The 115,343-nt window shown below is 28.8% G+C and carries 94 protein-coding genes and 2 pseudogenes (2 of these 96 running past the window's edge); 61 read left to right on the top strand and 35 right to left on the bottom strand.

The features are described from left to right. The 6 genes from ACZ5SO_RS11740 to ACZ5SO_RS11715 form a co-directional block, all read left to right on the top strand. On the top strand, window positions 1-200 hold the end of the coding sequence (locus ACZ5SO_RS11740; protein WP_464624837.1) for an ABC transporter permease. It extends 1,177 nt beyond the left edge of the window; 200 of the gene's 1,377 nt are visible here — the last part of the coding sequence; its start codon lies off the left edge, out of view; the stop codon is at window positions 198-200. A 9-nt stretch (window positions 201-209) separates the two neighbouring features. Further along, window positions 210-1,517, top strand: a complete 1,308-nt coding sequence (locus tag ACZ5SO_RS11735) for an ABC transporter permease (protein ID WP_464624836.1) — start codon at window positions 210-212, stop codon at window positions 1,515-1,517. A 3-nt stretch (window positions 1,518-1,520) separates the two neighbouring features. Beyond that, window positions 1,521-2,789: a TolC family protein gene (locus ACZ5SO_RS11730; RefSeq protein WP_464624835.1), complete on the top strand. Its 1,269-nt coding sequence runs from the start codon at window positions 1,521-1,523 to the stop codon at window positions 2,787-2,789. A 97-nt stretch (window positions 2,790-2,886) separates the two neighbouring features. Beyond that, entirely contained in the window at window positions 2,887-3,582 is a 696-nt protein-coding gene (locus ACZ5SO_RS11725) for a YaaA family protein (protein WP_464624834.1), read from the top strand. An 87-nt stretch (window positions 3,583-3,669) separates the two neighbouring features. Further along, complete coding sequence (gene metH, locus ACZ5SO_RS11720; protein WP_464624833.1) at window positions 3,670-7,239, top strand: methionine synthase; 3,570 nt, start codon at window positions 3,670-3,672, stop codon at window positions 7,237-7,239. Window positions 7,240-7,250: 11 nt separating this feature from the next. Further along, the gene (locus ACZ5SO_RS11715) at window positions 7,251-8,204 is read left to right on the top strand and encodes a methylenetetrahydrofolate reductase (protein ID WP_464624832.1); all 954 of its coding nucleotides are present in this window, start codon (window positions 7,251-7,253) and stop codon (window positions 8,202-8,204) included. Between the two features lie 19 nt (window positions 8,205-8,223). Here the strand turns inward: ACZ5SO_RS11715 and ACZ5SO_RS11710 are convergent, their stop codons facing one another. After that, window positions 8,224-8,799: a cyclic nucleotide-binding domain-containing protein gene (locus tag ACZ5SO_RS11710; RefSeq protein ID WP_464624830.1), complete on the bottom strand. Its 576-nt coding sequence runs from the start codon at window positions 8,797-8,799 to the stop codon at window positions 8,224-8,226. Between the two features lie 112 nt (window positions 8,800-8,911). Here ACZ5SO_RS11710 and ACZ5SO_RS11705 point away from each other — a divergent pair, with 112 nt between their 5' ends. The 3 genes from ACZ5SO_RS11705 (at window position 8,912) to ACZ5SO_RS11695 (ending at window position 11,555) form a co-directional block, all read left to right on the top strand. Beyond that, on the top strand, window positions 8,912-9,331 hold the full coding sequence (locus ACZ5SO_RS11705; RefSeq protein WP_464624829.1) for a DMT family transporter: 420 nt from the start codon (window positions 8,912-8,914) through the stop codon (window positions 9,329-9,331). A 9-nt stretch (window positions 9,332-9,340) separates the two neighbouring features. Further along, window positions 9,341-9,763 (top strand): DMT family transporter, encoded by a 423-nt coding sequence (locus ACZ5SO_RS11700; protein ID WP_464624828.1) that lies wholly within the window; start codon window positions 9,341-9,343, stop codon window positions 9,761-9,763. Window positions 9,764-9,842: 79 nt separating this feature from the next. Continuing rightward, entirely contained in the window at window positions 9,843-11,555 is a 1,713-nt protein-coding gene (locus tag ACZ5SO_RS11695; RefSeq protein WP_464624827.1) for an ABC transporter ATP-binding protein, read from the top strand. Between the two features lie 55 nt (window positions 11,556-11,610). On the opposite strand, the gene ACZ5SO_RS11690 is transcribed toward ACZ5SO_RS11695, so the two are convergent. Then, window positions 11,611-12,732 carry a GGDEF domain-containing protein gene (locus ACZ5SO_RS11690; RefSeq protein WP_464624825.1) on the bottom strand — a complete coding sequence of 374 codons (1,122 nt, stop codon included), beginning with the start codon at window positions 12,730-12,732 and terminating at the stop codon, window positions 11,611-11,613. 156 nt (window positions 12,733-12,888) lie between these two features. Here ACZ5SO_RS11690 and ACZ5SO_RS11685 point away from each other — a divergent pair, with 156 nt between their 5' ends. The 6 genes from ACZ5SO_RS11685 to ACZ5SO_RS11660 all read left to right on the top strand — a co-directional run bounded on the left by ACZ5SO_RS11685 (window position 12,889) and on the right by ACZ5SO_RS11660 (window position 17,681). Next, a complete protein-coding gene (locus tag ACZ5SO_RS11685) occupies window positions 12,889-13,248 on the top strand; it encodes a hypothetical protein (RefSeq protein WP_464624824.1) in 360 nt (119 codons plus the stop codon). A 115-nt stretch (window positions 13,249-13,363) separates the two neighbouring features. Continuing rightward, a complete protein-coding gene (locus tag ACZ5SO_RS11680) occupies window positions 13,364-14,047 on the top strand; it encodes a response regulator transcription factor (RefSeq protein WP_464624823.1) in 684 nt (227 codons plus the stop codon). Then, the gene (locus tag ACZ5SO_RS11675; RefSeq protein WP_464624821.1) at window positions 14,037-15,254 is read left to right on the top strand and encodes a sensor histidine kinase; all 1,218 of its coding nucleotides are present in this window, start codon (window positions 14,037-14,039) and stop codon (window positions 15,252-15,254) included. Before ACZ5SO_RS11680 ends, ACZ5SO_RS11675 begins: the two co-directional genes overlap by 11 nt. A 91-nt stretch (window positions 15,255-15,345) precedes the next feature. Beyond that, complete coding sequence (gene add / locus ACZ5SO_RS11670; protein WP_464624819.1) at window positions 15,346-16,287, top strand: adenosine deaminase; 942 nt, start codon at window positions 15,346-15,348, stop codon at window positions 16,285-16,287. A gap of 70 nt (window positions 16,288-16,357) precedes the next feature. Next, a complete protein-coding gene (locus tag ACZ5SO_RS11665) occupies window positions 16,358-16,663 on the top strand; it encodes an ArsR/SmtB family transcription factor (protein WP_464624817.1) in 306 nt (101 codons plus the stop codon). A gap of 46 nt (window positions 16,664-16,709) precedes the next feature. Then, window positions 16,710-17,681: a permease gene (locus tag ACZ5SO_RS11660; protein ID WP_464624815.1), complete on the top strand. Its 972-nt coding sequence runs from the start codon at window positions 16,710-16,712 to the stop codon at window positions 17,679-17,681. 86 nt (window positions 17,682-17,767) lie between these two features. Here ACZ5SO_RS11660 and ACZ5SO_RS11655 read toward each other — a convergent pair whose 3' ends face one another. Further along, the gene (locus tag ACZ5SO_RS11655; RefSeq protein WP_464624813.1) at window positions 17,768-20,191 is read right to left on the bottom strand and encodes a glycoside hydrolase family 94 protein; all 2,424 of its coding nucleotides are present in this window, start codon (window positions 20,189-20,191) and stop codon (window positions 17,768-17,770) included. Window positions 20,192-20,469: 278 nt separating this feature from the next. Here ACZ5SO_RS11655 and ACZ5SO_RS11650 point away from each other — a divergent pair, with 278 nt between their 5' ends. The 3 genes from ACZ5SO_RS11650 (at window position 20,470) to ACZ5SO_RS11640 (ending at window position 23,878) form a co-directional block, all read left to right on the top strand. Further along, the gene (locus ACZ5SO_RS11650) at window positions 20,470-21,477 is read left to right on the top strand and encodes a LacI family DNA-binding transcriptional regulator (protein ID WP_464624810.1); all 1,008 of its coding nucleotides are present in this window, start codon (window positions 20,470-20,472) and stop codon (window positions 21,475-21,477) included. A 34-nt stretch (window positions 21,478-21,511) separates the two neighbouring features. Beyond that, on the top strand, window positions 21,512-22,846 hold the full coding sequence (locus tag ACZ5SO_RS11645) for an ABC transporter substrate-binding protein (protein ID WP_464624808.1): 1,335 nt from the start codon (window positions 21,512-21,514) through the stop codon (window positions 22,844-22,846). 69 nt (window positions 22,847-22,915) lie between these two features. Beyond that, the gene (locus ACZ5SO_RS11640; RefSeq protein WP_464624807.1) at window positions 22,916-23,878 is read left to right on the top strand and encodes a carbohydrate ABC transporter permease; all 963 of its coding nucleotides are present in this window, start codon (window positions 22,916-22,918) and stop codon (window positions 23,876-23,878) included. Window positions 23,879-23,898: 20 nt separating this feature from the next. Here ACZ5SO_RS11640 and ACZ5SO_RS11635 read toward each other — a convergent pair whose 3' ends face one another. Further along, window positions 23,899-25,053 carry an IS110 family RNA-guided transposase gene (locus ACZ5SO_RS11635; RefSeq protein ID WP_464624806.1) on the bottom strand — a complete coding sequence of 385 codons (1,155 nt, stop codon included), beginning with the start codon at window positions 25,051-25,053 and terminating at the stop codon, window positions 23,899-23,901. Window positions 25,054-25,314: 261 nt separating this feature from the next. Here ACZ5SO_RS11635 and ACZ5SO_RS11630 point away from each other — a divergent pair, with 261 nt between their 5' ends. Together ACZ5SO_RS11630 and ACZ5SO_RS11625 are read left to right on the top strand one after the other, a co-directional pair. Then, the gene (locus tag ACZ5SO_RS11630; RefSeq protein WP_464624804.1) at window positions 25,315-26,193 is read left to right on the top strand and encodes a carbohydrate ABC transporter permease; all 879 of its coding nucleotides are present in this window, start codon (window positions 25,315-25,317) and stop codon (window positions 26,191-26,193) included. A 3-nt stretch (window positions 26,194-26,196) separates the two neighbouring features. Continuing rightward, window positions 26,197-28,386, top strand: coding sequence for a glycoside hydrolase family 9 protein (locus tag ACZ5SO_RS11625; protein ID WP_464624803.1), 2,190 nt, complete (start codon window positions 26,197-26,199; stop codon window positions 28,384-28,386). A gap of 72 nt (window positions 28,387-28,458) precedes the next feature. Here the strand turns inward: ACZ5SO_RS11625 and ACZ5SO_RS11620 are convergent, their stop codons facing one another. Then, the gene (locus ACZ5SO_RS11620; protein WP_464624801.1) at window positions 28,459-29,790 is read right to left on the bottom strand and encodes a GH1 family beta-glucosidase; all 1,332 of its coding nucleotides are present in this window, start codon (window positions 29,788-29,790) and stop codon (window positions 28,459-28,461) included. Between the two features lie 267 nt (window positions 29,791-30,057). Here ACZ5SO_RS11620 and ACZ5SO_RS11615 point away from each other — a divergent pair, with 267 nt between their 5' ends. From ACZ5SO_RS11615 to ACZ5SO_RS11595, 5 genes are all read left to right on the top strand, one after another. After that, the gene (locus ACZ5SO_RS11615; protein WP_464624800.1) at window positions 30,058-30,798 is read left to right on the top strand and encodes a DUF5058 family protein; all 741 of its coding nucleotides are present in this window, start codon (window positions 30,058-30,060) and stop codon (window positions 30,796-30,798) included. A gap of 473 nt (window positions 30,799-31,271) precedes the next feature. Further along, window positions 31,272-32,564, top strand: a complete 1,293-nt coding sequence (locus ACZ5SO_RS11610) for a TolC family protein (RefSeq protein ID WP_464624799.1) — start codon at window positions 31,272-31,274, stop codon at window positions 32,562-32,564. 21 nt (window positions 32,565-32,585) lie between these two features. Continuing rightward, the gene (locus ACZ5SO_RS11605; RefSeq protein ID WP_464624797.1) at window positions 32,586-33,527 is read left to right on the top strand and encodes an efflux RND transporter periplasmic adaptor subunit; all 942 of its coding nucleotides are present in this window, start codon (window positions 32,586-32,588) and stop codon (window positions 33,525-33,527) included. A 9-nt stretch (window positions 33,528-33,536) separates the two neighbouring features. Further along, entirely contained in the window at window positions 33,537-36,608 is a 3,072-nt protein-coding gene (locus ACZ5SO_RS11600; protein ID WP_464624795.1) for an efflux RND transporter permease subunit, read from the top strand. After that, complete coding sequence (locus tag ACZ5SO_RS11595) at window positions 36,605-36,895, top strand: PG0541 family transporter-associated protein (protein WP_464624794.1); 291 nt, start codon at window positions 36,605-36,607, stop codon at window positions 36,893-36,895. The genes ACZ5SO_RS11600 and ACZ5SO_RS11595 overlap by 4 nt, the downstream gene beginning before the upstream one ends. A 581-nt stretch (window positions 36,896-37,476) precedes the next feature. Here the strand turns inward: ACZ5SO_RS11595 and ACZ5SO_RS11590 are convergent. Together ACZ5SO_RS11590 and ACZ5SO_RS11585 are read right to left on the bottom strand one after the other, a co-directional pair. Beyond that, window positions 37,477-38,148, bottom strand: coding sequence for a response regulator transcription factor (locus ACZ5SO_RS11590; RefSeq protein WP_464624792.1), 672 nt, complete (start codon window positions 38,146-38,148; stop codon window positions 37,477-37,479). A 2-nt stretch (window positions 38,149-38,150) separates the two neighbouring features. Beyond that, complete coding sequence (locus ACZ5SO_RS11585; protein WP_464624790.1) at window positions 38,151-39,407, bottom strand: sensor histidine kinase; 1,257 nt, start codon at window positions 39,405-39,407, stop codon at window positions 38,151-38,153. A 500-nt stretch (window positions 39,408-39,907) separates the two neighbouring features. Here ACZ5SO_RS11585 and ACZ5SO_RS11580 point away from each other — a divergent pair, with 500 nt between their 5' ends. The 7 genes from ACZ5SO_RS11580 (at window position 39,908) to ACZ5SO_RS11550 (ending at window position 47,117) form a co-directional block, all read left to right on the top strand. Continuing rightward, window positions 39,908-40,591: a hypothetical protein gene (locus ACZ5SO_RS11580; RefSeq protein WP_464624788.1), complete on the top strand. Its 684-nt coding sequence runs from the start codon at window positions 39,908-39,910 to the stop codon at window positions 40,589-40,591. Further along, window positions 40,591-41,913 (top strand): M20/M25/M40 family metallo-hydrolase, encoded by a 1,323-nt coding sequence (locus ACZ5SO_RS11575; RefSeq protein WP_464624786.1) that lies wholly within the window; start codon window positions 40,591-40,593, stop codon window positions 41,911-41,913. Before ACZ5SO_RS11580 ends, ACZ5SO_RS11575 begins: the two co-directional genes overlap by 1 nt. 215 nt (window positions 41,914-42,128) lie before the next feature. Continuing rightward, the gene (locus ACZ5SO_RS11570) at window positions 42,129-43,337 is read left to right on the top strand and encodes an ABC transporter substrate-binding protein (protein ID WP_464624785.1); all 1,209 of its coding nucleotides are present in this window, start codon (window positions 42,129-42,131) and stop codon (window positions 43,335-43,337) included. Continuing rightward, a complete protein-coding gene (locus tag ACZ5SO_RS11565) occupies window positions 43,334-44,026 on the top strand; it encodes a GTP-binding protein (RefSeq protein ID WP_464624783.1) in 693 nt (230 codons plus the stop codon). Before ACZ5SO_RS11570 ends, ACZ5SO_RS11565 begins: the two co-directional genes overlap by 4 nt. Next, window positions 44,023-45,039 (top strand): ATP-binding cassette domain-containing protein, encoded by a 1,017-nt coding sequence (locus ACZ5SO_RS11560; RefSeq protein ID WP_464624782.1) that lies wholly within the window; start codon window positions 44,023-44,025, stop codon window positions 45,037-45,039. Before ACZ5SO_RS11565 ends, ACZ5SO_RS11560 begins: the two co-directional genes overlap by 4 nt. A 9-nt stretch (window positions 45,040-45,048) precedes the next feature. Then, window positions 45,049-45,288 (top strand): hypothetical protein, encoded by a 240-nt coding sequence (locus ACZ5SO_RS11555; RefSeq protein WP_464624781.1) that lies wholly within the window; start codon window positions 45,049-45,051, stop codon window positions 45,286-45,288. Between the two features lie 383 nt (window positions 45,289-45,671). Then, a complete protein-coding gene (locus ACZ5SO_RS11550) occupies window positions 45,672-47,117 on the top strand; it encodes a sodium:solute symporter family protein (protein ID WP_464624780.1) in 1,446 nt (481 codons plus the stop codon). Here the strand turns inward: ACZ5SO_RS11550 and ACZ5SO_RS11545 are convergent. The 9 genes and pseudogenes from ACZ5SO_RS11545 to ACZ5SO_RS11505 all read right to left on the bottom strand — a co-directional run bounded on the left by ACZ5SO_RS11545 (window position 47,107) and on the right by ACZ5SO_RS11505 (window position 56,973). Continuing rightward, the gene (locus ACZ5SO_RS11545; protein ID WP_464624779.1) at window positions 47,107-48,462 is read right to left on the bottom strand and encodes an MATE family efflux transporter; all 1,356 of its coding nucleotides are present in this window, start codon (window positions 48,460-48,462) and stop codon (window positions 47,107-47,109) included. The genes ACZ5SO_RS11550 and ACZ5SO_RS11545 overlap by 11 nt on opposite strands. A gap of 117 nt (window positions 48,463-48,579) precedes the next feature. Further along, the gene (locus tag ACZ5SO_RS11540) at window positions 48,580-49,917 is read right to left on the bottom strand and encodes a GntP family permease (RefSeq protein ID WP_464624778.1); all 1,338 of its coding nucleotides are present in this window, start codon (window positions 49,915-49,917) and stop codon (window positions 48,580-48,582) included. Window positions 49,918-49,944: 27 nt separating this feature from the next. Further along, window positions 49,945-51,048 (bottom strand): sugar diacid recognition domain-containing protein, encoded by a 1,104-nt coding sequence (locus ACZ5SO_RS11535; RefSeq protein ID WP_464624777.1) that lies wholly within the window; start codon window positions 51,046-51,048, stop codon window positions 49,945-49,947. Continuing rightward, the gene (locus tag ACZ5SO_RS11530) at window positions 51,045-51,869 is read right to left on the bottom strand and encodes an MBL fold metallo-hydrolase (RefSeq protein WP_464624775.1); all 825 of its coding nucleotides are present in this window, start codon (window positions 51,867-51,869) and stop codon (window positions 51,045-51,047) included. Before ACZ5SO_RS11530 ends, ACZ5SO_RS11535 begins: the two co-directional genes overlap by 4 nt. Before the next feature lie 240 nt (window positions 51,870-52,109). Further along, window positions 52,110-53,624, bottom strand: a pseudogene (locus ACZ5SO_RS11525) (tripartite tricarboxylate transporter permease). 13 nt (window positions 53,625-53,637) lie between these two features. Further along, a complete protein-coding gene (locus ACZ5SO_RS11520) occupies window positions 53,638-54,408 on the bottom strand; it encodes a hypothetical protein (RefSeq protein WP_464624773.1) in 771 nt (256 codons plus the stop codon). Window positions 54,409-54,472: 64 nt separating this feature from the next. Further along, window positions 54,473-55,324: pseudogene (locus ACZ5SO_RS11515) on the bottom strand (tripartite tricarboxylate transporter substrate-binding protein). A 340-nt stretch (window positions 55,325-55,664) separates the two neighbouring features. Then, entirely contained in the window at window positions 55,665-56,315 is a 651-nt protein-coding gene (locus tag ACZ5SO_RS11510; protein ID WP_464624772.1) for a GntR family transcriptional regulator, read from the bottom strand. A 1-nt stretch (window position 56,316) separates the two neighbouring features. Continuing rightward, complete coding sequence (locus ACZ5SO_RS11505) at window positions 56,317-56,973, bottom strand: GntR family transcriptional regulator (protein ID WP_464624771.1); 657 nt, start codon at window positions 56,971-56,973, stop codon at window positions 56,317-56,319. Window positions 56,974-57,123: 150 nt separating this feature from the next. Between ACZ5SO_RS11505 and ACZ5SO_RS11500 the strand changes: the two genes are divergently transcribed. Continuing rightward, window positions 57,124-57,963 carry a sugar phosphate isomerase/epimerase family protein gene (locus tag ACZ5SO_RS11500; protein WP_464624770.1) on the top strand — a complete coding sequence of 280 codons (840 nt, stop codon included), beginning with the start codon at window positions 57,124-57,126 and terminating at the stop codon, window positions 57,961-57,963. Between the two features lie 12 nt (window positions 57,964-57,975). Continuing rightward, on the top strand, window positions 57,976-58,932 hold the full coding sequence (locus ACZ5SO_RS11495) for a sugar phosphate isomerase/epimerase family protein (RefSeq protein WP_464624769.1): 957 nt from the start codon (window positions 57,976-57,978) through the stop codon (window positions 58,930-58,932). A 129-nt stretch (window positions 58,933-59,061) separates the two neighbouring features. On the opposite strand, the gene ACZ5SO_RS11490 is transcribed toward ACZ5SO_RS11495, so the two are convergent. After that, complete coding sequence (locus ACZ5SO_RS11490; RefSeq protein WP_464624768.1) at window positions 59,062-60,018, bottom strand: D-2-hydroxyacid dehydrogenase; 957 nt, start codon at window positions 60,016-60,018, stop codon at window positions 59,062-59,064. Window positions 60,019-60,190: 172 nt separating this feature from the next. Between ACZ5SO_RS11490 and ACZ5SO_RS11485 the strand changes: the two genes are divergently transcribed. Together ACZ5SO_RS11485 and ACZ5SO_RS11480 are read left to right on the top strand one after the other, a co-directional pair. Continuing rightward, entirely contained in the window at window positions 60,191-61,033 is an 843-nt protein-coding gene (locus tag ACZ5SO_RS11485) for a transketolase (RefSeq protein WP_464624766.1), read from the top strand. Next, window positions 61,024-61,959 (top strand): transketolase family protein, encoded by a 936-nt coding sequence (locus ACZ5SO_RS11480; RefSeq protein ID WP_464624764.1) that lies wholly within the window; start codon window positions 61,024-61,026, stop codon window positions 61,957-61,959. Before ACZ5SO_RS11485 ends, ACZ5SO_RS11480 begins: the two co-directional genes overlap by 10 nt. Before the next feature lie 57 nt (window positions 61,960-62,016). Here the strand turns inward: ACZ5SO_RS11480 and ACZ5SO_RS11475 are convergent, their stop codons facing one another. Together ACZ5SO_RS11475 and ACZ5SO_RS11470 are read right to left on the bottom strand one after the other, a co-directional pair. Then, window positions 62,017-63,762, bottom strand: coding sequence for an adenine deaminase C-terminal domain-containing protein (locus ACZ5SO_RS11475; protein ID WP_464624762.1), 1,746 nt, complete (start codon window positions 63,760-63,762; stop codon window positions 62,017-62,019). Continuing rightward, on the bottom strand, window positions 63,752-64,789 hold the full coding sequence (locus tag ACZ5SO_RS11470) for a LacI family DNA-binding transcriptional regulator (RefSeq protein WP_464624761.1): 1,038 nt from the start codon (window positions 64,787-64,789) through the stop codon (window positions 63,752-63,754). The genes ACZ5SO_RS11475 and ACZ5SO_RS11470 overlap by 11 nt, the downstream gene beginning before the upstream one ends. A gap of 157 nt (window positions 64,790-64,946) precedes the next feature. Between ACZ5SO_RS11470 and ACZ5SO_RS11465 the strand changes: the two genes are divergently transcribed. From ACZ5SO_RS11465 to ACZ5SO_RS11440, 6 genes are read left to right on the top strand one after another with little or no spacing between them, the layout of a single operon-like run. Next, complete coding sequence (locus tag ACZ5SO_RS11465) at window positions 64,947-66,008, top strand: extracellular solute-binding protein (RefSeq protein ID WP_464624760.1); 1,062 nt, start codon at window positions 64,947-64,949, stop codon at window positions 66,006-66,008. Window positions 66,009-66,063: 55 nt separating this feature from the next. Next, window positions 66,064-66,894, top strand: coding sequence for an ABC transporter permease (locus ACZ5SO_RS11460; protein ID WP_464624758.1), 831 nt, complete (start codon window positions 66,064-66,066; stop codon window positions 66,892-66,894). Continuing rightward, complete coding sequence (locus tag ACZ5SO_RS11455) at window positions 66,894-67,673, top strand: ABC transporter permease (RefSeq protein ID WP_464624756.1); 780 nt, start codon at window positions 66,894-66,896, stop codon at window positions 67,671-67,673. The genes ACZ5SO_RS11460 and ACZ5SO_RS11455 overlap by 1 nt, the downstream gene beginning before the upstream one ends. 10 nt (window positions 67,674-67,683) lie before the next feature. Further along, a complete protein-coding gene (locus tag ACZ5SO_RS11450; protein WP_464624755.1) occupies window positions 67,684-68,754 on the top strand; it encodes an ABC transporter ATP-binding protein in 1,071 nt (356 codons plus the stop codon). An 8-nt stretch (window positions 68,755-68,762) separates the two neighbouring features. Beyond that, complete coding sequence (locus ACZ5SO_RS11445; RefSeq protein ID WP_464624754.1) at window positions 68,763-69,515, top strand: nucleoside phosphorylase; 753 nt, start codon at window positions 68,763-68,765, stop codon at window positions 69,513-69,515. Then, window positions 69,505-70,605 (top strand): M20/M25/M40 family metallo-hydrolase, encoded by a 1,101-nt coding sequence (locus ACZ5SO_RS11440; RefSeq protein WP_464624752.1) that lies wholly within the window; start codon window positions 69,505-69,507, stop codon window positions 70,603-70,605. The genes ACZ5SO_RS11445 and ACZ5SO_RS11440 overlap by 11 nt, the downstream gene beginning before the upstream one ends. Here the strand turns inward: ACZ5SO_RS11440 and ACZ5SO_RS11435 are convergent. Beyond that, window positions 70,602-71,048 (bottom strand): hypothetical protein, encoded by a 447-nt coding sequence (locus ACZ5SO_RS11435; RefSeq protein ID WP_464624751.1) that lies wholly within the window; start codon window positions 71,046-71,048, stop codon window positions 70,602-70,604. The two genes, ACZ5SO_RS11440 and ACZ5SO_RS11435, sit on opposite strands and share 4 nt — an antisense overlap. Before the next feature lie 287 nt (window positions 71,049-71,335). Here ACZ5SO_RS11435 and ACZ5SO_RS11430 point away from each other — a divergent pair, with 287 nt between their 5' ends. Next, the gene (locus ACZ5SO_RS11430; RefSeq protein ID WP_464624749.1) at window positions 71,336-72,652 is read left to right on the top strand and encodes an ISL3 family transposase; all 1,317 of its coding nucleotides are present in this window, start codon (window positions 71,336-71,338) and stop codon (window positions 72,650-72,652) included. A 140-nt stretch (window positions 72,653-72,792) separates the two neighbouring features. On the opposite strand, the gene ACZ5SO_RS11425 is transcribed toward ACZ5SO_RS11430, so the two are convergent. From ACZ5SO_RS11425 to araA, 3 genes are all read right to left on the bottom strand, one after another. Further along, a complete protein-coding gene (locus tag ACZ5SO_RS11425; RefSeq protein WP_464624748.1) occupies window positions 72,793-73,806 on the bottom strand; it encodes a substrate-binding domain-containing protein in 1,014 nt (337 codons plus the stop codon). Window positions 73,807-73,895: 89 nt separating this feature from the next. Next, window positions 73,896-74,642 carry an L-ribulose-5-phosphate 4-epimerase AraD gene (gene araD, locus ACZ5SO_RS11420; protein ID WP_464624746.1) on the bottom strand — a complete coding sequence of 249 codons (747 nt, stop codon included), beginning with the start codon at window positions 74,640-74,642 and terminating at the stop codon, window positions 73,896-73,898. Beyond that, entirely contained in the window at window positions 74,635-76,116 is a 1,482-nt protein-coding gene (gene araA / locus ACZ5SO_RS11415; RefSeq protein ID WP_464624744.1) for an L-arabinose isomerase, read from the bottom strand. Before araA ends, araD begins: the two co-directional genes overlap by 8 nt. 138 nt (window positions 76,117-76,254) lie before the next feature. Between araA and ACZ5SO_RS11410 the strand changes: the two genes are divergently transcribed. Next, complete coding sequence (locus ACZ5SO_RS11410; RefSeq protein WP_464624743.1) at window positions 76,255-76,725, top strand: hypothetical protein; 471 nt, start codon at window positions 76,255-76,257, stop codon at window positions 76,723-76,725. 259 nt (window positions 76,726-76,984) lie between these two features. Here the strand turns inward: ACZ5SO_RS11410 and ACZ5SO_RS11405 are convergent, their stop codons facing one another. The 4 genes from ACZ5SO_RS11405 to ACZ5SO_RS11390 form a co-directional block, all read right to left on the bottom strand. Continuing rightward, window positions 76,985-77,221 (bottom strand): hypothetical protein, encoded by a 237-nt coding sequence (locus tag ACZ5SO_RS11405; RefSeq protein WP_464624742.1) that lies wholly within the window; start codon window positions 77,219-77,221, stop codon window positions 76,985-76,987. A gap of 46 nt (window positions 77,222-77,267) precedes the next feature. After that, entirely contained in the window at window positions 77,268-78,314 is a 1,047-nt protein-coding gene (locus ACZ5SO_RS11400; protein WP_464624740.1) for a transposase, read from the bottom strand. A gap of 130 nt (window positions 78,315-78,444) precedes the next feature. Then, window positions 78,445-78,948, bottom strand: coding sequence for a GNAT family N-acetyltransferase (locus ACZ5SO_RS11395; protein ID WP_464624739.1), 504 nt, complete (start codon window positions 78,946-78,948; stop codon window positions 78,445-78,447). 156 nt (window positions 78,949-79,104) lie between these two features. After that, window positions 79,105-80,136: an NAD(P)-dependent alcohol dehydrogenase gene (locus tag ACZ5SO_RS11390; protein ID WP_464624737.1), complete on the bottom strand. Its 1,032-nt coding sequence runs from the start codon at window positions 80,134-80,136 to the stop codon at window positions 79,105-79,107. A 249-nt stretch (window positions 80,137-80,385) separates the two neighbouring features. Here ACZ5SO_RS11390 and ACZ5SO_RS11385 point away from each other — a divergent pair, with 249 nt between their 5' ends. From ACZ5SO_RS11385 to xylB, 5 genes are all read left to right on the top strand, one after another. Further along, the gene (locus tag ACZ5SO_RS11385; protein WP_464624736.1) at window positions 80,386-81,351 is read left to right on the top strand and encodes a sugar ABC transporter substrate-binding protein; all 966 of its coding nucleotides are present in this window, start codon (window positions 80,386-80,388) and stop codon (window positions 81,349-81,351) included. A gap of 91 nt (window positions 81,352-81,442) precedes the next feature. Then, window positions 81,443-82,936 (top strand): sugar ABC transporter ATP-binding protein, encoded by a 1,494-nt coding sequence (locus ACZ5SO_RS11380; RefSeq protein WP_464624735.1) that lies wholly within the window; start codon window positions 81,443-81,445, stop codon window positions 82,934-82,936. Window positions 82,937-82,955: 19 nt separating this feature from the next. Continuing rightward, window positions 82,956-83,978 carry an ABC transporter permease gene (locus ACZ5SO_RS11375; protein WP_464624734.1) on the top strand — a complete coding sequence of 341 codons (1,023 nt, stop codon included), beginning with the start codon at window positions 82,956-82,958 and terminating at the stop codon, window positions 83,976-83,978. A 98-nt stretch (window positions 83,979-84,076) separates the two neighbouring features. After that, window positions 84,077-85,066: a LacI family DNA-binding transcriptional regulator gene (locus ACZ5SO_RS11370; RefSeq protein ID WP_464624732.1), complete on the top strand. Its 990-nt coding sequence runs from the start codon at window positions 84,077-84,079 to the stop codon at window positions 85,064-85,066. Window positions 85,067-85,083: 17 nt separating this feature from the next. Next, window positions 85,084-86,562 carry a xylulokinase gene (xylB, locus tag ACZ5SO_RS11365; protein WP_464624730.1) on the top strand — a complete coding sequence of 493 codons (1,479 nt, stop codon included), beginning with the start codon at window positions 85,084-85,086 and terminating at the stop codon, window positions 86,560-86,562. A 64-nt stretch (window positions 86,563-86,626) separates the two neighbouring features. Here the strand turns inward: xylB and ACZ5SO_RS11360 are convergent, their stop codons facing one another. Next, on the bottom strand, window positions 86,627-87,358 hold the full coding sequence (locus ACZ5SO_RS11360; RefSeq protein ID WP_464624728.1) for a MerR family transcriptional regulator: 732 nt from the start codon (window positions 87,356-87,358) through the stop codon (window positions 86,627-86,629). 308 nt (window positions 87,359-87,666) lie between these two features. Here ACZ5SO_RS11360 and glmS point away from each other — a divergent pair, with 308 nt between their 5' ends. From glmS to ACZ5SO_RS11320, 8 genes are all read left to right on the top strand, one after another. Further along, window positions 87,667-89,478, top strand: coding sequence for a glutamine--fructose-6-phosphate transaminase (isomerizing) (gene glmS, locus ACZ5SO_RS11355; protein WP_464624726.1), 1,812 nt, complete (start codon window positions 87,667-87,669; stop codon window positions 89,476-89,478). Window positions 89,479-89,504: 26 nt separating this feature from the next. Beyond that, window positions 89,505-91,388: a DNA/RNA helicase domain-containing protein gene (locus ACZ5SO_RS11350; RefSeq protein ID WP_464624725.1), complete on the top strand. Its 1,884-nt coding sequence runs from the start codon at window positions 89,505-89,507 to the stop codon at window positions 91,386-91,388. 107 nt (window positions 91,389-91,495) lie between these two features. Next, entirely contained in the window at window positions 91,496-94,219 is a 2,724-nt protein-coding gene (locus tag ACZ5SO_RS11345; RefSeq protein WP_464624724.1) for an ATP-binding protein, read from the top strand. A gap of 175 nt (window positions 94,220-94,394) precedes the next feature. Continuing rightward, window positions 94,395-94,898 carry a nucleoside deaminase gene (locus ACZ5SO_RS11340; RefSeq protein ID WP_464624723.1) on the top strand — a complete coding sequence of 168 codons (504 nt, stop codon included), beginning with the start codon at window positions 94,395-94,397 and terminating at the stop codon, window positions 94,896-94,898. Between the two features lie 48 nt (window positions 94,899-94,946). Further along, entirely contained in the window at window positions 94,947-95,981 is a 1,035-nt protein-coding gene (locus ACZ5SO_RS11335) for a BMP family ABC transporter substrate-binding protein (RefSeq protein ID WP_464624721.1), read from the top strand. Window positions 95,982-96,048: 67 nt separating this feature from the next. Next, on the top strand, window positions 96,049-97,566 hold the full coding sequence (locus tag ACZ5SO_RS11330; protein ID WP_464624720.1) for an ABC transporter ATP-binding protein: 1,518 nt from the start codon (window positions 96,049-96,051) through the stop codon (window positions 97,564-97,566). Continuing rightward, window positions 97,559-98,644 carry an ABC transporter permease gene (locus tag ACZ5SO_RS11325; protein ID WP_464624718.1) on the top strand — a complete coding sequence of 362 codons (1,086 nt, stop codon included), beginning with the start codon at window positions 97,559-97,561 and terminating at the stop codon, window positions 98,642-98,644. Before ACZ5SO_RS11330 ends, ACZ5SO_RS11325 begins: the two co-directional genes overlap by 8 nt. After that, window positions 98,644-99,588 (top strand): ABC transporter permease, encoded by a 945-nt coding sequence (locus ACZ5SO_RS11320; protein WP_464624716.1) that lies wholly within the window; start codon window positions 98,644-98,646, stop codon window positions 99,586-99,588. Before ACZ5SO_RS11325 ends, ACZ5SO_RS11320 begins: the two co-directional genes overlap by 1 nt. Window positions 99,589-99,625: 37 nt before the next feature. On the opposite strand, the gene ACZ5SO_RS11315 is transcribed toward ACZ5SO_RS11320, so the two are convergent. Both ACZ5SO_RS11315 and ACZ5SO_RS11310 read right to left on the bottom strand, forming a co-directional pair. Then, window positions 99,626-100,945 (bottom strand): sensor histidine kinase, encoded by a 1,320-nt coding sequence (locus tag ACZ5SO_RS11315; protein WP_464624715.1) that lies wholly within the window; start codon window positions 100,943-100,945, stop codon window positions 99,626-99,628. Then, window positions 100,929-101,645 (bottom strand): LytR/AlgR family response regulator transcription factor, encoded by a 717-nt coding sequence (locus ACZ5SO_RS11310; RefSeq protein ID WP_464624713.1) that lies wholly within the window; start codon window positions 101,643-101,645, stop codon window positions 100,929-100,931. Before ACZ5SO_RS11310 ends, ACZ5SO_RS11315 begins: the two co-directional genes overlap by 17 nt. A 79-nt stretch (window positions 101,646-101,724) precedes the next feature. On the opposite strand from ACZ5SO_RS11310, the gene ACZ5SO_RS11305 reads away from it, so the two are divergent. Together ACZ5SO_RS11305 and citG are read left to right on the top strand one after the other, a co-directional pair. Continuing rightward, window positions 101,725-103,098, top strand: coding sequence for an IS1380 family transposase (locus tag ACZ5SO_RS11305; RefSeq protein WP_464624711.1), 1,374 nt, complete (start codon window positions 101,725-101,727; stop codon window positions 103,096-103,098). Between the two features lie 481 nt (window positions 103,099-103,579). Continuing rightward, window positions 103,580-104,965, top strand: coding sequence for a triphosphoribosyl-dephospho-CoA synthase CitG (gene citG, locus ACZ5SO_RS11300; RefSeq protein WP_464624709.1), 1,386 nt, complete (start codon window positions 103,580-103,582; stop codon window positions 104,963-104,965). Here the strand turns inward: citG and citC are convergent. Together citC and ACZ5SO_RS11290 are read right to left on the bottom strand one after the other, a co-directional pair. Further along, window positions 104,935-105,960: a [citrate (pro-3S)-lyase] ligase gene (citC, locus tag ACZ5SO_RS11295; protein ID WP_464624707.1), complete on the bottom strand. Its 1,026-nt coding sequence runs from the start codon at window positions 105,958-105,960 to the stop codon at window positions 104,935-104,937. The genes citG and citC overlap by 31 nt on opposite strands. Before the next feature lie 447 nt (window positions 105,961-106,407). Next, window positions 106,408-107,709 (bottom strand): IS30 family transposase, encoded by a 1,302-nt coding sequence (locus ACZ5SO_RS11290; protein WP_464624706.1) that lies wholly within the window; start codon window positions 107,707-107,709, stop codon window positions 106,408-106,410. A gap of 313 nt (window positions 107,710-108,022) precedes the next feature. Here ACZ5SO_RS11290 and ACZ5SO_RS11285 point away from each other — a divergent pair, with 313 nt between their 5' ends. After that, on the top strand, window positions 108,023-110,797 hold the full coding sequence (locus ACZ5SO_RS11285; RefSeq protein WP_464624704.1) for a response regulator: 2,775 nt from the start codon (window positions 108,023-108,025) through the stop codon (window positions 110,795-110,797). On the opposite strand, the gene ACZ5SO_RS11280 is transcribed toward ACZ5SO_RS11285, so the two are convergent. The 3 genes from ACZ5SO_RS11280 to ACZ5SO_RS11270 form a co-directional block, all read right to left on the bottom strand. Beyond that, window positions 110,777-111,694 carry a DMT family transporter gene (locus tag ACZ5SO_RS11280; RefSeq protein WP_464624702.1) on the bottom strand — a complete coding sequence of 306 codons (918 nt, stop codon included), beginning with the start codon at window positions 111,692-111,694 and terminating at the stop codon, window positions 110,777-110,779. The two genes, ACZ5SO_RS11285 and ACZ5SO_RS11280, sit on opposite strands and share 21 nt — an antisense overlap. Window positions 111,695-111,770: 76 nt before the next feature. Continuing rightward, window positions 111,771-114,290 carry a DEAD/DEAH box helicase family protein gene (locus tag ACZ5SO_RS11275; protein ID WP_464624701.1) on the bottom strand — a complete coding sequence of 840 codons (2,520 nt, stop codon included), beginning with the start codon at window positions 114,288-114,290 and terminating at the stop codon, window positions 111,771-111,773. Beyond that, a complete protein-coding gene (locus ACZ5SO_RS11270; protein ID WP_464624699.1) occupies window positions 114,260-114,850 on the bottom strand; it encodes a class I SAM-dependent methyltransferase in 591 nt (196 codons plus the stop codon). The genes ACZ5SO_RS11275 and ACZ5SO_RS11270 overlap by 31 nt, the downstream gene beginning before the upstream one ends. Window positions 114,851-115,256: 406 nt before the next feature. Here ACZ5SO_RS11270 and citD point away from each other — a divergent pair, with 406 nt between their 5' ends. Beyond that, window positions 115,257-115,343, top strand: the beginning of a protein-coding gene (gene citD / locus ACZ5SO_RS11265) for a citrate lyase acyl carrier protein (RefSeq protein ID WP_464624697.1). Its footprint extends 216 nt past the window's final position; the window shows 87 of its 303 coding nt (coding positions 1-87); the start codon lies at window positions 115,257-115,259; its stop codon lies beyond the right edge, outside the window.

Here is a 115,343-nt window from a genome sequence, read left to right as displayed (position 1 = left end):
TAGTTGGTACAGTTTTAGGTGTCTTGATAGCTTTACCAATCAACAGTCAGATGCAAAGTGCTCTTGAACTTACAGTATCATCAAACTACATGATATTAATTAGCGCTGTAGTTTCTGCTGTATTGATTTTTGCTTTTACGATTATACCTATTAGAAGGTTTGATAAAATAAAACCTGCTGATGCTATGAGGACACAATAGGAGATAGATATGAAAAAATTTTTAGTTATGATGTTAAGGCAGTGGTCACACTCTCCTATAAAAATGATATTAACATTAGTTGCAGTTTCTTTAGGTTCTTTTATCTTAATACTTTCTTTCAATGTTACAGAAATTATAGATGAACAAGTTGAAACTCAATTAAATAATAATGGAATTGTAGTACAAGTAGCCAATGGTACTTGGGATTCAGATGGAACAATTGATCAAACTAGACCTTCAGAATGGGATTCTACAATTCAAGATTTCTTGATTAGTGATACAGATACCATTGAAGATACAGCTATTGTAAGTAGATCAATTTTTAATGAAGTTACAGTTGCAGGAGTTTCTTATGATTTGAGAACTTCTATTGCTACAGAAGGTTCATATTTTGATATTTACGGTTTAGAAATTGTAGCCGGTGTTGAAATGACTGATGAGGATCTCAATTTAGGATCTAAAAAAGTTTGGCTAAGTGAAGAGACCGCAAGTATTATATTTGGCTCAGCTGAAAGTGCGATTGGACAGTGGGTTCAACCACCAGGACAGGCTTTTGGAAGAGGTTTAGGAAATAGAACTCAAAATGTAGTAACGCAATATTTAGTAGCAGGTGTTTATAAAATACCTTCCGAAATTTCTAGAAAAGTTTATGGGATAGGAGATCTACTAGTTCCTTATACTGCAATATTACCTAGTGAAATGAGTGCTAGTATGGCAAAAGATTTATTATCTGGAATGTTAGTTGTAAAGAGCACAGAGACATCCATTGATGAAGTAGAACAGACTATTAAACAAGTAATTTATCAAGATTTTGGTGAAGATATAGATGTTGAAGTTTGGGAAGGTTCAATGCAAGGTGAAACTAGCTACATGACTGATCTTAGAAAGACCGTTCAAGTATTTACAGTTTCAGTTAATATTTTAGGATTAGTCTTAATGCTTGTAAGTACTCTTGGAGTATTTAGTATAATGCTAGTAGAAGCTTTAAGTAGAAAAAGACAAATAAGTTTAGAGAGAGCCCTTGGTGCTTCAAAAAATAGAATTATTAAGGAATTCTGGAGTTGGTCAATGGCTATGTGTTTTCTTGGAGTAATTATAGGAGCAATTATTGCTTACTTTGCTTTCCCTTCTATCCTACAAACAATTACCCCATTATTTGGAGAGTTATCAAATGAATTAGATTTAGGTGTTAGTTTTAGCTTTATGGCTTTTGCTAAGAGTTCCTTATTAATTTTAATATTTGGTGGAATGTTCGGAGTAATCCCAGTTTTCCCAGTTGTTAAAGAAAACATAGCAGAAGGCTTAAAGGAAGTTTAAATTATGAATAAAAAAAATATAAGTATAGGTTTAATAGTTATATTTTCACTATCTTCAGCATTTGCTGGAGTTAGTGAGAATATTGAAAATATGGTTTCATATGCTATTAATAATAATGTTGATTATTTAGAGGCAAAACTTGACTTAGAACAATCAGAGGATGATGCAACACTTGACCCAGTCTACTATGATTCAACTATAAGTATTGAAAATGAAATAGAAACAGATTTCTCCTCAATAGATCCTACATCCACGCTATCTGTTGATATCCCTCTTATTGAACAATTATCATTAAATGCAGAGGTTGATACAGACTTAGACGGAAGCTTTGGCTTTACTTTTACCCCTTTAGTAAATTCAACATCTAATGTAGCTAATGAAAAAGAATATGAAAATAATATTGTGTATTTAAGTGAATATAAAGATGACTTGTTTGTTAGTATAAGTGAAGCATATCTAGACTATTTATTAGCAGTAGAAAGTCTTGAACTACAAAAAGATGAAGTTGCTTTAGATAAAAAGTTGTATGAAGAGCAAAAAATATTATACCAATATGATGAAGTCTCTTTGGTAGATGTTCAAGATGCTCTTGTAACATATACTGAATCAAATAATGATATTAGGACATTAGAAATTGACGTCTATGAAACTAAAGTAGCTCTATATGAATTGTTAAATGTAGAGAGTGATTCAGAAATAGAAATTCCAATTACAGATTTAGATGAGATTGTTGAATTATCCCAAAAAGCTGATAGTATTTTAGAGGGAAAAGATTTTTCTCCACTAAGTGATTATTCTGTTGTTAAAGCATTGAACACTACTATTACCTTAGAAGATTCATATAATAATTTAGATTGGTATGAGCCAACATTAGATATAAATACTTCTGTTTCGATAGATGGCACATTAACAGCCTCAGTATTATTTAAAACAGGCTATAATGATTACAATGGTGATGAGAAATATGATTTACAAGAAGAGATTGAATTAGCTAAACTTACAGCATCTTCAACTATAGCTCAAGTTAAAAATGATATCGAGCTATTAAAGAACACTATAGAAAGTGATAAAAAGAACATTGAAGATTTAAAACTTCAGATTGAACAAAACTCTTTAGTAATGAATGAAGCTTCTGCTTTACTTGCCTTAGATGAATATGAAGAATTAGATTATGAAAGTTTACAACTTAATGAAAAGAAGTTGAATTTCAATCTAATTGAAGCTTATGTTGATTTATATGTTGATCAACTAAATTTAATAAACTATTTATAAAATCATTAAAATTTTATTTAACTACCTCCTTTTTTCATTTAGGGAGGTAGATTTTTATATATAGATAAAATTAAATATAAAGGGTAATATTAGATGTATGAAAATAATAATTAGTCCATCAAAAGAGAAAAAAACCTTACCTTTTGAATTTGAGACAACAAAGCCATACTTTTTTAACAAAGCTGAGTTCTTAGTTAAAAAATTAAAAAAATTAGATGTTAACCAAATACAATTAGCTTTTAAATGTAGTAAAAGTATAGCAAAAGATGTCTATATTTCTTATCAAAATTTTAATGAGATAGTGCATCCAGCTCTTTTTTATTTTAATGGTCTACAATACAAGTATTTAGATGTTTTAAGCCTAGAAAAAGATGAAATAAGTTTTTTATTAGATAAAGTACTAATAGCAGATGCTTTATATGGATTGCTTAGAGCTACTGATGAAATTAGTAATTATCGACTTGATTATAAAACAAAACTTCCTTTTTTTAATTACGATTATTATAAAAATGATTTAGATGAAATAATTGATCAACCTGTGATTAATTTATGTTCTAAAGAGTTTAGCAGAAATTTAAATCAAGATAAGCTTTTTACAATTAATTTTGTTCAAAATTTAAATGGAAAAATTAAAAGTTATAGTACTCATACTAAAATTGCTAGAGGAAAGTTTTTAAGATATCTTGCTAAGAATAAATCAACTTCATTTGATGTGATTAAAAAATTTAAAGAAGATGGATATTATCTAATTTCTGAGAGTAAAAGTGAATTAACATTTCAAAAAGACCTTTAGCAAATATATAACTAGTAAATAATTGTGAAATTATATTTTTATATGATAAAATTAGTAAATTATAAATATCAATAAATTGGGGACAGTATGACAAGAAGTGAATATTTAATAAAATTGGCAAATCAAAGAATATTATTACTTGACGGTGCTATTGGAACATCAATTCAACAAAAAAATCTTTCTATAGAAGATTACTCAACCTCTTTGTTAAATGGAAAGGATAAAGAATACCCTGGTCTAGGTGAATTATTAAATATTTCACGCCCTGATGTAGTTTTTGATATTCACAATGAATTTTTAGCATCTGGTGCTGATATAATTACAACAAATACCTTTTGTGCGAATAGAATAACATTAAAAGAATATGATTTAGACTCTTATGTAAATGAGTTAAATCAAAGTGCAGTAGAGATAGCAAGAGCTGCAGCAGAGAATGCAGAAGCAGAAGATGCTTCTAGGTTTGTTTTTGTTGCAGGAAGTCTAGGCCCAACTGGTAAAATGCTATCTTTTTCAACAGATAGTGAAGATATATTAAAAAGAGATTATAATTTTAATGATTTTAAAGAAGCTTATAGAGAGCAAGCACTTGTGCTTTTAGAAACTCAATGCGATATCCTTTTAATCGAGACTGTTTTTGATACTTTAGTATGTAAGGCAGCATTAGAAGGAATTAGAGAGGCTCAAGTTCAATCAGGAATAATAAAACCAATTATGGTTAGTGTAACTTTTAGTGATATTAGCGGACACACCCTTTCAGGCCAGACTCTTGAGGCATTTTGTAATACTTTAGCTTCCTATCCTTTATTTTCTTTAGGGATGAATTGTTCAATGGGTGCAACAGAGATGTTAAGTTTAATTGAAAAATTATCTTCAATATCCCCTTTTATGGTATCTGCACATCCAAATGCAGGTTTACCATTAGCAGATGGCAGTTATGGTGAAAGTGCTACTGATATGGTAAAAACTCTTTTACCTTTACTTAAAAAAGGTTGTTTAAATATTATCGGTGGCTGTTGTGGTACAACGCAAGAACATATAAAAGCCTTATATAATGAAATAAATAAAAAAGATGAAAAAGGAAATTTAATATGTAGAGCAAGACAAATCCCTACAAAATCAGATTTACGATTATGTGGCTTAGATCTTGATAAAGAAGAAGACAGATTAATGATTGTCGGAGAGAGGTGTAATGTTGCGGGGTCTAGAAAGTTTTTAAATCTTATTCAAGAAGAGAATTGGGAGATGGCAACCTCAATAGCCCATGAACAAGTTGAGAAAAATGCTGATGTTTTAGATATTTGCATGGATTCATCTATGATAGATGGTAAAAAAGCAATGGTTTCTTTTTTAAGATATATCAACTGCGATCCATATATTTCAAAAAAACCATATATGATTGATTCTTCAAATTGGGAAGTAATAGAAACAGCTTTAGGAGAGCTTCAAGGCAGATGTATAATTAATTCAATTAGCCTTAAAGAAGGTGAAGAGAAGTTTATCGCTAAAGCAAAAACTATTAGTAATTTCGGACATAAAATGGTTGTAATGTTATTTGATGAAATAGGTCAGGCAACAACTTATGAGAGAAAAATAGAAATTGCAAAGAGAAGTTATAATTTATTAGTAGCTAATGATATTAGAAAAGACTTGATAATTTTTGATCCAAATATATTAACAGTTGCAACAGGTATAGATGAAAGTGATTATTATGCTCTAGATTTTATTAAAGCAGTAAAATGGATTAAAACTAATCTAGATAAAGCTCAAGTCTGTGGTGGAGTTAGTAACCTTTCCTTTTCTTTTAGAGGAAATAATCCCCTAAGAAGGGCAATGCACACTGTTTTTTTGCATTATGCTAAGAAAGCAGGCCTTGATTTTGCTATTGTGACTCCTTCAATAAATTTGGATATAGAATCAATTAATCAAGAAGCAAGACGAATATTAGAAAAAGCATTATTTGAGCCATGTGTTGAAAATAGAGAAAAATTAATAGAACTAGCGTCTTCAAATCTTTTAGGAAATAGTAATAAGAAAAGAAAAATTCAACAAAATATTCAAGAAGTAAAAACACCAGAGCAAAGAGTTATTTTAGCCATTTGTAATGGAGGAAGTGTAAGCTTTGAAAAAGATATTGATTTGTTGTTAGAAAAGATAAAAGAAGAAAATAAATCACCAATTTCTATTATAGAAGGTCTTGCAATGGAGGCTATGTCTATAGTTGGTGATAAGTTTTCTAAAGGACAAATGTTTCTTCCTCAAGTAGTAAAAAGTGCAAGAGTTATGAAAAGTCTAGTGAGCTATATTGAACCTGAAATAGAAAAATGGAGAGAGGGGAATGTAGAAAAAGAAGAAAAACTTTCCAAAGTTGTTGTATTTGCCACAGTTAAGGGAGACGTTCATGATATTGGAAAGAATATTTGTATATTACTTTTAAGATGCAATGATTTTGAAGTAATAGATTTAGGGGTTATGGTTGCTACTGAGAAAATAATAGAATGTGCAATAGAAAACAAAGCTGATTTAATTTGTTTAAGTGGTTTGATAACTCCCTCTCTAGATCAAATGGCAAATGTTTGTAGATTAGCAAAAGAAAAAGGCTTAACGATTCCTATTATAGTAGGAGGCGCTACAACTAGTTTTGAACACACAGCAATAAAATTATCTCCTTTATATGACTATAGAGTTTTTCAAACATCAGATGCATCTAAGTTAGCCTCATTAGCTCTTGATATAATTAAAAAGGGTGATTCTTATATTTCTCAACTTTCACAAGAATATAAAATAAAAGAAGAGGAAGTTAAAACTAAAATTAAAAATAAAACACCTCAAAAAACAGTTACATATAAAGAAGCGTTTAAAAATAGATTTAGAAAGAAATCTTCGACAATTATTCCAAAAATTATTGGTATAAAGAAAATTGAGAATGTTGATATAGATTATTTAATTTCTTTAATAAATTGGAAAATGTTGGCATTTAGCTATAATATTAAGCCAAATAAAAAAGAGAGTGATAAATTAAAAGATTATGCTCTCTCTTTATTGAATGTGCAAAAAGTTAGAGAAATTTTAACTGAGTCTATTCATGGAGTATATGGGATTTTCCCTTGTACTAGTGATGGCTTATCAATTAATGTAGATGGAAGAGAAAAATTGACTTTTGCAAGACAAGAGGTAGGAAAAACTTCATTATCGATAGCTGATTTTGTCAATGAAACTGATTATATTGGTATGTATATTGTGACTGCAGGCCATTATATTGAAGAGTTTTCTAAAATGTTTGAAGAAGCAGATGTGATATTATTAAGATTAATAGCAATAAGATTAGCAGAAGCTTTATCTCAAAGCATGGAAGATTTGTTTGAAAAAGAGTGGGGTTCTCCAATTATAAAAGTTGCACCGGGCTATCCATCTTGTCCTAATTTATATCATAATAAAACTATATTTAGTCTTTTAGATGGAGAGAAAAATACATCTGTTAGATTGAGTGATAATTACATGATGAATCCAGAAGCTAGTATAACTTCATTAGTATTACAAGGAGAAGGCTTAAAATATTTTAATGTTGGAGAACTTAGTAGAGAACAACTTAAAATAATTAGTAAAGCTCAAAATATAGAAGAAAAAAAATTAATATCTTTGGGCTTAAAAGTTAAATAGGATGGAAAAAAATGAAAGTTACAGAAATCTTAGAGCAATCAAAACAACCTTTATTTACATTTGAATTGCTTCCCCCTTTGAAAGGGCATACTATAGAAAGTATTTTTAAATCAACAAAAAAATTAATGGAATACTCCCCTTCTTATATAAATATTACAAACCACCAAAATGAAATAATCTATGAAGAAGATGAAAATAAAGTAATACATAGAAAAGTAGTAAGAAAGAGACCTGGAACAATAGGCTTAGCCGCTGCCTTGCAATACAGTTTTAATATACCTACAATACCTCATTTAATTTGTGGTGGAATGAGTAATTTAGAAATTGAAAACACATTAATTGAATTAAATTTTTTAAGCATTGATAATGTATTTGCTCTTAGAGGAGATCCACCAAGAGGAGAAAGAAGATTTATTCCATGTAAAGATGGGTATGAACATTCATCTGAAATGGTAACTCAAATAGCAAATATGAATAAGGGCATATACTTAGATAGGGCTTTAAAGAATCCAATAAGTACAGACTTTTGCATAGGCGTTGCAGCTTATCCTGAGAAGCATTTTGAATCTCCAAATCTTGAAGTGGATATAATGAACTTAAAGAAAAAACAAGATGCAGGAGCCTCTTATATAGTAACGCAATTATTTTATGATAATAATGTTTATTTTAATTTTGTTGATAAATGTAGATCTATGGGGATAACAATACCAATAATTCCGGGTATAAAACCTTTAACAAGAAAAGGTCATCTTTCCTTAATTCCAACAACCTTTTCGATTGATATACCGCCAGAACTTTATGAAATGGTTAATAAAGCAAAGAGTAGAGAAGAAGTAAAAGAAATTGGAGTTTGGTGGGGAATTAAACAAACTAAAGAGTTAATTTCAAGAGGAGTGCCTGGGATCCATTATTATACAGTGGGGTCTGTAGATTGTGTTGCAGAGATAGTTAAGTCTTGCTATTAACCTCATTATGCCATTGTTTTTATAAATTAATTATATATTGCTTTTTTTTATCCGTTGGAACTAAGATTTTCTTGTCCTTAAGTTTTTTAATAATTCTGAGCAAATGTCTATAGCTTGTACCAAGCTCTTGAGAGATTTGAATTAGATTAGCTTCAAAAACTTTATCAGGATATGTCGTTTGCAAATATGAAATAAGTCTGTCCTCTAGTGGTAGTAGTATATTTTGGGTGGTTTGAGTAGAAGAAGTAGCTAATTTATGAGCAAGGTTTAATGCAATAAGATTACAATAGTTAATATCTCTTTTAACTAATTCTTTGCTTTTTTTTAAAGACAGTCTTATACATTCAACTTTTGAAATAGAAAATACACTAGTTAGTGCAATATTTGAATCGCTCATAGTCTCAAGATCTCCGACAACCCCTGAGCCTTTATAAAAACCAAAACTCATAATATTGCCATTTTCTTTTTGGGTTGTAACTTTACAAACGCCAGATAGAATAATGGTAACGTAACTTAGTTCAAAGCCTTCACGACACAGAAAGATCCCCTCATCTATAGTAGTTTTTTTTCCATATTGTTCAAATGATTTAGTCATATAACTATTTTATCATTAAAATAGTGTAAAAACCATAAAGATAATTTAATAATATGACAAAGGTCATATTTTTGTAAAACAAATAGTAATAGACTACATTTGAGGTGATTATATGAATTATGTGATGGCAATCTTTATTGGCTTTATAATTTCAATAATGGTAGCTTTAAGTGGAGTATTAACAGAAACAGTTGGCGTTTATCATGCAACTTTAATAGCCCATATTACAGCATTAGCAATAATTGTTGTAATAATGATAATAAAAAAGCAAAAGATAAAAATAAGATCTAAGGTTCCTCTTTATTATTTTAGTGGTGGATTATTAGGCGTCCTTACAACAGTTTTTAATAATTTTGCTTTTTCTGCTTTAGGTGTTTCAATTATGTTATCTCTTTGTTTACTAGGTCAAAGTGTAACTTCTTTAATTCTAGATGCTTTTCATGTTTTTAATCATTGTGCAACAAATAACTATAAAACTTATATAGGTTTAGGTTTATTAGTAAGTGGCATAATTACAATGATACTATTTTAGGAGGTTTTTGTGGTTTTATCAATTATTTTTTCAATACTCTCAGGTGTTACAATAGTATTATCTAGGACAACAAATGCTTTACTTTCACAAAAATGTAATCCATTAGTTAGTACATTTTATAATTATGTTATAGGTTTATTCTTTTCATTTATAGCTCTCATATTATTTGCGAAAGCTGAAATTCCATATTTTTCACATGATTCATATCCCTCATTTTATTTTTATTTAGGAGGACCATTAGGAATTTTAGTAGTTAGTGGCTCTCTTTATTTAGCAACAAGAATACCTTCTTTAATTATGACTATATTATTATTTTTTGGACAAATAAGTGCAGCTGTAATTTTAGATTGGATTTTAAGCGGTTCGTTGGATCTTGCAAATATTATTGGAGGATTATTAGTATTTTCAGGTCTGTTATTTCTCAATCAATAATTATAATCTTATTAGGTGTTTATTGTTATTTGTTAGTATATTTTTTATAATGAAGCGAGAATAAAAACTGGAGAAATGAATGTTAAAAAGATTTTTTTCGTATTATAAACCATATATTGGTTTATTTGTTTTGGATATAGTAGCAGCAATTGTTTTCTCAACAGTATCTGTATTCTTTCCAATAGTAACTAGAAATCTAATTAAAACATATTTACCTAATGCAATGTGGACCCCAATGATAATTAGCTTTGTTTTGATATTAGTTATATATCTGATACAATTATTGTGTGATTATATTAGGTTAAAATGGGGACATATACTTGGAGTATATATAGAAACAGATATGAGAAGCGATCTTTTTTCGCATTTGCAAAAACTATCTTTTAGCTATTATGACCAAACAAAAACAGGTCATATAATGAGTAGAATTACAAATGATTTGTTTCAGATAACAGAAACTGCTCATCACTGTCCTGAAGATATAATTATAAGTAGTATCACATTAATTGGTGCATTTACAGCCATGTTTATTTTCAATTGGAAGTTAGCATTAATTACTTTAATACCTTTCCCACTACTAGCCTCATATGGCTTAATTTTTGGACTTAAATTGAGAACTAGATTTGTTAAAGTAAGAAAAACTTTAGCTGATGTAAATAGTAATGTTGAAAATTCTATACAAGGAATTAGAGAAGTTAAATCTTTTAATAAAGAAGATTATCAAGAAAAACAATTTAAAAATAGTAATGATATATTGATGGATGCAAAAAAAGAGCAATATGATGCAATGGCAAAATTCCACTCAGTAATGAACTTTTTGAGAAATTTATGTTATTTGTTTCCAATTGTAGGTGGAGCATTATTAATATATATAGGTCAAGTAGAATCTTATGATCTAATTGCCTTTATATTATTTGTAACAGTTATGCTACCACCAATAGATCGTTTGATTAACTTCATGGAGCAACTTCAACAAGGAATTGTTTGTTTCCAAAGATTTATAGAGGTTATGGATATTCATCCAGAGATAAAAGATTTACCAAATTCTAAAGATTTAGTTGTAACAAAGGGAATAATTAGATATGAAAATGTAAACTTTTCTTACGATGATGACACTCAAGTATTAAAAGATGTAAATTTAAAGATAGAAGGTGGTTCAACAATAGCTTTAGTTGGAGAATCCGGAGCTGGAAAAAGTACATTAGCTAATTTAATACCAAGATTTTATGAAGTTACTTCTGGAAAAATCTATATTGATGATCAAGATATAAGAAATATTACACAGTCATCTTTACATAAAAAAATAGGCTTTGTTCAACAAAATATCTTCTTATTTGATGCTTCAATTAAAGAGAATTTAAAATATGGTAAAGCTGGTGCAACTGATGAGGAATTATGGGATGCTCTAAAAGCTGCTAATTTAGATAAGTTTGTAGCATCTCTTCCGCATGGGTTAGATACTCAAGTTGGCGAACATGGCGCTAGGCTCTCAGGTGGACAAAAACAACGTTTATCGATAGCAAGGGTATTCTTAAAGAATCCACCAATCTTAATTTTTGATGAAGCTACAAGTGCTCTAGATAGTGAAAGTGAAAAATTAATTACAGATGCATTTAATAGGTTAGCACAAGGAAGAACTTCCATAGTAATAGCACATAGATTATCTACAGTTAGAAATGCAGATAATATAATAGTAATTGATGATGGCAGAATTATAGAAACTGGGAACCATAAGTCTTTAATAGCTAAAGGCGGAAAGTATGCTCATTTATATAATAGTCAGAAATTATAAAATAATAGCAAAAAAAGACTAATGGTAATAAATCATTAGTCTTTTTTAATATAAACTATGCTTGTAAGAAATAACCTCTTCCATTGTTCTTAACTTCATATAAAGCATGGTCTAGTTTTCTTAGCATATCTTCAATCTTGAAAGTCAAATTTTCACAACCTAATCGCGTAAATAAATAACCACCACTTACAGAGAAAGAATGAGTTTCATTATCAAATTCTACATCCTGTAATGAAGTCTGGAGAGAATGTAAAGCTTGATCAGAAGCTTTTTTATTCATAGCTGGAACAACTACCATAAATTCATCACCGCCGAATCTATATACGTGTTCTTTTCCAAAGAAATCGCAAAGTTTCTTAGCATAATATTGAATAACTAAATCACCATTTTGATGACCATAAGAATCATTTACATTTTTGAAGTGATCTATATCAGTAAACAAGAAAAAGCAGTTTTCGCTACAGAAAAGATAACTATCTTGAATTAAAGCTCTTCTATTCTTTGTTCCAGTAAGAGTGTCTTTTAAAGAGGCCTGTCTAAACTCTTCACTTATATTTGTTAATTCAATTTGAGCTTTTGTCTTTTCGACAAATAGTTTGTATTTTGCTACACCAGAAGCAAAACATAAAACAATGAAAGCGATAAATTTAAAAGTATATCCAGCATCAAAACCGCCTTTATAAATTGACCAAAAAGTAATATAAAAAATACCAGCAATAAAATGATACAAAGCAGCTTGGAAAGGTGATTGAAGCGTTAATGTAGTAATAGCTAATACAATAGTACAATACATTATGCAATCGCCACCATATTTAAAATCAATACTACTAATTAGAACAGTACAAGAGGTTACTGCTACAATTACAACAGCTTGAAGCCTTTCAACCCAAGCTGCTTTTTTATTATTTTTATAATAAAATAGCATAACAGAGGAGTAGAAAAAGAAACATATTATTGAGTTAATCAGGTATAATAAACGATAAGTTAATCTTTCAGGTACATCAAAATATGGAGTAAAAGTTAATATAAAGTAAAGGAATTGAGAAATTCCAAATACCAGAGCCAATAAGTTTACAAACTTAATATTAAAATTATCTATATGTTCTTGAACTTCACGATTCGGATTAGAAAAAAATAAATCCATAATAATACTCCTAGTTTTTGCTTTGTTCTTCACTATAATCTCCTCAAAAAATAGTTTAAAGGTTAGATTCCAAATAATCAATTAAATAGTGCATTTTTTATAATTTTACCACAATTTCACCACATTAGTATCTTATTTTTAGTATATCACATAAAAAGATGTGAAATAAAAATTAAGGAAAGTAATAAAATGAAAAAAAGAATTGTATTAATTTTAGTAATTGTCGGTATAGCATCAACAGGTATTTTTGCTAGGTCTATGGAATCAAATAGTAATCTAGGAGTTCGTTCAGAAGTGGGGAGACAGGCCTTATATGAAAGAACAGGAGAAGATTTATATAAAAATGTTGAAATGAATCAAGTTTATTCTAAAAGTGAATTATTAGATAATTGTGAGCTAGGTATACATAGAAGAGATAATGCTAGAAAAGATAATAATAATCATTCTAGAAGAAATATGAATAGTAATGTTCGTCAAGGAGAGCGTACAAAATTTGATAGAACAAATGAAAATCGTAGAGGTATGCCAACTTTTATAGTTACTAATTAAAATTCATTTATACAGTATAACAGAGAAACTAGTTGTTGCTATTAAATTAGTAATAACTAGTTTTTCATAATTTTAAAATGAGGTGTGATATAATAAAAGCAAATAGAGGAAATTAATGAAAGATTATAAAATTTTAATAGCAGATGATGAAGAGAATATATCAAGTATATTAGGAAAATACTTACAAAAGGAAGGATATAAAATTGTTGTTGCAAATGATGGTAAAGAAGCTATAAAATATTTTGATTCAGAAGATTTTGATTTAATTATATTAGATTTGATGATGCCTTATTTTTCTGGAGAGCAAGTTTGTACATATGTAAGAAAGAAATCTAGGGTACCAATAATTATGTTAACTGCTAAAGTTGGTGATGATAATTTAGTAAAAGGGATTGATTTAGGTGCTGATGATTATATAGAAAAACCATTTAGTCCAAGAGAAGTAGTCGCTAAAGTAAAAGCTATATTAAGACGCAGTAAAAATGATTTATTAGTCTCAAAGCCAGTTGTTTATGGAAATTTAAAATTTGATTTTGATAAATCATTAATTTATAAAAATTCTCATTTAATTGAACTTACTCCTACTGAGAGAAAAATATTATTTACCATGGCAAAATCTCCTTATCGTATTTTCTCAAGAGAAGATTTAATACTTTATGCTTTACAAGATGACTTTGATGGGTTTGATCGTAGTATAGATACATATATAAAGGGACTTAGACTGAAAATTGAAGATGATAGAAAACATCCGAAATATATAAAAACTAAGCATGGAATAGGGTATAGTTTTGAAATTTAAATTAACAATAAAAAGACATTTAACAATTATCTTTGGACTTTTTTCTTTAATAATAACAGTGCTAGTCGCATTGGTTTTTAATTTTTCTGTTGAAACAAATTTTGAGAAATATGCAAATAATAAAAATCAACAGCTTTTAGAGCGTCAGCAAGATGGATCTCCAACTATAATAAATCAAAACAATTCAATTATGGTTCAAGGAAGAAATAGAAATTATCAACTTACAAACGTGGAATTAGAGTTAAGAAATTCAATTTTAACATCTATTATTCTTATAGGATTGATTTCCTTTATAATATCATTGATTATTGGACATTTTATTTCTTTTTATCTATCTAAACCATTAAAATCATTAACTAAAACAACTGAAGAAATAGAAAAAGGTAATTATAATGTTAAAATAGATTATAACACGTCAATTGAAGAAATTTATCAATTAAGTAATTCTTTAATTCACATGGCGAATCAAATAAGCGAGAGTATTGAAAAGGACAAACGATTATCTCAGGATGTTCAGCATGAAATCAGAACTCCGCTAACAAATCTTAAAGCACAATTAGAAGCAATGCTTGATGGTGTACTCGATTTAGATTTAGAAAATATAAAGCATTGTTTATTAGAAGTAGAAAGACTTACAAAAATAGTTCAACAATTACATCAGATAGATGATATTGAAAATGATAATTTAATAAAAATGGAAAATTTGTCTTTATATAATTTAATAAATTCGATATTTGAAGAATTTAAGCTCTTTATAAAAGATAATAATATAAAAGTCTCTAATTTAGTTGATAAAGATTTTATCATAAAAACGAATGAACAATTATTTTATTCAGTATTATATAATTTGATTAGTAATTCCATTAGATATAGTGGGAAAAACTCAATAATAAAAGTATATTTAGAACAATTTAATCCAAAAGATATAAAATCTAAATACTACTCAAAAATAAAAGAAAAGGGGAATATCTCTTTATCATATAATATAATATGTGTAGAAGATAATGGAGTAGGGATACAAAAAGAAAGTTTAGATCATATTTTTGAGAGATTTTATAGAGAAGATAAGTCGAGGTCAAGAAAAGTAGGTGGGGCTGGGCTTGGCCTCTCTATAGTTCTAGCAGCTTTAAGTAAATTAAAAGGTTTTGTTGAAGTTGAAAGTATTAAACAAGTTAAGACAGTTTTCTCTGTTTTTATAGAAAAATAATAATAATAATAATGTTTCATCATTAATGAAAAAAATTTGTATTATTATAATAAATAGATTATCATTTATAACAATCCCCTTGGAGGAATGAATGAAAAACAGAGAATTACATTTACATATAGATGGTTCATTGAGAGTAGATACTGTATGGGATCTAATGAAGGAACAAAAAATTGATTTAAGTTTAACAAAAGATAAATTAGAAGAAATAATGAAAGTTCCAAGTACTTGTAAAAGTTTAGATGAGTATTTAGACAGATTTAAAGTTCCTTTACAAGTTTTACAAACCCCATATGCAATTGAAAGAGTCAGTTATGAATTAATTAAAGATTTATCTCTTCTTAATATGAATTATTCTGAAGTGAGATTTGCACCGCAATTGTCAATTTTTAATGGATATAATCAAGAAGAAATATTAAAAGCTGCAATTAATGGTATTGAACAAGCTGAGAAAGAGATTGGTGATTTTAAAGCTGGCTTGATTGTTTGCATGATGAGAGGAAAAGGAAATGAAGAATTAAATGAAGAAACCGTACATTTAGCAAAAAAATATTTAGGTAATACAGTGTGTGCCTTAGATATTGCTGGATCTGAAACTTTATATGCTACAAGAAATTATAAAAAGTTATTATTAGAAGCTAAACAAATGGGACTCCCTTTAACTATACATGCTGGAGAAGCTGGAACAAAAGAAGATTTAGTTGTCGCCTTGGATGTGCAAACTGATAGAATTGGACATGGTATTTTATCTGCGAAACATGAGGATATTATTGAGAGGTTAAAAGATAATAATATAACCTTAGAAGTCTGTGTTAGTAGTAATCTTCAAACTAAAGTTGTTGAATCTGTAGATAAACATCCAGTTCGCCAATTATTTGATAAAGGTGTTAAAATAGCTATTTCTTCGGATAATATGACTGTTTCAGATACTAATATTGATAAAGAATTTAACCTTTTAAAAAAATATTTGAATTTTAGTGATTCTGAGATAATGCAGATTCAAAAATATACCGAAGAAGCTTCGTTTTTATAAAATGTATTGACAATAATAAATTAAATGATTACTATCCTCATATCAAAAAAAGTTGATATGAGGATTCTTTATGAAAGATGAAGATATAGTAAAAATATTTAAGGCTCTTAGCGATAAAAGGCGTATAAACATTATTAATATATTACAGAATGGTGAAAAATGTGCTTGTGATTTGCTAGAGAATTTAGATATGGGGCAGTCTGGATTATCTTATCATTTGAAGATTTTAGTTGATTCTGGTTTAGTCAATTGTAGGGCTGAGGGAAAATGGAGTCATTATAGATTAAGTGAAGAAGGAAAAGAAACAGCAAAACAAGTTTTAGATTCTTTGTTCAAAATTAATTGTAATGATATCGAATGTTCTTGTAAAAAATAAAATTTTTTTAATTTTATATATCAAAAAAAGTTGATATGAGGTTTATATGTTTATTTGGTTAGATAATTTAGTTAACTTGTTAGTAACAAGAGTTTTTAATTTAGATTTAGATAGTGCATTAGGTGGAAGCATTCACTTTTTTATTTATGATGTAATAAAGATTATCATTTTATTAAGTATAATGATTTTTCTTATATCTTATTTAAGAAGTTTTTTTCCACCTGAAAAAACAAAAAAAATATTGGAAAGATTTAAGGGAATAACAGCTAATATTATGGCTTCGTTATTAGGAATTGTTACTCCTTTTTGTTCATGTTCTTCTGTGCCTCTGTTTATAGGATTTGTTGAAGCTGGAATCCCATTAGGGGTTACCTTTTCCTTTTTGATTACCTCTCCAATAGTAAATGAAGCAGCTTTTGTAATACTACTAGCAGCTTTTGGTTGGAAAGTTGCACTTCTATATGTCTTAACAGGAGTTGTGGTTGGTGTTATTGGAGGAGCTGTAATTGGCCTCTTTAAAGCGGAAAAACAAGTTGAAGAATATGTTTATGAAATGCAATCTGCTGATATCAAAATTGAAAAATTGACTAGAAAAGAGCGACTAACTTTTGCTTTTGATAATATGAAAGATATTATTAAAAGAGTTTATTTATTCTTATTAATAGGTATTGCCTTAGGTGCTATTATTCACGGTTGGGTTCCAGAAGATTTCTTATATAAATATGCAAATAAAGATAACCCTTTCGCCTTATTTGTTGCAGTAATAGCAGGTGTTCCATTATATTCCAATGCTTTAGGAACAATACCAATTGCCCAAGCTTTGATAGATAAGGGAGTTGCAATAGGAACTGCTCTTTCATTTATGATGGCTACAACAGCTCTTTCTTTACCTGAGATGATAATTTTGAGAAAAGTTATAAAGCCTAAATTAATAGCAATATTTGTTGGTGTTACTACTGTCGGAATAATCTTAGTGGGACTTTTGTTTAACTTTATTTCACCTTGGTTATTATTTTAAATTAATAGTTTAAGTATTAAAAAAGAAGTCCGATGTATATTTGTTAACATGAGGACTTCTTTTTGTTTTTTTACTGTCGATTATTATTAATAATATAATTCAACGTATACTGTTTTCTTTTCATTTGAATAAGGAATTATATCACCATTTTGAAGTTTTCCATCTATATACAAACCTTTTTTATTAGCTGTTTTATTTTTAGCCTTAATGAAGTATGTTACTTCTCTAAAGTGTCTTGTAGCAGTAAATTCTTTTAGATGATCTGGGAGACAAGGTTTTAATTTTAGCCCATCGAAATCAGGAATGATACCAAAGAGCCCTTGGCTTAATGCGACAAAACTCCAAGCCGCTGTTCCAGTTAGCCAACTATTTTTTGCCTTACCGTAATGTTGAGCATCTCTTCCAGCTATTGTTTGACTATAAACATAAGGTTCTGTTTCGTGTATTTCGCTCTTTTCTTCAACATAAGCTGGACAAGTTCTTTTGTATATATCAAACGCATTCTCTCCGTCACCTACTGTAGCATATGCTAATACAATCCAAGTATTATTGTGGCAGAAAATAGAACCATTTTCTTTATAACCAGGGGGATAACTAGAAATTTCTCCAAGTTTTAATTGATATTTAGTATAACAAGGATGAAGTAGTTCAACTCCATAATCGTTTAGAAGATATTTATTAACAGATTCTAATGCTACTTTTCCAAATCCTTTTTCTTTACCAATTTCAGCCATAGTGCAAAAACCCTGTGGTTCTATATATATCTTACCTTCATCACAATTTTTAGAACCAATAGCTTCACCAAATGCATCATAAGCTCTAATGAACCAATTCCCATCCCAACCATAATCTAATACAGCTTGGTTCATTGAAGATATAGCATTTTCTATTAATTTAGCTTCGTCTTTTTTATTTAATCTTTCACACAAGCTAACGTATTCTCGACCATATTTTATGAACATAGCAGCTATAAACACGCTTTCAGCTTTTTTAGAATCAAAATTACTACAAGTTTGGAAACTGTCACTAGGATCTGTAGAAAAACAATTTAAATTTAAACAATCATTCCAATCGGCTCTTCCAATTAAAGGTAGTTTGTGAGGACCTAGATTATTCATAATGTAATGAATGCTTCTTTTTAAATGTTCAAATAAAGGTTTTTCACTACCACTTACATTATTAAAAGGAACAGGTTCCTCTAATATTTTTAAATCTCCAGTTTCTTTTATGTAGCTAGAAACACAAGCTACCAACCAAAGAGGATCATCATTAAACCCAGAACCGATATCAGCATTTCCTCTTTTTGTTAAAGGTTGATATTGATGATAACAACTTCCATCTTCAAATTGAATACTAGCAATGTCAATAATTCTCTCTCTCGCTCTTTCCCCAATTAAATGAACAAAGCCTAGTAAATCTTGGCAACTATCTCTAAAACCCATACCTCGGCCAGTACCTGATTCAAAATAACTTGCACTTCGACTTAAATTAAAAGTTACCATACATTGGTATTGGTTCCAAATATTGCCCATCCTATTAATTTTTTCATCTTTGCTTTCGACTGAAAAATTAGAGAGTAGATCTTTCCAATATAATTTTATATCACTTAAAGCTTTATCAACTTTTTCTACTGTGTCAAATTTATTGATAAGAGATATAGCTTTTTCTTTATTTATTACATTATCATTTATAAACTTTTTATCATCTTCATTTTCTACATATCCTAAAATAAAGATAAGAGTTTTAGCTTCCCCTTCATCAAGAGCTATGTTTAATTGGTGACTAGCTATTGGAGAATTTCCACTAGCAATACTGTTAAAAGATTTACCTTTAGTTACAGCATCTGGAGAATCCCAGCCATTATATGGGCCTAAAAAAGTAGCTCTGTCTGTATCAAATCCATCAATTTTATTATTTACATGAAAAAAGGTATAATGATCTCTTCTCTCTCTATATTCTGTTTTGTGGTAAAGGGTTGAACCTTCAATTTCAACTTCAGCTATATTAAAATTTCTTTGGAAATTATTAGCATCGTCAACAGCATTGTATAAACACCATTCTATTAAACTAAATACAAAAAAGTCTTTTCTTTTATCCGAGTTATTTGTAAAAGTTACTTTATGAATTTCACAATTTTCATTCAAAGGAACAAAGGCAGTAAGCTCAGCACTTAAATTATTTAAAGTTGAAGAGTATTTTGAATAACCTAAGCCATGCCGACATTCATAATTGTCTAAAGTTGTTTTTACTGGTTGCCAAGCAATATTCCAAATTTTATCTTTTTCTTTTATGTAATAATATTTTCCGCCAGTATCCGTTGGGACATTGTTATATCTATAGCGAGTTAATCTTCTTAGTTTTGCATCTTTGTAGAAGGAATATCCTCCCATGGTGTTAGATATCAATGAAAAGAAACCATTATTCCCTAAATAATTTATCCAAGGTTGAGGGGTTTTAGGTGTATTTATTACATATTCCATGTTTTTATCATCAAAATTTCCAAATTTCATTGTATCTCTCCCAAATTTTAGATGTTTTTCTCTTTCGAAAACGATTTCGAACTTTTATAACTTTATATCATGATCAGTAGATTTGTAAAGTTTTTTTTAAATTTTTTTTGTGATATAAGTTTATTTTTGATATTATAGTTACAAAAATCCATAAAATGGTTATGTTTAGCCAAAAAAATAAAAGTGCTAAATATTTCTTGACATAATTAAAAATGCGTTTAATACTAAAAATACGAAATAGCGAAAACGTTTTAGTAAATAGTTAAGGAAGTTTTAAATTGGTTACTTTGAAAGATATTTCAGAATATTGTGGTGTTTCTAACTCTACAGTGTCAAAAGCCCTAAATGGTCAAAAAGACATTAGTGAGCAAACTGCAAAAAGAGTTAGGGAAGCAGCTGAGAAGTTAGGATACTTACCCAATTCAGCAGCTAGATCTTTAAAAACGAATAAGACTTTGAATATTGGAGTTTTGTTTGTTGATAAAACTTCAAGTGGACTTAGACATGAATATTTTTCAGGAATGCTTGAAAGTATTAAGTCAGCTGCAGAGAGTAAAGGTTATGATATTACCTTTATAAGTCGCAACCTTGGTGAAAGACGAATGAGTTTTTATGAACATGCAAAGTATAGAGGATGTGATGGTGTTGTAATAGCTAGTGTTGATTTTTCAAATCCTGATGTAATTGAATTAGTGAATAGTGAAATTCCGACTGTTACTGTTGATTATGTATACGATAGAAGTACTGCAATCCTTTCAGATAATCTAGATGGTATGAAGCAAATTGCTGAATACGTTTACTCAAAAGGACATAGAAGAATTGCTGTAATACATGGAGAGAATACCTCAGTTACACAGAAGAGAATGGCAAGTTTTAGAACAACTTGTAAAAAACTTAATCTTGAAATTAATGAAGATCTTGTCAAAGAAGCTCGTTACCATGACCCAAAGTTAAGTGCATTAGCAACAAGAGAATTTTTAGATTTAGAAGATAGACCAACTTGTATTATTTATCCTGACGATTTCTCCTTTATTGGTGGAAAGAATGTTATTGAGCAAAGAGGATTAAAAATTCCTGAAGATATAAGTGTAGTAGGTTATGATGGAATTTTGTTAAGCCAAATATTGAGACCTAAATTAACAACATATAAACAAAATTCAATCGAAATAGGGAAAATTGCTGTTCAAAAGTTGATTGAACAGATTGAAGAACCATCTTTAAGTATGCCTGAAATAATTACTATTGTAGGAAAACTCTTAACAGGTGGAACAGTAAAAGAAATTTAATGCTATAAAAAGCAGAAATAAATTGGAGGAAAAAATGAAAAGATTTATTCTAACTCTTTTATCATTAGTTGCCTTTTCTAGTATAGTATTTGCAGCAGGAACACAAGAGGAAGCTGCTAAGACTGAAGGAAAAGTTTTTAACATTTATTGTTGGAATACAGAATTCCAAGACCGTTTTACAGATTATTTTGAAGCTAAGGGTTTAGTTCCCGATGGCGTTGAAGTAAATTGGATTATTACACCTAATGCAGATAACGCTTATCAAAACAAACTTGATGAAGCTTTACTTGCTCAAGATAGTGTAAGCGATGATGAAAAGGTTGATATCTTCTTAGTAGAAGCTGACTATGCTTTAAAATATGTTGATACCCCATATGCACTTGATGTAATTAATGATGTAGGTTTAACAGAAGAAGATGTATCTGGTATGTATAAATACACTAAAGATATTATGACAGATTCTCAGGGAAATCTTAAAGGTCTCTCTTGGCAAGCTTGTCCTGGTGGATTTATTTACAGAAGATCAATTGCGAAAGATGTTTTAGGTACTGATGATCCTGAAAAAGTTCAAGCAATGTTAAGTAATTGGGATCAATTTGATGCAGTTGCTAAAAAAGCTAAATCTAAAGGTTATTTTATGTTAAGTGGTTATGATGATGCCTTTAGAGTATTTAGTGATAATGCAGAAACTCCTTGGGTAGATGCAAGTGGTAAAATTACTATTTCAGATTCTATCGAAAACTGGATTGAACAGACTAAAACTTATACAGATATGGGTTATAATAATAAAGCTAACCTTTGGTCGGCTGAATCTTGGGCTGGTGCAGCAAAAGATGGTAAAGTATTCGGTTACTTTGGACCTGGTTGGTTCATTGACTTCTGTCTAGCTCCTGCAGTTTTAGATGATCCTGAAGGACCAAAAACTATTGGTAATGGTAGCTGGGGCGATTGGGGCCTTTGTAAAGGACCTCAAGGCTTTAGTTGGGGAGGAACTTGGATTTGCGTTGCACAAGGAAGCGACAATCTTGAGTTAGCTAAAGACTTATTATATACAATGACTTGTGATGAAGAAACCTTAGTAAATATAGCTAAAGATATGGGTGACTTTACAAATAATGTTGAAGCAATGGAAGAATTAGCTGAAAGTGATTATAAAAATGATTTCTTAGGCGGTCAAAACCATATTTCAATGTTCTTAGACTCAGCAACTTCAATTGATAGAAGCACAATGGGACCTTATGATCAAGGTATGACTGAATCTATCCAAGCTGCTTTTGCAGATTACTTTAATGGAACTGTTACAAAGCAACAAGCTTATAACAATTTCTATACTGACGTAATGGAAAAATATCCTAACTTAAGTAAATAAATTAATTCAGAATGCTGAATTTTGGAGCAAGACAGTTGTCTTGCTCCAAATATTATTGAGGAGACATAAATGAAAGAAGAAAAATTGATAAAAAAAGGGAAATTAAAAAAAAGAAAATCTGTTAGTTATTCTCATTGGGGATATTTTTTTATTTTACCTTTTTTTGTAGTTTATATAATCTTTTCTCTTATTCCGTTACTTTCTACTTTTTATTATAGTTTTTTTGAAAACTATAGAATTGGTTTAATGGAAGTTGGACCAAATTTTGTAGGTTGGGATAATTATAAACAAGTTATTTTTGAAACTGAAGTTCCAAGATTTGCTATTAATACTTTTGTAATATGGATAGTTGGTTTTATACCTCAAATTGTTTTAGCTTTAGTTTTAGCTGTGTGGTTTACAAGTAATAGATTAAGCTTGAAAGGTCAACAATTTTTTAAAACTGTAATATATATGCCTAATTTGATTATGGCTAGTGCATTTGCAATGCTATTTTTTACTTTGTTTTCCGATGCAGGGCCTGTTAATCAAATTTTAGTTTCTTTAGATCTTGCAGATAAACCAATTAGATTTTTAACACAAACTGTTACAACGAGAGGTCTCATTGCAGTTATGAACTTTTTAATGTGGTTCGGAAATACAACTCTATTATTAATGGCGGGAATAATGGGAATTGATCAAAGCCTTTTCGATGCATCATATATAGATGGAGCTTCATCATCAAAAACTTTCTTTAAAATAACTTTACCTCTTCTTAAACCCATATTTGTTTATACTTTGATGACATCGATGATAGGTGGAATTCAAATGTTTGATGTTCCACAGATTTTGACAAATGGTAAAGGAACTCCTGATAGAACAAGTGAGACTTTAATTATGTATTTAAATAATCATTTAACTAGTAAAAATTATGGAATGGCTGGTGCACTGTCAGTTTTAATTTTTATTGTAACAGCTTTCTTTGGAATTTTTGTTTATAGGACTCTTATGAAGGAAAACTCAATCATAGGAGTCAACTATAAACAATTATGATTAAGGAAAAAGATTTTAAATTATTGAATACTAGCTTTTTCGCCTCTAATCAAAAGGGCGTAAATAGCCCTAATAAGTTTATTTGTCGTAGCAATCATAGCCTTTCTATGAGGGAATCCTTGTTCTCTTTTCCTGGAATAATATTCAGCCAGAACAGGATTACTTCTAAGACTATTGGTAGCCATAAGGTAGCAATATTTTCTCAAGACTCTATTCCCTCGTTTGGAAATTTTACCATGTCTATCTTCATTTCCAGATTGATAGATTGTTGGATCAGTTCCTATGAAAGCTATCAATTTTTGGTAGCGACTAAATCGGTGAATATCTTGAATTTCTGCCATAAAATGTGCAGCAGTTGTATCACTAATACCAGGGAAAGAAGTAATAATCTCTATCTCTTGTGGATGAATTTCTTTTTCCATATCTATGAGAGCTTTTGTAAGTTCTTTGTCTTCCTTTTTAAGATAAAGAACAGTTTTAGCTTGATGCTTGGTAATAGCTGCATGAAGATCTACACCTACAGAGTCTTTAGCCAATTCTTTGGCTTGTTTAGCAAGTTTTTTATCTCGCTCTGTACTTTTTGCTCTAGTCCCCCTAATAGCTTTAGCAAGTTGTACAGTAGAGGCAGAAGCTACTTGTTTAGCAGAACCATACACAGACAACAAATTGAGCCAAGAATCAGTAAAAACGTTAACATTATGCAATTCAGGGAAGGCTACAGCTATATCTCCCTTCAATCTAGTCTTAGCTTTTGCAAGTTGATCGCTATTAGCAATCCTATCTCTAGAGAGAAGTTTACTTTCAGATTCCAATTCTGTTTTTCTCCCTTCAAGTTGAATACTAGGGTTATTTGCATACCCTGCAATAAGGAGAGCATCAGACTTATCAGTCTTAGTTTTCCTTAATGTAATTGTATCCTTGTATTGCTTAATAAGCAACGGATTTACAACATAAGCTATCATGTTGTGATTTAGTAGATAATGATAGCAAGTTAAGTGATATTTCCCAGTGGATTCCATGACAAATGTAGTATCTTTGTTAATTCCGGGAGTAGATAATAATTTGTTAAAACCAGTTTTATTTAGTGGAAACTCATCTTGTGCGATAACACCAGTATTGCCAAGAATACAAAATGTAGCCGAAGTACTTGAAATGTCGATACCAACGATACTCATACTAACCTCCAAGGTTAAAAATAGGTTCCATTTTCCAATCTCCCGCATGAATGAAACTCAAGGATTTAATCAACCGATAGGGAAAACTGGGACCGAGGACAGACTCCTATAAAAACTTAAAAGTTTAGATAAAAAGAGGCCCTCTGTCCACAATTATATCACTTATAAAAACATATCATCTATTTATTTATAGATGGTAATAAACAATAGAAATTATACTGGTATTATAGACCAGTTATTATTAGGAGGTAAAAATTAATTATGAGAAATAATGTTAAACTTAATTCACCTTCTTTTAGTTATAAAAAAGGATTAAAAGCAAATAGATTTTTTTGTTATGTTGTACTGATTTTACTTTGTTTAATTTGTTTATTCCCCTTTTTTATTTTATTAATTAATTCCACTAGATTGAATTCACAAATTCAAAAAGGGTTTTCTTTATTTCCTAGCAAATATTTTATTAGAAATGCTAAGAATTTATTTACAGATGCTAATATTCCAATCTTAAGAGGCCTTGTAAATAGTGTATATATTTCTACTTGTGCTTCAATATTAGCTGTATATATTTCTTCAATGACTGCATTTGGAATTTATATGTATAATTTCAAGTTAAAGAAATTTGCTTTTAGTTTTATTCTTTTAGTAATGATGGTTCCTGTTCAAATTTCTGCTCTTGGATTTTTGAAATTAATGATTAAATTTGGATTAATGGATACTTTTTATCCATTAATAATTCCAGCAGCAGCTGCTCCAGTAGTTATATTTTTCATGATTCAATATATGCAAAGTGTATTACCTTTTGAGATAGTTGAAGCTGCAAGAGTTGATGGTTCAAATGAATTTTATACATTTAATAAAATTGTATTACCGATTTTGAAACCAGCAATTGCTCTCCAAATGATATTTAGTTTTGTTGGAAGTTGGAATAATTACTTCATGCCAGCATTGATTATTAATTCGAAAAATAAAAAAACAATTCCTATATTAATTGCTCAACTTAGAGGGGCCGATTATATGAAATTTGACTATGGAAAAGTATATATGCTCATTTGTGTTGCCATTTTGCCTCTTTTAATAATTTATTTATTTTTATCTAGGTTCATTATTCAAGGTGTTACTCTAGGAAGTGTAAAAGGCTAAAAAATGAAAGCTGTTGCTAAGTGGTCTATAATTATTTTGAGTCTATTTTTAATTGTTTCTTGTTCTTCTTTTGTAGAACCTAAAGCTGTTGAGATTACTCAAAATGATATAGATTTAATTTCCTCAAATAATAATAGAGAAAAACCTATTTATCTCCAAAAAGATGTAAATTTAATTGAGAATGGTAATTTCTCTGCTTCATCTAAAAATTGGGGATCATATTTTGAGGGAGGAAGTGCAACTATAAAATACCTTTTAAATAGTGTTAACATAAAGATTAACTCAATAGGAAATGTAGAACATGGAGTTCAATTTTTCTATGATGGATTTAGATTAATTCATGGTGGGCATTATATTTTAACATTTAAAGCTTCTAGTAATATGGAAAAGGATATAAATGTTCTATTTCAATTAAATGGTGGTGATTATCACCCTTATGCCCAAAAGTATTTCACGATTGAAAAAAGTGAAAAAGAATATGTTTTAGATTTCATTATGGACGATGAAACGGATATTGCACCAAGACTTGCTTTCAATATGGGAAAGGTTGGAGATAATTTTTCAAATTTAGCAACTATTAGTTTGAAAGATGTGAAATTAGTATTAAAAAATGAAGTAGTGGAGAAAAAAATGGAAGAGCCTTTAATAAAGGTTAATCAAATAGGGTATCTTTCTTCTTCAAAGAAGATGGCATATTTTACAAATTGTTTAGATAAGACCTTTTATGTTGTTAACTCAAAAGGCGAAAAAGTTTTTACTGGAATAATAGAGAGACCTTTAGAAAATCAGGAAGCTAAGGAATATACAAGTATTGGAGATTTTACCTCATTTAAAGAAGAAGGTATATTTCATATAGAAACTGAAAATAATAAAGAAAAAAGTTATCCTTTTGAAATAAGTAATAATTGTTTTGATAAAGCTCTTGTTTCAAGTGTTAACATGTTTTATTTACAAAGATGTGGTATGGCTTTGGATGAGGATAGAGCGAAAGAATTTGCTCATGATGCTTGTCATAGTGAAAAAGCTAGAATACATGGAACTTATGATTATATCGAAGTCTCAGGAGGTTGGCATGATGCAGGAGACTATGGTAGGTATGTTGTTCCTGGGGCAAAAGCTGTTTTAGATTTATTATTTGCCTTCGAAAAGAATTCTTCAGTTTTCGAAGAAAATCAAATAGATTTACTCTCTGAAATAAAATATGAGTTGGATTGGATGTTAAAAATGCAAAGAGAAGATGGAGCTGTATATCATAAAGTTACATGCAAAACTTTCCCTCCATTTATAATGCCAGAAGAAGAAACTGATTTATTATATGTTTCTCCTATTTCAACTTGTGCGACAGCAGATTTTGCATCTGTTATGGCTTACTCTTCTATAATTTATTCTGATATAAATCCATCTTATAGTCAAAAATGTTTAACAGCTGCAAAAAAAGCTTGGAATTTTTTAGAGAATAGTAAAAAAATCTCTTTTAAAAATCCAACTAATGTGGTTACAGGTGTTTACCCTGATAACAATGATAAAGATGAAAGATTTTTAGCAGCTTGTGCTTTATATAAAGCAACAAAAGACGAGGTTTATCATCAATATATAAAAGATAATCTAAATGATAAATATACATCTGGCCTGGGTTGGGAGGATATGGGTGCTTATGGCAATGCTATTTATCTCTCTTTAGATAAAGAGTTTGTTGATAAAACGGTTTTTAATCAAATTAAGAGTAATTTATTAGATACTGCTGATGAACTTGTCTTATCTTCTATCAATGATGGGTACCAAATTTCTCTTGATGAATATAAATGGGGCTCAAACATGAGTGTATGTAATAATGCTATGCTTTTATTGATGGCTAATTCGTTAAAGCCAAATCAAAAATATATTGATTGTGCAACTTATCATCTTGATTATCTTCTAGGTGCAAATCCGCTTGGCTATTGCTATTTAACTGGTTTTGGAACAAAACAAGTTAAAAATCCACATCATAGACCATCAATTGCAAGACAAAAGCCTATGGAAGGAATGCTAATTGGTGGGCCTGACGAATTCTTAGAAGATGATTTTGCAAAAATAGCTTTAGAAAATACACCACCATCAAAATGCTATATAGATAATGAACAAAGCTATTCAACAAATGAGGTTACGATATATTGGAACTCTCCTTTTGTTTATCTCTTATCAAGTTTGATGTAATACTCTTTTTAATATAATCTGTTAACTATTTGTTTTCTTTATTTGGTTCCTAAATTTTAGGAACCATTTATATTACAGATTTTTACCATTTTCTTTAATAATTGATGAATACCATTTAGCAGAATCTTTAAGAATTCTATTTTGTGTTTTATAGTCAACATATACTATTCCAAATCTTGAACGGTATCCTTCAGCCCATTCAAAATTATCAAGTAAGGACCATAAAAAGTATCCTCTAATATCAACTCCATCATTTATAGCTTTTTTTAATTCAATTAAATATCTATTTAAAAAATCGACTCTTTGAGGATCATGTACTTTGCCATCAAGAGAAATGATATCAGCATTAGCCATTCCATTTTCTGTGATATATATTGGTAAATTATATCTTTCAAATAAAAATTTTGGCCCCCAATATAGGGATTCTGGTACAATATCCCAGTTTAAATCATTGTGTTCTTCATTGCTATTTTTTTCGATATTTTTTTTGCCCTGATAAATATTTTGACCTAGGAAATCTAAAGGTTGATTTATTAATTTTAAATCATCTTTAGAAATTTCGGGAATATAGTCTTTATACTTTTTATAATAATCTTCAGGATAGTCTCCTAGGATAACAGGATCACTGAATAGAGATGTAGTAAAGAAATAATCTTCATTTAAATTTTTTATTTCAAAATATTGTTTTTTTGCCATCTCTATTGCTTCTTTTGTATTATTTTTAGGAATAATGGGTGAACTAGTTGGGGCATAACCAATTTTAATGGGCCCTTTAGAATTTTCTCTTAATGCAATAGTAGCAGCTCCATGTGCTTTTAAAACATTATGAATTAAGAATAATGAGTCACTATAATTTAATTTCCATCCAGGAGCATGAGTTCCTGTTATATAACCAAGTCCACAAAAACATTGAGGTTCATTTAATGTAAAGAAATATTTTACCTTTGGAGTAAATTCTTTTGCTACAATAGTTGCAAACTCTTTAAATGCGTCTATAATATTTGGATTCAACCATCCTCCTTGTCTGTGTAAAGTTAAGGGCAAATCCCAATGGTATAGGGTAATATATGGTTCAATATTATTAGCTAATAATTCATCAATTAAATCATGGTAAAACTTCAAACCTTGTTTGTTAATTTTATTTGTTCCATTAGGTAATATTCGTGGCCAACTTATTGAAAATCTATAAGCTTTAACTCCAATTTTTTTCATAATTTGAATATCTTCTTTAAATTTATTTACATGATCACAGGCAATTAACCCATCATGTTGCTTATAGACTTTATTAGGCCAAGAACAAAAATCATCCCAAATATTTTTACCTCTACCATCTTGTAAATGACCACCTTCGATTTGATAAGAAGAGGTAGCAACACCCCAAGCAAAGTCTTTATTGAACTCCATTTTTTTATATCTCCCTTTTAAAATCTTTATTAATTTTTATGATGTTGAATTTTATAATATATAAGATTATTAAAAAAGTTGTTTATCAATATAAAAGCATAATAATAAAGTAAAATTTAACTATATTATAAAAGATAAACTTTTTCAGTCTTATATAATTTTATTATTAAGAATTACCTTTTATATTATTTACATTACATTTGTGATATATTAGTGTATAAATATACATAAATTGTTTTTAAGCAATATCCATATTTTGGAGGATTTATGAATGAATATCTCTCTTTAGCAAATTCTAAAATAATATATTTAATAGTTGCTGCTATTTTACTTTTTGTCTCTGTATTTTGTTTTACTTTTATATTTAGGAGTTATCGTGCTGGAATAAAAATGGGGATGGACAAGTCTCTTTTAAAGAAAGCGATAACTTCATCAGCTACTTTTACTGCCATTCCAAGTATATCAATTTTATTAGGAGTTCTAGCTCTTGGTGGAAATTTAGGGGTACCTGTTGCTTGGTTAAGATTATCAGTGATAGGTAATCTACAATATGAAGCTACTGTTGCACAAATTGCAGCTCAAGGTATGGGTAAAACTTTAGATAGTTCATTATTGACAATGGATGATCTTGTAACAATTTTATTAGTTATGACTTTTGGTATAATTTGGGGATGTTTATTAACAATATTTACACTTAAAAAATATACAAAGAAATTAGTAACAAGGGCTGAGAAAAATGTTAATAGTAATAAACCTTCTTTTGCTAACATAGCCATGGTTGCTATGTTTATAGGATTATGTGCAGCTTTTTTGGGAAATTATTTAGCAAACTTTATAGTAAATGGTGTAGCTATTCCAGTTTTAACTGCCATTGTTTCAGCATTAGTTATGGCAATTTTTGAATATTTAATTAAAAAGAAAAATCATAAAATATTGGAATCTTTTTCATTAGCTTTATCTATGATAATAGCAATGATTGCAACAGTGTTTTTCTCTTTAATATTATAAAAACTTCAATTTAAATAATAAATAGGTTAGTAGGTAGATTAATACTTACTAGCTTTTTTTTATGCAAAAATATCTAGTTGTGATGATTGTAAATGTTTATTTAATCTTTCTAACTTTTTGTTTTAATAAAAACTACAAACAATTTGTTTAATAATTTTGTTCACTTTATATACTGAAGTACTTTTTAAAGGAAAATAATTTCTAACTTCAGATAAAATACAGAAAATACATATAAGTCCATAAAAGCAGTGTTTTTGGTAATATTTTATCCCAATTTTGTGTATTTTTATTCTAAAATCATTATTTTTTTCCCATATTAAAAGCGTTTTTATCTAGGAAAAACTATCTTATTTGATAAGAAAATATTTTTTATGACCAAAGTCATTGATAGCAGTTACTTTTATCATTTTTCTTATCTTAAATCATAATTATTATGAGGCATGATTAAAAATATATATTTTAAGGAATTGAATATGAAAAAAAGACTTTCTTTTTTATTCGCATCAATAATTATTAGTGTTCCTTTATTTGCTTCAACTCTGAACTTAAGTGAGGATGATGCAATTAATTTAGCATTAAATCAAAATTATGAGCTTAAATCATCTCTGATTGATTTACTAAAAGTTGAAGACCAAAAAAATAACAGTTGGAATGTTATGTTCCCTAGTATTTCGGTTGATGGAAGTATATCTAGTTCTAATGCAATTTTAGGTAGTTCAGATAGTGATTATCTTAAGCTAACAGGGGCTCTTTCTACAAGTGTAACTTTAAATAAATCTAATAAGTATTCAATGGAATATGATGATTTAGCTTATGAATCTGAACTATTAAATTATGAGAATGATAAGAAAAGTCTAGAAACAGAAGTTAAGAAAGCTTTTTATTATTTATTAGCAAATAAACAAAGTTTAGAAATTGAAAAAATGAATTTAGATTTAGCTTTAAAAAGATGGGAGCAAATGCAAAGTAAATACGATAATGGATTGGCTTCTGAACTTGAGGTTTTTGAAACTCAAAGTACTTATGAAAATCTAAAACCTTCCTATACTAGCGCTTACAATTCTTATCAAACTCAACTAATGAATTTTAAATCATTTTTAGGAATTGATTTTGATCAAGAAATCGAACTTGAAGGAGATTTAGAAGTTGAAATTTTGGATTTGGATGCTGATACTTTAATTTCAAAATTTTTAAATAATAGAATAGATATTCAAACCGCACAAAAGGAAATCGACCTTAAAAATGCTTCTTATAATATAGAAAAATCTAATAATTTATCACCTTCTGTTACTTTGAGTTTTGATTATTCTTATTATAATTCAGATATTTTAGACGACGATTGGACTGACAGTGCTTCTCTTAGTGCAGGTATTTCTATCCCTATAAATGGTTATATTGATGGAAGTGTAGAGGATATTTCAGTAACAAACGCTAAAAGAAGTATAGAACAAGCACAATTAAGTTATGAAGATGTTGTTGAAGATGCTCAACGTGAAATCAAAACATTAGTTATGGAAATACAAGGTTATCAAGAAAATATTGAAATTTGTGAAATAGCTATTGAGATTTCACAAAAAACATATGATGCAACTGAAGAAGCTTATAATCTAGGTACTACAGAACTGTTAAATTTAACAGAAGCTCAAACAACATTATTTTCTGCAAAGCAGGATTTATTAACAAGTCAATATAACTATTTATCAGCAATATTTGATTTAGAACAGGCTCTTAATGCCTCAGTTGATCAAATTAAATCAATATCATAATTACAGAATAAGGAATATTAAATGAGTGAAAATAAGAAAAAAAACAGAAAAACCGGTGTAGTTTTACTTTTATTAATTATTGTAGTAGCTGCTTTTATTGGCTATGAAATATATTTTAATGATAATGCAAAAGGAAATATGAGAGGACAATTCCCTCAGGATGTAGAAACTTCTTATGCAGTATATGTCGAAGAGATTGAAAATACTACAATGACAAATTATTTAGAATTTAATGGAGATGTAGGGGCTGCAAAAAGTATTGATTTATATCCAGATGCTTCAGGCAAATTGTCTTCATTAGAAGTCTCTTTAGGAGACTATGTAACAAAAGGCCAAGTTGTTGCTCAAATTGATCCATCTCAACCTGGTCAAAAATATGCACAGAATCCTGTAACTTCTACAATTGATGGTACTATAACAAGTTTGCCATTTGATGTTGGAGATACAATATCATCAACATCTGTTCCAGTTGCAACTGTAGGTGATTTACAAGATTTAGAATTGACTAGCTATATTTCAGAAAGATATATGTCTTACATAAAATTAGGCTTAGACGCTGAAATAACTTTTGAAGCATTTGAAGACCTTGTTTTTCACGGTAAAGTTATTGAAATAAGTCCTATTTTAGATAGTGATTCTCGTACTTTAGAAATTACTATTAGTTTAGATGATATTGATTCAGGCATAGTTAAATCTGGTATGTTTGGTTCAATTAAATTGATTACTGAAATAAAAGAAAACGTTCTTTCTATTCCATCTTCTGCTCTATCTACTGGTGATGAAGGATATTTTGTCTATGTTGTTTCAGATGAAAATAAAGCAGTCCTAACTTATATAGAAACAGGGTTAGAAATAGATGGAAGAGTAGAAGTTTTAAGAGGATTAAATTTGGGTGATCAAGTTGTTATACGTGGTCAAAGTATGTTACAAGATGGTTCGTCTGTAAATATTGTAGAACAATAGGGGTAAGATATGAAATTAACAAAAACTGTGGTAAATCGTCCTGTAGCGGTAGTAATTATATTTGTTATTCTTATTGGACTGGCGTGTTTTTTAGTTCCACAAATCCCAGTTGAACTATTTCCAGATTCAGATAGACCTGTTGTTATGGTTAGTACCACATATAGTGGTGCTGCACCAGAAGATGTTGTAGAAAATGTAACCGAGGTGTTAGAAAGTCAACTTTCAAATGTTAGTGATTTAGAAACAATTACTTCAACTTCCTCTGAAGGTTCATCTGTTGTTAACTTAGAATTTGATTATTCAAAAGACCTAGATGAAGCAACTAATGATATTAGAGATAAAAGAGACCAAGTTATTGATTCTCTACCTGATGATGCTTCAACACCTGTTATTTATAAAATGAGTTCAGATGATATGCCTATAATGAAATTAGGTTTAGAGGGTGATTTATCTCAAAATGAACTTAAAGAGCTTGCCTCAGATCAAGTCGAACCTTTATTAGAAAGATTAAGTGGTGTTTCATCAGTTTCTGTAAGTGGTGGTCAAGATCAAATTGTTAAAGTAGAAGTTTCGCAAAATAGACTTGAAGCTTATAATATTTCTTTAACTGAAGTTGCTGCTGCTTTAGATGATCAGAATTATCAAGTTGGATCTGGTGACATTGTTGAAGGTGATAAAGATTATATTATTAGAACAGATGAAGAATTTACATCTCTTGATGAAATTGCGAATGTTATAATTAAGGAAAATGTATTATTAAAAGATATTGCTGATGTTCAATTAGGCTATGAAGATGAATCTAGTAGAGTATATATTAATGGTAAATCAGGTGTTGAATTATCAGTAACAAAAGAATCAGATGCAAACAGTGTTGAAGTTGCTGCAGCTGTTGAGGCTTCATTAGACTCAATAAATGATGATTTACCATCAGGTGTTCAATTGTCAGTTCTTTCAAATGATGCTAATGAAATTTCAGCGATTATGAACCAAACTTACCTAGCGTTAATCGAAGGTATATTGCTCTCCATGATTATTTTGTTTATTTTCTTAAGAAATAAATCAAGTACAATAATCATAGCGTTATCAATACCTATTTCAATTTTCATAACAATTCTATTTATGTATTTCAAAGGATTGTCTTTAAATCTAATGACTTTGACAGGTTTGATACTCGGGTTAGGAATGGTAGTAGACTGCTCCATTGTTGTACAAGAAAATATATTTAAATTCAGAGAACGTGGTACAAAGTTAAAGTCAGCAGCTGAACTTGGAACTAAAGAGATGATGATGTCTATTACAGCATCAACATTAACAACGATTTGTGTATTTATTCCAATTATTTTATTTAGTGATAATTTAGAAGGTTTTGGAACTATGCTTTCTGCTCTTTCTTGGACAATTGCTATAGCGTTGATTGTTTCCTTGATTGTTGCATTAACGTTTGTGCCAACAATGAGTGCTAATTATCTAAAAATATATACAAGAAAACAACGTCCATTAAAAAATAAAGGTCTAGCTAAAGTGGATAATTTCTTGGACAGAGGCTTTAAAAATATGAGTCTAAGATATGAAAAACATCTTAGTGCTTTATATGATCATAAAGGTAAAATGATAGTATTTGTAGTACTTTTATTAGTGTTATCACTATATGAATTTACAACAATGGGTGTTGATTTAGCTCCTGATATGAGTGAAGACTCTTTAACTGTTTCTCTTGAATTGCCAGTTGGTACTACTCTTGATGAGACAGAAGCAGTAACTAACCAATTAGTTAATATTATTAAAGATATTGGTGGTTACAATAATATGATAATAACAATTGGTGAGAGTGGAATGTTTGATTCATCAACATATTCTAATAAAGCCTCAATAGACTTAGTCTTCCCAGATGCTGTCGACCAAGTTATTACTGTTGAAGATGTAAAGAACGAGCTTAGAGCTCACTTTGATGATTTCCCTGGGGCAACATTAGAATTTACTTCTGTTGGACCTGGAATGGGTAACTCTGATCCTGTTGATATCTTAATTTTCTCTGATAGTTTAGATGAAGCTTCAGCTTTTGCTACAACTCTTAAAGAAACAATTGAAGAGAAATTGCCTAATATTACAGAGCCTGTAACTGATATGGATGATGGACTTCCTCAATATGAAGTAACAATTGATAGAGAAAGAGCTTATGATTTAGGCCTTGATATGTTTACTATTGGTAATGAAATTGCAGCAAGTATCGATGGTACTACAGCAACAGTATATAGAGATAATGGTGATGAACTAGATGTTGATGTAATATTAAAAGAATATGATAGATCTACTATCCCTGATTTAAACAAAATATTTGTTAAAAATGATGAAGGAGTTAGGATTGCAGTTTCTAACGTAGCTACATTAACTAAATCAACATCTCCGACTTCAATAAGTAGAGAAAATGAAAAAGTTGTAGTTCATGTAACAGGAGACTTAGCTGATGGATATGCATCAACTCAGGCACAAGCAGATATACAAAATCTTTTAGAGAATGAATTAGTAGTTCCAGATGGAATAACTTACGAATTAAGTGGAGATTTTGAAGATATTGCTACAATGTCAACTCAATTTTCAATTATTGGAATTATCGCAATCTTATTAGTATTTGGAATAATGGCAGCTCAATTTGAGTCCTTAAAAGATCCATTTATTGTTTTAACTTCCATTCCTTTAATGTTAATTGGAGTTATTGGATTCTACAAATTTACAGGCTATACCTTTAGTATGATGAGTGCGGTAGGGTTAGTTGTTTTGGTTGGGCTAGTAGTAAATAGTGGTATTGTTCTAGTGGACTATACTAACTTGCTACTTAAGAGAGGAAAGAGTCTTAAAGATTCTTGTATAGAAGCTGCTGGAAGTAGATTAAGACCTATTCTAATGTCTGCATCGACTACAGTACTTGGGATGATTCCTTTAGCATTCTTTGGTGGTGCTGGAACTGAGCAAGTTCAACCAATTGCACAAACAATAGTTGGTGGCTTAATAGCTAGTACATTGTTAACTTTATTCGTAACACCATTATTATTCGCGCTAGTAAATAGGAGAAGGTACTCATGATTAGATTAGAGATAATTGCTAATAATACTGTAGAAATAGATATTTTTAAGGCTTTAGAAGAAGTAGATCCAGGGTTTTATTATACAAGGGTAAATAATGTCCATGGTAGAGGCGGCTGTGATCCTCGTATGGGGGATGCAGTTTGGCCGGAAGAAAACTTTATTTATATTATTTATACTGATAACCAAACTGCAAATAAAATGGTAGAGGCTATAAAAGCTATTAAAAAGAAATTCACTATAGAGGGAATAAAAGTTTTTAAAAACCTTTGCGAAGATATTGATTAAAAATAATTTTTTTTAAATTAAAGATAATGTCTAGGTGGGCCAAATATAATTGGTCCACCTTCCTTTTTATAATCTAGAGATTGCTCATAAATCGATGAGAAAGAATCATTGAAGCAAATATCTTAAATTTATAAATGATAAGTGGTATTACAAATTTTTATTATAGTATTTGGATCACCTAAAATAAGGGTGTAATTTTTTGAGATATTTAAATATAAAGAGTGGTATAATTAGAGTTAATAACGATTGTGAATTGTAAGTAATCACTTTTAGCGTTAAATACAGTAACTATAACAAAAGAGATATGAAAGATAGAAAAAGGTGATGTATTTATTAATTGTGGAAAAAAAGGCTTAATTAAGTCTTGAATAGTAAAAAAATGGGTAAAAGGTATTAGATTAGACATCTATTACATTGTCAGTCATAAGAATCAAAAGGTTATATTAACATTGTTTTAAATTATATTTAATTTTCAAATCTTTATATATTAGAAATTTCAGAAACAAAAAAAGATCTTATATTTTTTGAAGAATTTACAAAAAGACATAATAAGTATAAGTTAAATAGTAATTGAAAATAAATTAATTTGAATTTAGTTTTATTTTATAAGATAGAAGAGCTAGTTGCGTTCTATCTCGCATTTCAAAACTTGCTAAAATATTTGTCATATAATTTTTGACTGTACCTTCACTAAGTTTTAAATTCTGAGCAATTTCTTTATTTGTCATTCCTTCACCAAGTAAATTGAAAATATCTTTTTCTTTATCTGATAAATTTAAAAAGCATTGTTTTAAATTTTCCATTTCTAAAGAATTTGCAGGTTTTTCCTTTTTATTTAAATGAGTTGATAATCTAGTTATAACTGAACTAGTTGCTTGAAAAGTACCATTCATAGATTGTTGTAAAGCCCTAAGTAAATCATCAATAGGAATGTCTTTTAAAAGGTATCCCTCTGCACCAGCTTGAAGAGATTTAATTATATAATCATCGTCATCAAAAGTAGTTAACATTATAATTTTAATATTGGGATTAGTTTTTTTAATTTTTGTTAGGGCAGTTAAGCCGTCCATAACAGGCATTCTTATATCCATTAGAACTATGTCTGGAGAGAGGTCTTTCGCCATTTGTACAGCTTCTACACCATTTTTGGCAGTACCTAAAATTTTAACTTCTTTTTTAATACTTAGCAAAGAGGCAAGCCCATCTCTAATGAGAGTTTGATCGTCAGCTATAATAATTTTGATAGTTTCCATTTTTAATTTTCTCCAATAATTTGTACAGGATCTTTAGGAGCAGTTGCAATTAGTTTTGTTCCTTTACCTATTTCACTTTCAATTATAAAACTACCTCTAATTAATTCAAACCTTTCTTTTAATCCAATTAAACCAATGCCTTTTGTTTCATTGTGTGAATAATATTTTTGAAGATCAAAACCGTCTCCATCATCTTCAACAATTAAATGAGCCTCGTCATCAGTATAGTTTAGTTTTATAGAAACATGTTTAGCATTAGAATGTTTAATAATATTTGTACTACCTTCTTGGATAACTCTAAACAGTGCAATAAGTGTTGCATAATTACAACTGCTATCTTCCTTTTCTATATCCTTGTTAATTATTATACCACTTTGTTCCAGCGTTAAAATAACAGATTTGATTTTATTTCCCATATAAAATTCATTGCTCGGATGAGTTAAATCATTTAGTACAGCTCTTGTATCTTGTAAACTTGAAGAGGCAACTTCTATTGCTGAGTTTATAGACTCTTTACTTTCATTTAAATCGATATCAAGAAAGGCTTGAGCCTTTCTTAATTGAATTTGTAGAGCAGTAAGAGAGTGGCCTATATTATCGTGCATATCCCTTGCTATTCTTGTTCTTTCTTCTAATACAGAAGTTTTAGCGATTTCACTAGCATATTTTTTAAGTTCGATTTGTGATTTGTGTAACTGTTTTAGTAATTTTTCTTTTTCAAAACTATTGTTTCTATCAATTTGCCAAAAGTTAGCAAATAAATAAAAAATAACTACTATAAAAATTCTTTGGAGAAGAATCATAATTTTATAATAGAAATCAAGATTATGCAAAGTAAAGTTATAATTATCTAATAAGCTAATTAGAATACACAAAGATATTATAAAAATTGTGCTTTTTTTTGATGACATTACAAAAGGAACATTAAACGCTAATAAAGGACTTAAATTAATATAGAAAGGGTTTACTATTCCAGTTTGTTTATATTCATAAAATATTATAAAAATAAGACTAAAAATCCTAACACCAAATAATAATCTAGAAAGGTTTATTTTTTCTGATGAATAATTATAGTAGAACTCTATTAATTCAGTACCAAGAAATATAAGTAATGATATACTCTTTAAAATATTATTAGATACCAAAGCCTCTCCAGGTGGTCTTTGGAAAAATTGTAGAGGAATTAAGAATAATATAAAGAGAATTACTGTGAATAATCTTATTAATTTTTTTGTATTATTATTATTAGCGTTTATCATTATATTCATTTTTACATAAGTACTAATTTTTTCCTATGACTATAGTCATTTTTTAAAATTACATTTTTCCTAAAATTTTATTGTTTTATCAATTTATTTAAAATTGTATTAAGAGTATGTTATAAAAGTAGCTATTCTTTTACAAGAAAGATTTTAATATATATCTAATATTTAGTATAAATCGATATAATTAGCAGTAAAACCATAAATTTTTTATAAAATTTATATAAAAAATTCAATTAATTTTCTCATTTAGTTGTATAAAGTTTTAAATGCTTTGTATAATTGGATAAAATGTTTCATTTGGGAATTGGGGTGTATAAAAACTCTTTAAAATTATAGACAGTAAAGTACTATTGATGTACTTTGTTAAGTATTGTTAAGCTTTTTTAGATTTTAAATTTTACCTATAATAGTTTTTATACATAATAGAATATAAGTTATTGATTATATAAAAAGTATAGGTATATATTTTTAGAAAAATCTTTTAGGAGGTGAGGATGAAAGATCTTAGTTTCGATTATGATAAATATATTGAAGATACACATAAACTAGGCAAATTTTTCCTTTCAGTTGGTGTTATTTCATTATTGATAGCTCCTTTTTTAATTGCGAGTCTAACTGGGGCACAAGTTAATATGAAAGCTTTTGCGACATCCATCACTAAAGTCTTACTTATTTATATACCATCTTGTATAGCTGAATATTTAATTTATGTTCCTTTACTTGGTATTGGCGGTGTATATTTATCTTTCTTAACAGGAAATTTAACAAACCTCAAATTACCTTGTGCTTTTAGTTCTAGAGAGATAGCAAAAACTACAGCTGGAACAAAGGAAGATGAAATTATAATGACATTATCCATAGCTACATCAGCATTAACGACAATGCTTGTAATAGCCTTGGGTGTATTAATGATAGTTCCTTTAACTCCTATTTTACAAAATCCAATGATTAAACCTGCTTTTGATAATGTATTGCCTGCTTTATTTGGTGCACTTGGTTACCAATATTTCATTAAAGATTTAAAATTATCTACTTTTGCAATGGTTTCTATGGTTTTAATTTGTATTGGAATCCCATCCTTAATTGGTGATACAGGTACAATGATTATAGTAATTGGCGGTCTTTCGATTGGTGTATCTTACTTATTTTACAAAAGAGCTCATAAGGAGAGAAAATAATGGACGAGAGAGAAGCTTTATATAGCTCTAAATTAGCTAAAATGATTCAATGTGAAACTGTTTCTATTTTTAATGTTAGACAGAAAGAAAAATTTGAAAAATTCCATGGAGTTTTAAAAAGTCTTTTTCCTCATGTTTTTGAAACTTGTGAAGTAGTTAATATTGAAGATTCTTTATTATTTAAATGGGAATGTAAAAATCCTAAATGTGAGCCAGTTCTCTTTATGAGTCACCAAGATGTGGTTGAAGCTACTGGAGAGTGGAAGCATCCTCCATTTAGTGGACATATTGAAGATGGTGTCATTTGGGGGCGTGGGACTGTAGATACAAAAGGTTCACTATTTTGTATATTCCAATCTATTGAAGAGTTAATAGTTGAAGGATTTGAACCTTCAACAGATGTATATATAGCATCTTCTTGTGGAGAAGAAGTTTTAGGCAAAGGAGCTACAAAAACTTGCCAATATTTGAAAGATAGAGGAGTGCATTTACGTTTTGTAATAGACGAAGGGGGAATGATTATAGACTCTCCAATGCCAGGTGTTAAAGGTAAATACGCCATGATAGGTAGTTTGGAAAAAAGTACAGGCAATTATAAATTTATTGCTAGAGGTCAAGGCGGACATGCTTCAGCCCCTCCTAAAAACACCCCTATTGAGAGACTTGCAAAATTTATTACATATTATAAAAAACATGATCCAACTAAATCTAAAATGAATGATGTAACAGCAGAAATGTTCTCAAGACTTGGTAAAACAACTAGTGGCGTTATGGGATTTTTGATGCGTCATTCAAGAGGGTTTGCCCCACTTTTATCGTTTGTTGTCCCAAAATCGAGTAATATGGGAGCTGCTATGTTTAAAACAACAGTAGCCTTTACTACAGCAAAAGGGGCTAATGGCTTAAATGTTCTCCCAGAAGAAGCATACGTGACAGCAAATGTTAGATTTATAACTCATCAAGGTCCAAAGCAAATGACTGAAATTTTCAGAAAAATGGCAAAGAAGTTTGATATAGAAGTTGAAGAACTATATCCAGCTGGAGAGTGCCAAGTTGTAGATTATAATAGTAAAGAATTTAAGTTAGTTGAAGAGGTTATCAGAGATACTTGGGAAGATGTAACTCCCTCTCCTTATACTTTAACAGGAGGAACAGATGCCAGATTCTATGCTCCTATTTGTGAAAATATTTTTAGGTTTGCTCCGTTAGAAATAAACCAGCAACAATTAAATTCTATCCATGCTATTGATGAAAATATCTGTACCTATACATTACCTTTAGGTGTAGATTTCTATAAAAAGGTATTAAATAAGATAAAATAATATTCCATTATAAATAAGTAAGAACCGTTGCAGAACTTTAAAAAGGTTAGCAGCGGCTTTTTTATGCATTAAAAGTATTAAAATAAATATAAATATTTTAATTTAGCTATATTATTAATTGATGTAATTATTTTTTTTATAAGGTTGCAAATGCAACAGACTATTTATTTTTTAGGTACTAATATGGGACTATAAAAAATAGAAGAGGACAAAATATGAAAATTAGTGAGAAAGATTTTCTTTACGATATAATAAATAAATATCCACAGACAAAGGATTACTTCATTTTAAATGGGGTAAAACAAGTTGAAAATGAGAAGTTGTTATCATCTTTGGGAAAAACATTAAGATTGGAAACTTTAATTAAATCTAAAAAGTTAAATAAAGACTTATTTTTAGAAGAATTAAACAGTGTTTTAGAGCAAAAAGATGTTGATTCAACTTTAGAAGAAAGTGAAATAAAAAAAGAAGCTGATATAAAATTAACTGGTATTTTACCTTGTCCTGTTCGAATTCCTTTATTAGAGTCTTTTGAAAAATGGTTAGAAGAAAAAGATAAAAAAGAAGATATTGATTACGAATTAAAAGCTGCTTCTATGGGGGTGGATTGGCTCAAGGATAGCATGAAGGAAGAATCCTTATCTGATGTATTTTTATCAGCAGGTTTTGATTTATTTTTTGACGATAAATATATGAATCAATTTAAAAAGAAAAAGGTTTTTAAAGACTTAGTTAATTTAGATAAATACAATAAAGACTTTGATAATGAATATTTATCTTTAAAAGATCCAGATGGAGATTATTCAATAATAAGTGTAGTTCCAGCAGTATTTTTAGTAAACGATGATGTCTTAAAAGATAAAAAAGCCCCTTCATCTTGGGAAGAATTAATAAGTGGTGATTATGATAATAGTGTAAGTTTACCTATTGGAGATTTTGATTTATTTAATGCAATTCTTTTAAATATATATAAAAGATTTGGCCTTGAAGGAGTTAGAAGACTTGGGAAAACTTTACTTAAAAGTATGCATCCTTCACAGATGGTAAAATCAAATGTTGGAAGAATTCAACCTGCCATAACTATAATGCCTTATTTCTTTACTAAAATGGCTAAATTTGGTGGACCAATGAATGCAATTTGGCCAAAAGATGGAGCAATTATTTCTCCTATATTTATGCTAACTAAAGCTAAGAAAGCAGATAAGCTAAAAGAAGTAGCACAATTCTTTGCATCAAGAGAAGTTGGAGAAATATTAAGTCATACAGGGTTATTCCCATCAACGCACCCTGAAGTTGATAATAATATTGATAAAAATAATAGATATATGTGGGTCGGTTGGGATTATATAAAAAATAATGATATTGGAAATATTTTAAAAACCTGTATTGAAGAATTTAACAAATCAAGTGAGGAAATAGCATGAATCTAATCACAATTTCAGGACCTCCTTCTTCAGGGAAAACCTCGGTTATAGTTAAAACTATAGACGCTCTTAAGAAAAGAAATTTAAAAGTTGGTGTAGTAAAATTTGATTGTTTATACACAGATGATGATGTTTTATATAAAAAGCTAAATATTCCAGTTAAGAAAGGTTTGTCAGGTTCATTATGTCCGGATCACTACTTTGTTTCTAATATAGAAGAAGTGACCCAGTGGGGAGTTAAGATGGATTTAGATGTTTTAATAACTGAATCAGCTGGACTGTGTAATAGATGTTCACCATATATTAAAGATATAAAAGCAATATGTGTAATTGATAATTTATCAGGTATTAATACACCTAAGAAAATTGGACCTATGCTAAAAGCTGCAGATATTGTAGTTATCACTAAAGGTGATATTGTCTCTCAAGCAGAAAGAGAAGTTTTTGCATCAAGAGTTAGACAAGTTAATCCTAAAGCAATAACAATGAATATAAATGGCCTTACAGGTCAAGGAGCTTTTGAGCTTTCAACTTTGATATTAGATGATAAACAAATAACGACAGTGAAAGGAAAAGAATTAAGATTTTCTATGCCAAGTGCTCTATGTTCTTATTGTTTGGGAGAAAGAAGAATTGGTGAAGATTACCAATTAGGCAATGTTAGAAAAATGAATTTAGGTGAAAAATGAACAAAGTAGATTTTATAAATTTAAATATAAACCAAGTAATTGAAAAATATCCTTTTATGGCTGATTATTTTAGTGAAAATGAGAATTTTTATAAAGATTTTACTAAAAGTCCCTTAGAGATAATTAGTGAAATGAATGAAGAAGAGTTAGAAGATCTTGCGATTGATAAAGACTTAACTTTAAACAATTACTATGAGTATTTTCAACAAATGCTTGAATTTTTAGGAATTGAGGATGATAAAGTTGAAAGTCTAACAATTCTTAAAGGTTTTGATAAGACAGGCAATAAAGAGTCTTATGATTTAACAATTAATGTTGGTGAAGTAATTGCAATAGTTGGACCAACAGGATCTGGTAAAAGTAGGTTGTTAGCAGATATTGAATGGATTGCTGACGAAGATACTCCTACTAAAAGAAAGATTTTAATTAATGGAAAAGAAGCTGATAAAAAGTGGAGATTTTCCTCTGGGAATAAGATTGTTGCTCAGTTATCGCAGAATATGAATTTTGTTATGGATTTGAGTGTAAGAGAATTTCTAGAACTTCATGCTAATAGTAGATTAGTTGATGATGTAGATAATGTTGTTAGTAAAATAATTGATGAGGCAAATCTATTAGCTGGAGAGACCTTTGATCTTGAAACTCCAATTACTAGTTTATCAGGTGGGCAATCTAGAGCTCTAATGATAGCAGATACTGCAATTTTATCAAAATCGCCAATTGTTCTAATTGATGAAATTGAAAATGCAGGAATAGATAGAAAAAAAGCTTTAGCTTTGTTAGTAAAAGAAGAGAAGATAGTATTAATGGCAACCCATGATCCAATTTTAGCCCTTATGGCAGATAAAAGAATTGTTATTAAAAACGGTGGCATACATAAAATCTTACATACTAATGAAGAAGAAAAAGTAATGTTAAAGAAGTTAGAAGAAATTGATAAGTTTTTGATGAAAGAAAGACAGTTAATAAGATTAGGTCAAGCTATAAAATTAGAATCACTATATATAGATTAGGAGAAGAAAATGCACGAAGGATGTAATGGAAGTTTTGAAAATGGAAAAGAAGTGTTAAATAAAGTTAGAATGATGGGGTATTCAAATGCTTTTTTACCAATGCCTTTAACCATAGAATGTGACTGTGGTAATGTTTTTCAAATGGAGACATTTGAGGATAGTTGTGATAAATGTAACATGATTTATGCTGTGACTCCTTGTCATGCTTTTGATGTAGCTAATGTTATGAAAGCTGGTAAAGAAGATTAATAGTTAATTGTTTGTTACATAATAAGTTGTTTTGACTTGTAAAAAAATTATCAATAAATGTAAAAAATAGAAATATATTATAATAAAGTGCGAATTTGTTATAATTTTCTTAAAATATTTTTGATTTTAAAATTATTAGGTACCTTATATGTTATTTTTATACAAAATTTAATATTACAATAAATTATTATCAATTTCTGTACTTAAATCTTTATATAAAAAGAAAATAGCAGTGTTAAGGGTAAAAAGTTTGTTTTCTAATTAGTTGACATTAAAAACTATTGTTATCTAAAAATCTAATTTATCCCTCAAAATTTTATCAATATTTTTATATTTACACTACCTTAGATAATGATAAGATTATACTCAAGGGGTTAATTTTGATGAGTCTTTTTTTAATGATTACAATAGTGATTTATTTTTTAATATTGCTAATAATTGGATATGTTTCATCAAAAAAGATTGACATAAATGAAGATTTTGCAGTAGCAGGAAGACGCTTAAATCAAGTATTATTAGCATGTACATTGGTAGCTACAGAAATTGGAGTTGGAAGTTCTTTAGGCGTATTTGAGAAAGCCTATGGTGAATGGGGTTTAAGTTCATCTTGGTATATTTTATCAATGGGCATAGCCTTTGTTATACTTTCGATTTTTGCTCCAAAATTTAGAAAAAGTGAAGTAAAAACTGTTCCTGAATTTTTTAGAAGAAGATATGGTGCTAAATCAGGATTAATTACTACTATTTTAATGATTTTGCCTTTGTTGGTTTTATCTGTAATTCAACTTGTTGCTGCAGGAAAGCTTTTATCAATTTTTTTAGGTTTAGATTATAAAATTTCTGTTAGTATTATAGCTTTTGTAATAATAACTTATTTAGTTTTAGGTGGACTTTGGAGTACTGTATATACAGATTTTTTCCAATTAATCTTAATTGTAGTTGGTCTTTTTTTAGTTTTTATTTATTCAATAAGGCTATGTTCGAATTTACCAAAGGCTTTAAGTAATCTCCCTCTAAAATCACTAGATCTTTTTAATGGTATGAGTACATCAACAATTATTACTTTGGTTATTATGTACATAACAACCTTTACTGTTGGTCAAGAGATTTCTGTCTCTTTTTATTCAATTAAACATTCATATAATTCAAGTAAAGGGACTGTTTTAGCTTCCTTTCTTATGGTATGTTTTGCATTTATTCCAACTTTTTTAGGATTAATTACTTTAGCCTTGGAAAATGTTGGATATCTAGATATCTCAGTTATTTTTAAAGATGGGCTTACATATGCTCTACCAAATTTAGCTTTACAAGCAATGCCCAACTTTATTATAGGAATATTATTTGTATCACTTATTTCTGTTGTAATTAGTAGTGCAGATTCAGATATTTTAGCTATTGGAACTATTTTTTCTAATGATATATATAAGGTGTATATAGATAAAAAAGCAACTACTCGCCAAGTCTTATTTACTTCTAGACTTTCAATAGTTGTCTTTGGTTTAATTGTTTATTTATTAGCTTTATTTAATTCTGGATCGATTATTGAAATATTAATATTTGTATTTTCATTGAGAGCTGCCGGAGCTTTCGTCCCTTATATATTTGGACTTTATTGGCCTAAATCATCTACTATAGGAGCTAATGCTTCTTTAATAATAGGAAGTATTTCTTTTATTCTTTTGGAAATATATCATGCTACAATATTTACAATTCAACCAATTATAATTTCATTAATCTTAAGTTTAATTTCATTTATCTTTTTCAGTAAGAAATTTCCACCTTTGATTGAGACTGTCGAATTAGTAGATGAAGAAATTATTATTTTGTGATTTTTAGTTGATGATGGTTTAACCAGTTCCCTTTAAAGTAATAAATTATAAATACAATTGCACTTATACTCCAAGTTAGTGGGTATGCAGAAAATACTATTTTAATATCATAAACATATTTTAGCGCCACAGTTATATATGAGACTCTGAAGATGCACCAGAATAATAGCATTACTGCCATTGGAATTATTGATTTACCAGCCCCTCTATATATTCCTGCCATTGTATGAGATATTGCTAATTGGAAAAAGAAGAAAGCTGTTATTCTTGCCTTTAATACACCAATTTCGATTACACTTGGATCATTTGTAAAAATTAATAATAATTTTGGTGAAAAAATAAAGATAAATAAACCTATAGTTTGAGCTAGAACTATCGCTGAAATTATTCCAAATTTAGTACCTTTTTTTACTCTCAAGAATTCTCCCGCTCCAATATTTTGGCTTGTATATGTAGTCATCGCCATAGCAAAACTTGTAACTGGAATGAATGCAAATCCTTGAATTCTCATCATTGCACCGTTTCCTGCCATAGCAACTGGACCAAATATATTTATACTTGATTGAACAAATACATTAGCAATTGAAATAACAGAATTTTGAATTCCTGATGGAATTCCTATGGCTAAAAACTGTTTTAATAATGAAATATCTAATTTAATCTTTTTAATATATATTCTATAGATATCTTTAGTTGTTAATAGAATTCTATAAGATAGAATAGCACTAATTGATTGACTAATAACTGTTGCTAGAGCAACTCCTTTAGTCCCTAATTTAAAATAAATTACAAATATTAAATCAAGGATTATATTGGAAATAGATGATACTATTAAAAAATATAAAGGTCTCTTACTATCTCCCATTGCTTGAAGAATCCCACTTGCACTATTAAATAAAATTAATGCACTTATTCCTAAGAAATATATTTGAACATAATCTGTTGCATCATCTAAGACAGAAGCTGGTGTTTTCATTATGATTAACAATTTAGGAGCAAAATAATACCCAACTAAAGTTAGGACTATTCCACTTAAAAGAGCAAACGCTACTGTTGTATGTACAGCTTTTTCAACTCTTTCTACATCTTTAGCCCCAAATAACTTGGAAATAACAACACCAACTCCAATAAAAATACCAGTAAATAATCCAACGATAAGAAAAATTAATGGACCACAAGATGTGATAGCAGCTAAGGCTTCTCGTCCTACATATTTACCTAAAACAATAGTATCTACTATCATATATAATTGTTGAAATAAATTCCCTAGAAATATTGGAAAAGCAAAGTATATTATATTTTTACTTATTGACCCGCTAGTCATTAATTTTGTGTTAGTTTTCATGATTAATTTAAAAGTATCTCATTAATCATTTATAGTAAAGAAGTAAAATTTAATTTAGAGAAATAAAAAAATCCATAAGCAAATATTACTTATGGATTAAATTAGTAGTACTTAAATTTATAAAAATAATGAAATTATAAACACAATAATAATTGTTGTTATACCCATTACTGCTGTAACCCCTGTCTGACATTTATAAGCTTCTTTAGTATTCATATCACTAAATTGAGATACAACCCAGAAGTATGAATCATTAGCATGAGAAACTGTCATTGAGCCAGCACCAATTGCCATAATAACTAATACTTTAGCTAATTCGCTATCAAAACCTAATGTACTCATAAGTGGGGCAATCATTGCTGATGTTACTATCATAGCAACAGTTGAAGCACCCATAGCTGTTTTTAATAAGGCTGCAATAATAAAGGGTAGTAGAACCCCAATGTGTAAATTCAAGAGTGAATCAGCTAAGGCATCGGCAATTGGAAGGGATTTTAAAATAGCTCCAAAAGCACCACCGGCTCCAGTAATTGCTAGGATTCCAGCAGCATTAGTAACACCTTTAGTAACCCAATCAAGTTTATTTTTCTTTTCAGATACTGGAATTAAAGTGGTTGCAATAGCTATACCTATAAGTAAAGCTACAACAGGATTTCCTATGAAAGATATAAAACTTGCTATAGATCCATTTCCAAAAGGTTCTGATGGGAAATCAGCAATGGATTTGAATGCAATTAGAATAATTGGGACTAAGATTGGTGAAAAAGAATGTAATGCTGAAGGGAGTTTTCCATATTTTTCTTGTAACTCTTCAACTGTATTTTCTGGATTTGGTTTAATATCTACTTTTGAAGCAACTTTTGTAGCATATAATAATCCAGCAATCGTTGCGGGGATTGAAACAATTAATCCAATTAAAATTGTTAAACCAAGATTAGCACTTAAAGTTCCGGCCATGGCAATTGGACCAGGGGTTGGAGGAACTAAACAGTGAGTTGCATACAGACCAGCAGATAGTGCAGTAGCTAATACTGCTAAGCTTTTGTTACTTTGTTCTGCTAAAGCTCTTGCAATAGGGGATAAGATAACAAATCCTGAATCACAAAATACTGGTATTCCAGTTACATACCCAGTAGCTGCCATAGTTAGAGCAGATTTCTCTTTACCTACTAAATGTAGAATAGAGTTAGCCATAGTAAGTGCAGCTCCAGTCTTTTCTAATATAGTACCAATTATTGTTCCTGCTAGGATAACAATACCAATAGCACCTAAAATGCTACCGAATCCACTTTTTACAGTATCTACTACTGTTGCCGCATCCATCCCACATAGAAGACCAACTAATATGGATATAGTTGTTAATACAATAAATGGATGAATTTTAAATTTGCTAATGGCTAATACCATAACAATAACTGACAGAATGATCACTGAAAACATATAAATCCCTGACATTCTTTTTCCCTCCTATAAAATAATAATTTACTCGATTTGTTTTGTATAAATAATTGCTCTAAAAAAATAAAAGATAGTAAATGAAGTACAATCTTTTAAATTGCAATGTTCAAGAATTTTATTTACTCGATAAATGCATGTGTTTTTATGAATATTTAAACTATTAGCAATTGCTTGAATTTTTCCATCATTATTAACATATGCTTCGATTGTTGGATAAATCCAATAAGAATTGAGTTTATCTAATTTATTTTTCATTACTAAATAATATTTAGATAAATAATCTCTAGACTTATCATCAAAAGCAAGAAGAACTAAATCATCATAATTATTACCATCATAATATTTATAATTATAAGGCAATAACATTAAAGCTTTGGATATGATTATAGAGAAATATAAATCACTAATATGTGAAATTGTTGGACTAAATACTATTTTATTAGAATTGATTTCAGTTAATACTTCTTTAAATTTTGAAATATTTATATTTTTATTCGATTTGCTTTTTAGAAGTAAATAATTAGAAGGATATTCGAGTAGGATATCTTCATTATTATTTATAAGATTTTTTGACTTTAATAATTGATATATTTTGTTATAACTTTGATTTTTATCATAAAAAGAAAATAATATAGCTTGTAAAGGGAAAGTAATTGAAATACCTAAAGCGTCAATAATTTCACAAAATTCAGTTTCACAACTTTTAGAATATAATATTTCGCTTAAGTTACTTCTTAATAGCATTCTCCTTTGTTCTTTTTTCATATCAGCAGCTTGATCTAAAAAAAGAGATGTGCTAATGCTAAGCAATAGGGCAGTTTGTTTTACTTCATCAGGATTGCCAAACATTCCAATTACAGCAATAGCTTTACCCTTCTTAATTATTGGTATATTAACCCCTTGTTTTGCTCCTTCATATTGATCTACTTCATTTGGATAAATATCAATCTCTTTCTTTTCTTTTATTGCTAAAAGAGCTCCTGAATGAAAAGTCCCTATTCGATTTTCATCACTGCTAGCGATTATTATGCCTTTATCATCCATTAAATTTACAGTGTTTGGTGCTACAATTGAAGCTGTTTTAGCAATTATTTCTTGAGCTATTGTTGTTATATTTTTCATACTCATAAAAGAATTATATCTCCTGTAGCTACATTATTTGCTTCAATTAAATTATCTTCTTGTAATAATTTTGTAATTTTTTCTCCACTGCAATGGCATAAAAAAGTTTTTTTAATGCCGAGTTTAAGCAATTCATTTTTAGTGAAAACAAGACGATTTTTATTTTCATGCTTCAAATGAATACCCCCTATAATTGTGTCTATATTTTCTGTAAAATATGAATTGACGCTTTTAATAATTGAAAGAATACCACGATGAGCACAGCCAACTATTAAAGTTAGGCCATCATTTCTTTTTTTTACTAATACAATTTCGTCTCCAAAATTATCCTGTTTTAAATTGTTTAACTCACCATGAACAAATCTTTTTGGTATGATTTCCTTTTCATAATGTTGTTTAAAATTAGTTACTATATATAAATTTTCATTAAGTTTGTGAATATCTTTTATTTCTTTTATTATTATATTTTTACTCTCTAAAAACTGTCTGTCAAAACCACAGCCTAGATATGTTATTGTGCTATCGTTTAGAGCATATTTAGGTTCGAAAAAATTTGAACCAACATATAAGTTATTAATAGTTTGTTTTTGCAAAAATGATAATAAGCCACTACAATGATCATAATGACTGTGAGAGAGAACAACTGTTTTGATTGTAGCTAAATCTATATTCATTAAGCTGGCATTAGAATAGAACAAACCGGTTGCCCCTAGATCAAAGAGAAGTCTTTGATTATTAATTTCTATTAATAACGATAAACCATGTTCAACTTCAGTTGATAATAGTTCACTTTTTGAATTTTCTAATAAAATAGTGCACTTGTCCATATTTTTTCTAATTTCCTTATATATCCATTATTATTTGGAATGTTAATTAGGACAATTGTACAAAGGTATGAAAATAAATAATAGAATTTAGGTATAAAAGTAGATAAATAAATATAGAAATATATAAATTGTTAATATAATTAATTAAATTGTTAAGAAATGTGAATTTTTTTTTTGTATTATTAAAAAAAACCGTTGCTAGTTATTTGAACTTTTGCAACGGATTTATAAGTGAAAAATTTAATTGTGTTTTGCTTTTCTTTTAGCTTTATGACTTTGATACCACGAAGTATTAGTTATAAAGGTTGCAAAAATAACAATTATGAGAATTAAAGCAACAGGGCGTGTGAAAAATGGTTTTAGTGAACATTCAGAGACCATAAGTCCTCTTCTAAGGTTAGCATCAGCCATATTTCCTAATATTACCCCAATGACTAGCGGAGGAACAGGAAAGCCATATTTTACTAAGTAATATGTAATAACTCCCATTGGAATCATTAGATATAAATTAAATATCTTAAGGCCTAGAGCGTAAGATCCAATTATACATAATATTCCAACTACAGGCATAAATAAGGCAGGAGGTACTTGTAATATTTTTACAACTCTTGGAGCTAAAAATATTCCACAAAACCACATAGCAAAAGAAGCAAGTAAAAGGATAGCTGCAACTTCTGTAATAAAGCCAGGTCTATCAATTTGTAACATTGGTCCTGGGGATACTCCATGAAGTAATAGTGCACCTAATAACATTGCAGCTGGAGGAGAGCCAGGGATTCCCATTGAAAGTAGGGGTATCATTGCTCCACCTATACAAGCATTGTTTGCTACTTCTGTTGCAATAATACCTTCTTCACAACCAGTACCATATTCTTCAGGATGTTTTGAAGTTCCTTTTGCAGTCCCATATGAAACTCAAGCTGCGATATCTTCACCAATACCAGGGACAGAACCAATTCCAACTCCAATTAAAGCAGATCTAACTATGTGTCCAAATCTTTTACCAATAGAGCTCCAAGATGGAATAATTTTATCTAATTTTGTTGCTTTAGGAGGAGCTTGTTGTTCTTTTAATACTTGTATTATTTGAGGAATACCAAAAGCACCAATTAATACAGGTACTACTTCAATACCACCTTCTAAAGGATAATATCCTAAAGTAAATCTAGGGTAAACTTGTAAACTATCTGTTCCAACCATTGCTAAAAATAGTCCGAAGAATCCAGCTAACCAACCTTTTTGAACTGTATCTGGACAAGATATACTACCACTGATTAAAATTCCGAAAAACGCTAATAAAAAATATTCTACGGAAGTAAATTGGAGGGCAAGTTCAGATATTAAAGGTATAAATACAACTACAAAAAGAATTGAAAATATTGTACCTATTGCTGATGCTGTAGTTGTTAATCCTAAAGCTTTTCCAGCTAAGCCTTTTTTAGCCATTGGATACCCTTCCATTGCTGTAGCTGCAGAAGCAGCTGTACCAGGAATGTTTAGAGTGATTGCTGAAAAAGATCCACCATAAACAGCTCCAACATATATTGCCATTAGAGCTACCATTGCAACATTAAGGTTCATGCCGTAAGTTAATGTAGTTAATAGAGCTACACCTAAAGTTGCTGTTAAACCAGGTAAAGCACCAAAAATAATACCCATAAATGTGCATCCAAAAAGTAGTAAAAGTTGACCTGGGCTAGTTAAAATAGTTCCAATTTGGGCGAAGAAAACCGAAAATTGATTTAATATGTTCATTTATATCCTCTTCCTATTTAATTGCATAGTAAATTAAGTACATGAAATTCATTATGAATCCTTCTTTAGGCATAGGAATTCTTAATGCAAAACGGAAAACTGCTGCAATTGCTATTGGGGTAATTAGTGAAACACCTAGAGCTTGGTGATATTTTTTAATTAAAAGTTCTTTTATATCGCTTTTATTCACTTTCTTCTTTAAATAGATAATTAGTATTATAAGCTCAATTAAAGAGAGAATATCTGTTGTAAATATGAATATATTGTCTAATATAATATTTAAACCGGTAATTCTAATTATTAAATTGATAGCTATAATGATTGAATAAAATTTTAAAGAGTCTTTTAAAATTTTAAAATCTTCAAAATAAAAAACACTAATTGTATATGTCAAATAAAGAGCTACAGCGATACAGAAATCTAACATTCTAAGATGAATAAAGACTAATGAAAAAAGTGGGATTAAAGTTGCTAGCATCCTTACAGTGGATTCATTAAATATAGGATCTTTTTTTCTTTCAGTATAAGTTGATTTTAATAATTCCCATCCACCTTGTTTTACTGCATATAATAAAATAGTTACAGATAGTAAAATTATAGCAAGGCCAATGATGATAGGCATCAATGCTGGAGAAACATACCAAACACTATCAACCCCACCATATGAGTCTTTTAACGGCATTTGAAATGAGCCTATTAATATGAAAATACCTAAAATCAAAAAGAGAATGCTAATTATTATGTCGGCACCTCTCATATTTTTATTTTTGTCGTTCTGGTTCATACCTATTTCCTTGAAAAATCCCACTGAGATATTACCCAGTGGGCATTTTTAATTTTTAAATTAATTATTTTCTTGGTATTCCAAGAGTGGCAGGATCTACTTCAGCAGAACCTAAATCACTTAAAGTCCAAGAGAATTTTGATTCTAAGTTTTTGAAAATTTCTTTTGCTTCTTCACCATATTTACCACTTAAGTTGTAATAATGTTGATTACCAAAAGCTTTAACTGCATCAGATTCCATAGCTTCAGCAAATGCATTTTCTAAAATAGTTTTGTTTTCTTCTGGAACATCACTTCTTACTGCAAAACCAATTTGTTGACCTAATGGTAAGAAGTTTGATAATTCTGGATACATATCAAAAGATGAAGGAATTTTAGTGCTAGCAAGAGTATAAGCATCTGGGGTCATCATTGCTAATGGTCTAAGTTTTCCAGCTTTAATCATTTCAGCTTGTTCAGCAACTGAAGTAATAACAACTGTGATTTCACCAGTCATTGCAGCATTTTGAGAGCCTGGAGAACCATCATAAGGAATAAAGGCTAGTTTAGCACCTGAACCTTCCATGAATGCTAATAAATTTAAGTGGTGAATAGAACCAGGACCACCTGCACCAGCTTAAATACTATTAGGGTTTTTCATTGATGCTTCAACTAAATCTTCAAGTGTTTTATATGGGCTATCAGGTGTTACAGATAAGATATCAGGAGAGCCTCCAACGATGAAAAAGTCCCAAACATCCATTGTGTGATCCCAACCGTATACAGCTGCAGTTGTATTTGATTCAGATAAACCACAAAGAGTATATCCATCAGCAGGTTTGTTGTAAGCTTCAGTCATACCAATTATTCCAGCTTTACCACCTGTAACATTATTAACGTTGATATTCACATCAAGAACTTTTCCCATTTCTTCCATGATAATGCGGTTACAAGAGTCTGTGCCACCACCAGCACCCCATACTACGATATCTGTAATATCTCTAGATGGATATTCTTGTTGAGCTTGTGCGAAAATGGATCCAAAAGATAGGGATACCATTAATAGAGCTAATAAAATCTTTTTCATAACAATCTCCTCTTGAAATTTTATTATTTTTCAATTTTGTATACAATATCTTATTAATAGGTTTCCCGAATTGTCAAGTTTTTTTTTAAATATTTTTATAAATAACATTTAAATTGAAATTAATTTTGTATTTAAAAAACAAAATCAAAAAAAAATAGGGGAAAACCCCTATAATGTTTTTAAAAATAAATTAAGTTTTATTTTTAAGAGATGTTAATATTCTATCTCTAGAGCCAAGTAAATGATTTTCCATAGCACTTTGAGCTTTTTTTCCATCTCTAATTTTTAAGGCAGCAATTATTTGATGGTGTTCTTTAAGTGAATCACTAGCTGGTTTTACAAGTCCTTTTTGATAAGATCGATTTAAGAAACCTAAAGAATTTCTAACTTGTGATATTAATGGGTTTTTAGCTAAGAAAATAATTTTTTGGTGAAAGTTTTTATCAACACTTGTATAGTTTTTTACCATATCCGGAGTAACTCCATTCTCAAATGAATCAAAACTATGGATTAGCTCATTTAAATCTTCGTCATTTGCTCGCTCGCAGCATAATCTTACTGCAATACCTTCTAAACCTGCTCTAATTTCAAATAAATCACATAATTCTTTTGGGCTAAATTCTTTTACGAAAAAGCCTTTTCTTGGATATTGTACTAGATAGTTTTCTCCAACAAGTCTGTTTAATGCATCATTTATTGGGGTTAAGCTAATATTAAACCTTACAGCTAAATCATTTTTATTGATTTTTTCACCTACAGCAAATTCATTATTTTCTAGTAATTCTTTTATTTTATCGTAAATATAATCTTTAACTGACTTGTTTTCTAACTTTGTTTCCATATTAACCTCGTTCTTCTAGAATTTGTAAAAGTTTATTTTTAGTAGATCCATATATGTGATAATACATTAATTGAGAAGCTCCTAAAGGATCTTGTTCTATTAAGGATTCAATAATATTTTTATGGTCTTGTAGTGACTTTCCCATGGGTTTTAATAAATTAACAGCATGCATTAAAGGTACATATTTTTGCAGAACTTCAGCTATAAAATAGTTTTTAGAGCTTTCGATAATGATTGAATGAAACTCATTATCCAAAGTTTTAAATGTGGCTTCATCATTATTTTTTATAGCTTCTTCCATTGCTTTTGTATTTAATTTTAATCTATTAATTTGTTGTTCAGTTATGGATTTTGCAGCTAATTCACAAATATATGGTTCTAATCTTCCCCTAATTTCAAAGATAGATATTAGATCATCATTGGTAAATACTCTAACCCTCGTTCCTCTTCGTGGAATTGTTTCTGTTAATTGTTCACTTGTTAATCGGTTCATTGCTTGAAGTAACGGTGTCCTACTAATTCCTAATTGTTCAGCAAGCTGAACTTGGTTTAACTTCTGACCAGGCTTTAGTTGCCCTGATATAATCATTTCTTTTAGTTTTTTATATGCTTTAGTTCCTAAATCATCAAAAGTTATTATGTTATTTTCCCTGTCCATATTCATCTCTTGTATATAAAATTTTAATTTATATTATCATATCAATAAGAAATATTAAAGAAAATAAATTTTTTTTATTGACACAAGAGTGAAACCATTTTATGATAAATTAAATTTTGAATACAGAATTTTTTATTTTAAGAGGTTAATATGATAGGTGTTTCTCCATCTTTTTTCTTTTCTAAATATAGTACTAACTTTTCAGTTGATGACTATATTGACGGATTAAAAGATTTAAAAACTTTAGGTGTAGATTGTTTTCAAGGAGAAATCTATAAGAAAGAAAATGTTAGAGATTGGGAAAAAAATGCCAACAAATTAGCTTTAGAATATAAAAAGTTGAATCTAAAAATGAGTGTATTTGTAGCCCATTTTTTAATTCATTATACTGAAGATTTTGATTCATTATTTAAGGAAAATTGTTACCAAGAGTTCAATAAAGTTTGTCATTTGGTTAAAGAAAACTTTGATGAAGTAAATATTATTGTTATCCCTATTGCTAAATATAAAGTTAAAGATTCTAAGAGAGAAGATTATAAAACTATTTGGAATCAATTTAAATATATGATTAATAAACTATCTCTTATAGCTAAAGAGTATGATTTTAAAATTGCTTTAGAAATAATTCCTGGCTCCATTGTAGGGGGAATCGATGGGCTTATTAGATTAATAGATGAAACAGAATTAACTTCTATAGGATATAACTTAGATACTGGACATGCAAATTGTAGTGGTGAAATTTTATCTTTAATTCCTTCAAAGTTGAAAGGCAGAATATTTGGAACACATCTAAAAGATAATTTTGGTAGTGAAAATTTAGCTTTGCCTTTGGGTAGAGGTAATATTGATTTTAAACAATTAGATGAAGCTTTAACCTATTTCAAGTATTTAGGTAGTTATGATTTAGAAATTAATAGTAATAGTGAAAACGTAATGATGGATTACTCAATAGGGGTAAGCTATTTAAAGAAAAATAAAATTGGATGTTAGGAGTCAAAAAAAATGAAATATTCGGTAATTTCCTCATTTCTTGGTAAATCCAAAGATAGATTTAATGAGTATAATCAACCAAAATCGCTTGCTCAAAAATTTGAGTTAGCAAGTCAAATTGAAGGTATTGAAGCTTTAGAGTGTGTTTTTCCTTATGAAGTAAATGATGCTGAAGAAACAAAAGCTTTAATGAAGAAGTATAACTTAGGAATTGCTGCAATTAACGTTAATGTAAAAGCAGAACCCGAGTTTGTAAATGGTGGTTTAACTAGTGGTGATCCTCAAGTTAGAGCTAAAGCTGTTCAATTTATCAAAGATGCAAAAGATTTTGCTGAGGCTGTTGGTGCTGATAAAGTTACTTGTTGTCCTTTAGGGGATGGGTATGAGTTCGCTTTCCAAGCTGATTATGCTGAAAATTGGGATAGGCTTAAAGAGACTTTCTCTCAAGCTGCTGATTATAAAAGTGATATCTGTTTATATATTGAATATAAGCCAAGTGAAATTCGTGGAACTTGTTTCTTAGATAATGCTGCTAAAACTATTTTATTAATTAAAGAAATTAATAAAAAAGGATTAGGTGTTACTATAGATTTCGGACATTCTACTTATGGTAATAATAATCCAGCTGAAGAAATTTCTATTTTACACTCTTGTAATATTCCTTTCTATGTTCATATAAATGATAATGATGCACTTTGGGATTGGGATTATTTCTGTGGTTCTAAGCACCCAATTGAAACATTAGAGTTTGTTTATTATTTAATGAAGTATGGTTATGATGATTATTTAACTAGTGATACTTCTCCAACTAGATGGGATATCAAAAAAGTCTTTGAAACCAATAATCGCTTTACTGAAAAAATGGTAAGGATTGTTGAAAATATGAAAAAAGATGGTTTTGATGAAGTAATAAAGAGTAAAGAATATATGGATGTTTGGAAATTTGTTGAAGAGCATATGTTCAAATAAAAAATATATTGAATAATATAGTTAGGGCTTTGCAAATTTTGCAAAGCCCTTTTTATGAATTAATTTTAATATATAAAAAGGATGCCAAATTTTATTTATGATATGGCATCCTAATAAAATATACGATTATTAATTTACTACATTAACAGGAGTATTATTCATAAATTGTTTAATATTATCTACTGCAATATTTAAAAGTCTCTGTCTACTTTCTTTTGGTGCCCAAGCTATATGAGGAGTTACTATACAATTTGGATGAGTGGTTAATCTGTTGTGTCCAGTTGGAGGTTCTACAGTTAACACATCCATTGCTGCTCCACTAACTTTACCACTTTCTAATGCTTGATATAATGCATCTTCATCTATTAATGGACCTCTTGAAGTGTTAATAATTTTAACACCATCTTTTGCTTTGCTTAGAGTTTCAGCATTTATAATTTTTTCTGTTTCTGGGAATAGAGGACAGTGAAGTGAAATTACATCACTTTCTTTTAATAGTTCATCAAGAGTTACATAACTAACTCCTTCTTTTTCCCATTCTTTATTTACATAAGAATCATAAGCTAAGACTTTCATACCAAAACCTCTAGCTACTATGCTAGTTTGATGTCCAATTCTACCAAAGCCAATAATCCCTATTGTCTTTCCATATAATTCTACTAAAGGATAATCCCAAAAACAAAAGTCTTTTGAACTTGCCCAAGCTCCTTGTGCAACTCTATTACTGTGATGACCAACTCTGTGACATAATTCTAATAATAAGGCAAAAACAAATTGTGCTACTGCTGTAGTTCCATAAGTTGGTATGTTTGATACAACAATTCCATGTTCCTTTGCACTAACTACATCTACAACATTATAGCCTGTTGCTAAAACACCGATGTATTTAATATTTTTACATGCTTTAAAAATTTCTTCGTTTAAAGGAGTTTTGTTTGTTAATACAACTGATGCATCTCCAATTCTAGAAATTATATCTTCTTTTTCTGTTCTATCATAAATAGTAGCATCTCCAAGTTCTTGAAGTGCAGACCAACTTAAATCTCCGGGGTTTAGTGTAAAACCATCTAATACAACTATTTTCATAATTTTTACCTCTTATTTATTGTACGTATTAATAGTTTATAAGATATGAGCGAAAAGTCAAGATAAAAAATCTTGTATACAGAATTTTTTTAATGACAGGATATTTATTGTGTGATATAGTGTTTTTAGTAAAAAAAAATAAAACTTTGTATTCTTTTAAGGAGGCTACCCTATGAGACAGAATAATTCTATTGAATTTCTCAAGGAAAAAGCTATAGAAGTTAGGACAACAATTCTAACAATGATTCATGAAGCTAAATCGGGACACCCTGGTGGATATCTATCGTCTGCGGATATTTTAACTGCTTTATATTTTGATGAATTAAATATAAGAGAAAAAGATCCAAAATGGGAGGATAGGGATAGATTCGTATTATCAAAAGGGCATGCATGTCCAGTACAATATTCTTGCTTAGCGCTTAAAGAATATTTTCCCTATGATGAGATTTATACTCTTAGAAAAGAAGGATCTATCTTACAAGGTCATCCAGATATGAAAAGATGTCCTGGAATTGATATTTCTACTGGATCACTTGGTCAAGGTTTATCGGTAGCTGTGGGGATGGCTCTAGCTGCTAAAAGAGATAATAAAGATTATAGAGTTTTTTGTGTTGTTGGAGATGGAGAGAGTAACGAAGGTCAAATTTGGGAAGCACTCGAAACTGCTAGCAAATATAAACTTAACAATTTGGTAGTTATCTTAGATCAAAATAGATTGCAAAATGATAATACTTGTGAGTTTGTTATGCCATCTTTAGATATGGTAAAGAAATTTGAAGCATTTGGTTGTGAAACCGAAGAAATTGATGGGCATAAAATGGAAGAAATAACTGCAGCATTTGATAAAATTAGAAATTCTAAATCTACTAAGCCTCATGCTATTGTTGCTCATACAACTAAAGGAAGAGGAGTTTCTTTCATGGAAGACGTTGTAGCTTGGCATGGAATGGCTCCAAATGATGAACAATTTAAACAAGCATTAACAGAAGTAAAAGGAGGCTTATCATGCAAATAAGGGAAGGAAAACCAACTCGTGAAGCTTACGGACAAGCTATTTTGGAATTAGCTGCAAATGATGCTAATATTTATGTTGTCGATTGTGATATTGGAAAATCTTGTAAGACAGTTCCTTTCAGCCAACAATTCCCAAATCAACATGTTAATGTTGGAATTGCAGAACAAAATGCCCTAGGCGTAGGTGCCGGTTTAGCAACTACTGGGAAAATACCATTTGTAACAACTTATGCAGTATTTGGCTCTATGAGAATGCTAGAGCAAATTAGACAAGAAGTGTGTTACCCTAAATTAAATGTTAAAATTGCTTGTTCTCATGGTGGTTTTACACCTGCAAATGATGGAGCTTCACACCAAGGTATTGAAGATATTGGTTTGTTAAGAACTATTCCAAACATGACTATTGTAGCTCCTGCTGATTTTGATTCTGCCTTAAAACTAGTTAAAGCTGCAGCAAAATATGATGGACCTGTGTACCTTCGTTTTACTCGTGATTCTGTTCCTTCAATATATAAAAGTGATGATGAATTTGAAATTGGAAAAGCTGTTGAATTAAATAAAGGTAATGATGTAACTATAATTTGTACTGGTGATATTTTATCCAAAGGTGTTTTAGCTGCTCAACAATTAGAAAAAGAAGGTGTTTCTGTAAGATTGATTGATATGCACACTGTAAAGCCTTTAGATAAGAGTGCTGTATTAAAGGCTATTGAGGAAACAAAAGGTATAGTTACAGTTGAAGATCATAATATTATTAACGGACTTGGAAGTGCTGTTGCTGAAGTAGTTGCAGAAAAAGGTGGTTGTAAATTTAAAAGAATTGGTATTTTAGACCAATTTGGAGAATCAGCTCCTTATGAACATTTGCTTGCTAAAAATGGTATTACAGTTGATAATATTGTTAAATCTTGTAAAGAAATGTTGTAAATAATAATAAAAAAAATTTAGGCTAAACATTCATAAATTTAAATGTTTAGCCTATTTTTATGGGAAAAGATTAATAATTTTTTGATTTTCAACATCAATTAAGCCTTTGTCAGATATTTTTATTTTTGGACTAACTGGAAGTGAAATTGTTAATAAGCTCATTAAGGGATTAGGATGTTTGACTCCATAATCAAATAGATTATTTTGAATGCTGATTATCATTTTTGAAAGATCTTTCATATTTGTTTCACTTATAACTCCAGCAACAGGTAAAGCAATCTCATTAATTATCTTTCCATTTGATACAAAAACTATTCCACCTTGAAGTTCTACAATTTTGTTAAAAGCTATTTCCATATCAGTTTTATTATCCCCAAGTAATAATATGTTATGGCTATCATGTGCATGAGATGAACAAAGTGCTCCATGTTTAATAGCTGTCCCATCCATAAATCCTGTTCCATATGTATTTTTATTGTATCTGTTTATAGATAATACTAAATTTAGATTTTTATTTTGCCAATCTAGTTCATTGTTTACAATGTTAAAACTTTTTTTTGTGAAATCTGTATATGTGGATATGGAATTTTTTCTCATTACTAAGGCTTCAATTTTATTTTTATTTTTAACCTCAACTGTAAGAGCTTTTTTTATACTAAAGTCTTTATGAATATTTATACTATTATAAAAATGCGAAGGGAATTTCCTTTTAGCATTTTCTAAATAGGAATCAACTTGGGATGTAAAAATTACTTCTTTGCCATTTTTAAATATTTTATTTATCTTAAATGATTCATCAAGTTTATCTATTACTAAAAAATCTGCTATATAGCCAGGTGCTATTGCTCCTCGATCTCTAAAGCCCATTCTCTTAGCAGGAGAATATGAAGAAGCGATTACTGCATCTTCAAAAGCTAGTCCTAAAGAAACAGCTTTTCTAAATACATAATCAAGATGACCTTTTTCAACAAAAATATTAGGGGGGCAATCATCAGTAACTAAGCTATATAATTCTCTATAGTTTCCATTTTTCAATACATTCATATTTTCTTTGGTAATGGATTTTTCTTGTAATTGAACAAACATTCCTTGTTTGAATCTATCTTTCATGCTTTTTGGAGATTGAAGACAATGATCTGAATTTACTCCAAAATATAATACAGAAGCTAAATCTAAATCAGTTACAGAAGGACAGTGTCCTTCTATTGCAAAAAGATGATTACATTTTTTTACTGTGGAAATTAATTCAACAGTCTTATTTTTCTTATTTAAAACGGCAAAATCTTCGAAATTGTTAATTAAACTTCTGTACTGCATGACTTCACCTAAACATATAACTTTGTCATGTTCATTAATTAGGTCTTCAATTTCTTTTTTAGTAATCTCTTGTCCATTATTTTCTAAATCGTATGAGGTAGAAGGTACTGAGCTAGGTAATCCATAATATATATCAACAAAAGGATTTTCAGATTGCTCTATCATCTGTGAAATTCCTTCTTTTCCAAAAACATTTGCAACTTCATGAGGCTCTGCAACAACAGTCGTAATTCCGTGTTTAATAGCCTCAGCTGCAAAAACTTTTGGTGTACATAAGGAGCTTTCTATATGCATGTGTATATCAATAAAAGATGGGATAATGTATTGATTATTAATATCTATTTTAGTTTTAGCTGTCAAATTATATTTAGTAGAATCTCCTATAAATAATATTTTGTTTTTTAATACACATAAATCAGAGTGAATCCATTTTTTTATAAATACATTATATATGTTTGCATTTTTTATTAATAAATCAATTTCCATTATTTAAATCCTTTACAGAATCTCTCTCTACAATAACTTCGTGAATTATAACTTGTTGAATAGCTTCTTCACCATTTATTGCTTCATAAAGTAAAGATGCAGCAGCTCTACCAGCTTGTCGCATCATTAAATCAACAGTAGTGAGTTTTGGATAAGCAAGTTTTGCCACTTCGGAGTTATTTCTTCCAATTATAGAGATATCATCTGGGATTTTTAAGCCTAACATATTACAAGCATTGATAGTTGCAACAGCCATAACATCAGACATACAACAAATAGCAGTAGCATCTCTATTTGCTTTAATAGCCTCTAAAGCAACTTCAGTAGCTTTGAGTGCCTCGTAGTCACCAAAATATATTCTTTTATTATTTCTTTCTAGATTTAATTCTTCAAATAATGCCACTGTATTTTTATATAAGATATGAGAATTGTAACCATTTTTTCTTCCTAATAATGTAATTATATTTTTATGACCTTTATTTACTAAATATTTAATCCCTTCAGGGTAATGAATAGCTGGAATTAATATTTGATTTATATTTGAATCAAGTTTAGGGATATTAATAGTTACATATGGAAGGTTTAAATTACTAACATTATCAATATTTTTTTCCATCTGCTCTTTGCTACAAAATCCAGTAGAAAAAACTATATAACCATCACAGCCAACACTTCTTTTTAACTGTTCTTCAATTATTTCTACAGAAGATTCTTTGCTAGCAGGTAAAAATACAATGCCGAAACCATCTTCAGATAATTTACTTTGAATTCCTGATAATAATTCATTTGTGTATTCATTTAAGAAAAATGGTTGAGATGTTGGAATTAATATACCAACTAATTTTGATTTAGAAGTTGCAAGAGATCTTGCAAATATATTTATACTATAATTATGTTTTTTAACAACGTCTTCAATTTTTTTTTTAGTTTTTTCGCTAACACGAGTTGTATCTTTATTGTTTAAATATAAAGATACAGCAGCTTGAGAAATACCAACTTCGTTAGCTATATCTTTTAAAGTACCCATATTATTCCTTTTTTTCGATTAATCGGTTAACTAATTAATCGCATATATATCTTGAGTTGTCAATAAAAATTCCGCATTTTTTACAATTAAAAGTTGACATTAGATATTTGATATGATTTAATTTGGTTAAGCGTTTAACAGCTTTGGAGGGAAAAAAATGAAAAAGATGTTAGTGATGTGTGTTGTTCTGGTGGCTTCCTTTAGTTCTTTATTTGCTCAAGGAACTAGTGAAAAAGAATCCACAGGGTTACCTTATGAAGGGGAGACATTAACTGTGTCAATGTGGGGATATAATATGGATATTTTAGAAAAGAATATTATAACTCCTTTTGAAGAGAAGTATGGATGTGAGATTGTAGTTGAGACAGGTAATAATTCTGACAGACTTACAAAAATGGTAGCAAGGAAAGATAACCCTGTTGTTGATGTTGCTTTATTTGCTGGTTCTCATACTTATAAAGCTAAAGAGGCAGGAGTAATTAAACCTTATGATCCAAGTATAATTACTAATCTTGATTCTATTATGGAATCTGCTCAAGATCCTATTGGTGATATGTATGGTATAGGATACTCTTTATCAAATTTAGGTTTATTTTATCGAACTGATAAATGTGATGAAATTACAAGTTGGAAAGACTTGTTAGATCCTTCTTATGCGGGTACAGTATCAATTCCTACAATTACTACTACTTATGGTCCTGCTTTTATTTATATGTTAACAAAAGCTTTCACTGGTGATTTCAAAGATACTGAAGTAGGTTGGCAAAAACTTGAGGAGTTAGCTCCTAATTTAGTTACTGCATATAGTAAATCTTCTGAATTAAATACTTTAATAGCACAAGAAGAAGTTTATATAGCTCCATATTCATCATTTGCGTGGGGAAGTATTGCTTCAACAGGTTTAGATGTTGCTAAAGCTATCCCAGAAGAAGGTCTTCCTGGAACTTTTTCAATAGCTTCTGTTGGTGCCGGAACAAAGAATGAAACTTTAGCAAATGAATTTATAAACTGGTTACTTTCTTATGATGTTCAATTAAGTGAAGCTTTAGATCAAGTTGATTCACCTGTAAGATTAGATGTTGAAGTTCCAGATGAAATTGCTCAAAACTTAGCATATGGTGATGAGTTAGTTAGTAATTTATATTTCTTCGATGAAGCTGAATTAGCAGCAAAACAAGAGGAATGGATTAATCGTTGGAATAGTATTTTTTCAAAGTAAAGATATTTAGTGATTACAACAAGCAGAGAAATCTGCTTGTTGTTTATGAGGTGATATGAATCCATTAAAATCAAAAAAAACTATGTTGTTTCTAGTAGGACCTGGTTTTGTTTTTTTATTGATTTTCTTCTTTCTTCCCTTAATGTATGTTCTTTTAGAAAGTTTTCAAGGTGAAAATGGTCAATTAACATTAGTTAGATATTATGATGTTCTTAGAAATGCTCAATTCAAATTAGTATTTATTAGAACCTTAAAAATGGCATTAGTGGTTACTCCAATAGCTGTAATAGTTGGATATCCTTGTGCTTATTTTATATCTAAACTAAAGGGAAAGAAAAAATCAATTTTAACTACTTTAGTAATTTTACCTTTAATGACTAGTCCAGTTGCTCGAACTTATGCTTGGATTGTAATTTTAGGTAAATATGGAATTGTAAACGCTTTTTTAACGAGTTTGCATATTATTCCAGAACCAACAAGATTGCTTTATACAGAAGGTGCAATTATTGTTGGTCTACTTCAATTATTCATGCCAATTTTAATCTTAACTGTTAGCTCCTCATTAGAGAATGTAAGTAGTGAAGTTGAAGAGGCAGCTCTTTCGTTAGGTTCAAATAGAATAGGAGTATTTTTTAGAGTTGTTGTTCCTTTATCCTTTGAAGGTTTGATTATGGGAATAACTCTTGTTTTTACAGGATGTTTTACCGCTTATGTTACTCCTGCAATTTTAGGTGGAGCTAATGTATTAACCCTTTCAACTCTGATGAGAGAACAAGCTTTAGTATTAATGAATTGGGAAGCTGCAACAGTAATTGCAGTAATAATGATAATTACAACTTTAGTTCTATATAATGGAATTAGAGCTTTTAAACCAAGGAATATGTGATGAAAAAATCAAAATTTTTGATATTTATTGTAGTATTAGCAATAATATTTTTAATAGGGCCTTTTTTAATCATTATTATATCTTCCTTTAATAAAACTTCTGTTATGAAGTTTCCACCACAAGGATTTTCTTTTCAATGGTACAAAAAAGTATTTTCTGTTGATATGTTTAAGACTACGTTTTGGATTAGCTTAAAGATTGGTTTCTTTGCAACTTTGACTGCTTTGATTATCGGTATTCCAGTTGCTTATCTAAATGTGAAATATAAATATAGAGGGAAAAATGTTGTTGAGTTAATCTTTTCTTCTCCAGCAATCATTCCAGGCTTAGTAATTGGTTTTGCTCTATTGAGATATTTTATATATATAGCTAAGGTTCCTATTTCTGTTGGGTTATTTTTAGGTCATACAGCAATTTTGTTTCCATATACGGTTAGGGTTGTTTCAGCAAGTTTAAGAAATTTTGATTTGAGTGTAGAAGAGGCTGCAGTAAGTTTAGGGTCTGCACCTTTAGGGGCATTTTTTAGAGTTGTTTTTCCTAATATTCAAGCCGGTGTTGTAGCAGCTTTTATCTTAGCTTTTATAACTTCTTTTAATAATGTTCCGATTTCCTTGTTTTTAACAGGACCAGGAGTTTCGACATTACCAATTCAGATGTTAGTTTATATGGAATATTATTACGATCCTACAATTTCTGCTTTATCTAGTTTAATCATAATTTTAACTGTAATTATTGTTCAAACAGCAGAAAAAGCTTTAGGCATTTCAAAATACATGTAGAGGATAAATTATGGCTTATATAGAATTAAAAAATATAAATGCAGGATATGTTAAGGGCGACCCTATTTTAAAAGATTTTAACTTAGAAGTAGAAAAAGGTGAGTTGGTTTCTTTGTTAGGACCGTCAGGATGTGGAAAAACTACAACTTTAAGAACAATTGCTGGTTTTATAGCTCCAGAAAAAGGTAATGTAATCATTGATAAAAAAGATGTTACAAATTTACCTCCTAATAAGAGAAACATTGGTTTAGTTTTCCAAACTTATGCTCTTTTTCCACATCTTTCTGTATTTGAAAATATAGCATATGGACTTAAAAGAAGAAAAGTTCCTAAAGATGAGATAGCTGAAAAAGTTAAAAATGTATTAGAGCTAGTTTCTTTAACTGGTTTTGAAGATAGGCTTCCTGCTAATCTCTCAGGAGGACAAAGACAGCGTGTTGCTTTAGCTAGATCTATAGTAATTGAACCTGATCTTTTATTATTAGATGAGCCTTTATCTAATTTGGATGCTAAATTACGGGATGAAATGAGAGCAGAGCTTAGTAGGTTACAACATCAATTAGGTATAACAATGATTTATGTAACCCACGATCAAATTGAAGCTTTAAGTTTATCTTCTAAGATTATTGTAATGAATGAAGGTAATATTGAACAAATGGGTTCTCCTAAAGAAATTTATGAAACCCCTGCAACAAAATTTGTTGCTAAGTTTGTAGGTTTTGACAATATATTAAAAGCAAAGTTCTTAGAAGTCGATAAATCTAATAATGTTATTGTCGGTGTAAATAATAACAAAATTACAATTCAAAGAGAACAACATATAGATTTAAATGATCTTAGAACTGGAGATGAGGTTAATATTTTATTTAGGGCAGAAGATACTGTTATAAGTAATCAAAAAACTGAAAATAGTATAAAAGCTAAATTGAATTATGCAAATTATCAAGGAAATCTAAGTAGTTATGCTCTAAGTTATGAAGGAAGTGAGATTCGATCAATTTCTGATAACGTTGAGCTTAAAAATCAAAAGGAAGTTTATTTTTCAATTGCTAAAGATAAAATAATCATCGAAAAAAAATAGGAGAAGTTATGAAAGAAAAAAAAGAAATATTAAAACATATTAGGTGTGGATTAGGCGATATTGCTCCATACGTTATAATTCCAGGCGATCCAGGAAGAGTAAAAAGAATCGTAGATCAAATGGATAATGCTGTTAAACTTGCAGAAAATAGGGAATATGTAACATATACTGGAGAATATAAAGGTGTTAAAATCACAGTTTGTTCTTCTGGTATTGGAGGCCCTGCAGCATCAATTGCCTTTGAAGAGCTTATTAAACTTGGTGCAAAAGTTTTTATAAGAGTAGGTTCTGCTGGAGGTAGACAACCTGAGATACCTATTGGAACTCCTGTTGTAATCAATGCTTCATATAGAGGTGAAGGAACTTCAATGGTTTATTTGCCAGCCCCATTTCCAGCTGTTGCAAGTTTAGATGTAACAAATGCTTTAGTTGAAGCAGTTGAAAATCAAAAAGTTGATTATAGAGTTGGTATTGGATTTTCACGTGATGCATATTATGTTCAAGATAAAGCTTTAAATAAGGAATTAACAGATGCTGGTGTAATGGCTGCCGAACAAGAAGCCTCCATTCTTTTTATCGTTGGTAGTAAGCGGGGTGTTAAGACAGGTGCTATAGTATCAACAGATTCTAATATTTATCTTGAAAATCAGCCTACTTTAGCTGAAAAGGAAGAATTATTCTTCAAAGGTGAAAGAAAATGTATTAAAGCTGCTTTAGATGCTTGTGTAATCTTAAATAGTAAAAAAGCTCATGAATTCTAAGAAAATATTAGAAGACTTAATATCATTAAATGCTCCCTCAAAGAGGGAGTATGTTGTTGCAGAGTATGTAAAATCAATTGCTAAAAAGTATAATATTGAATTTTATGAACTAGATCGATTTATACCAGAAGATGGAAATTGCCCTCCTATTTTATTTAAAATTGATGGGAATTTAAATAATGACATTATTTTACTTTCTGCTCATTTAGATACTGTAAACATTGATCATAATAATAAAATAGAAATTATTAAAGAAGGAACTATTTATAGATCCAATAAGAAGAATGTTTTAGGAGGAGATGATAGGCTTGGGGTAGCAGCTGCTTTGATTATGGCAATTAAAGCTAAAGAAAATCCAAACCTTCACTCTGGTGTGGAAATCTTATTTACGGTCCAAGAAGAATTAGGCTGCTTGTGTTCTAAGATATTTGATTTTTCCTTGTTAAAAGCAAAAATAAATTACAATTTAGATGGAGAGGGCCCTGTAGGAAGTATAATAAATAGGGCTCCAACTAAAGTGAAATACAGTTTAAAAATTATTGGTACTTCATCCCACGCTGCCTTAGAACCAGAAAAGGGAAATAATGCAATTGTAGCACTTGCTAAGATTATTTCTAAACTCCCTCAAGGTAAACTTGATGAATATACTACTGCAAATATAGGTATGATTAGTGGTGGGAAACAAACTAATGTAGTTGCTAAAGAAGCTGAAATAGTGGCTGAACTACGTAGTTTAAATTATGAAAAATATTTAAATTGGAAAGATAAAATAGAGCAAATTGTAGATGCTGAGTCAAATAAATTAAATGTAAGATATCATTTACAATTTGATATTGTTTATTATGGTTATCATGTAAAAGAAAATACAAAAACAGTTAAGCTATTTAAAAAAGCTTGTAAATTTAATAATCTCAAACCTCAGCTTATCACAAGCCAAGGTGGTGGGGATTCTAATAATATAAATTCTAATAATATTGATAGTGTCGTTTTTGGCTTCTCAATGCATAATATTCATACTGTTAATGAATATTTTGATATAAGAGATTTTGAGAAGGCCTTAAAATTATTAGATACAATACTTTTTACTTAACCTTTTCCAACTTTATTCCCAATGCTAAATAAGGCAATTGTGGTAATTGCTGTAATAATTGAAAGGATATGGTAAATATTAATTTTTTCTTTAAAAATAATTATTCCAACTATAATTGATGTAGTTATTATACTTAGAACTGCATAATAAATATAAGAAGAGGCTCCAAAGTTACTATATAATAAATTGAATCCAATATATGTTAAACTTAATCCAACTCCACTAACTATAATCATTGACCAATTTTCTTTTAACAGTGGGACAAAATTAATATCTTTTTCTAGTAAAGGCATAATGGAAAAGGTAATAATAATACATACAACAGCACTTAATCCTACAAATAGTAAGGAATTATTGACTGTTGCTTTTTTTTGACCATATGCGAAAAAAGCATTTCCAATTGCAGCTATTAGAGCATAAATAAGTAGTAAATAATTTTTCATAACAACCTCAAATAATATTTTTTAAATTTTATCATTTTATTGGGTTTTAATATACATAAAAAGGTATTAATTATGACTTTGTTTTGCTCTAAAAGATAGTTAAGTTTAAAAAATTTGAGGCTTCATCAGTAAGTGTGGGTAAATTTTATAATTGAGAATTGAAAAAGAAAGGAAAAAAGAAAGAAATAAAGAATACAGATATTAGTTTTTTTAAGGAATTTATTGAAAAAGTCACCAGTTATCGTCTATTGTAGTTTTACTACAAACCAACAAAAGAGGTATAACCAGTGACTAGAACGAGCTTATTAAAAGAATTAATCGGTGTCAATAATGTAAAAGTTAAAAGTTGGGAATTAATTACAAATTCCAGTAATATTAAAGAACTTTTTATTCATGTAGAACCATATAAAAAAGAGCAGAATAAATGCCCAATCTGTGGTAGAAGATTACCAGGATATGACAAAAAGAGAACTCCTCGAAAATGGAGATCACTTAATGTTGGAAATATTCCTGTATATGTCCTAGCTAATACTAATAGAGTAACTTGTTCAGAACATGGTGTTATAACTGCAGCAGTTCCTTGGGCTAGGCATAACTCTAGATTTACTAAAGATTTTGAAAATCAAGTAGCCTGGTTAGCTTTTAATTTAAGCAAGAAAACATTATCAGAGTTTATGGGTGTTTCTTGGAATACTGTTGGTGATATTATTAATAGAGTATTATGGGATATTGCTCCTAATTATGAAGATAGGTTTAACAATTTAGTTAATATTGGAATTGATGAAACTAGCTATAAAAAAGGACATAATTATATTACAACAGTTGTAAATAACGATGATAGTACAGTTATATGGGCAGAGGAAGGACATAATCAAAATACTTTATCTAAATTCTTTGAATATTTAAGTCCAGAACAGAGAGCATCTATTAAGACTGTCAGTGGTGATGGAGCTAGATGGATAAAGGCTTGTCTTGATAAATATATCCCTAATGCAGAGCGTTGTATTGATCCTTTTCATACTATCTCTTGGGCACAAGTTGCACTTGATGATGTAAGAAAAGCTGCTTCTCAAAGAGCAAGAGCAATACTTGAACAGAAGGAAGGAAAACCAAAGAAGCGAGGTAGAGGACAACCTAAGAAAGGAGATGAGAAACCAATAGATGAATCAAAGATTATAAAAAATTCTAAATTTGCCTTACGCAAGAACCCTGAAAACTTAACAAAAAATCAGAGAGAAAAATTGGAAATGATAAAGCTTAATGATAATCAATTATATAGAGCATATAGGCTAAAAGAAGAGCTTAGATTTATATTCAAGCTTGATGATATAGATGAAGTTAAAGAGCATTTAGATTCATGGTTATCTTGGGCTAGAAGATGCAGAATACCAAGTTTTATAGATCTTGGAAGAAAAATAAAACGACACTATGATGCTATTATGGCAACTAGAACATACAATATTAGCAATGCAAAAACTGAGGCTTTAAATAACAAAATAAAACTCTGTATTAGAAGAGCTTACGGGTTTAGAAACATAAATAATTTACTCAATTATGTACTTTTGGTTTGTAGCAACATAAAAATCCCTTTAGCTAACAGATAAAATCAGTTAACAAAGGGACTTAACAAGAAAATTAATAGGATCTAACCCACATATAGGTTAGAAGACCCAAAAATTTTTATGTAAAATTAATGATTTAAGAAATGAAATAATTTAAACAAAAAATTTATTAAATCCTTTTTTTATTGAAGATTTTCTTTGATAATTATATTAATTGGAATTGGTGAATTATCAACGGATTCTTCTTGTTTCATAAATAGAATTCTAAACATTTCCATTATCGTCTTATAACCTTGTGTCTCAGGAGATTGAGAGATAATTGCTGAAATATTTCCATTTAATAACTCTTCTTTATTATCGGATACTAAATCAAAACCTATAATACAAGGTTTTTTATTTAAATTTTTTGATGCGATATACTTTGATACAACGCTTGTAGCATCATTTGTTACAAATATCCCATCAATTTGTTGGTTTTCTTCTACAATTTTATCTAAAAAGGATGTAAAAGATTTTTCTCTTTCTCTATCCCAAATATGATTTGTTACATCAATGTTTAGATTTTTAAAGAAATCATTAAAACCAATTGCTCTTTGTTCTTGGTTATAAGCTGTCTTATGCATTTGAATACAGATATAGTTGGTACCATTTGGAGTAAATAGTTGCATTACTCTAGCAGCACACCATCCAGCTTTATAAGCTATTTGAACATTCTCTGTTATAGGAGAGGCTTTTGAAAGGGAAGAGTCAAAAAAAGCATAATCTATATTTTCAAGTGTGTTAATAAATTTATATGCTTCATCTCGAATAACTGGGGAGAGTGCAATAGCATCAACATTAGCATCAATCAACTTTTTGCCTGCCTCAAGTAAACTGTTAGTTTTATTTCTATCAAATTCTTCTTTAACAATAGTAACATTAAAAGATTTAAGCTCGTTTCCAGCTCTCTCAATACCTTTATAGATTTTACTCCAATAGCCCCCTTCAGAATTGAGAATTGGTATTAATATTCCAATTTTTAACTTTGAACCATTTTTTAAGCTACGGGCCATAGCGTTAGGAATATAACCATTTTCTTTGATAATTTGTTCTATTTTTGATTTAGTTTGAGCTGAGACTCTTCCTCTGTTATGCAATACCCTGTCCACAGTACCAACAGAAACCCCTGCAGCTTTAGCAATTTCAGCAATTTTCATTAGTTATTTCCTTTACTTTTATAAATGAGACAAGATACATCTTGTCTCTTAAAAAGTATAATGCAAAATAAGTAATTTGAAAAGTTAATTTACTTTTGACCGTAATAAGCATTTTTACCATGTTTTCTTTCATAATGCTTTTTTGTAATATGATCAGGTAGCTGAATGAAATTAGGATTAATATTATTTACCCACATTGCCATTTTAGCAATTTCTTCCAAAACCCTTGCATTATATACACTAGCCATTGCATCTTTTCCCCAAGTGAAAGGACCGTGCCCACCGACTAAAACCATAGGGTTTTCTTTGGGATTAATAGGAATTGGCGGATATGGGCCCACATTTAAAATTTCCTGAGCAGTTGAAGGGTTTTTTACCGTTTCATAAATTAGAATCCCAGTATTTTTTTCATAACCATTTGCAACTTGTTCTTTTGATAATGGCTTAGTGCATATAATTGGGTTAGCCATGTGATCGGCATGAGTTGTTCCAAGTATAGGAATTGATTTCATTGCCTGTGCCCATGCAGTAGCATATGGAGAGTGGGTGTGGCATATACCATTAATTTGCTCAAAGTGAGTATATAGTTGCAAGTGAGTCTGTGTATCAGAAGAAGGATTTAATTTACCTTCAACTTTATTACCTTCTAAATCAACAATAACCATATCGTCAATTTTTAATTGATCGTATGAAACTCCTGAAGGTTTTATTGCAAAAACGCCCAAATTTTTATCAAATGCAGAAACATTTCCCCAAGTGTAAATAGCCAATTCTTGTTTTGGTATTTCTAAATTAGCTAAAAACGCTTGTTCTTTTAATTCTTTGTATTTATCCATAGTAAGCTCTATTCCATCTATCTTGGTTTCTAAAAGAAGAAACAGTCGTTTCTTCATTAATCTTTAGTAATTCTATTTTAACCATTTCTGACCAAAATTCTAGGGTTTCTTCATCAATTTGTGTTGATAAAGTATTATGATGACCCGCACCTGATAAAATCCAACATTCGCTTGAAGTTATGAAATTAGGTTTAGGTGAGAGTAAAACTCTAGCAACAGGTAATTTAGTAAACTCTTCTTTAGTAGCAATAACATCAACTTTATTAGCAACAATTCTCATTCTAGTGCCTAAATCAACTATAGAAACAGTATAACCTTCTGCTTCTTTTGCATTAAATACTAATCTAGCAGGATCCTCTTTATCTCCAATACCTAATGGGTGAACTTCAATAGTTGGTTTATCTTTTGCAAGGGAAGGGCAAATTTCTAACATATGGGAGCTTAGATTGAACATATTATCTTCTTCAAGATTGTAAGTATAATCTTCTAAGAAAGAACAGCCTCCATCAATACCTTCACCCATAAGTTTTAAAGTTCTAACCATAGCCGCTGTTTTCCAATCTCCCTCTCCAGCAAAACCATATCCTTTTGACATTAAATGTTGGCAAGCAAGTCCGGGCAGTTGTTTTAGTCCATGTAAATCCTGGAAATTAGTAGTAAAAGCATCAGCTTCTTTGTCGATTAAAAATTTTTCTAGAGCAATTTCCATCTTTGCCTGTTCTCTAATATGCTCAATATTGAATTTAGTAGGCTCTAAAATAGTATATAATCTTTGATATTCTTGCATAAGTGAATCAATTTCTTCATCACTAACTCTTTCCATATATTCAACTAAATCACCTATTCCATAGTAAGGAATATTCCAACCTAATTTGATATAAGCTTCAACTTTGTCACCACAAGTTACAGCTACATCCCTCATATTGTCTCCAAAGCGAACAACATTAAGAGATTTTCCGACAGTAGTGGCAACAGCTGCTCTCATCCATTTGCTCATTCTCTCTCTAAAGGATTTAGATTTCCAATATCCCACAAGAACATTTCGATTTATATTCATTCTAGCTGTGATATAACCAAATTCTCTATCTCCATGAGCACTTTGATTTAAATTCATAAAATCCATATCGATTGTGCTATATGGTATTTTTTTGTTGAATTGAGTGTTGATTTGAAGAAGAGGTTTATTTAAAGAGTTTAATCCATTAATCCACATTTTTGCAGGAGAAAAAGTGTGCATCCAACAAATAATACCAGCACATTGTTCATCTAGATTTGCTTCTTTAATAGTTCTTTCTATACTTGCTGCTGTAAGTAACGTATCTTTATATATTAATTTACAAGGTAGAGTATTGCCAATATTTAATTCTTCCACCATATGTTTAGAATGTTTTGCAACTTCTATTAAAGTTTCTTCTCCATATAAGCTTTGAGAACCTGTTAAAAACCAAAAATTGTAATCTGAAATATGTTTCATAAGATTTATCTCCTATATGCGTTAACGTACACATAGTATATTCCATATCTTTTGTTTTTACAACAAATTTTTAAACTTTTTAAATTTGTTTTTTATTTTTTGGGTAAATTGGTATATCATTTATAAAAAGGATAGGTTATGAGAGAAGAGAATCAATTAATAACAAAGTATGTTCCTAAATTGCTTTTTGACAAAAATGAACCATTTTTGCCAAAAGCCATTTTTTATAATATTTATCATAAAGGAACAGATATAAAAAGTAAAACTTCAAAGTATGAATTTAAATTCGGAAAAGACAGTAATATAGTTATAGAATATGCAATATATTATACTTATGATATTCAACATTTATATGATTTAGAGCATGTTTTTGTTTATCTAAATGAAAATGAAAACGTTGAAAAAGTAGTATCCTCTTTTCATGGTAAATTTTATAAATCTACCATTCTTGAAATAAATAATTTTTATTCTGAGAATAGAATTCTGCTTTACGTTCAACCAGGTAAGCATGCCTTAATGCCAAATTTCAAACTATTCCAACTTTTTGATAGTTTTTATGAAGCTTGTAATATTGAAAGTGGAAATTCAGGTTTTTTAATAAATGCCTGAATCCGTATAAATCTTAATAATTGATAATTATAGCTAATTTTTTGCTATTTTATTAATAAATTATTTTGTAGTACGGATTTTTTTCTTGTCTATTTGTTTTACCTATTTCTATTTTTATATTTTATTCCAATATTTAGATAGATGTAAGAACAATATTTTAAATTTTTTTACAAATACAACTTTTTTCAGTCATACTAAACTCTTCTAATTGATATTAGAAGTATTATTTCTGTTGTTTTGTATTTATATTATTTGAGTGTTAAACAGAAAGCAAAAAATATATGTTAATAATTTTATCAATTCTTACTAACAACTCTGTCCAAGGATTATTATTATATAGCCGAAGTACCATATTCCTTCCTTTTCTCATATATCTAGCACAAGTATAAATAATATCTCTTAATATTGTCTTCATTCTAATTCTATCTTTATTACCCTTAGTTCCTTCAGGTAAATAAAATTGATTTAATAAAGTAATATCTCCAATTATTCTCAAAATGTTATAAGCATTAGTAATAGCTGCTAATCTTTCAAAGTTTAAATCAGTTTTTTAGATATTGTTCACTTGTTGCATGATCATGATATAGATTAACTACTGTTATTGCATCTTCAATAAGGTTAGTCCAATAAAGCTCTACTTCTATTTCTGGAAATAATAATATATTACCTTTTTTATCTTCATAAATCTCTTTTATCTTAAATGCTATTTGAGATTTATTTGTAACATCTTCTTTTCCTACTGGATACATTTGGGTAAAATAACCATAGTATACAGTTGTTTGTCTATAATCATATGATATCTTTTTATCATATAATGATTTAGCTCTTTCTAATAAATCTTGTGAATAGTCGTTTCTTCTACATTTTTTCTTGATAATAAAGTTAACATTATTTTTATCAAGTACATTAATAGTTTCTACACTATCATGACCACTATCAAATCTACACAACACTTTACTATAATCTTCTAAAGTAAGTATCTCTTTAGCATTATCCAATACCTTTTGAACAAACGGTATTGAATCTTTTTGAGAATGTTGTTTTCCAGGTCTAAGTTCAGCTCCAATACAATAAGAGCCTAAGTAACTCATAAGTGGTGCAAACCCATCTTCCCCTTTATATGTTCTAGAACATTCTTCTTTATTGCATTTAGGATTAATCATAGGTGTTACATCAAAATCTAATGGAATATATTTTTCACTTATCTTTTCACATGGGAAAGAAACTTTCTTTAGTAATTCAATATTAACTAAATTACAATGTTCAATAAAATTTGCACTACGTTCTTTCTCTAAATACAATCTTAGTGTTTCTTGAGCAGGAGTGAATTTAAGATTTAAACATTCTTTAAATACTTCATTATTTCTAAATTGTTCTACATTAGAAAAATTAGTAAATCCCATAGAGTTTAAACCAACTAAGGTTTTATATATAGTTTCATTTTCTAAAAGACTTTTAGATTTAAGGGTATCCAAATCATATTCAGCATTATCATTAACTTTCATAATTGCAAATGTTAAAATTTTAGAAATTAAGTTTAAACCTGCTTTTCTCTCTAGTGTAATTGTTGTAGTATCAAAATCAATCATTTGGCCTCTCTTGTTACTTGTTTTGTAGTAATTTAATTGTAACATAAGGGGCTATTTTATTCTATAATTTACTATACATTTGTTAATATATTTTATTTATTTTGAAATCTATACGGATTCAGGTATAATATTAATGAGTAAGTCTTTGAAAGGTTTTCATTGAAAAATACTTATCATTATATTTAATTATATCTTTTATTATACCTGTTTCTATAAATCCAAATTTCTTGTATAACTTTTGAGCTTGATAATTTTCGCTTTCAACTTGAAGTGTTATACAAGTAATTTCTTTTTCATTATCGATTTTATTTAATAATGATTCCATGAGTAAAGAAGCAAAACCTTTGTTTTGATATTCTTTTTTAGTAAAGACTCCAAAAATTGATGCGTGATGCCTTAGTTTTTCTTTATTATCTTGAATTAAAGTTAACATAGAAGCTAATTTATTATCATAAAATAATCCTAGATTTATTTTACCAGGTTGTTTTTTTAGCCTTTCTAACCATATATCGTTAGTTAGTTTAGATTCTTCTAAATAACTACTAGAAAAATAAGTTGGGAATTCTTTGAGACATTCAAGTCTAAGTTTTTTATAACTGATTAAATCAAGTTTATCTAATTCTCTAATTTCCATATTTTATTTTAGAATTTAAACTTAAATAAATCAACAACTAGATTCCTTGTATCTACTTAGAGTAATTTAATCCTACTCAAAATAAATTAAGCTCAGCGAAAACTGAGCTTAATATTTAATTTTGAAATTATTATTTTACATTTACTGAAAATAATTTTATTTATGTAGCATAATTTTTATAGCATCACTAGGTTCAGTTGCTGCAAATTCAAATGCTTTAATTGCATCGTCAAAACTATAATTATGTGTAATTAATGGTTTTACGTTTAGTGTATTTGCACTAATTAATCTAAGAGACCTTTCAAACATATTTACATATCTAAAAATAGTATAAAGTGTAATTTCTTTAGCTTGGCAACCAACTATATCTACAGCAACAGGTTCAATTGGCATACCAATTAAAACCGCTTTACCACCTGGTTTAACAAATTTAGTAAAACTAGATAAAATATTTTTTGCTCCAGTTGCTTCAAAGAAAATATCAACACCATTGATAGTATTGTCTCTAATTACTTGATATAAATCTTCTTTTTTTGAATTAACACAAATTATAGATGGATAATTTTCTCTAACTATATTTAGCTTGTCATCTTTTATATCTGTAATAATTACTTTTGAACAGCCGGAAGCTAGAGCTGAAATTGCAGTTACAATACCAATAGTTCCAGCACCCATAACTAAAGCGATATCTCCTGGTTCAATCTGTGCTTTTTTAGCAGAGTACATTCCAATTGCAACTGGCTCTACCGCAGCACCTTCTTCGAAAGACACATTATCTGGTAGTTTAAAAGTTAAAATACCCGGATGTACAAAAGAATCTCTTAAACATCCATGAATAGGTGGTGTTGCCCAAAATTTAACTTCTGGATCTAAATTATACATACCATTTAGAGTTTCAGCACTTTGGAAGTTAGGAATACCAGGTTCCATACATACTCTATCTCCTACCTTTAGGTGTTTTACATTCTTTCCAACTTCTGTGACTATTCCACTTGCTTCATGGCCAAGAACCATTGGTTCATTTACAATAAAATCTCCAATTTTGCCATATTTATAATAATGAACATCACTACCACAAATACCAACACATTGTGGTTCAATTCTTACATCATTGGGAGTTAATTCTTCCTGAATATCAATCTCTCTCATTGAAATTTTGCCAACTTCTTCAAGAACTACTGCTTTCATTCAATTTTCCTTCTTTTTCTTATTTATAATATTATCTTTGCATATAAAAATTACAAAGTCAAGAAAATTTTATTAAACATTTTCAAATAATTTGCGCAAATTAGATAAAAAAATACTTATTTAAAAATATCTAATTATATGTAGTAAAAGGAAATAAATAATTTAAAAAAAATCTTGACAACTTAAAATACTATGATAGTATTAGACACAGAGAAAAATTTTTATAAATTAAAAAAGGAGTCATGAATTATGAAAAAAGTTATATTAGCTATATTAATTAGCTGTATTTCATTCAGTATGTTGTTTGCTGGAGGTTCTTCAGAAGAAAAGGAAGATGTTTATAAAGTTGCTTATATTGCTAGAGCACAAGCAGATTCTTTTGCTGCTTGGTTAGCTAATTCTGTAAAAGCAGAAGCAGAAAAATATCCTAATATTGAAGTAAGTGTTTTTGATGGTCAAGCATCAGATGATATTGAAAATTCAATGATTGAAAACGCAATAACAAACCAGTTCGATTGTATAATTATTCAGCCAAATAATGGTGAATCTCAAAGACCTTATGCTGAAAAAGTTGTTGATGCAGGTATTATTTGTATTACTACAAATGCTCGAATTTCTGGAATTGATGGAGCTTCATCCGTAGATGCTGATCCTTATGAACAAGCTGCAGTAAATGCTAGAGCCGCATTAACTCAAATTCCTAAAAATGCTAATGTTGTAGTATTGTTGGGCCCTCCTGGAAACTTCCATGCTGATCAAAGAAGAATTTCTTGGCAAAAAGAATTCTTCGACAAACGTTCTGATGTTACTATAGTTGGAGAACAAATTGCTAATTGGAATAAAGATGAAGCAATGGCTCATATGGAAGACTGGGTACAAGCAAATGATAAAATTGATGCTATTATTTCAATGAATGATAATATGTGTGCAGGTGCATTAGAAGTAGTAAAAGATATGGATGAATATAAAGATATTTTAGCATATGGCGTTGATGGTACAGCAGAAGCTTGTTTATTAATCAAAGATGGCAGAATGACATCAACTTGTTTACAAAGCGCCTTTGATTTAGCCTCTAATTTATTAGCTACAGCAAATACATTGTTAACTGATGAAAATGCAGAACCAATTAATATTGATATTGATTGTCCATTAGTTAATGCAGATAATGTTGATGAATATATTGAAATGTATAAAGAAGTTGGATCAATAAAATAAAAAAAATAAAGATTTAAAAAAAAAGACTATGAGGTATATTAATTTAATATATCTCATAGGTCTGTTCTAAATAAAATACAGGGGAATATTAATGAGTCAATATAAATTGGAAGTTACCAATATTGAAAAATCCTTTCCTGGGGTAAAAGCTTTAGACAACATTAATTTTGCTGTTAGACCTTCTAGTGTTCATGTTCTTTGTGGAGAAAATGGTGCTGGTAAATCTACTTTAATGAAAATAATTAATGGTGTTTATCAACAAGATGCTGGTGAAATAAAAATAGATGGGAAAGTTGTTGATATAAAAAATCCTATACAAGCAAGAGAACATGGGATTTCTATGATTTTCCAAGAATTAAATTTTGTACCAGAAATGACTGTTGAAGAAAGCTTAATTTTAGGGAAATGGCCAAAAAATAAAATCAATCAGATTGATTGGAAAGCTGTAAGAAAAAATGCTGTTGAATTATTAGAAAGCGAAGGACTTTCTTATAAACCGCAACAAAAAGTAAAAGAATTATCAGTATCTGATTGTCAGATGTTAGAAATCTTAAAAGCAATATCAAATAATTCATCTATCATTATTATGGATGAGCCAACCTCAGCTATATCTAATAAAGAAGTAGAGAGCTTGTTTGAAAAAATTGCAGAACTTAAAGCAAAAGGTGTTTCTATAATTTATATTTCTCATAAGATGGATGAAATTTTTAAAATTGCAGATGATATAACTGTTTTAAGGGATGGGATGGTTGTTGATTCAAAGCCTGTTGAAGAATTAACTATTGAGAAAGTTATTAATTTGATGGTAGGTAGAGAATTTGATAGTAGTAATTATCCTAAAGAAAAAATTAAAATTGGTGATAAAAAATTAGAAGTAAAAAACTTAACTAGAAATGGAGTGTTTTCTGATATTTCTTTCAACGTTAGAGCTGGAGAAATTGTTGGCTTTGCTGGTTTGATGGGAGCCGGTAGAACTGAGGTAATGAGAGCTTTATTTGGGTTGGATCCTTTTGATGAAGGTAAAGTTTTTTTATCTAACAATGAAATAAAAATAAAAGATGTTGCAACAAGCATAAAAAATAAATTAGTTATGTTAAGTGAGGATAGGCGTAGATTTGGAATAATTCCTGTAAGGGATATTAGAGAAAATACAACATTATCCTCTCTTAAAAAGGTTTTTTATAAAGGTTATTTACATTCTAAAGAAGAGATAGAATATGTAAATGACATGTGTAAAAAAATGAATGTAAAAACACCTTCTATATCTACAGCAATTGAAGCTTTAAGTGGTGGTAATCAGCAGAAAGTTGTTCTTGCAAAATGGATGTTAAGTAATCCTGAAGTATTAATTTTAGATGAACCAACTAGAGGGATTGATGTTGGAGCAAAGTTTGAAATCTATAAATTAATGACTGATTTAGTAAAAGAAGGAAAAGCTTTAATAATGGTATCATCTGAGTTGCCAGAATTAATGGGTATGTGTGATCGTATTTATGTTATGGCTGAAGGGAAGATTCAAGGCGAATTAAACAGAAAAGATTTCACTCAAGAAAATATAATGCGTTATGCAACAGGTGTAAATTAGGTATAAGGAGAGTTTTGTTTTGGAAAAAAAATCAAAGAAATTTTTGCAGATTTGGTCTACTGTGACAAAAAAATATAGTATATTCATGGTATTAGTTGTTTTGTTTATAATTTTTACATTCATAAATGAAAACTTTTTTTCTCCAAGAAATTTGTCAAACGTATCTAGGCAAATATCAGTAACAACAATATTAGCTTTTGGAGAAACTATTTTAATAATTTGTGGTATGTTGGATTTGTCTGCAGGATCAGTTCTTGCTTTATCTGGGGTATTATCTGTTGCTGCATATCAAGGTACTAGTTCTATGTTTGTTGCCTTTGCTGTAGCTATTTTAGTTGCAGTTGGTTGTAATTTTTTAAATGGCCTTATGGTAACAAAATTTAAAACTCCACCTTTTATTGCAACTTTGGCTATGCAAGCTATGGCTAGAGGTGGTGCTCTATTATTTACAAATGGACAAAACATATATCAATTAGGGGATTATGTAAAAGTTGGACAAGGTTCAATTGGTTTTATACCAACTCCAGTAATATTTTTAGTATTAACTTTAGCTTTCACATGGTACTTATTGAGAAATACTGCTTTTGGAAGATCATTGTATGCAATAGGTGGAAACGAAGAGGCTGCTAACGCTTCAGGGATTAATGTCAATAAAAATAAAATGGTAGCATTTTTAATTAATGGAGTTTTTGTTGGAATTGCAGGTGTGCTATTTATGTCTAGAGTTAATGCAGGACTTCCAAATGGTGCATTAAATTATGAATTTACTGCATTAACTTCTTCTGTTATAGGTGGAACTAGTTTCTCTGGAGGAATTGGTACAGCTGGAGGTACAGTAATTGGTGCATTTATTGTTGGCTTCTTAAATAATATTATGAATTTACAAAATGTAAATTCTTATTTACAACAAGTAGTTAGAGGTGCAATAATTGCATTAGCAGTAATATATGATATTTGGTCAAAGAATAGAAGAACTAAATCCCATGTTGGAAATATTAGTGAAAAAAAAGATGATAATAAATTAAATAAAGATAGTATATAATGAAGTTGAGTCTAAAATATAAAAATAAATATATTGATAGATTAAATAGAATGAATTACAATTAATGGATGTATCTGTGGGAAAGGAGCTCTGATAAAATGAGTATAAATAAAAAAGTTACCTTAAAAGATGTTGCTCTTGCTGCAGGTGTATCTATTTCAACTGTTTCACATGTAATTAATAATACTAGATTTGTTAAACCTGAGACAAGAAAGATTGTTGAGAAGACCATGGAAGACCTATCTTTTGAAAAAGGTAAGGGATTTTCAAAAAAAACAAAATATATAGGTCTTATCGTAGCTGATATAACAGAAGATTATTCAATATCAGTTATTAAATCTATTGAAAATCATTGTCGTAAAGTAAATTATTCTATTATAGTTTGTGATTCTCAAGATGATCTTGAGTTAGAAAAGCAAAATATAAATAAATTACTTGATAATGAGAGAGTAAGTGGAATAATTATTTCACCTGTAAATTCATTTTGTTGTGATCCTAGACTAAAAAATACTAAAGTACCTGTTGTTTGTTTCGATAGAAAATTTGAAACAGTAAATAAAGTGTTTTTTGGTATTAACAACTTACAATCTGGTTATTTTGCTTCAAATTATTTGTTTTCACATAATTGTAGCAATGTGGGATTTATTGGATATCCTCAAGAAGTATATAGTGTACATCAGAGAGAATTAGGTTATAGGTTAAGTTGGCAAGAAAAATATCAAGATAAACTTCCGAAGATTCAAAAAATTGATTACTTTCAAGTGAATTCGATTGAAATAATTTCAAAATTTATTAAAAAAAATAAAATTGATGGTTTAATTTGTGCAACTTCTGGAGTTTGTCATTTAGCAATTAAAGCTATTGAACAACTTGATTTAAATATACCTGAAGATGTAAAAATTGTTACATATGATAACAATAAATGGTTTGATATGTTACAATATCCAATTTCTGTAATAACTCAACCGGTTAAAGAAATTGCAGAAGCTTCAGTTGATACGATTATTCAATTTATTGAAAATCCTAATGATATTGACCTAGATAGATCTGAAATCTTATATGAAACAGGATTCATTGATAGATTATAAAAAAATAGGAGTTTATTTTGTCTATAGTTGCAGGAATAGATTGTGGTACTCAAAGTACAAAAGTGATATGTTATGATTCTATAAAAAAAGAGATAATTTCAAAAGCAACAAGTGAACATGACATAATTTCAAAAGAAGATGGAACTAGAGAGCAAATGGCTTCATGGTATATAGATGCTATTAGAGATTGCTTTAATCAAATTCCATTAGATATAAAAAAACAAATAAAAGGGATTGGTGTTTCTGGGCAACAACATGGATTTGTTGCTTTAGATAAAAACAAAGAAGTATTAGTACCTGTAAAATTATGGTGTGATACATCTACTCATTCTCAATGTGATGAAATAACTGATAAAGTTGGTGGCCAAGATGAAGTTTTTGAAGAAATTCAAAACCAAGTTTTACCAGGTTATACTGCTTCAAAAGTTTTGTATTTAAAAGAACATAATAAAGAAGCTTATGATAAATTAGCATATATTTTGCTTCCCCATGATTATATTAATTATTATTTAACAAAAAATATTACAATGGAAGAAGGTGATGCTAGTGGTACTGCTTTCTTTGATGTTAAAAATAGATGTTGGTCAAAAAAAATTTTATCAGCTATTGATAATGAAAGAGATTTAACACTTTGTTTGCCTAAAATAATAAAACCAAATGAAGAACAAGGCATTGTTGATAAAGATGTTGCTACAGAATTAGGATTAAGTGAAGGTGTTGTTGTTTCTTGTGGTGGTGGCGACAATATGATGGGAGCCATTGGCTGTGGTTGTACCCATGAGGGTTCTCTTGTTATGAGTATGGGGACCAGTGGAACATTATTTGGATATAGCGAGAACTTAGTTAGTGATAAGAAATCAAGATTAGCTGCTTTTATTTCTTCAAGTGGTGGTTATTTACCTTTATTATGTACTATGAATTGTACAGTTGTTTCAGAAGAAATCAGAAAACTTTTTGAAATTAATGTTAGAGAATTAGATGAATTAGCAGCAAAAGCAAAAATTGGAGCTGGTGGAGTCACTATTTTACCATATTTTAATGGAGAAAGAGTCCCAAACTATCCAAATGGCAAAGCTTCTATCCTAGGGTTAAATACAGTAAATAATACAAGGGAGAACATAGCAAGAGCAGCATTGGAAAGTGGTGTTTTTGGTATGAAAATTGGATTAGATGCTTTTATAGAATTAGGCTTTGATGTAAAAGAAATAATATTAATTGGTGGTGGAGCAAATAGTCCAATTTGGTCACAAATGGTAAGTGATATTTTTAATGTGCCAGTAGTGATTCCAAAAATAAAAGAAAGTGCGGCATATGGTGGCGCTATTCAAGTTTTGAGTTTATTGGAAGATAAAAGTATTGATGAATGTGCTATAGAAAATTGTGGTAAGAATATTAAGGCTAGACTTTTACCTAATATAGGTAATCACGAACTATATATAAAGGCTTATGAAAATTATAAGATGTATGATAAGGCTTTAAGTTCCCTTTTTAAATAGAAAATAGAATGTGGAAAGAATAAATAAGCTCAGTTTTTTCTGAGCTTATTTTCTCATAAAAATATTATTTATTTACAAAATAAATAATAGCATCGGATATGAATTGGGCCGTATTTTCTCCATACTTATCAATATTTTTTTTAAATCTTTCATCACTTATATATAAAGTAGCTAAAGATCTAAGCATTTCATTAGAACAATCATAATAGTATTTGTTTATAAAATCTTTCCATTTTTGAACTAGATTTTGAACCTCATCGCAACTAACTTTTTCACTTCTTAAATTAGCAAAAGATTGAAAGATTTCTTTATTTTCTTTAGAAATAACTTCCCATTGCCCTTTAGAATAAGAATCAGTTCTTTTTTTACTTTGTTTATAGGCTAAAGAATTTCCCCATCTTTGTTTAACTTCTTCTTCAAAATCTTTTTTAGCTTTTTCGATTTCACTTGTATCGAACTCTTTAAAACTCATAGTATCTTCTCCTTCTATGTATTTGTCTAGTAAATTAATTAAATTATCTAATCTATTTCTCTTCATCATTAATAATTTTTTATGGTTGATAAAAGCTTTCTGAAAATCAAAGTTTTCATTATTCAATATAGATTTTATATCTTTAAGAGAAAAATCTAATTCTCTTAAAAACAAAATTTGCTGTAACTTCTTCAAATTTTCATCATCATAAATCCTATACCCTGATGAATTAATTTTGCTAGGTTTTAGTAAATTAATATCATCATAATAATGTAAAGTTCTAACACTTATATTTACCAATTTAGCAACTTCATTAATTTTCATTATCTTTTCCTTTATCAGAATATATTATTACCTTAAACTATTACCTAACGTTAGGGTCAAGAGTAATTTAAAAAAAATAAGTAATAAGTCATTTATAAACTTTTTATAGATATATTTTTTTTAAGCTAAACTGAAAAAAAATTAGAAAAAATAGCTATATTAGAAAAAAAATAACAAATAAATTTGATTGATTAAAAGAAATCTTTTTTTCAAATTCTAGGTTAGAATTCTTCTTAAAATGTTTTTACTATTTATATATCTAATTATTTGTTATAATAAAAGTAATTTTATAAAAAGGTGTTGGAATTATGTGCGGAATTGTTGGCTTTTGTTCAGATGGGAAAGACGGGTTAGAGGCATCTACTATTTTATTAGACTGTTTGTCTAAGTTAGAGTACAGAGGGTATGATTCAGCTGGTATAGCTCTCTTAAATGATAATAAACTTGAAATAAGGAAGGCAAAAGGAAGATTATCTAATCTGCAAGCCTTAGTTGAGAACAAACCAATTGAGGGCTTTGTTGGCATAGGTCATACTAGATGGGCGACTCATGGAGAACCTAGTGATATTAATTCACATCCTCATACAGATATAAGTGGTGATATAGCTGTTGTTCATAATGGCATTATTGAAAATCATGTTAAACTTAGAGAATGGTTAGAAAAACATCATGTAGAATTTAGAAGTGAAACGGATACAGAATGTATAGCTCATTTAATAGATTTTCATTATAACGGAGATTTATTATTAGCTGTAACAGAAGCTCTAAAAAGATTAGAAGGCTCTTATGCTTTAGCCGTTGTTTGTAAAAATGAACCAAATACAATAGTTGTAGCGAGAAAAGATTGTCCTTTAATAATTGGGAGACATGAAAAATATAATTTATTAGCTAGTGATGTTACACCTTTATTAGAATATACGAGAGAGGTGCAATATCTTGAAGATAATCATATAGCTAAAATTTCACCAGATGATGTCACAATTTATGATGAAGAAGGTAATACTGTAGATGTTGAGATTACTCATGTAGATTGGGATATGCAATCAGCTCAAAAGAATGGCTTTGAGCATTTTATGCTTAAAGAAATATTTGAGCAACCTTATGCGCTTGAGCAGACATATAAAGCAAGGGTGTATGGTGGAAAATTAGATTTAGGAGCAATAACCGACGCAGTAAAAAATGCTAAACGTGTGGTAATAGTTGGCTGTGGTACAGCATATCATGCAGGAGTTGTTGCTAAATATGCAATTGAACATTATGCAAAAATCCCTGTTGTAGTTGATGTAGCATCAGAATTTAGATACAGAGATCCTATAATTTTTGATAATGATTTATGCATAGTAATTTCTCAATCAGGAGAAACTGCAGATACCCTTCAGGCAATGAGAATTTTTAAAAGAAAAAAAGCTAATATTATTGCAATTACGAATGTAGTTGGGTCAACAGTTTCAAGAGAAGCTGATTATGTTATGTACACACAAGCAGGGCCTGAAATTGCAGTAGCTTCAACGAAAGCTTTTACAACTCAATTGATGTGTGTTTATCTTTTAGCCTGTGCTCTAACAAAAGATGAAAAAATGTCTAAAGCTCTTATGAAAGAATTAGAGACCATACCAGAAAAAGCTCAATTAATTATTGATAGACAAGAGGAAATTCAAAAGTTTGCTGCTCGTCAATTCAATAAACCAAAAGTATTTTATTTTGGACGACAAAGTGACTTTGCTATCTCTCTTGAATCAGCTTTGAAATTAAAAGAAATAAATTACACTCATTCAGAAGCTTTTGCAGCAGGAGAGCTAAAACATGGACCTATAGCATTAGTTGATGAAGATACTTTAGTAGTTGCAACCTGCTGTAATGAGAAATTATATGATAAAATGGACTCTAATATAAAAGAGGTAAAAGCAAGAGGAGCTAAAGTATTGTCAATAACTTTTGAAGGCAATTCTGTATTTGATACAGTAGCTGATACAGTCTTTGGGATTCCAAAAACAGAATCTTATCTGTCTCCAGTATTAAGTGTAATAGTAACCCAACTTTATGCTTATTATTGCTCAGTAAACCGAGGTAATGATCCAGATCATCCAAGAAATTTAGCAAAGAGTGTTACTGTAGAATAATAGTTGAATATAACAAAGAGGCTCTTATGATTATCTATGAAAATACTAAAAAAGGATTTATTGAAGAAGTTGAGAGTGGAATATATGTAAATAAATTACAAAAAAACTTGTATGAAAAAATGAATAGAAGAGTGGGGTTTTCTGAGACTAACTCTTGGTTAAATTCTCTAAGGGCTATGAAAGACATAGTTCAAGATGAAGATATTCCCTCTGATGCAGGTGTTGCAGTAGAGTATAATATACCAAATTCATCAAAGAGAGTTGATTTTATAATAAGTGGATATGATGAAAATCATAATCAAGAATTAGTGTTTATAGAATTAAAGCAATGGTCAAAAATAAGTAAGGTAGATAGTTTAGACCAAGTTGTTGAGACCTTTGTTGGAAAATCTAATAAATATGTAACGCACCCTAGTTATCAAGTTTGGTCTTATGTAGAATTGCTAAAAAATAATAATAGTTACATTCAAGATACAGAAATTCAATTAGAACCTTGTGCTTATTTACATAACTACTATCCTATAAAAAATGATCCTCTAATCGATAAAGTATATAAACAAGTAATAGATAGAGCTCCTGTATTTAGAATGACAGAAGCTAATGATTTAAAAACCTTTATAAAAAAACATATAAAATATGGTGATAAACTTATATCTTTAAAAAGTGTTGATGAAGGAGAATTAAAGCCTTCTAAATCTCTTCAAGATTGTCTCATTAACATGTTACATAATAATCCTGAGTTTATAATGATAGATGAGCAAAAAGTTATATATGAACAAGTTTTAAATGCTCATAGGCTATCTCAAAAAGATAAAAAAAAGAGAGTTATCATAGTTAAAGGAGGGCCAGGAACAGGAAAAACTGTAGTAGCAATTAATTTACTAGTGCAAGCTATACAAGAAGGATATTATTCAAGTTATGTCACTAAAAATAAAGCACCAAGAGATGTTTTTAGTTCTTTGCTCATCGGTGAAGATTTTACTAAAAAATACATAAATGGCTTATTCTTAAGTTCAGGATCTTTTACAAACTGTGAAAATAATCAATTTGGCTTGTTAATTTGTGATGAAGCTCATAGATTAAACGCCAAATCTGGAATGTTTTCAAATCTTGGTGAAAATCAAATAAAAGAGATAATACACTCTGCATTGACTTCTGTTTTTTTTATAGATGAAGAGCAAAAAGTCACATCAAAAGATATAGGAAGTGTTGATGAAATTATCAAATGGAGTAAAAAAGAAAAAGCTTTTTATGAAATTAATGAATTAGTTAGTCAATTTAGATGTGGTGGTTCTGATGGCTACCTTTCTTGGCTAGATAACACTCTTAGGATCAGAGAAACAGCTAATTATTTTTTAGAAGATATTAATTATGATTTTAGGGTGGTAGATTCAGCTAGAGAGTTAGAAATATTGATTCGAGAAAAAAATAAAGAAGATAATAAATCTAGAATTGTTGCAGGTTATTGTTGGAATTGGATTAGTAAAAAGAAAGAAGATAGGGACAAAATCGATATTAAAATTGGTGCTTTTCAGATGCAATGGAATTTAAATAGTAATACTCCATATGCAATAGATAAAGGTTCAATAAACCAGGTAGGGTGTATACATACTTGTCAAGGATTAGAATTTTCATATGTTGGAGTTATCGTAGGAAAAGACCTTAGATTTGAAAATGGTAAAGTTATTACAGATTTTACACAAAGGGCAAAAACAGATAAATCATTATCTGGCTTAGTGACAAAAGCTAAAAAAGGCGATGAAAAGTGCTTAAAGCAAATTGATTTAATTATTAGAAATACATATAGAACTTTGATGAGTAGAGGTTTAAAAGGGTGTTTTATATATTGTGAAGATAAAAAATTAAGCAATTATTTTAAAACTTCATTAGCTATGGTTAATCTTAAATAAAGTAAAGCCGCACAATCTTAAGATAGAAAATAAGGGCCTCTTTTGTTGTGAACGAAAGATAGGCATGTTATAATTATTTATCTATCAAAAACTGAGAGGAGGTTGGTGTGAATTTTATTTTGAATAATGAGCAACTAATGAATGTAGAAAATATGCCAATTCCTATTAGTATTGGTATTGTGCAAGATTCTAAATTAAATTTTATATTAGTATCAAAAGGCTATTGTGATTTTTTTAGTCAAACTAAAGCTGAGGCCTTATCTTTATTGAACACAGAGTTATGTTATTTTACGCATAAAGATGATCGAATAAAATTGATCGAGTTTTTTAACGAAGTCGTGTCCTTAAAGAATTCATCATATGATATTAGTTATAGATCTAGGACAAATGATAATGATTCATATTTTTTACTACATCTTGTAATAACTGTTAAAACTATAGAAGATAAGAAATATCTCTATTTTTTATATTCAAAAGTAACTTCAAATCTTGAAAATTCAATTTCTCACCATAAAAAAATAGAATCACAGCAACTTAGTATTGCAGAAGATAGTCTAAATGCAATAGCTATAATAGCTAAAAAAGATTTTAAAATATTATACTTAAATAAAGCTGCTAAGTTATTATTTTCTCATGATTCATCAGTTGGAGACACAATACCTTGTTACCAGTTTTTTAGAAATAGAGACAATCCGTGTGAATATTGTCCAATAAAACTTGATAATTCTGAAGGTGATTTATTTGAAATAGAGTGTGAATATTTCAATATGCAAATTCAAGTTCATTTAGTAGAAACTGTTTGGGATGGGCAAGAAGCATATATAGAATATATACGAGATATTACTTCTGAAAAGAGAAATGAGAGATTATTTAATTTATATAAATCATTAATATCTTATAAACATAATTCAAATATTGATGTTGGTGCATTGTATGGGTTTGATATAGAAACAGGGATAATAAGCTTTTATTTTCTTGATGAAAATGTAACCTGTAATGAAGGAAAATCATTTGATGAAGTTATTAAATATTTTTATCCAAGCATAGTTGGAGAGGAAGATAAAGAAAAATTTCTTCAATTTTATAATCTTGAAAAAATAAGAAGAAATGCATCTTTATTAAAAACTGAGACTGTTGAATATCATCAAAAACTAAAAGGAGAAATTGTTACTATAAGAGCAAGTTATAGTTTTATTGAAGATCCTATAACAAAGCATACCTTAGCGATAGTAAAGGTATATGATATAACTCAAAGATTAGAAATGGAAAAAATGTTAAAAGCTATCGTTACTGAGCAAAATGAATTTGTAATGAGGCAAGATCCCCTTACTAAAACATGTGTAGTTTTAGCGAGGTCAAATAATTTCTTGAATTTTCCAAAAGGATATAGCCGTTATTCATTTGAAGAGTACGACAATTATTTACAACAGAATTTTAAAATTAAAACATATTATGGGAATCCTAAGTTAATAAGCTGTGAAGAAATAGAAAAATTGATTAAAACAGGTAATTATTCAACTACATATGTTATAGAAAAAGATAATCAAAAATATTTCAAAAGGGTTTTTTCTTTTAGATCTTCTGATAATAGTTTATATACAGTAGTTTATGATGTTACTGATTTAGCACTTCAAGAAAAAAATAGAAATAAAAAACTAGAAAAAATTAATAAAAAACTTTCACATGCAAAAATCGAGGCATCAATAGCAAATAAAGCTAAATCAGAATTTTTATCTAGAATGAGTCACGACATGAGAACTCCTTTAGGTGCTATATTAAGTTTGTCTGATTTTGGATTGGAAGAAAATGATACTACTAAGTTTAGAGAATATTTTAATCAAATTAAAGAAAATGCAGATTATTTATTATCATTAGTCAATGATTTATTAGATTTTCAAAAAATTGAATCAAATACGATTGATATAGATAATAAAATTGTAGAATTTGGAAGTACAGCTAAATCAATAGAGAGAATTGTTAAGTTAAGAGCTAATGAGAAAAACATAAAATTGATATGCTCAGCAAAAAGAGAAATTGATAAGCGATTACTTATTTTTGATGAAAAGAGATTTAAACAAATTCTAGTAAATTTATTAAATAATGCAATAAAGTACACTCCTCAAGGTGGTACTGTGAAATGGTCTTTGATAGTAAAAAACGACATAAATGGACAACCTACAGCATATCATACAATAAGCGATAATGGTGTTGGCATGAGCAAAGAGTTTCAAAAGAATATGTTTCAACCTTTTTCAAAAGAACATAATATTTTATCAGAAGCTGAAGGTGGTACAGGGCTTGGTTTAGTTATTACTAAAAACATAGTTGAAGCTATGAATGGTAAAATTAGATGCGAATCAGAATTAAAAAAAGGTACAACGTTTTATATTGAATTACCTCTTGGTATTCCAACAGAAGAACAACTTGTAGAATATAGAAAACATAAAAATACTGTAAATTATGAGGTTAAATTCAATAAAAAAAGAATCCTTGTTTGTGAAGATGTAAAAATTAATCAAATCATTATTTCAAAATTATTAGAAGAAAAAAATGCAATTGTTACAATAGCTAATAATGGACTTGAGGGTGTTTCTCTTGCAAAAGAAAATATATTTGATGCCATATTAATGGATATTAGAATGCCAGTATTAGATGGAACTAAAGCAACAGAAAGAATTAGAGAATTTAATAAGACAGTTCCAATTATTGCATTAAGTGCAAATGCTTTTTCAAAAGATGTAGAGAGAAGTATTTATGTTGGAATGAATGCTCATTTGGCTAAACCTATTGAAAAAGAATTGTTATATAAAACTTTAGCAAAATTCTTTTAAAATGATTATTATTCAATTCATTTTAAGTAAAATATAACAAATTTATTACCCTATTGATTGTTTTGTATAATATGTGTATATTTATACAAAATTATTATATGAATATATATTCAATTAAAAAAAATAGTTGAAAAATATAATAAATATATTATAATTTTTAAAAAATGGAGTAGCTATGCCTCAAATTATTAAAAATGAATTGACTGATTTAGATATAAAATTACTTTATGAAACTGTTCGTATAGCACATGAAGCTGTTGAGAGAGGCTGTCATCCTTTTGGAGCACTTTTAGCTGATAAAGATGGAAATATCTTAATTGAGATAGGAAATAATAAAAATGCTAGCCCGTGTTTACATGCAGAAACTGCTGTAATGATTGAAGCAGGCAAGAGATATAGCCCAGAATTTTTAGAAACATGTAGTCTATACACAAATTTTGAACCATGTGTAATGTGTACAGGAGCTGTTTATTGGACTAATGTTGGAAGAATCGTTTTTGGTTTAACTGAAGCTGAGTTGTTGAGCTGTACAAAAAATCACAGCGAAAATCCTACTTTTGATTTACCTTGCGATAAAGTTTTGGAACATGGTCAAAGAAATATGATAGTTTGTGGTCCTACAAAAGATGAAGACCTTAAAAAAGCTATTTTAAAAGATCATTTAAATTTTTGGAATTAAGAGGAATTTCCTCTCAATATTTTCATATACACTAAGGAGAAAACTGTTATGAAAAAAGTTGTTGCGTTAAGTTTAATGTTGTTCGTATTATCTACAACACTATTTGCTCAAGGAAGTAGTGAAGAGACTACAGCCGTAAAAGACGATGGTAAAGTTAAAGTTGCTTTAATAGTTGAAAACACCATTGATGATAAGGGTTGGTGTCAAGCTATGCATGATGGAATCCTTGGAGCACAAGAAGAATTACCTGGTGTAATTGAATACAGTTACAGTGAAAAAATGAAACCAGTTGATGCTGGTTCAGCTGCTAGACAATATGTAGCTGATGGATATGACATTATTATTGGTCATGGTGCTCAATATAAAAATTTAATTTTAGAAATGGCTGATGAATTCCCTGATGTAACTTTTGCTTTTGGTACAAGTGCAGAAGTTGGTCCTGAAAATGTTGTAACATATATGCCAGAGAGTGAAGAGACTGGTTACCTATCAGGTATGATTGCTGCTACAATTTCTAAAGACCAAGTTCTTGGAGTTGTAGGTCCTGTTGATGGTGGTGATTCTGCTCGTTATAATAGGGGTTTTGTTTTAGGTGCACAAAGTGTTAATCCTGATGTTGAAATAATGGTTGCTCACACAGGATCATTCTCTGACTATATTAAAGCTGGTCAAGTAGCTCAATCTCAAATTAAAGCTGGAGCTGATGTACTTACAGGTTCTTCTCAACAAGCCTTAGGTGCACTTAGAGCTACAGCAGACTTTCCAGATGAAGATATTTGGTGGGTTGGCCAAGATCTAGCTCAGTTAAATATGGAAGAAGGTAAAATGAAATGTGTTGCAGCATCATCTTATGATTATGCTCCAGTTATCGTTTCTTTAGTTGAAAATGTTCAAAATGGTGTTAAGGGTGGATACTGCGTACCTATGAATTTTGCAAACGGTGGTTTTATCTTTGACTTTAATGACGCTTTAAGTAATCTATATGATGATGATTTAGTTGATGCAATTGATGCTAAGATTTCTGAATTTATAAATAATCCAAATTCTGTTGATTGGAAGAGCGTAGATTATTCTCTATTATAAGAAATAATGATTGAATAAGGACATCTATACTATATAGGTGTCCTTTTTACAAACTACAAGGTGCATTATGGATAAGATTAAAAGTCTACGAATGGAAAATATTACTAAAACTTTCCCTGGAATGAAAGCTTTAGATGATGTAACTATTGAAGTAAATGAAGGTGAGATTTTTGCTTTAGTTGGTGAAAATGGAGCCGGTAAAACAACATTAATGAATGTGTTGATGGGATTATATCAAAGTGATGGTGGTTGCATTATTTTAAATGGACAAAAAGTTTGTTTCACATCTCCAAATGATTCTTTTGGTCATGGAATTGGAATGGTCCATCAAAGATATATGTTAGTTCCAAATCTCACAGTTAAAGAAAATATTGCTTTAGGATTGAAGAAGGCTTGGAATAAAATCAAAATCGATATGGATTTTGTTGAAAGCAAGATAAAAGAAATTGGGGATAAGTATGATTTAATAGTAAACCCTGATGCATATATTTGGGAGTTATCTGTTGGTGAACAACAAAAAGTTGAATTAGTAAAAACATTATGTTTAGGTGCTAAATTTTTAATTCTTGATGAACCTACTAGTGCTTTAACACCACAGGAGATAGATGAATTAATTATTCTTCTAAAGTCCTTAAATAAACAACTTCCAATGATTTTTATATCTCATAAGTTAAAAGAAGTAAAAGAGTTGTCTCATAAAATTGCGATTTTAAGACATGGTAAAATTGTATTTTATGGAAAAACTGATGATTATAGTTCTTCAGATATTGCAGCATTGATGACTGGTAGAGAAGTAAAAATGCCAGAAAATAATGAGACAAAAGAGTTTGGAGACTATGCCTTAGAATTGAAGAGTGTCAATGTTAAAAGTCCAAGGGGCTTTTTAGCTTTAAATGATTTAAATTTGAAAGTTAGAGCCGGTGAAATAATGGGGCTTGCAGGTGTGTCTGGAAACGGTCAACTTGAATTAGCTCAAATTATTAATGGCCTTAAAAAAGTAAATAAAGGTGAAATCTTATTTTTTAATGAACACATTGAAAATTCTTTGCCTATAGATATTATAAAAAAAGGGATGGGATATATTCCCGAGGACAGAAATACTGAAGGAATTGTTCCTTCTTTTTCAATTAAAGAAAATTTAATTTTGAAAGATATAGAAAGTGATCAATTTTCAAAACGGTCTTTTATTAACAACAAAGCTATAAATGAGAATGCAGAAAAACTTAGAGAACAATTTGATATTAGATGTGTAAACACTTCATTGAGTGCAGGTGCTCTATCTGGTGGAAATATTCAAAAGGTTATTTTAGCTAGAGAAATTGCTAGAAATCCTAAATTCTTAGTAGCTGTTTATCCTACTAGAGGTTTAGATATGGGGGCTGCACAATTTATTCATTCAAAATTACTTGAAATGAGAAAAAATGGTGTTGGTATTTTATTAATTAGCGAAGAATTGGACGAAATAATGAATCTCTCTGATAATATAGCAGTTATATTTAAAGGCCATATTCAAAAAGTCCTTCCTGCTAAGACAGCGACAAGGAGAGAAATTGGTATGTTAATGGCAGGAGTAAGTAATGAATAAAAAGTTTAAAATTTTATATAAAACATCAATTATTTTATTAGCTATTATTGCTACCTTATTAATTAGTTCTATTATTTTAATTACAATTGATGCCAATGTATTTAAAACATTTTTAGTAATATTGACTGAACCTCTTAAAAATAAAATACAATTAACAGAAGTTATAATTAGGGCTATACCTCTTTCAATAATAGCTTTAGGTATTACTGTAGCGTACAGATCAGGTACTATAAATATTGGAGCCGAAGGTCAAATGGCTATTGGTATATTAACAGCAACCGCTGCTGCCCTAAGTTTTTATAATATCCCTAGACCTTTTAATATTTTAATTATTTTTTTAGCTGGAGTCATCGGTGGTGGTCTTTGGGGATTCATTCCTGGGATACTAAAAGCTAGATTAAAGGTTAGTGAATTATTATCTACGGTTATGTTAAATTATATTGCAGCACAAATTTATACATTCTTTTTGAGAGGACCAATGATAGATCCAGCTGAATTAACCTTAGGTAGTGGAACTCCTCAATCAATGAGATTTGATAAAAATGTTTGGCTAAATAGGCTTATTACCGGAACTAGATTACACTCTGGTCTATTTTTAGTAATATTTTTAGCAATCTTGATTTATATTTTATTATGGAAAACTTCATTTGGATATAAACTTAGAGCAGCTGGCGCAAGTAGTAAGGCCGCTAAATATGGTGGAATAAAAGTTACTTATTTTATAACCATTTCTATGATAATCTCTGGAGCTTTTGCTGGACTTGCAGGAAGTGTTGAAGTATTAGGCGTTCATCATAGGGCTATTGAAGGAATTACTAGTGGTTATGGTTTTTCTGGGTTAGTAGTTGCTTTATTTGGTGGTCTACACCCTGTTGGAATCTTGCCCGCTTCTTTCTTCTTTGGTTTATTATTAGTTGGTGCTGATATGACACAGAGAATGGTTGGAGTTCCCGCTAATATGGTTCAAGTATTGGAAGGAATTATAATTTTAGTAATTGTTGCAGCACAACAAGTTTTGAATGATAAATATTTAATGGATAAAATTTGGAAAAAATTTCATGCTGAGGAGGCTAAATAATGGATTTTATAGTGAATATATTAGCCTTGGGAATTCCTTTTAGTGTAGCATTGTTGTTAGCTAGTATAGGAGAGATGTTTAACCAGAGATCAGGTATTTTTAATCTTGGTTGTGAAGGTATTATGGCAATGGGAGCTTTTATTGGTATGTTAGTTCCTTATTCTGTTGGCCAAGGTGGAGCGACCTCTGAAATATATAATTTCTATGGTATATTAGCAGGAACTTTAATTGGTGCTTTATTAGGCTTAGTTTTTGGTGTAGTAGTAATTACTTTTAAAGCTAAACAGGGTATAGCTGGAATTGGAATGCAATTATTCTGTGTAGGTGCTGCTGGAACTTTATTTAGACACTTTGTAGGTGGAACACAAAGTATTCCAGGAATTGGAAATTTAAATATACCTTTATTATCAAAAATTCCGATTTTAGGACCTATTTTATTTTCTCACAATATTTTAGTTTACATAGCTTTTTTGTTTGTGCCTTTATCGGTTTACATTTTGTTCAAAACTCCTTGGGGCTTGAAAGTTAGAGCTGTAGGTACTTATCCAAGAGCAGCAGATAGTTTAGGAATTAATGTCAATAAAGTTAGATTCCAAGCATTAGCTGTCGGAGGTGCATTAGCTGGTTTAGCAGGAGCTTATTTATCTCTCTGTCAAGCTAAAATGTTCAGTGATGAGATGATTGCAGGTCGAGGATTTATCGCAGTAGCCTTAGTTTATTTTGGGCATTGGGATCCTATTAAAATTATGTGGGGAGCACTTTTATTCTCTTTAGCACAAAGTTTCCAATTGGCAGTTCAAGGTCAAGGTATTAATTTCCCTTATGAATTTGCAGTTATGCTTCCATATGTTTTAGTAATTCTTACTTTGGCATTTTCAAGGGATAAAAAGAAGCAAGAGCCTGCTGCTTTAGGTATACCATTTGATAGAGAAAAACGTATTTAAAAATATAAATAATATGGCAGTCATTTGATTGCCATATTTATATGTTTAACCAAATATCTAATCTAAATTTATTTTCATCAATGAGATGAATCATATTTCCATTATATGATTTAGCTATATTTTCAATAATTTTAAGACCTAATCCGTGATTATCAACATCTTTTTTAGTGGTTACTATTTTATTATCTACCATTTTTATATTGTTTGGTTCAAAAGTATTGGTAAGGGAAATAATAACTGATTTCTCTTTTTGGTATACTTCAACATTAATAAATTTTTCTTGAGCTTTTATTGTTGCTTCAATTGCATTTTCTATACCATTAGCTAGAATTAAACAGATGTCAGATATAATGGAATCATCATTAATATTGAGGTTAATAGAGAAAGTAGATTCAATATTTTCTTTTATAATCAATTGATGATAATGGTTTAATATAGAATTAAGCATGTGATTAGTTGAGTAGTTAATAATCTGTGTATCAGGTATAGTTTTTATGATTTTAGAAATATAATTTTTAATTTTAGTTATATTTCCTTCAATACAGAGACCTTCAAGTATTGCTAATTCTTTATTGAAATCATGTTTAATATATCTTAATTTGTCGTATGTTTCATTGATTTGTTTATAAGTTGCATCAACTTGTTTCAATTGTATTCTAATTAAGTCTAGTGAATTTTCTTTTTTTAGTAATTCAATTTCTTGTTGTTCTTTTTCCCCAATTTTAACAATAGTCCAAAGTAAAGTTAAAAAGACAACAATTAATAAAATACATGAGATTGAAATTGAAATAAGTTCATCTTGTCTATCTAAAATAGATCCTCTACCTATTAATTCATAATAGCTATACATTCCTGCAACTATTGATATTCCAGCAATTATATTCCAATTTACATGAGTTGTATCTAAAGCTTTTCTAATCTTTGGTATGTATAGTAAGTTAAATAAAAGAGCAAAGGCTATCATAAAGATATCTCTTAAAATTATATGGCCTATAGTTTTTTCTGGGAAAAATTGCATTATTATAACTGTTGATAAAAAATTGAAGTTAAATAAGATTAAATCAGAAAAGAAATAACTAAACACTAAACGTCCATCTCTATATTTACTAATGATAAAATATAAGATAAAACCTGGAATTGTTAATAGTAATAAGACATTATTAGTAGCCGTATCAAAACCTTTTGTGAATAAAACATAGTTGTAAATTACTAAAAGTACTATAAAAACAGAGGAGATAAATATAAGGTTCTTAGTTCTGTTGCCCTTTTGAGGTAGGAGATTCCAACAAGTGATTAGTTGAATAAAATATAAAAGTTCTATTACTAAAGCATGGTTTAGTTCAATTGAGATAATCAACTTTTTTTCCCTTTATTATGTAGTCATGATATTTTTGTACTATATTTTTATAATCTTTAATTTTAATAATCACATGTTCTCCATTGTTTACAACAAACCAACGTTGTTCTAAACGAGAGATTTTATCCATATTTACTAAATAACTTTTATGAGTTCTTAAAAATATTGGATCATTTAATTTCTGCTCAATGTTATCTAAAGAATCATAATATATCTTTTTTTCATTATTACATAAATGAACTATAACTTGTCTGCCTTTGCTTTCTATAAAAAGAATATCATTTATATAATGTATCTCTTCTTTACCTTTTTTTTTGAGAACTAGAGCCTTATTTTTATGAGTGTTGTTTATTCTATCAAGAAAAGTAAATAACTTATTTTCTTTTAAAGGTTTTATTAAATACCCAAATATATTTATTTGGTATCCCTCTATAGCAAAGTCCTTTGAAGAACTATATAAGATGATGGGAATCTTACTAGATTGTGATATTTGTTGAGCAATTTTGAATCCATTAGTATCGTTTAAAAAAATATCTAAAAAGAGCAAATTAAATTCTTGACTATGATAATTATTTAAAAAATCGATAGAATCTGTGTAATAAATAATTTCATATTCAACATTAGGGTATTTTAAATTATAATATCTTTTAATAGATCCTGAATCCGTATAGAATACAAAATAAGTAAAATATATCAACATATGTATAGTAAATTATAGACTAAAAAAGCCTCTTATGTTACAATTAAATTATCACAAAAAACGTAACAGGAGAGGCCAAATGATTGATTTTGATTCTACAACAATTACACTAGAGAGTAAAGCAGGTTTAAACTTAATTTCTAAAATTTTAACATTTGCAATGATGAAAGTTAATGATAATGCTGAATATGATTTGGATACCCTTAAATCTAAAAGTCTTTTAGAAAATGAAACTATATATAAAACCTTAGTTGGTTTAAACTCTATGGGATTTACTAATTTTTCTGATGTAGAGCAATTTAGAAATAATGAAGTATTTAAAGAATGTTTAAATCTTAAATTCACTCCTGCTCAAGAAACACTAAGATTGTATTTAGAGAAAGAACGTAGTGCAAATTTTATTGAACATTGTAATTTAGTTAATATTGAATTACTAAAGAAAGTTTCTTTCCCATGTGAAAAGATAAGTGAAAAATATATTCCATTAGATTTTGATGTAACACCTATGATTAATCCTAAATGCAATAAAGAAGAATGTTCTAGAACATATAAAGGGGAAGATGGGTTTGCACCACTTATGAGTTACTTAGGCTCTTATTGTATTGGAGCTGAACTTAGACCTGGAAAACAACATTCTCAAAAAGATTCAATACCGTTTGTTCAAAAGGTATTGGATAATGCTAAAGAGATACTTACTTTAGAAGATTATAGTAAAGTGTTGTGTAGATTTGATAGTGGTCATGATAGTGTAGAAACTATTAATGTACTTGATAAAAATAATGTTAACTTTATTATCAAGAAAAAATGTAGAAGAAACGACTATTCACAAGATTTATTAGAAAGAGCTAAATCATTATATGATAAAAAGATATCATATGATTATAGACAAACAACTGTATACTATGGTTATTTTACCCAAATGTATCCAGTAGGAAAAGAAAATGTTACAAATAAGGCTCAAATAGCATTTAAGATAAAAGAGATTTATGAAGATAAAAAAGGTAATATATTATTATTTCCAGAAATAGAAGTAGAGCTTTATTGGACTAACCTTATTGAAGATGCAATAACAGTAGTTAATCTATATCATGATCATGCAACAAGCGAACAATATCATAGTGAAATAAAAACTGATTTAAACTTTGAAAGATTAGCATCTGGTAAATATAGAGTTAATGAAATGTTATTAGCGGCTATTACTAATGCTTATAATATTTTAAGAATAATTGGGGATATTACATTATTAAATCAATTCTATTTACCTGAAGGAACTAAGGGTAATAAAGATAGAATTAGAATGAAAACAATATTAAGAGATATTATTTATACTAGTGCTAGATATATGAGAAAAGGAAGAAGTAAAGTGCTTCGGCTCTATAAGAAAAATCCTTGGACAGAGTTATTATTACGAATTGATAAATTTATTAACATATATTTTCCACTTTTCATTTAATACTCAATAAAACTAAAGATAAAACAACAGAAACAATACTTCTAATATCAATTAGAAGATTTTAGTATGACTGAAAAAAGTGATATTTGAAAAAAAATTAAAAATATTATTCTTCCTTCTATTAAAATAATGGAATAAAATATAAAAATAGAAATAAGTAAAACAAATAGATAAGATAAAATCCGTACAACAAAATAATTCACCTAAAAAATAGCCAAAAATTAGCTAGATTTATCAATTATCAAGATTTATACGGATTTAGGTAGATATTATTAAATTATTTATATCTTCATAATTATCGTCACATATACCAATTTTCAAAAGCTCAGTCCTTTTAGGAATGTTTGATAAATAATATTATATGGTAAATTGTGAAAGTAAGCAAATACTTGTCATTGTAAATATTATAAAAAGTGGTATATTATTTATGATAACTACCTAAAATGTTGAATATATTATTGTTTAATATTATCGTTTAGAAATGAAAAATAAAAAATATTCATCTGCAGCAGCTGTTAATTTAGAAGAACTTCTTGAGGCTAGGGAAAAAAGAGCTAGTAAACAAAAACAATTATTATTTGAGTATAAAAAAACTTTAGTTGTTTATACCTTAAATATTGCTGGGCCTATAAAAGTTTTTGATTTAGCTGTTAAAACTTTTTATGAAGGGCTTTTTTTAATAAAAAAAGAACTCATGGAAAAAGATATAATTATTATTCTAGAAGATATTGATGAAAATAAAACTGGGTATGAAGCTTATTTAATAGTTGAAGATGAAGCATCATTAGTTAAAAAAATCCTTCTAAAAATTGAAGATAATTATTCATTAGGGCGAATATTTGATATTGATGTATTAGATATTAGTGGTAAAAAATTATCAAGGCTTAATTATCAAGAAGGTTATAGAAAATGTTTGATATGTGATGAACCAGCAAATCTTTGTAGAAGAAATCAAACACATAGTTTAAGTGAAATAATAAATAAAGAAATTGAGATAATGAGTGATTATTTTTATGATAAATATTCAACTCAAGTTGCTAATTTAGCTTATAATTCTTTGATAGCAGAACTACATACTACACCAAAACCTGGTTTAGTAGATTTAAATAATAATGGTTCACATAATGATTTAAATTTAAATTTATTTTATAAAAGTGCTACTGTTTTAAAACCATATTTTAAAAAATTTGTTTTATTTGGTATAGAGAACAAAGATGTTGAATTAGGAATTTTATTTGATGGTTTAAGAAAACTAGGTATTAAAGCTGAAAAAACTATGTTTAATTCTACTGATAAAGTAAATACTCATAAAGGAGCTATTTTTATTTTTTCTATTGTATTAGCTACCCTTGGTTGGTTGTTTGCCAATGAAGAAGAATATAGTAGAAATAAAGTCGTCGCCTCTATAAAAAAAGTTACATATAAAATCCTAAATGACTTTTCGAATTTAAATGAAAGAGAAATCAAAACAAATGGAGAAAATATATATTTAAAATATAATATTCTTGGAATTAGAGGTGAATCTAAAGAAGGCTTTTCTATTGTATTTAATTTATTTTTGCCAATTTTTATTGAGCAAAAACGTCATCATTCTTTTAATGACAGTGGAGTGTTTACTTTGCTAAAAATAATAGAGAATATTGATGATACAAACATAATAAAAAGGAGTGATTTTGAAACTTTAATAAAGATAAAAGATATAATAAGTAAAGAGTTGAGAAACACTAATGTAGATATATTAGAATTATCTAATAAAATGGATGAATATTTTATTCAAAGAAACCTCAGTGCTGGGGGAAGTGCTGATTTATTAGCTTTAACTTATTTCTTATATTTTTATGAAAATTTATTTAATATAAATTCATAAGTAGTATCTGGGACAAGTAATTTAATTTTCTCAAATTGCTTGTTTTTTATATATTTTCTAACAGTACTTGCAGAAATAATAGTATCTTCACTTAGTTTTCTGTTTATTATAGATAATTTTACATCACTGTTACTTAAGGCCTTTATTAACTCATTATTATAAGAGTGGGTTACTAAATCTTTTGGTTCAGTTCCTAGGAAACGTTGATTTATATTTAGTAAAGGTACAATATGATTTAAAAAAATTTTAATATCTAGTTCGCAATTTATTTTTGTAGTTTGTATTTTATCTTTTATAAAGTAAGTTGGAAACGTTAATGGGGATAGTATGTATTCTTTTGATCTATGGACAATTACATTTGAAAAAGAAGAGATTCCCTGTTTTACTAGCATAAGTCTTTCCTCTTCATTAAAGAATTTGTTAGAACCACTTAATATGAATACGTGAAGAATATCGCATTGCTTAGATGCTTCATTTATTAGATAAAGATGCCCTAGAGTAAAAGGATTACAATTTGCAATTATACAACCTATTTTTTTAGGAATAATTTTATTTTTTTTTATAAAAATGGCGCTCTCAAATTTAATTTTCTTTAGATAATTATTGAATCCAGATTTTTCATTCTCCATTAATAATATTTTATTTGTTTTCTCAATAGTATAGAAGCCTAAGTCTTTAAACATTTTTTCATTGCCAAGTTTTGTAAAAACAAATAGCTTTCTAATACCAGTCTCATTAGCATGGGTTATTAATTTTGAAACTATTTTAGCAGAATATCCTTCATTTCTATATTCAGATTTAACAGCTAAACACTTAATAATATTTTTGTCTAAGGAGCCTGTTGCAATAATATTATCCTCTCTATCAAGTATGTTTATACTGTATTCGATATTATCATCATATTCTAAATCTTGGGAGTTTAGAAAATTTATTAGAGCTGGTAATAGTCTTTTTTGAGAAAGTGGATTAGAAATAATTTGGTATGATTCTTCCAAAATAGTATCCTTTATTTATTAAAATTAGTGGATTTATCAAGTTCATTAATAATAATAGTAACCTATATTTTATAAAAGCAAGTCTTTTTGTAATATTTTACTACATTTTTGTAAAGAAATTTATATTAAATGTAAAAATAGTATAATTAGTTACAAAAGGCTCAATTGAAATATTAACTGCAACCTTTTAGGCATTTGCAATACTTAATGCAATTCAAATAGCAAAAAGTTGGATGAAAAATCTTTTTTTCGTTTGACTTTTTGCTTTTTCTGCCTAAATATTAAGGTACGATGTTTATTTGTCATTACCAAAGGGCGCAAAAAACCCAGATTGGCAAATAATCTGTTTTTTTGCAGTACTAAATGCAATCACTATCATTTTGTTTAGTAGTTCTTATTGGTTCTACTGTGCCCATAAGTATTAGTGTTTGGTTGTTTTAGTGTTTTCTAGTTATTAACTAGACTTGGGCGAAGCATTACTTCATCGGGTTGGATGTAAGTAATGCTTAATTTTTTTAATATATTTGATCCATACATTCTTTCAAAGATTTCGTATGGAGTATTATTTCCTAACTTTCCTCTTTTGTAAGAATTAATATGACTCATCATTAAATTTGTTTTCTCTTGATCCAAGTGATTTATTGATTGATGTTTTGGGATTACTCTTCTAAGTAATTCATGATTTACCTCACATGAACCCTTCAACCAACTAGCCATAGGCTCACAAAAGAAAACTTTTGTTCTAATAATTCCATCTGTGGTTTCTTCAATCTGTTTTGGTCCCGAAAATTCTTGACCATTATCAGTTAATAGTATAGGAAATAATCTTTTAAAGTCGTTATGTCCTAATTTTACATACAAATTATTAAAGATATCAATAACAGATTGAGCTGTGTTTCTCTCTCTAATAAAAGCTAGCATTAAGGAGCAATTAACAAAGTGAATAGTAAGTAATACTTTACCTCCTTTAGTACCTTCTACACTATCCATTTGTACAATAGGAATATCTGGATGATTATCTACATACTCTAAGTAATCATCATAAGACCTTCCAATACGACAACTCCTTTCAATTACCCTTTTAGATTTGTTTGTATTAACTCTCTTTTTAAATCTAACAAGACGGGGATGATCAAAATTATCAACATCAAATAACCCTGCATGTTGATATGAATAAAGTGTTCTTTCACTAATAGGTATTTCATATTTATGAGTTTCATAAATATGATGAAAAGATTGGACTTTCTTTACTAGAGGTGTAATCAAATCATTAGTAAATTGGAATTCAGCATCATTAATAGCAATACCAGCTCTTTTATCAACTAATACTTCTTTATACTGTTTTTGAGCATATATACTATCATAAAGTCTTTTCTCTAAATCACACCTAAAATAATTACTACAATTATTACAAACGTAAGGTGGTTTATCTAATAAAGGACATTCCTCTTTAACATAATCTTTACAAGTATAATTACACTTCCCACAAGTAGAACATCTTTTCCCAGGACAATTAGTATTGTCACACATATAGGCTTTAGTACAAGTTTTTCTAAATTTACAGTCATTAAAATAGTGACTCCATTTAGCACCTTTTCTTTTAAGCTGCATATGAGCTCTTACTTCTCTAGAAACAGTAGAAGGTGATCTATTAATTTCCTTAGCAATTTGTTTAAAGGATTGCTTACCTAGTAATCCATGTATTTTATGTCTTTCATTAGAAGTTAAATGTTTAAAGTTGTTATTCATAATTTATTCCTCCTTGAATTGAATAACTAACCAAACACAAAAACCAACAAGAAAGAAATATTATAAATCCTCTTAAATCCATAAAACAAGAGTGAAACAACTAAATAACTAAATAAACATTATCTTGCACTACTAAATGCAACTATATCTTTTGCAATATTTATTGCAACTAATTAACCTATAAAAAAAGTAGAGGGGGGTGCATTTAATAATTCAAGTGATATTAGTTACAAAAGTAACTAAAACTAATATATTTATTTGATAAATAGTTTTTTTTGGGTCATAATATTTATGGGGACAAGAGGATTAATTAGTGAAAAGACATCAGCATATAGATATTAAGAAAATTTTAATTATAGTTGTTGTTATAGCAACTTTGTCTACTCTTAATGCTGTTCAGCAAGTAGAACCGCTAAGATTAGCAGTTTGGAATAATTCTTCTACTGCTGTTGTATCTTCAAGTGGTAAAATTATGGGATTTGAACCTGATTTATTTCGTTTATTATCGCCTTATTTTTCAAGATCTGTAGAAATTAAAGCATATGATAATAAAGCCGCTAGTTTAGAAGCATTGAGGGCAGGTGAAGTTGATGTTGTTATGTCTTCACTTTATACATCAGATATTGATGAAGAGTTTGATTTTACAAATATTAGTGTTCGGCAGGTAGATGCACTATTATGTTCAGTAGATAATTCTTATTCTTATCAAGAATATTCAAAAATGAAAAACAAATCTATTGGATATTTAGATAGAGGTGCAACAATGCAACCTATACTAGATTATCTTAGTAGTAAGATTGAAAATCCTAAATTTATTCCTTTTGATACAGTTGCTCAAATCCGTACTGCCTTAGACAAAAAAGAGATTGATTTAGCTACTTTTGGTATTGGAGCTCTTTTAGATAAGTACCAAATATTAGACAGATTTTATTCTTTACCTACATTTTATATAACAAGAGAAGGGGAAACTCCTATACTAAATAAAGCTCTTACTTCATTTTTTAATAATGAAATTGATGCTTATAATGCTTTATATTATAAATATTACCCAAGATCTATAACTACAGAATTTACAAAAGATGAAATAGCCTATATTAAAAGTAACCCTGAGATAAAAATTGCGTCTTTTATTAATCAAAATGTTTTTTCTTCATTAGATTCTAATGGAGAGTTGATTGGTGTATTCCCTGATATAATAAGAGAAATAAATAAAATTACAAATCTAAATATATCTGTTGTTCCATATGATAAAATGAACGCTATAGAAGAATTATTAAACTCAGATGAGGTTGATGGAATTATTGGTATAGATTGTCTAAGTGATATTAGATATAGTTCAAAATTTAGATTTAGTGATAATATTATGAAAATTCCAATGGAGTTAATAATAAAAAGAACAACTTTGCTTGATAAAAATGGTGTACAAACTGTTGCTCTTTCAACAATAAATTGTCATCCTAAGGATTTTATATTAGAAAATTATCCAAATTGGAAAATTATTTATGAAGATGATATAGAAAAAAGATATAAAATGTTAGTCGATGATGAAGTAGATTGTCTAATAGATTCGAGTTTTAGCTTTAATTATTTAAAGGATAAACCAAATAATATTAACTTATCAAGATATCCTGTTTCTATTTATTCTTCGAGCTTGAATATTGTTTTATCTTCATCATCAGAGGAACAATTATTTAGTATAATAAATAAAGCGCTACTTCAAATTAAAAATAAAAATATTAATTCAATTATAGATGAAAATATTTCTAAAATTGTATATACACCTTCTTTGTTTGATCTTTTTATATCTCATAAAATTGAATATATAGGAATATTGTTAATTATATTTTTCTTTTTTGTTGTTTTATACATAATTGCGAATAACCGAAGACGCATAGAATTAGAAAAAGCGAATGAAGAGCTAAAGATAGCTGAACAAGAAGCAAATAGTGCCAATAGAGCTAAAAGTGCATTTTTAGCTAGAATGAGCCATGATATGAGAACACCATTAGGAGCAGTTATTGGCTTAGCTGATTTTGGTAAGTCAGAAGCTAAAGATCAAAAATTATGGACATATTTTGATGAAATTAATAGTTCAGCAAAGTATTTATTATCTCTTATGGATGATATATTAGATAGTCAAAAACTTCAAAATGATAATTTTGAATTTGATTATAAATTGATTAATCTTTGTGATACATATAAAAGAGTAAAAACTGTAGTTGAGAATAGGGCTAAAGAAAAAAAATTAAACTTAGTAATTACTTCGGATTGTGAGCAGTTTGACAAATGTGTTTATGCTGATGAGAAACGAATTTCACAAATCCTTATAAACATATTAAACAATGCGATTAAGTATACTCCTGAAAATGGTTATATATATTGGAATTCTAGTTTTGAAATAATCGATGATGAAAAAGTTCTTTTACATTGTTCAATTCGCGACACTGGTGTTGGAATGAGTGAAGATTTTGTGAATAATCATTTATTTGAACCTTTTTCTAAAGAAACAAATTCTTTAAGCAAGTCGGAAGGTGGCTCTGGACTTGGCTTAAATATTTGTAAAAAATTAATAGATCAAATGAATGGTTCTATTGCTTGTGAAAGTAAATTAGGACAAGGTTCTAAATTTACTATTTCTATATCATTTAAAATTGCAAATGATGAAGAAACAGAAAATTATAATGAAGAGAAAAAAAATAAGAAAAGAAAATATAGTGTTAATAATTTAAAAGATTTACATATTTTAGTTTGTGATGATACTGAAATTAATATTAAAATTGTAAAGAAGATTTTAGAAAAGAAATCTATGATTGTTGATGTAGCATATAATGGACAAGAAGCCGTAGATAAGATTAAAACTTATTACTATGATGCTGTTTTAATGGATATTCGAATGCCTATTTTAGATGGGCTTAAAGCTACTAAAAAAATTAGAGAGTTTAATAAAAAAATACCAATTATCGCAATAAGTGCTAATGCATATGAAAAGGATGTTAAGCAATCTCTTGATGCAGGAATGAATGCTCATCTTGCAAAACCAATAGATACAGAAAAGCTTTTTGAAACTTTAAGTTCTTTCTTTAATTAAGATTTTTTTATCTTTATCTTTTAAGTTATAAAGTTCTCCCCATAAGGTAAATCCTAAGATAAAAAGTCCTCCGATAATTTGTGTTACAAAGAGTTTTTCTTGGAAAAAGAAAATTCCAAAAAAGATTGTAAAAAGTGGTTCTAGATAGCTATATGAAACAATTTCAATTGCTTCGAGTTTTTTGTATGTTGAAAAATAAATTATATAAGCTATAGCTGTATGTATTAACGAAAGAATAAATAAGAGAATAAGATTATTGATTGATAAATGGATCATTTTGGTAAAGGATTTATTAATAATTTGATATGGTAGAAGAATTAATGAAGACCCTAATAATTGTATTAGAGTTACTAGAATAATATTTGAATTTTTATTTTTAAAGTTAATCTTCCTATTTAATATAACTATTATTGAGTATAAAAAACCAGCACCAAAGGCCCATATAATTCCTTGGTTTATAGAATTTGTTAAATTTAGATTATTTTTAATTAAAAGGTATAATCCAAAAAAACATCCTAATATAGTAATTATTCTAGAAAAAGTTATTTTTTCTTTTAAAAAAAACGGTGCTAATATTATTACATAAACAGGACACATATTATAAATTAAAACAGCTGTCGATAATGTAGTATATTTATAGCCTTGAAATAAAAGAGACCAAGCAATTCCAATTAAGGCTCCTGTAAAAAGGTAATATATTATAGTTTTTAGGGGTAATCTTTTATTATCTTTCTTATTTAATTTGAGGAAAAAAAATAAAAAAGGGAGAGATAGAAAAGCTCTAAAGAAGGCTAATTCAAAGGAATCAAGAGCAATACTCCTAGTAAATAAGCCTATGCTTGCCCACAGAATCATACAAAAAGCGAGTAATAATCTTAATATATTTTTATGTTCCATTTTATATTCTTTTATTAATAAATTTGTTAATATGTAGCAGTTTGAGTAGAATATAGTATAAAAATCTTTATTTCAATTAGTTTATTTTATTTTTTATCGTTAGATAATATTGATCTAAATCATTTTTCATCATATTAATTATTGATGTTTTATCTTTTTCTGATAATTTTTCCCAGAGTTTATGATTCATAGAAATTTTATTCAAATCTTTATTGTATTCAAAAAAACGTTTCCTTTCAAATTTTTCGAAAGGATTTTTTAGAATACTTCTTTTAACTTTTATTTTATCATTTAGATAATCAAAATCATAATTGCACCCTTTTCTATCTACAATCAGATTTTTTTTAAGTCTATCTAAGTAAAAATTTCTATAATATTCAATTAGGTCATCAAGATTAATTTGGCCAATGCAGTTGGCAGTTTTGATAGAACCAAGCAAAAAGACCATTTTATAAGAGAAGGTATAGTTTTTCTCGTTTAAAAAAGTGAAAAAGTCTTCTTTTATAGTATCATCACTGTGAATTGGTAAATTCATTTTTACCCTTATCCTTTCTATACTATCTTGAGTAAAATATATTAGTTTTGATTTTCCTAGTGTTAAGATTTTATCACATTTGATATTATATTTTTTAATCCATTTTTTTAAAGTATCAGTGCCAATAAAAAGTTGTCTTGCTGCCTCTTCAATAGTATATAAGTCTTTTAGTTCTTTATCTAAAGTATTTATATTGATTGGTGTGATATTTCTAACTTTTTCATACATTCCATTTACGTATATTAAATTATTATATGGAACAGTTTTTTCATTCACATATCCCCATTGAATATAATTAGGGTTATTAAAAATAGAGTGAAGGGAGTATGGAGCAAAGGTAGAAGAAAATTTATCAATAACATCAATAATATAAACTTCTTTCTTTGTTTTAGTTCTTCTTAAACCTCTACCAAGTTGTTGAAGGTATAGTACTTTTGATAAAGTCGGTCGAGCCATAACAATAACTTTTATATCTGGTTCATCCCATCCTTCATTTAATAAATCGCAAACACATAGGAATTGTATTTTTTTATTATGGAAATCTTCTAATATTTTATTAGCATTTTTTCCATCTTTAGAACTAATTGCTTTCGCTTTGAAATTAAATTGTTTTGTTAGTACTTTAGCCATTTCCATTGCATGTTTAATTGAAACACAAAAGATAACACCTAAAGAATTATCATTAAAATATTTTAATAATAATTCTCCAATTAATTCATTTCTAGAGGCAACTCTTATTGTTTTTTCTAAATCTCCACTATTATATTCTTTATTATTATACCTAACTCGGCTTAAATCTAGGTTAGTTTCTATCCTATATGCTCTAGCCTTAGCAATTATATTTTTATTCATAGCTTCTTCTAAACTTAGAGAAGTCGAATAACTTCCAAAAACATCTTCAAGCTTTCTATTATCTAAGCGCTCATCAGTTGCAGTGAGTCCTACTAATAATTTAGGTTTAAAGTGAGTTAATGCATTTTTAGTACAATTTGCCACCGCGTGATGAGCTTCATCTATTATAATGTAGTCAAAATAAGCAGAAGATACTTGGCGGCTTAGTTTTGTTAGAAGGTGATATGTCCCGACAGTGATGTCAAAATAATTTAAATTATTTTTGTTAAATGTTTTTATCCAATTGTTTTTTATTGCAAGAGTTGGAGTAAAAACTCCTATTTTAGCATTTTGATTTTTATTTAAGTAATATATTAAATCTTCAATGATTATTTGTGTTTTACCAGAAGCTGTGGGTAATACAATCAATAAAGCACTATTTTCTTTAGTATGAAGATATTTTAATTTTTCAATAGCCCCTTCTTGGTGTTCATATAGTGTAAAATCTCTTTTAGCTAGAAGAGTTTTTCTTTTTAGAGAAGATTTATCTTTTAAAATTTCATTTATTAAACTACTCAAATTGTTAGTTGTATCAGTGCATTGATCATAAGATAATCTATATATAGTAATTCCTAATTTATTGCATAAATTCTGTTTTTCTAATTGTTTTTTATATCTTTCTAATCCAACTTGTTGCGGATGATGATAATTAGATCCATTTAGTTCAAAACCTATTAATTTACCATCTGTTTTTTCGACAACATAATCGATAAAGTATGTTGTCCCTTTTAAGGATAGAAGAGGATATTCTTTATGTAAATAAGAGAGTGCATTATCTCCATAAGCAAGACAAAAAGCTTTTTCAAACAGAGTCTCGAGATATGAATTATCTGAAGATCTATTCATCCTATAAGTCCCATAGCTTTGAAATTGATCTATATCTCCATAAATAATGGATTCAATTTCTGATGGATTGGTATTATCTAAAAATCTATAATATGGTTTATTATATGATTTTAGGATTGAATTTTGAGTCGACGTATAAAGAGAGTAATCATATATATAATTTCTATTTATTTCACAAAGATTCGTATCTAGTGTTAAAATAGCATCATTATTAATATAAAACTTACTGTAAATATCTTTTGTATAATTCACTTGCTTTATTAGTTCAAAATTGTAATTTTCTAAAAAAGTGTTTAAATCTTTTGTAATATTACATTTAACCATTTTTCATTTTCTCTATTTTTTCTTATATCAGTAGAAATAAAATGTTTTAATATTCTAAAATTTGTTTTAATTTCAGGTAATTTAAAAAGTTTATCGAATGTTAAATCTGTAAAATATCTATTATTTCTATATCCTTCAAAAGTTCCAAGTTTAAAAGATACATATAAAATTCCTTTGTTTTTTAAAGACTTATGTAATTTTGAAAAAATAGAATTAAGATTTTTAAATGGGATATGGAGTAAACTCGAACAAGCCCAAATCCCATCATATTCTACTTGTGGGATATAATCTTCAAAAAGAATATTTTTAACATCAATTTGACAATAATCACTTGCTATTTTGCACATTGATGGAGAGCCATCTAGTGCATCAACTTTATATCCTTTATTAAGAAAGTATTTAGTATCTCTTCCAGCTCCACAACCAAAATCAAGAATTTTTGATTGTGGTTTTAAATAGCTTAAAAATAGATCTTGAATTTCTGTAAAATCTAAAGTTTGAGTGGATTCTTTGAATGAATTTTTATTATTTTCATAATATAGTATTGTTTTTTTATCCATAGAAAAAGAATATCATGAAGTTATATATATAACAATAAATAAATATTTGTTGATGATATGAAGAGCTTTAAGTTTTTCTAGAAAACTTAAAAAAAAAGATTACAACTGTAATTATTGTGTTACAATATTAACTGAGAAAAAGATATATAAATTCTCTAAAGTTAGGGAGACTGTCATGCTAATTTGTATAATAAGAAAAGTTATTTTTTTTATTTGTAATAAAGTAAATAAAAAAGATACTTATAATTATATTATAGATTTTCCTCTAAACTTAAATATATTAAGTAGTTACTTAAATAATTATCAATATAAAATTAACAAATATAACCAGCAAAAACATAGCAGGAAAAATCCTGCTATAATTTTTTTTGGCATTATATTTTGTTTTTTATAGAAGGAGATGATTTTGGATATTAAAAAGGTTGCATCAGCCGGAACATTGGAATCTAGTGATATTTTAATTACTGTAGAGAAAGGGAGTAAAGAAGGCCTT

The organism is Pleomorphochaeta naphthae (assembly GCF_055396005.1).
The sequence above is the reverse complement of the archived record's forward strand: the minus strand, read 5'-3'. Positions and strand labels throughout refer to the sequence as shown.

Excerpts from the sequence above, each read along its gene's own strand:
- ACZ5SO_RS11735 (WP_464624836.1), top strand. The coding sequence starts at position 210 with ATGAAAAAATTTTTAGTTATGATGTTAAGGCAGTGGTCACACTCTCCT.
- ACZ5SO_RS11730 (WP_464624835.1), top strand. The coding sequence starts at position 1,521 with ATGAATAAAAAAAATATAAGTATAGGTTTAATAGTTATATTTTCACTA.
- ACZ5SO_RS11725 (WP_464624834.1), top strand. The coding sequence starts at position 2,887 with ATGAAAATAATAATTAGTCCATCAAAAGAGAAAAAAACCTTACCTTTT.
- metH (WP_464624833.1), top strand. The coding sequence starts at position 3,670 with ATGACAAGAAGTGAATATTTAATAAAATTGGCAAATCAAAGAATATTA.
- ACZ5SO_RS11715 (WP_464624832.1), top strand. The coding sequence starts at position 7,251 with ATGAAAGTTACAGAAATCTTAGAGCAATCAAAACAACCTTTATTTACA.
- ACZ5SO_RS11710 (WP_464624830.1), bottom strand. The coding sequence starts at position 8,799 with ATGACTAAATCATTTGAACAATATGGAAAAAAAACTACTATAGATGAG.
- ACZ5SO_RS11705 (WP_464624829.1), top strand. The coding sequence starts at position 8,912 with ATGAATTATGTGATGGCAATCTTTATTGGCTTTATAATTTCAATAATG.
- ACZ5SO_RS11695 (WP_464624827.1), top strand. The coding sequence starts at position 9,843 with ATGTTAAAAAGATTTTTTTCGTATTATAAACCATATATTGGTTTATTT.
- ACZ5SO_RS11685 (WP_464624824.1), top strand. The coding sequence starts at position 12,889 with ATGAAAAAAAGAATTGTATTAATTTTAGTAATTGTCGGTATAGCATCA.
- ACZ5SO_RS11680 (WP_464624823.1), top strand. The coding sequence starts at position 13,364 with ATGAAAGATTATAAAATTTTAATAGCAGATGATGAAGAGAATATATCA.
- add (WP_464624819.1), top strand. The coding sequence starts at position 15,346 with ATGAAAAACAGAGAATTACATTTACATATAGATGGTTCATTGAGAGTA.
- ACZ5SO_RS11665 (WP_464624817.1), top strand. The coding sequence starts at position 16,358 with ATGAAAGATGAAGATATAGTAAAAATATTTAAGGCTCTTAGCGATAAA.
- ACZ5SO_RS11660 (WP_464624815.1), top strand. The coding sequence starts at position 16,710 with ATGTTTATTTGGTTAGATAATTTAGTTAACTTGTTAGTAACAAGAGTT.
- ACZ5SO_RS11655 (WP_464624813.1), bottom strand. The coding sequence starts at position 20,191 with ATGAAATTTGGAAATTTTGATGATAAAAACATGGAATATGTAATAAAT.
- ACZ5SO_RS11645 (WP_464624808.1), top strand. The coding sequence starts at position 21,512 with ATGAAAAGATTTATTCTAACTCTTTTATCATTAGTTGCCTTTTCTAGT.
- ACZ5SO_RS11640 (WP_464624807.1), top strand. The coding sequence starts at position 22,916 with ATGAAAGAAGAAAAATTGATAAAAAAAGGGAAATTAAAAAAAAGAAAA.
- ACZ5SO_RS11635 (WP_464624806.1), bottom strand. The coding sequence starts at position 25,053 with ATGAGTATCGTTGGTATCGACATTTCAAGTACTTCGGCTACATTTTGT.
- ACZ5SO_RS11630 (WP_464624804.1), top strand. The coding sequence starts at position 25,315 with ATGAGAAATAATGTTAAACTTAATTCACCTTCTTTTAGTTATAAAAAA.
- ACZ5SO_RS11625 (WP_464624803.1), top strand. The coding sequence starts at position 26,197 with ATGAAAGCTGTTGCTAAGTGGTCTATAATTATTTTGAGTCTATTTTTA.
- ACZ5SO_RS11620 (WP_464624801.1), bottom strand. The coding sequence starts at position 29,790 with ATGGAGTTCAATAAAGACTTTGCTTGGGGTGTTGCTACCTCTTCTTAT.
- ACZ5SO_RS11615 (WP_464624800.1), top strand. The coding sequence starts at position 30,058 with ATGAATGAATATCTCTCTTTAGCAAATTCTAAAATAATATATTTAATA.
- ACZ5SO_RS11610 (WP_464624799.1), top strand. The coding sequence starts at position 31,272 with ATGAAAAAAAGACTTTCTTTTTTATTCGCATCAATAATTATTAGTGTT.
- ACZ5SO_RS11605 (WP_464624797.1), top strand. The coding sequence starts at position 32,586 with ATGAGTGAAAATAAGAAAAAAAACAGAAAAACCGGTGTAGTTTTACTT.
- ACZ5SO_RS11600 (WP_464624795.1), top strand. The coding sequence starts at position 33,537 with ATGAAATTAACAAAAACTGTGGTAAATCGTCCTGTAGCGGTAGTAATT.
- ACZ5SO_RS11595 (WP_464624794.1), top strand. The coding sequence starts at position 36,605 with ATGATTAGATTAGAGATAATTGCTAATAATACTGTAGAAATAGATATT.
- ACZ5SO_RS11590 (WP_464624792.1), bottom strand. The coding sequence starts at position 38,148 with ATGGAAACTATCAAAATTATTATAGCTGACGATCAAACTCTCATTAGA.
- ACZ5SO_RS11585 (WP_464624790.1), bottom strand. The coding sequence starts at position 39,407 with ATGATAAACGCTAATAATAATAATACAAAAAAATTAATAAGATTATTC.
- ACZ5SO_RS11580 (WP_464624788.1), top strand. The coding sequence starts at position 39,908 with ATGAAAGATCTTAGTTTCGATTATGATAAATATATTGAAGATACACAT.
- ACZ5SO_RS11575 (WP_464624786.1), top strand. The coding sequence starts at position 40,591 with ATGGACGAGAGAGAAGCTTTATATAGCTCTAAATTAGCTAAAATGATT.
- ACZ5SO_RS11570 (WP_464624785.1), top strand. The coding sequence starts at position 42,129 with ATGAAAATTAGTGAGAAAGATTTTCTTTACGATATAATAAATAAATAT.
- ACZ5SO_RS11565 (WP_464624783.1), top strand. The coding sequence starts at position 43,334 with ATGAATCTAATCACAATTTCAGGACCTCCTTCTTCAGGGAAAACCTCG.
- ACZ5SO_RS11560 (WP_464624782.1), top strand. The coding sequence starts at position 44,023 with ATGAACAAAGTAGATTTTATAAATTTAAATATAAACCAAGTAATTGAA.
- ACZ5SO_RS11555 (WP_464624781.1), top strand. The coding sequence starts at position 45,049 with ATGCACGAAGGATGTAATGGAAGTTTTGAAAATGGAAAAGAAGTGTTA.
- ACZ5SO_RS11550 (WP_464624780.1), top strand. The coding sequence starts at position 45,672 with ATGAGTCTTTTTTTAATGATTACAATAGTGATTTATTTTTTAATATTG.
- ACZ5SO_RS11545 (WP_464624779.1), bottom strand. The coding sequence starts at position 48,462 with ATGAAAACTAACACAAAATTAATGACTAGCGGGTCAATAAGTAAAAAT.
- ACZ5SO_RS11540 (WP_464624778.1), bottom strand. The coding sequence starts at position 49,917 with ATGTCAGGGATTTATATGTTTTCAGTGATCATTCTGTCAGTTATTGTT.
- ACZ5SO_RS11535 (WP_464624777.1), bottom strand. The coding sequence starts at position 51,048 with ATGAGTATGAAAAATATAACAACAATAGCTCAAGAAATAATTGCTAAA.
- ACZ5SO_RS11530 (WP_464624775.1), bottom strand. The coding sequence starts at position 51,869 with ATGGACAAGTGCACTATTTTATTAGAAAATTCAAAAAGTGAACTATTA.
- ACZ5SO_RS11520 (WP_464624773.1), bottom strand. The coding sequence starts at position 54,408 with ATGAACCAGAACGACAAAAATAAAAATATGAGAGGTGCCGACATAATA.
- ACZ5SO_RS11510 (WP_464624772.1), bottom strand. The coding sequence starts at position 56,315 with ATGGAAACAAAGTTAGAAAACAAGTCAGTTAAAGATTATATTTACGAT.
- ACZ5SO_RS11505 (WP_464624771.1), bottom strand. The coding sequence starts at position 56,973 with ATGGACAGGGAAAATAACATAATAACTTTTGATGATTTAGGAACTAAA.
- ACZ5SO_RS11500 (WP_464624770.1), top strand. The coding sequence starts at position 57,124 with ATGATAGGTGTTTCTCCATCTTTTTTCTTTTCTAAATATAGTACTAAC.
- ACZ5SO_RS11495 (WP_464624769.1), top strand. The coding sequence starts at position 57,976 with ATGAAATATTCGGTAATTTCCTCATTTCTTGGTAAATCCAAAGATAGA.
- ACZ5SO_RS11490 (WP_464624768.1), bottom strand. The coding sequence starts at position 60,018 with ATGAAAATAGTTGTATTAGATGGTTTTACACTAAACCCCGGAGATTTA.
- ACZ5SO_RS11485 (WP_464624766.1), top strand. The coding sequence starts at position 60,191 with ATGAGACAGAATAATTCTATTGAATTTCTCAAGGAAAAAGCTATAGAA.
- ACZ5SO_RS11480 (WP_464624764.1), top strand. The coding sequence starts at position 61,024 with ATGCAAATAAGGGAAGGAAAACCAACTCGTGAAGCTTACGGACAAGCT.
- ACZ5SO_RS11475 (WP_464624762.1), bottom strand. The coding sequence starts at position 63,762 with ATGGAAATTGATTTATTAATAAAAAATGCAAACATATATAATGTATTT.
- ACZ5SO_RS11470 (WP_464624761.1), bottom strand. The coding sequence starts at position 64,789 with ATGGGTACTTTAAAAGATATAGCTAACGAAGTTGGTATTTCTCAAGCT.
- ACZ5SO_RS11465 (WP_464624760.1), top strand. The coding sequence starts at position 64,947 with ATGAAAAAGATGTTAGTGATGTGTGTTGTTCTGGTGGCTTCCTTTAGT.
- ACZ5SO_RS11460 (WP_464624758.1), top strand. The coding sequence starts at position 66,064 with ATGAATCCATTAAAATCAAAAAAAACTATGTTGTTTCTAGTAGGACCT.
- ACZ5SO_RS11455 (WP_464624756.1), top strand. The coding sequence starts at position 66,894 with ATGAAAAAATCAAAATTTTTGATATTTATTGTAGTATTAGCAATAATA.
- ACZ5SO_RS11450 (WP_464624755.1), top strand. The coding sequence starts at position 67,684 with ATGGCTTATATAGAATTAAAAAATATAAATGCAGGATATGTTAAGGGC.
- ACZ5SO_RS11445 (WP_464624754.1), top strand. The coding sequence starts at position 68,763 with ATGAAAGAAAAAAAAGAAATATTAAAACATATTAGGTGTGGATTAGGC.
- ACZ5SO_RS11440 (WP_464624752.1), top strand. The coding sequence starts at position 69,505 with ATGAATTCTAAGAAAATATTAGAAGACTTAATATCATTAAATGCTCCC.
- ACZ5SO_RS11435 (WP_464624751.1), bottom strand. The coding sequence starts at position 71,048 with ATGAAAAATTATTTACTACTTATTTATGCTCTAATAGCTGCAATTGGA.
- ACZ5SO_RS11425 (WP_464624748.1), bottom strand. The coding sequence starts at position 73,806 with ATGAAAATTGCTGAAATTGCTAAAGCTGCAGGGGTTTCTGTTGGTACT.
- araD (WP_464624746.1), bottom strand. The coding sequence starts at position 74,642 with ATGGATAAATACAAAGAATTAAAAGAACAAGCGTTTTTAGCTAATTTA.
- araA (WP_464624744.1), bottom strand. The coding sequence starts at position 76,116 with ATGAAACATATTTCAGATTACAATTTTTGGTTTTTAACAGGTTCTCAA.
- ACZ5SO_RS11410 (WP_464624743.1), top strand. The coding sequence starts at position 76,255 with ATGAGAGAAGAGAATCAATTAATAACAAAGTATGTTCCTAAATTGCTT.
- ACZ5SO_RS11400 (WP_464624740.1), bottom strand. The coding sequence starts at position 78,314 with ATGATTGATTTTGATACTACAACAATTACACTAGAGAGAAAAGCAGGT.
- ACZ5SO_RS11395 (WP_464624739.1), bottom strand. The coding sequence starts at position 78,948 with ATGGAAATTAGAGAATTAGATAAACTTGATTTAATCAGTTATAAAAAA.
- ACZ5SO_RS11390 (WP_464624737.1), bottom strand. The coding sequence starts at position 80,136 with ATGAAAGCAGTAGTTCTTGAAGAAGTTGGCAAAATTTCAATGAGAGAG.
- ACZ5SO_RS11385 (WP_464624736.1), top strand. The coding sequence starts at position 80,386 with ATGAAAAAAGTTATATTAGCTATATTAATTAGCTGTATTTCATTCAGT.
- ACZ5SO_RS11380 (WP_464624735.1), top strand. The coding sequence starts at position 81,443 with ATGAGTCAATATAAATTGGAAGTTACCAATATTGAAAAATCCTTTCCT.
- ACZ5SO_RS11370 (WP_464624732.1), top strand. The coding sequence starts at position 84,077 with ATGAGTATAAATAAAAAAGTTACCTTAAAAGATGTTGCTCTTGCTGCA.
- ACZ5SO_RS11360 (WP_464624728.1), bottom strand. The coding sequence starts at position 87,358 with ATGAAAATTAATGAAGTTGCTAAATTGGTAAATATAAGTGTTAGAACT.
- glmS (WP_464624726.1), top strand. The coding sequence starts at position 87,667 with ATGTGCGGAATTGTTGGCTTTTGTTCAGATGGGAAAGACGGGTTAGAG.
- ACZ5SO_RS11350 (WP_464624725.1), top strand. The coding sequence starts at position 89,505 with ATGATTATCTATGAAAATACTAAAAAAGGATTTATTGAAGAAGTTGAG.
- ACZ5SO_RS11340 (WP_464624723.1), top strand. The coding sequence starts at position 94,395 with ATGCCTCAAATTATTAAAAATGAATTGACTGATTTAGATATAAAATTA.
- ACZ5SO_RS11335 (WP_464624721.1), top strand. The coding sequence starts at position 94,947 with ATGAAAAAAGTTGTTGCGTTAAGTTTAATGTTGTTCGTATTATCTACA.
- ACZ5SO_RS11330 (WP_464624720.1), top strand. The coding sequence starts at position 96,049 with ATGGATAAGATTAAAAGTCTACGAATGGAAAATATTACTAAAACTTTC.
- ACZ5SO_RS11325 (WP_464624718.1), top strand. The coding sequence starts at position 97,559 with ATGAATAAAAAGTTTAAAATTTTATATAAAACATCAATTATTTTATTA.
- ACZ5SO_RS11320 (WP_464624716.1), top strand. The coding sequence starts at position 98,644 with ATGGATTTTATAGTGAATATATTAGCCTTGGGAATTCCTTTTAGTGTA.
- ACZ5SO_RS11310 (WP_464624713.1), bottom strand. The coding sequence starts at position 101,645 with ATGTTGATATATTTTACTTATTTTGTATTCTATACGGATTCAGGATCT.
- ACZ5SO_RS11305 (WP_464624711.1), top strand. The coding sequence starts at position 101,725 with ATGATTGATTTTGATTCTACAACAATTACACTAGAGAGTAAAGCAGGT.
- citG (WP_464624709.1), top strand. The coding sequence starts at position 103,580 with ATGAAAAATAAAAAATATTCATCTGCAGCAGCTGTTAATTTAGAAGAA.
- ACZ5SO_RS11290 (WP_464624706.1), bottom strand. The coding sequence starts at position 107,709 with ATGAATAACAACTTTAAACATTTAACTTCTAATGAAAGACATAAAATA.
- ACZ5SO_RS11280 (WP_464624702.1), bottom strand. The coding sequence starts at position 111,694 with ATGGAACATAAAAATATATTAAGATTATTACTCGCTTTTTGTATGATT.
- ACZ5SO_RS11275 (WP_464624701.1), bottom strand. The coding sequence starts at position 114,290 with ATGGTTAAATGTAATATTACAAAAGATTTAAACACTTTTTTAGAAAAT.
- ACZ5SO_RS11270 (WP_464624699.1), bottom strand. The coding sequence starts at position 114,850 with ATGGATAAAAAAACAATACTATATTATGAAAATAATAAAAATTCATTC.